Annotated in this window: 117 protein-coding genes, 3 tRNA genes and 3 riboswitches (1 of these 123 only partly in view); of the genes, 42 read left to right on the top strand and 78 right to left on the bottom strand. The window is 49.0% G+C overall.

The window, feature by feature from the left end:
• On the top strand, positions 1 to 308 hold the final stretch of the coding sequence (locus tag DVG79_RS14360; protein WP_114597332.1) for a pentapeptide repeat-containing protein. The gene continues 484 nt to the left of window position 1, outside the view; only the last 308 of its 792 coding nucleotides appear in the window; its start codon lies beyond the left edge, outside the window; its stop codon occupies positions 306 to 308.
• 320 nt (positions 309 to 628) lie between these two features.
• On the opposite strand, the gene wecB is transcribed toward DVG79_RS14360, so the two are convergent.
• The 14 genes from wecB to prfA form a co-directional block, all read right to left on the bottom strand.
• Positions 629 to 1,765, bottom strand: a complete 1,137-nt coding sequence (gene wecB, locus DVG79_RS14355) for a non-hydrolyzing UDP-N-acetylglucosamine 2-epimerase (protein WP_114597331.1) — start codon at positions 1,763 to 1,765, stop codon at positions 629 to 631.
• A gap of 128 nt (positions 1,766 to 1,893) precedes the next feature.
• Positions 1,894 to 2,523, bottom strand: a complete 630-nt coding sequence (upp, locus tag DVG79_RS14350) for a uracil phosphoribosyltransferase (protein WP_012371551.1) — start codon at positions 2,521 to 2,523, stop codon at positions 1,894 to 1,896.
• Positions 2,524 to 2,599: 76 nt separating this feature from the next.
• Positions 2,600 to 3,577, bottom strand: coding sequence for a hypothetical protein (locus DVG79_RS14345; protein ID WP_114597330.1), 978 nt, complete (start codon positions 3,575 to 3,577; stop codon positions 2,600 to 2,602).
• Positions 3,578 to 3,683: 106 nt separating this feature from the next.
• Entirely contained in the window at positions 3,684 to 4,328 is a 645-nt protein-coding gene (locus tag DVG79_RS14340; RefSeq protein WP_114597329.1) for an ABC transporter ATP-binding protein, read from the bottom strand.
• Positions 4,325 to 5,356, bottom strand: coding sequence for an ABC transporter permease (locus DVG79_RS14335; protein ID WP_114597328.1), 1,032 nt, complete (start codon positions 5,354 to 5,356; stop codon positions 4,325 to 4,327). Before DVG79_RS14335 ends, DVG79_RS14340 begins: the two co-directional genes overlap by 4 nt.
• Positions 5,357 to 5,432: 76 nt before the next feature.
• Positions 5,433 to 6,797 carry a HAMP domain-containing sensor histidine kinase gene (locus tag DVG79_RS14330; protein WP_114597327.1) on the bottom strand — a complete coding sequence of 455 codons (1,365 nt, stop codon included), beginning with the start codon at positions 6,795 to 6,797 and terminating at the stop codon, positions 5,433 to 5,435.
• Positions 6,794 to 7,462, bottom strand: coding sequence for a response regulator transcription factor (locus tag DVG79_RS14325; protein ID WP_114597326.1), 669 nt, complete (start codon positions 7,460 to 7,462; stop codon positions 6,794 to 6,796). The genes DVG79_RS14330 and DVG79_RS14325 overlap by 4 nt, the downstream gene beginning before the upstream one ends.
• A 100-nt stretch (positions 7,463 to 7,562) precedes the next feature.
• Complete coding sequence (glyA, locus tag DVG79_RS14320) at positions 7,563 to 8,822, bottom strand: serine hydroxymethyltransferase (RefSeq protein ID WP_114597325.1); 1,260 nt, start codon at positions 8,820 to 8,822, stop codon at positions 7,563 to 7,565.
• A 110-nt stretch (positions 8,823 to 8,932) separates the two neighbouring features.
• The gene (locus DVG79_RS14315) at positions 8,933 to 9,472 is read right to left on the bottom strand and encodes a TIGR01440 family protein (RefSeq protein WP_012371558.1); all 540 of its coding nucleotides are present in this window, start codon (positions 9,470 to 9,472) and stop codon (positions 8,933 to 8,935) included.
• The gene (gene rpiB / locus DVG79_RS14310; RefSeq protein WP_012371559.1) at positions 9,473 to 9,913 is read right to left on the bottom strand and encodes a ribose 5-phosphate isomerase B; all 441 of its coding nucleotides are present in this window, start codon (positions 9,911 to 9,913) and stop codon (positions 9,473 to 9,475) included.
• Between the two features lie 6 nt (positions 9,914 to 9,919).
• Positions 9,920 to 10,435, bottom strand: a complete 516-nt coding sequence (locus DVG79_RS14305; RefSeq protein WP_012371560.1) for a low molecular weight protein arginine phosphatase — start codon at positions 10,433 to 10,435, stop codon at positions 9,920 to 9,922.
• Between the two features lie 17 nt (positions 10,436 to 10,452).
• Entirely contained in the window at positions 10,453 to 11,451 is a 999-nt protein-coding gene (locus DVG79_RS14300; RefSeq protein WP_114597324.1) for an L-threonylcarbamoyladenylate synthase, read from the bottom strand.
• Complete coding sequence (gene prmC, locus DVG79_RS14295) at positions 11,448 to 12,296, bottom strand: peptide chain release factor N(5)-glutamine methyltransferase (protein ID WP_114597323.1); 849 nt, start codon at positions 12,294 to 12,296, stop codon at positions 11,448 to 11,450. The genes DVG79_RS14300 and prmC overlap by 4 nt, the downstream gene beginning before the upstream one ends.
• A complete protein-coding gene (gene prfA, locus DVG79_RS14290; protein WP_114597322.1) occupies positions 12,296 to 13,354 on the bottom strand; it encodes a peptide chain release factor 1 in 1,059 nt (352 codons plus the stop codon). The genes prmC and prfA overlap by 1 nt, the downstream gene beginning before the upstream one ends.
• 193 nt (positions 13,355 to 13,547) lie before the next feature.
• Between prfA and DVG79_RS14285 the strand changes: the two genes are divergently transcribed.
• The 7 genes from DVG79_RS14285 to treC all read left to right on the top strand — a co-directional run bounded on the left by DVG79_RS14285 (position 13,548) and on the right by treC (position 22,720).
• Entirely contained in the window at positions 13,548 to 13,916 is a 369-nt protein-coding gene (locus DVG79_RS14285) for a GntR family transcriptional regulator (protein WP_114597321.1), read from the top strand.
• Positions 13,910 to 14,776, top strand: a complete 867-nt coding sequence (locus tag DVG79_RS14280) for an ABC transporter ATP-binding protein (RefSeq protein ID WP_114597320.1) — start codon at positions 13,910 to 13,912, stop codon at positions 14,774 to 14,776. The genes DVG79_RS14285 and DVG79_RS14280 overlap by 7 nt, the downstream gene beginning before the upstream one ends.
• On the top strand, positions 14,769 to 15,731 hold the full coding sequence (locus DVG79_RS14275; RefSeq protein ID WP_114597319.1) for a hypothetical protein: 963 nt from the start codon (positions 14,769 to 14,771) through the stop codon (positions 15,729 to 15,731). The genes DVG79_RS14280 and DVG79_RS14275 overlap by 8 nt, the downstream gene beginning before the upstream one ends.
• A 46-nt stretch (positions 15,732 to 15,777) precedes the next feature.
• On the top strand, positions 15,778 to 16,488 hold the full coding sequence (treR, locus tag DVG79_RS14270) for a trehalose operon repressor (protein ID WP_114597318.1): 711 nt from the start codon (positions 15,778 to 15,780) through the stop codon (positions 16,486 to 16,488).
• Positions 16,489 to 16,629: 141 nt separating this feature from the next.
• Complete coding sequence (locus tag DVG79_RS14265; RefSeq protein ID WP_233494617.1) at positions 16,630 to 19,407, top strand: sensor domain-containing protein; 2,778 nt, start codon at positions 16,630 to 16,632, stop codon at positions 19,405 to 19,407.
• Between the two features lie 206 nt (positions 19,408 to 19,613).
• A complete protein-coding gene (gene treP / locus DVG79_RS14260) occupies positions 19,614 to 21,053 on the top strand; it encodes a PTS system trehalose-specific EIIBC component (RefSeq protein ID WP_012371570.1) in 1,440 nt (479 codons plus the stop codon).
• A gap of 23 nt (positions 21,054 to 21,076) precedes the next feature.
• Entirely contained in the window at positions 21,077 to 22,720 is a 1,644-nt protein-coding gene (gene treC, locus DVG79_RS14255; protein ID WP_114597316.1) for an alpha,alpha-phosphotrehalase, read from the top strand.
• A 59-nt stretch (positions 22,721 to 22,779) separates the two neighbouring features.
• On the opposite strand, the gene DVG79_RS14250 is transcribed toward treC, so the two are convergent.
• Together DVG79_RS14250 and DVG79_RS14245 are read right to left on the bottom strand one after the other, a co-directional pair.
• Positions 22,780 to 24,138: an alanine/glycine:cation symporter family protein gene (locus DVG79_RS14250; RefSeq protein ID WP_114597315.1), complete on the bottom strand. Its 1,359-nt coding sequence runs from the start codon at positions 24,136 to 24,138 to the stop codon at positions 22,780 to 22,782.
• A gap of 202 nt (positions 24,139 to 24,340) precedes the next feature.
• Complete coding sequence (locus tag DVG79_RS14245) at positions 24,341 to 25,150, bottom strand: DUF6612 family protein (protein WP_114597314.1); 810 nt, start codon at positions 25,148 to 25,150, stop codon at positions 24,341 to 24,343.
• Positions 25,151 to 25,404: 254 nt separating this feature from the next.
• On the opposite strand from DVG79_RS14245, the gene DVG79_RS14240 reads away from it, so the two are divergent.
• Together DVG79_RS14240 and DVG79_RS14235 are read left to right on the top strand one after the other, a co-directional pair.
• Positions 25,405 to 26,763 (top strand): alkaline phosphatase, encoded by a 1,359-nt coding sequence (locus DVG79_RS14240; RefSeq protein ID WP_114597313.1) that lies wholly within the window; start codon positions 25,405 to 25,407, stop codon positions 26,761 to 26,763.
• An 11-nt stretch (positions 26,764 to 26,774) separates the two neighbouring features.
• A complete protein-coding gene (locus DVG79_RS14235; protein WP_114597312.1) occupies positions 26,775 to 27,428 on the top strand; it encodes a DUF4352 domain-containing protein in 654 nt (217 codons plus the stop codon).
• Between the two features lie 47 nt (positions 27,429 to 27,475).
• Here the strand turns inward: DVG79_RS14235 and DVG79_RS14230 are convergent, their stop codons facing one another.
• From DVG79_RS14230 to DVG79_RS14190, 9 genes are all read right to left on the bottom strand, one after another.
• A complete protein-coding gene (locus DVG79_RS14230) occupies positions 27,476 to 30,118 on the bottom strand; it encodes a putative bifunctional diguanylate cyclase/phosphodiesterase (protein ID WP_114597311.1) in 2,643 nt (880 codons plus the stop codon).
• Positions 30,119 to 30,247: 129 nt separating this feature from the next.
• Positions 30,248 to 30,706 carry a 6,7-dimethyl-8-ribityllumazine synthase gene (ribH, locus tag DVG79_RS14225; RefSeq protein WP_012371577.1) on the bottom strand — a complete coding sequence of 153 codons (459 nt, stop codon included), beginning with the start codon at positions 30,704 to 30,706 and terminating at the stop codon, positions 30,248 to 30,250.
• 1 nt (position 30,707) lies between these two features.
• On the bottom strand, positions 30,708 to 31,892 hold the full coding sequence (gene ribB, locus DVG79_RS14220) for a 3,4-dihydroxy-2-butanone-4-phosphate synthase (protein ID WP_114597310.1): 1,185 nt from the start codon (positions 31,890 to 31,892) through the stop codon (positions 30,708 to 30,710).
• Complete coding sequence (locus tag DVG79_RS14215; protein ID WP_114597309.1) at positions 31,889 to 32,518, bottom strand: riboflavin synthase; 630 nt, start codon at positions 32,516 to 32,518, stop codon at positions 31,889 to 31,891. The genes ribB and DVG79_RS14215 overlap by 4 nt, the downstream gene beginning before the upstream one ends.
• Positions 32,503 to 33,549, bottom strand: coding sequence for a bifunctional diaminohydroxyphosphoribosylaminopyrimidine deaminase/5-amino-6-(5-phosphoribosylamino)uracil reductase RibD (gene ribD, locus DVG79_RS14210; RefSeq protein WP_114597308.1), 1,047 nt, complete (start codon positions 33,547 to 33,549; stop codon positions 32,503 to 32,505). Before ribD ends, DVG79_RS14215 begins: the two co-directional genes overlap by 16 nt.
• 156 nt (positions 33,550 to 33,705) lie before the next feature.
• Positions 33,706 to 33,849: riboswitch (FMN riboswitch) on the bottom strand.
• A gap of 158 nt (positions 33,850 to 34,007) precedes the next feature.
• On the bottom strand, positions 34,008 to 35,219 hold the full coding sequence (locus tag DVG79_RS14205) for a M20 family metallopeptidase (protein WP_114597307.1): 1,212 nt from the start codon (positions 35,217 to 35,219) through the stop codon (positions 34,008 to 34,010).
• Positions 35,220 to 35,246: 27 nt separating this feature from the next.
• Entirely contained in the window at positions 35,247 to 36,068 is an 822-nt protein-coding gene (locus DVG79_RS14200; RefSeq protein ID WP_114597351.1) for a MetQ/NlpA family ABC transporter substrate-binding protein, read from the bottom strand.
• Between the two features lie 30 nt (positions 36,069 to 36,098).
• Complete coding sequence (locus DVG79_RS14195) at positions 36,099 to 36,749, bottom strand: methionine ABC transporter permease (protein WP_114597306.1); 651 nt, start codon at positions 36,747 to 36,749, stop codon at positions 36,099 to 36,101.
• The gene (locus tag DVG79_RS14190; RefSeq protein ID WP_114597305.1) at positions 36,739 to 37,770 is read right to left on the bottom strand and encodes a methionine ABC transporter ATP-binding protein; all 1,032 of its coding nucleotides are present in this window, start codon (positions 37,768 to 37,770) and stop codon (positions 36,739 to 36,741) included. Before DVG79_RS14190 ends, DVG79_RS14195 begins: the two co-directional genes overlap by 11 nt.
• 86 nt (positions 37,771 to 37,856) lie before the next feature.
• Positions 37,857 to 37,960: riboswitch (SAM riboswitch) on the bottom strand.
• 249 nt (positions 37,961 to 38,209) lie between these two features.
• Positions 38,210 to 38,313: riboswitch (SAM riboswitch) on the top strand.
• A gap of 62 nt (positions 38,314 to 38,375) precedes the next feature.
• Here DVG79_RS14190 and DVG79_RS14185 point away from each other — a divergent pair.
• Positions 38,376 to 39,134, top strand: a complete 759-nt coding sequence (locus DVG79_RS14185; RefSeq protein ID WP_233494616.1) for an alpha/beta hydrolase — start codon at positions 38,376 to 38,378, stop codon at positions 39,132 to 39,134.
• A gap of 68 nt (positions 39,135 to 39,202) precedes the next feature.
• On the opposite strand, the gene DVG79_RS14180 is transcribed toward DVG79_RS14185, so the two are convergent.
• A complete protein-coding gene (locus DVG79_RS14180; RefSeq protein ID WP_114597303.1) occupies positions 39,203 to 39,823 on the bottom strand; it encodes a thymidine kinase in 621 nt (206 codons plus the stop codon).
• A 195-nt stretch (positions 39,824 to 40,018) separates the two neighbouring features.
• On the opposite strand from DVG79_RS14180, the gene DVG79_RS14175 reads away from it, so the two are divergent.
• Complete coding sequence (locus DVG79_RS14175) at positions 40,019 to 40,651, top strand: DedA family protein (RefSeq protein WP_114597302.1); 633 nt, start codon at positions 40,019 to 40,021, stop codon at positions 40,649 to 40,651.
• 35 nt (positions 40,652 to 40,686) lie between these two features.
• On the opposite strand, the gene DVG79_RS14170 is transcribed toward DVG79_RS14175, so the two are convergent.
• Positions 40,687 to 40,932, bottom strand: coding sequence for a type B 50S ribosomal protein L31 (locus tag DVG79_RS14170; protein ID WP_012371588.1), 246 nt, complete (start codon positions 40,930 to 40,932; stop codon positions 40,687 to 40,689).
• 97 nt (positions 40,933 to 41,029) lie between these two features.
• On the bottom strand, positions 41,030 to 42,394 hold the full coding sequence (rho, locus tag DVG79_RS14165) for a transcription termination factor Rho (protein WP_026831886.1): 1,365 nt from the start codon (positions 42,392 to 42,394) through the stop codon (positions 41,030 to 41,032).
• Positions 42,395 to 42,755: 361 nt separating this feature from the next.
• On the opposite strand from rho, the gene DVG79_RS14160 reads away from it, so the two are divergent.
• Together DVG79_RS14160 and DVG79_RS14155 are read left to right on the top strand one after the other, a co-directional pair.
• Complete coding sequence (locus DVG79_RS14160; protein WP_114597301.1) at positions 42,756 to 43,439, top strand: C40 family peptidase; 684 nt, start codon at positions 42,756 to 42,758, stop codon at positions 43,437 to 43,439.
• A 72-nt stretch (positions 43,440 to 43,511) separates the two neighbouring features.
• Positions 43,512 to 44,285 (top strand): SDR family NAD(P)-dependent oxidoreductase, encoded by a 774-nt coding sequence (locus DVG79_RS14155; RefSeq protein WP_114597300.1) that lies wholly within the window; start codon positions 43,512 to 43,514, stop codon positions 44,283 to 44,285.
• Between the two features lie 648 nt (positions 44,286 to 44,933).
• On the opposite strand, the gene glpX is transcribed toward DVG79_RS14155, so the two are convergent.
• The 5 genes from glpX to DVG79_RS14130 form a co-directional block, all read right to left on the bottom strand.
• On the bottom strand, positions 44,934 to 45,899 hold the full coding sequence (glpX, locus tag DVG79_RS14150) for a class II fructose-bisphosphatase (protein ID WP_114597299.1): 966 nt from the start codon (positions 45,897 to 45,899) through the stop codon (positions 44,934 to 44,936).
• Positions 45,900 to 45,930: 31 nt separating this feature from the next.
• Positions 45,931 to 47,178: a UDP-N-acetylglucosamine 1-carboxyvinyltransferase gene (gene murA / locus DVG79_RS14145; protein WP_114597298.1), complete on the bottom strand. Its 1,248-nt coding sequence runs from the start codon at positions 47,176 to 47,178 to the stop codon at positions 45,931 to 45,933.
• A 27-nt stretch (positions 47,179 to 47,205) separates the two neighbouring features.
• Positions 47,206 to 47,853, bottom strand: a complete 648-nt coding sequence (gene fsa / locus DVG79_RS14140) for a fructose-6-phosphate aldolase (RefSeq protein WP_012371594.1) — start codon at positions 47,851 to 47,853, stop codon at positions 47,206 to 47,208.
• A gap of 164 nt (positions 47,854 to 48,017) precedes the next feature.
• Positions 48,018 to 48,872 carry a class II fructose-1,6-bisphosphate aldolase gene (fba, locus tag DVG79_RS14135; protein ID WP_012371595.1) on the bottom strand — a complete coding sequence of 285 codons (855 nt, stop codon included), beginning with the start codon at positions 48,870 to 48,872 and terminating at the stop codon, positions 48,018 to 48,020.
• A gap of 132 nt (positions 48,873 to 49,004) precedes the next feature.
• Entirely contained in the window at positions 49,005 to 49,379 is a 375-nt protein-coding gene (locus tag DVG79_RS14130; RefSeq protein WP_026827306.1) for a response regulator, read from the bottom strand.
• A gap of 93 nt (positions 49,380 to 49,472) precedes the next feature.
• Between DVG79_RS14130 and DVG79_RS14125 the strand changes: the two genes are divergently transcribed.
• Positions 49,473 to 49,982 carry a DUF2529 family protein gene (locus DVG79_RS14125; RefSeq protein ID WP_012371597.1) on the top strand — a complete coding sequence of 170 codons (510 nt, stop codon included), beginning with the start codon at positions 49,473 to 49,475 and terminating at the stop codon, positions 49,980 to 49,982.
• A gap of 77 nt (positions 49,983 to 50,059) precedes the next feature.
• On the opposite strand, the gene DVG79_RS14120 is transcribed toward DVG79_RS14125, so the two are convergent.
• Together DVG79_RS14120 and rpoE are read right to left on the bottom strand one after the other, a co-directional pair.
• Positions 50,060 to 51,655, bottom strand: a complete 1,596-nt coding sequence (locus tag DVG79_RS14120; RefSeq protein ID WP_114597297.1) for a CTP synthase — start codon at positions 51,653 to 51,655, stop codon at positions 50,060 to 50,062.
• A gap of 254 nt (positions 51,656 to 51,909) precedes the next feature.
• Positions 51,910 to 52,434 (bottom strand): DNA-directed RNA polymerase subunit delta, encoded by a 525-nt coding sequence (rpoE, locus tag DVG79_RS14115; protein WP_114597296.1) that lies wholly within the window; start codon positions 52,432 to 52,434, stop codon positions 51,910 to 51,912.
• A gap of 170 nt (positions 52,435 to 52,604) precedes the next feature.
• Here rpoE and DVG79_RS14110 point away from each other — a divergent pair, with 170 nt between their 5' ends.
• From DVG79_RS14110 to DVG79_RS14095, 4 genes are all read left to right on the top strand, one after another.
• A complete protein-coding gene (locus DVG79_RS14110) occupies positions 52,605 to 53,054 on the top strand; it encodes a GNAT family N-acetyltransferase (protein WP_114597295.1) in 450 nt (149 codons plus the stop codon).
• A gap of 36 nt (positions 53,055 to 53,090) precedes the next feature.
• Positions 53,091 to 53,408: an ArsR/SmtB family transcription factor gene (locus DVG79_RS14105; protein ID WP_114597294.1), complete on the top strand. Its 318-nt coding sequence runs from the start codon at positions 53,091 to 53,093 to the stop codon at positions 53,406 to 53,408.
• Positions 53,409 to 53,477: 69 nt separating this feature from the next.
• Positions 53,478 to 53,906 (top strand): DMT family transporter, encoded by a 429-nt coding sequence (locus DVG79_RS14100; RefSeq protein ID WP_026827301.1) that lies wholly within the window; start codon positions 53,478 to 53,480, stop codon positions 53,904 to 53,906.
• Between the two features lie 12 nt (positions 53,907 to 53,918).
• On the top strand, positions 53,919 to 54,398 hold the full coding sequence (locus DVG79_RS14095) for a DMT family transporter (RefSeq protein ID WP_114597293.1): 480 nt from the start codon (positions 53,919 to 53,921) through the stop codon (positions 54,396 to 54,398).
• A 265-nt stretch (positions 54,399 to 54,663) separates the two neighbouring features.
• Here the strand turns inward: DVG79_RS14095 and DVG79_RS14090 are convergent, their stop codons facing one another.
• Genes DVG79_RS14090 through DVG79_RS14080 form a run of 3 tightly spaced genes read right to left on the bottom strand, consistent with a single transcriptional unit; the run spans position 54,664 to position 56,920 of the window.
• Positions 54,664 to 55,125, bottom strand: a complete 462-nt coding sequence (locus DVG79_RS14090) for a heme-degrading domain-containing protein (RefSeq protein ID WP_114597292.1) — start codon at positions 55,123 to 55,125, stop codon at positions 54,664 to 54,666.
• Positions 55,122 to 56,162, bottom strand: coding sequence for a Gfo/Idh/MocA family oxidoreductase (locus tag DVG79_RS14085; RefSeq protein WP_114597291.1), 1,041 nt, complete (start codon positions 56,160 to 56,162; stop codon positions 55,122 to 55,124). Before DVG79_RS14085 ends, DVG79_RS14090 begins: the two co-directional genes overlap by 4 nt.
• Before the next feature lie 2 nt (positions 56,163 to 56,164).
• Positions 56,165 to 56,920 (bottom strand): DeoR/GlpR family DNA-binding transcription regulator, encoded by a 756-nt coding sequence (locus tag DVG79_RS14080; RefSeq protein ID WP_114597290.1) that lies wholly within the window; start codon positions 56,918 to 56,920, stop codon positions 56,165 to 56,167.
• A 131-nt stretch (positions 56,921 to 57,051) separates the two neighbouring features.
• On the opposite strand from DVG79_RS14080, the gene DVG79_RS14075 reads away from it, so the two are divergent.
• The 5 genes from DVG79_RS14075 to DVG79_RS14055 all read left to right on the top strand — a co-directional run bounded on the left by DVG79_RS14075 (position 57,052) and on the right by DVG79_RS14055 (position 62,270).
• The gene (locus DVG79_RS14075) at positions 57,052 to 57,891 is read left to right on the top strand and encodes an SDR family NAD(P)-dependent oxidoreductase (RefSeq protein ID WP_114597289.1); all 840 of its coding nucleotides are present in this window, start codon (positions 57,052 to 57,054) and stop codon (positions 57,889 to 57,891) included.
• Between the two features lie 95 nt (positions 57,892 to 57,986).
• A complete protein-coding gene (locus tag DVG79_RS14070; RefSeq protein WP_114597288.1) occupies positions 57,987 to 59,570 on the top strand; it encodes a GGDEF domain-containing protein in 1,584 nt (527 codons plus the stop codon).
• Complete coding sequence (locus DVG79_RS14065; RefSeq protein WP_014971462.1) at positions 59,567 to 59,893, top strand: potassium channel family protein; 327 nt, start codon at positions 59,567 to 59,569, stop codon at positions 59,891 to 59,893. The genes DVG79_RS14070 and DVG79_RS14065 overlap by 4 nt, the downstream gene beginning before the upstream one ends.
• 14 nt (positions 59,894 to 59,907) lie before the next feature.
• Entirely contained in the window at positions 59,908 to 60,540 is a 633-nt protein-coding gene (locus tag DVG79_RS14060) for a hypothetical protein (RefSeq protein ID WP_114597287.1), read from the top strand.
• Between the two features lie 161 nt (positions 60,541 to 60,701).
• Positions 60,702 to 62,270: a glycosyltransferase gene (locus DVG79_RS14055; protein WP_147269822.1), complete on the top strand. Its 1,569-nt coding sequence runs from the start codon at positions 60,702 to 60,704 to the stop codon at positions 62,268 to 62,270.
• 72 nt (positions 62,271 to 62,342) lie between these two features.
• Here the strand turns inward: DVG79_RS14055 and mgtE are convergent, their stop codons facing one another.
• Positions 62,343 to 63,695, bottom strand: coding sequence for a magnesium transporter (mgtE, locus tag DVG79_RS14050; RefSeq protein ID WP_114597285.1), 1,353 nt, complete (start codon positions 63,693 to 63,695; stop codon positions 62,343 to 62,345).
• Positions 63,696 to 63,928: 233 nt separating this feature from the next.
• Here mgtE and DVG79_RS14045 point away from each other — a divergent pair, with 233 nt between their 5' ends.
• From DVG79_RS14045 to DVG79_RS14030, 4 genes are all read left to right on the top strand, one after another.
• Positions 63,929 to 64,672 (top strand): metal ABC transporter ATP-binding protein, encoded by a 744-nt coding sequence (locus tag DVG79_RS14045; RefSeq protein ID WP_114597284.1) that lies wholly within the window; start codon positions 63,929 to 63,931, stop codon positions 64,670 to 64,672.
• A complete protein-coding gene (locus DVG79_RS14040; protein WP_114597283.1) occupies positions 64,669 to 65,529 on the top strand; it encodes a metal ABC transporter permease in 861 nt (286 codons plus the stop codon). Before DVG79_RS14045 ends, DVG79_RS14040 begins: the two co-directional genes overlap by 4 nt.
• Positions 65,526 to 66,443, top strand: coding sequence for a metal ABC transporter substrate-binding protein (locus DVG79_RS14035; protein ID WP_114597282.1), 918 nt, complete (start codon positions 65,526 to 65,528; stop codon positions 66,441 to 66,443). The genes DVG79_RS14040 and DVG79_RS14035 overlap by 4 nt, the downstream gene beginning before the upstream one ends.
• 93 nt (positions 66,444 to 66,536) lie before the next feature.
• Positions 66,537 to 67,034, top strand: a complete 498-nt coding sequence (locus DVG79_RS14030; protein ID WP_114597281.1) for a PCYCGC motif-containing (lipo)protein — start codon at positions 66,537 to 66,539, stop codon at positions 67,032 to 67,034.
• Positions 67,035 to 67,087: 53 nt separating this feature from the next.
• On the opposite strand, the gene DVG79_RS14025 is transcribed toward DVG79_RS14030, so the two are convergent.
• Positions 67,088 to 67,525, bottom strand: a complete 438-nt coding sequence (locus DVG79_RS14025; RefSeq protein ID WP_114597280.1) for a hypothetical protein — start codon at positions 67,523 to 67,525, stop codon at positions 67,088 to 67,090.
• Positions 67,526 to 67,705: 180 nt separating this feature from the next.
• On the opposite strand from DVG79_RS14025, the gene DVG79_RS14020 reads away from it, so the two are divergent.
• On the top strand, positions 67,706 to 68,719 hold the full coding sequence (locus DVG79_RS14020) for a zinc-binding alcohol dehydrogenase family protein (protein WP_114597350.1): 1,014 nt from the start codon (positions 67,706 to 67,708) through the stop codon (positions 68,717 to 68,719).
• 54 nt (positions 68,720 to 68,773) lie between these two features.
• Here DVG79_RS14020 and DVG79_RS16215 read toward each other — a convergent pair whose 3' ends face one another.
• A complete protein-coding gene (locus DVG79_RS16215; protein ID WP_012371618.1) occupies positions 68,774 to 68,947 on the bottom strand; it encodes a hypothetical protein in 174 nt (57 codons plus the stop codon).
• A 253-nt stretch (positions 68,948 to 69,200) separates the two neighbouring features.
• Here DVG79_RS16215 and DVG79_RS14015 point away from each other — a divergent pair, with 253 nt between their 5' ends.
• A complete protein-coding gene (locus DVG79_RS14015; protein WP_114597279.1) occupies positions 69,201 to 71,639 on the top strand; it encodes an ATP-binding protein in 2,439 nt (812 codons plus the stop codon).
• 44 nt (positions 71,640 to 71,683) lie between these two features.
• On the opposite strand, the gene wrbA is transcribed toward DVG79_RS14015, so the two are convergent.
• The 3 genes from wrbA to DVG79_RS14000 form a co-directional block, all read right to left on the bottom strand.
• Positions 71,684 to 72,286, bottom strand: coding sequence for an NAD(P)H:quinone oxidoreductase (gene wrbA, locus DVG79_RS14010; protein WP_114597278.1), 603 nt, complete (start codon positions 72,284 to 72,286; stop codon positions 71,684 to 71,686).
• A gap of 105 nt (positions 72,287 to 72,391) precedes the next feature.
• Entirely contained in the window at positions 72,392 to 73,426 is a 1,035-nt protein-coding gene (locus tag DVG79_RS14005) for a DUF2332 domain-containing protein (protein ID WP_114597277.1), read from the bottom strand.
• A 114-nt stretch (positions 73,427 to 73,540) separates the two neighbouring features.
• The gene (locus DVG79_RS14000; RefSeq protein ID WP_114597276.1) at positions 73,541 to 75,574 is read right to left on the bottom strand and encodes an acyltransferase family protein; all 2,034 of its coding nucleotides are present in this window, start codon (positions 75,572 to 75,574) and stop codon (positions 73,541 to 73,543) included.
• 270 nt (positions 75,575 to 75,844) lie between these two features.
• On the opposite strand from DVG79_RS14000, the gene DVG79_RS13995 reads away from it, so the two are divergent.
• Positions 75,845 to 77,647 carry an LTA synthase family protein gene (locus DVG79_RS13995; RefSeq protein ID WP_114597275.1) on the top strand — a complete coding sequence of 601 codons (1,803 nt, stop codon included), beginning with the start codon at positions 75,845 to 75,847 and terminating at the stop codon, positions 77,645 to 77,647.
• Between the two features lie 142 nt (positions 77,648 to 77,789).
• On the opposite strand, the gene DVG79_RS13990 is transcribed toward DVG79_RS13995, so the two are convergent.
• From DVG79_RS13990 to groES, 9 genes are all read right to left on the bottom strand, one after another.
• Positions 77,790 to 78,572, bottom strand: a complete 783-nt coding sequence (locus tag DVG79_RS13990) for an SDR family NAD(P)-dependent oxidoreductase (RefSeq protein WP_114597274.1) — start codon at positions 78,570 to 78,572, stop codon at positions 77,790 to 77,792.
• A 26-nt stretch (positions 78,573 to 78,598) separates the two neighbouring features.
• Positions 78,599 to 79,600, bottom strand: a complete 1,002-nt coding sequence (locus tag DVG79_RS13985; protein WP_114597273.1) for an NADP-dependent oxidoreductase — start codon at positions 79,598 to 79,600, stop codon at positions 78,599 to 78,601.
• 33 nt (positions 79,601 to 79,633) lie between these two features.
• Positions 79,634 to 80,482, bottom strand: coding sequence for an alpha/beta fold hydrolase (locus DVG79_RS13980; protein ID WP_114597272.1), 849 nt, complete (start codon positions 80,480 to 80,482; stop codon positions 79,634 to 79,636).
• A 71-nt stretch (positions 80,483 to 80,553) separates the two neighbouring features.
• Complete coding sequence (locus DVG79_RS13975; RefSeq protein ID WP_114597271.1) at positions 80,554 to 81,129, bottom strand: TetR/AcrR family transcriptional regulator; 576 nt, start codon at positions 81,127 to 81,129, stop codon at positions 80,554 to 80,556.
• Positions 81,130 to 81,314: 185 nt separating this feature from the next.
• On the bottom strand, positions 81,315 to 82,256 hold the full coding sequence (locus tag DVG79_RS13970; RefSeq protein WP_114597270.1) for a HEAT repeat domain-containing protein: 942 nt from the start codon (positions 82,254 to 82,256) through the stop codon (positions 81,315 to 81,317).
• A complete protein-coding gene (locus tag DVG79_RS13965; RefSeq protein WP_114597269.1) occupies positions 82,237 to 82,812 on the bottom strand; it encodes a GNAT family N-acetyltransferase in 576 nt (191 codons plus the stop codon). Before DVG79_RS13965 ends, DVG79_RS13970 begins: the two co-directional genes overlap by 20 nt.
• 78 nt (positions 82,813 to 82,890) lie before the next feature.
• Positions 82,891 to 83,436 carry an ATP-binding protein gene (locus tag DVG79_RS13960; RefSeq protein WP_114597268.1) on the bottom strand — a complete coding sequence of 182 codons (546 nt, stop codon included), beginning with the start codon at positions 83,434 to 83,436 and terminating at the stop codon, positions 82,891 to 82,893.
• Positions 83,437 to 83,751: 315 nt separating this feature from the next.
• On the bottom strand, positions 83,752 to 85,389 hold the full coding sequence (gene groL / locus DVG79_RS13955) for a chaperonin GroEL (protein WP_012371630.1): 1,638 nt from the start codon (positions 85,387 to 85,389) through the stop codon (positions 83,752 to 83,754).
• 19 nt (positions 85,390 to 85,408) lie between these two features.
• Positions 85,409 to 85,693: a co-chaperone GroES gene (gene groES, locus DVG79_RS13950; protein WP_012371631.1), complete on the bottom strand. Its 285-nt coding sequence runs from the start codon at positions 85,691 to 85,693 to the stop codon at positions 85,409 to 85,411.
• 220 nt (positions 85,694 to 85,913) lie between these two features.
• Here groES and DVG79_RS13945 point away from each other — a divergent pair, with 220 nt between their 5' ends.
• Together DVG79_RS13945 and DVG79_RS13940 are read left to right on the top strand one after the other, a co-directional pair.
• Positions 85,914 to 86,606 carry a CPBP family intramembrane glutamic endopeptidase gene (locus DVG79_RS13945; RefSeq protein WP_114597267.1) on the top strand — a complete coding sequence of 231 codons (693 nt, stop codon included), beginning with the start codon at positions 85,914 to 85,916 and terminating at the stop codon, positions 86,604 to 86,606.
• 21 nt (positions 86,607 to 86,627) lie between these two features.
• On the top strand, positions 86,628 to 86,861 hold the full coding sequence (locus tag DVG79_RS13940) for a DUF4305 domain-containing protein (protein WP_026831839.1): 234 nt from the start codon (positions 86,628 to 86,630) through the stop codon (positions 86,859 to 86,861).
• A gap of 50 nt (positions 86,862 to 86,911) precedes the next feature.
• Here DVG79_RS13940 and DVG79_RS13935 read toward each other — a convergent pair whose 3' ends face one another.
• The 4 genes from DVG79_RS13935 to DVG79_RS13920 all read right to left on the bottom strand — a co-directional run bounded on the left by DVG79_RS13935 (position 86,912) and on the right by DVG79_RS13920 (position 90,392).
• Positions 86,912 to 87,205, bottom strand: coding sequence for a DUF2089 family protein (locus DVG79_RS13935; RefSeq protein WP_114597266.1), 294 nt, complete (start codon positions 87,203 to 87,205; stop codon positions 86,912 to 86,914).
• Between the two features lie 20 nt (positions 87,206 to 87,225).
• A complete protein-coding gene (locus DVG79_RS13930) occupies positions 87,226 to 87,513 on the bottom strand; it encodes a hypothetical protein (protein ID WP_114597265.1) in 288 nt (95 codons plus the stop codon).
• A 368-nt stretch (positions 87,514 to 87,881) separates the two neighbouring features.
• Positions 87,882 to 89,177, bottom strand: coding sequence for a cation:dicarboxylate symporter family transporter (locus DVG79_RS13925; protein WP_114597264.1), 1,296 nt, complete (start codon positions 89,175 to 89,177; stop codon positions 87,882 to 87,884).
• 156 nt (positions 89,178 to 89,333) lie between these two features.
• Positions 89,334 to 90,392, bottom strand: a complete 1,059-nt coding sequence (locus DVG79_RS13920) for an NAD(P)/FAD-dependent oxidoreductase (protein ID WP_114597263.1) — start codon at positions 90,390 to 90,392, stop codon at positions 89,334 to 89,336.
• 184 nt (positions 90,393 to 90,576) lie between these two features.
• Here DVG79_RS13920 and DVG79_RS13915 point away from each other — a divergent pair, with 184 nt between their 5' ends.
• The 4 genes from DVG79_RS13915 (at position 90,577) to DVG79_RS13900 (ending at position 94,359) form a co-directional block, all read left to right on the top strand.
• Positions 90,577 to 91,368 carry an ABC transporter ATP-binding protein gene (locus DVG79_RS13915; RefSeq protein ID WP_114597262.1) on the top strand — a complete coding sequence of 264 codons (792 nt, stop codon included), beginning with the start codon at positions 90,577 to 90,579 and terminating at the stop codon, positions 91,366 to 91,368.
• 4 nt (positions 91,369 to 91,372) lie between these two features.
• Positions 91,373 to 92,284, top strand: a complete 912-nt coding sequence (locus DVG79_RS13910) for an iron-hydroxamate ABC transporter substrate-binding protein (RefSeq protein WP_114597261.1) — start codon at positions 91,373 to 91,375, stop codon at positions 92,282 to 92,284.
• Between the two features lie 69 nt (positions 92,285 to 92,353).
• Positions 92,354 to 93,355, top strand: coding sequence for a FecCD family ABC transporter permease (locus tag DVG79_RS13905; RefSeq protein ID WP_369835284.1), 1,002 nt, complete (start codon positions 92,354 to 92,356; stop codon positions 93,353 to 93,355).
• Positions 93,352 to 94,359 carry a FecCD family ABC transporter permease gene (locus DVG79_RS13900; protein WP_114597260.1) on the top strand — a complete coding sequence of 336 codons (1,008 nt, stop codon included), beginning with the start codon at positions 93,352 to 93,354 and terminating at the stop codon, positions 94,357 to 94,359. The genes DVG79_RS13905 and DVG79_RS13900 overlap by 4 nt, the downstream gene beginning before the upstream one ends.
• Before the next feature lie 257 nt (positions 94,360 to 94,616).
• On the opposite strand, the gene DVG79_RS13895 is transcribed toward DVG79_RS13900, so the two are convergent.
• From DVG79_RS13895 to DVG79_RS13850, 11 genes are all read right to left on the bottom strand, one after another.
• Entirely contained in the window at positions 94,617 to 95,102 is a 486-nt protein-coding gene (locus DVG79_RS13895; protein WP_114597259.1) for a hypothetical protein, read from the bottom strand.
• Between the two features lie 23 nt (positions 95,103 to 95,125).
• Positions 95,126 to 95,599: a hypothetical protein gene (locus DVG79_RS13890; RefSeq protein WP_114597258.1), complete on the bottom strand. Its 474-nt coding sequence runs from the start codon at positions 95,597 to 95,599 to the stop codon at positions 95,126 to 95,128.
• 18 nt (positions 95,600 to 95,617) lie between these two features.
• Complete coding sequence (locus DVG79_RS13885) at positions 95,618 to 96,079, bottom strand: DUF2101 family protein (RefSeq protein ID WP_114597257.1); 462 nt, start codon at positions 96,077 to 96,079, stop codon at positions 95,618 to 95,620.
• 20 nt (positions 96,080 to 96,099) lie between these two features.
• Positions 96,100 to 96,576 (bottom strand): hypothetical protein, encoded by a 477-nt coding sequence (locus tag DVG79_RS13880; RefSeq protein WP_114597256.1) that lies wholly within the window; start codon positions 96,574 to 96,576, stop codon positions 96,100 to 96,102.
• 14 nt (positions 96,577 to 96,590) lie between these two features.
• The gene (locus tag DVG79_RS13875) at positions 96,591 to 97,040 is read right to left on the bottom strand and encodes a hypothetical protein (RefSeq protein ID WP_114597255.1); all 450 of its coding nucleotides are present in this window, start codon (positions 97,038 to 97,040) and stop codon (positions 96,591 to 96,593) included.
• Positions 97,041 to 97,133: 93 nt separating this feature from the next.
• Positions 97,134 to 97,292, bottom strand: a complete 159-nt coding sequence (locus tag DVG79_RS16210; RefSeq protein ID WP_014971497.1) for a hypothetical protein — start codon at positions 97,290 to 97,292, stop codon at positions 97,134 to 97,136.
• A 146-nt stretch (positions 97,293 to 97,438) separates the two neighbouring features.
• Complete coding sequence (locus DVG79_RS13870; protein ID WP_114597254.1) at positions 97,439 to 101,182, bottom strand: S8 family serine peptidase; 3,744 nt, start codon at positions 101,180 to 101,182, stop codon at positions 97,439 to 97,441.
• A 244-nt stretch (positions 101,183 to 101,426) separates the two neighbouring features.
• Positions 101,427 to 101,499 (bottom strand) — tRNA-Ala (locus DVG79_RS13865).
• Between the two features lie 107 nt (positions 101,500 to 101,606).
• Positions 101,607 to 102,386 (bottom strand): twin-arginine translocase subunit TatC, encoded by a 780-nt coding sequence (tatC, locus tag DVG79_RS13860; RefSeq protein WP_114597253.1) that lies wholly within the window; start codon positions 102,384 to 102,386, stop codon positions 101,607 to 101,609.
• Between the two features lie 7 nt (positions 102,387 to 102,393).
• On the bottom strand, positions 102,394 to 102,600 hold the full coding sequence (locus DVG79_RS13855) for a twin-arginine translocase TatA/TatE family subunit (RefSeq protein ID WP_012371648.1): 207 nt from the start codon (positions 102,598 to 102,600) through the stop codon (positions 102,394 to 102,396).
• Positions 102,600 to 103,259, bottom strand: a complete 660-nt coding sequence (locus tag DVG79_RS13850; RefSeq protein ID WP_012371649.1) for a redox-sensing transcriptional repressor Rex — start codon at positions 103,257 to 103,259, stop codon at positions 102,600 to 102,602. The genes DVG79_RS13855 and DVG79_RS13850 overlap by 1 nt, the downstream gene beginning before the upstream one ends.
• Before the next feature lie 156 nt (positions 103,260 to 103,415).
• On the opposite strand from DVG79_RS13850, the gene DVG79_RS13845 reads away from it, so the two are divergent.
• Entirely contained in the window at positions 103,416 to 105,317 is a 1,902-nt protein-coding gene (locus tag DVG79_RS13845; protein WP_114597252.1) for an ABC-F family ATP-binding cassette domain-containing protein, read from the top strand.
• The gene (locus DVG79_RS13840) at positions 105,317 to 105,709 is read left to right on the top strand and encodes a hypothetical protein (protein WP_051525108.1); all 393 of its coding nucleotides are present in this window, start codon (positions 105,317 to 105,319) and stop codon (positions 105,707 to 105,709) included. Before DVG79_RS13845 ends, DVG79_RS13840 begins: the two co-directional genes overlap by 1 nt.
• Before the next feature lie 66 nt (positions 105,710 to 105,775).
• On the opposite strand, the gene DVG79_RS13835 is transcribed toward DVG79_RS13840, so the two are convergent.
• Together DVG79_RS13835 and DVG79_RS13830 are read right to left on the bottom strand one after the other, a co-directional pair.
• A complete protein-coding gene (locus DVG79_RS13835; protein ID WP_114597251.1) occupies positions 105,776 to 106,369 on the bottom strand; it encodes a flavin reductase family protein in 594 nt (197 codons plus the stop codon).
• 21 nt (positions 106,370 to 106,390) lie between these two features.
• Positions 106,391 to 106,789 (bottom strand): DoxX family protein, encoded by a 399-nt coding sequence (locus DVG79_RS13830; protein ID WP_114597250.1) that lies wholly within the window; start codon positions 106,787 to 106,789, stop codon positions 106,391 to 106,393.
• Between the two features lie 183 nt (positions 106,790 to 106,972).
• On the opposite strand from DVG79_RS13830, the gene DVG79_RS13825 reads away from it, so the two are divergent.
• Both DVG79_RS13825 and DVG79_RS13820 read left to right on the top strand, forming a co-directional pair.
• The gene (locus DVG79_RS13825) at positions 106,973 to 107,293 is read left to right on the top strand and encodes a winged helix-turn-helix transcriptional regulator (RefSeq protein WP_012371654.1); all 321 of its coding nucleotides are present in this window, start codon (positions 106,973 to 106,975) and stop codon (positions 107,291 to 107,293) included.
• A 115-nt stretch (positions 107,294 to 107,408) separates the two neighbouring features.
• A complete protein-coding gene (locus DVG79_RS13820; RefSeq protein ID WP_369835275.1) occupies positions 107,409 to 107,864 on the top strand; it encodes a flavodoxin in 456 nt (151 codons plus the stop codon).
• Positions 107,865 to 107,882: 18 nt separating this feature from the next.
• Here the strand turns inward: DVG79_RS13820 and DVG79_RS13815 are convergent, their stop codons facing one another.
• Positions 107,883 to 108,536 carry a TVP38/TMEM64 family protein gene (locus DVG79_RS13815; RefSeq protein ID WP_114597248.1) on the bottom strand — a complete coding sequence of 218 codons (654 nt, stop codon included), beginning with the start codon at positions 108,534 to 108,536 and terminating at the stop codon, positions 107,883 to 107,885.
• A gap of 157 nt (positions 108,537 to 108,693) precedes the next feature.
• On the opposite strand from DVG79_RS13815, the gene DVG79_RS13810 reads away from it, so the two are divergent.
• Positions 108,694 to 109,359, top strand: coding sequence for a haloacid dehalogenase type II (locus DVG79_RS13810; RefSeq protein WP_114597247.1), 666 nt, complete (start codon positions 108,694 to 108,696; stop codon positions 109,357 to 109,359).
• 45 nt (positions 109,360 to 109,404) lie between these two features.
• On the opposite strand, the gene DVG79_RS13805 is transcribed toward DVG79_RS13810, so the two are convergent.
• From DVG79_RS13805 to DVG79_RS13775, 7 genes are all read right to left on the bottom strand, one after another.
• Positions 109,405 to 109,974, bottom strand: a complete 570-nt coding sequence (locus DVG79_RS13805) for a hypothetical protein (RefSeq protein ID WP_114597246.1) — start codon at positions 109,972 to 109,974, stop codon at positions 109,405 to 109,407.
• Between the two features lie 30 nt (positions 109,975 to 110,004).
• Positions 110,005 to 111,012: a tRNA (adenosine(37)-N6)-threonylcarbamoyltransferase complex transferase subunit TsaD gene (tsaD, locus tag DVG79_RS13800; protein ID WP_114597245.1), complete on the bottom strand. Its 1,008-nt coding sequence runs from the start codon at positions 111,010 to 111,012 to the stop codon at positions 110,005 to 110,007.
• Positions 111,012 to 111,467 (bottom strand): ribosomal protein S18-alanine N-acetyltransferase, encoded by a 456-nt coding sequence (gene rimI, locus DVG79_RS13795; protein ID WP_114597244.1) that lies wholly within the window; start codon positions 111,465 to 111,467, stop codon positions 111,012 to 111,014. Before rimI ends, tsaD begins: the two co-directional genes overlap by 1 nt.
• The gene (gene tsaB, locus DVG79_RS13790) at positions 111,460 to 112,113 is read right to left on the bottom strand and encodes a tRNA (adenosine(37)-N6)-threonylcarbamoyltransferase complex dimerization subunit type 1 TsaB (RefSeq protein ID WP_114597243.1); all 654 of its coding nucleotides are present in this window, start codon (positions 112,111 to 112,113) and stop codon (positions 111,460 to 111,462) included. Before tsaB ends, rimI begins: the two co-directional genes overlap by 8 nt.
• Positions 112,110 to 112,556, bottom strand: coding sequence for a tRNA (adenosine(37)-N6)-threonylcarbamoyltransferase complex ATPase subunit type 1 TsaE (gene tsaE / locus DVG79_RS13785; protein WP_114597242.1), 447 nt, complete (start codon positions 112,554 to 112,556; stop codon positions 112,110 to 112,112). The genes tsaB and tsaE overlap by 4 nt, the downstream gene beginning before the upstream one ends.
• A gap of 107 nt (positions 112,557 to 112,663) precedes the next feature.
• A tRNA-Met gene (locus tag DVG79_RS13780) sits at positions 112,664 to 112,740 on the bottom strand.
• 33 nt (positions 112,741 to 112,773) lie between these two features.
• Positions 112,774 to 112,850: transfer RNA gene (locus DVG79_RS13775), tRNA-Met, on the bottom strand.
• Positions 112,851 to 113,016 lie beyond the last annotated feature (166 nt).

Below are 113,016 nucleotides of genomic sequence, written 5' to 3'. Positions count from 1 at the left end.
AACTGGTTCAAACGCCGGTCTCAGGGACAAGCAGACGTCCGCTCCCCCGCGACTGGATCGGAAAAAATCTTGCCGGACAGGATTTCTCCGGCTTAAGCGTCCGCGGCCAGTTTTTACTCGCGACGAACTTATCGAACAGCCGGTTGCGCGGCGTCAACTTCCTCGGTGCCGATCTGCGGGACTGTCAATTGGCAGGAGCTGATTTGACCGATGCGTTGTTTTTGACACAGGCGCAGGTCAATGCTGCACAAGGCGACGCCAAGACACGTCTGCCGGAACGGTTGCTCCGCCCGTCACACTGGGCGTAATTCACTATTCTCCGACAAGAGGAGTGTCTCTTTTCCAAACATAACCGTCATACTATCTTAACAGGCGTTCCGTCCTCTTCCTCATGCGCTTTCCGCAGGCGAGACACAAGCCAGCTTTCCTGCCCCTATGGTCAGGAAACCGGGTCTCGTTTGTCTCTGACAGCGCAAAAAAACGCGCTTTTTCCTGCAGGAGTCGCATGAAACGAGGACGTTCACGGTATTTGGAAAGTTGATCTGTTATCTGTTGTACTCAATACAAAGGACCGGTGCCGCCGTTTTTACGGTATCACCGGTCCTTTTGCTGTATGTTTACACTTTCGTCAGTTCTCTACTTTAAACGGCTCAAACGCCGCATCCTGATTAAAATGTTCCAGAATTGCCGCCGCAATCCGTTCAGAGGCATGACCATCTCCATAAGGATTCGAAGCCTGGGCCATCTTGTTATATGCTACTTCGTCCTCGAGCAACTCACTCGCGAGACGATAGATTGTTTCTTCATCCGTTCCGGCCAGCTTCAGCGTTCCCGCTTTAACGCCTTCCGGACGTTCGGTCGTATCGCGTAAGACGAGCACCGGCACACCGAGTGACGGAGCTTCTTCCTGGACGCCGCCGGAATCCGTCAAGATAAGGTGCGCCCGGCTCGCAAAGTTATGGAAGTCAAAGACGTCGAGCGGCGGAATCAGGGTGATGCGTTCGTGTCCTCCGAATACGTCACTCGCCGCTTCCTGGACGACAGGATTCAAGTGAACCGGATAGACGACATGAATGTCCGGATGGTCGTCAACAAGACGCCGGATCGCCCGGAACATCTGGTGCATCTTCGCACCTAAATTTTCCCGCCGATGGGCCGTCATCAGGACAAGTCGCTTCGAACCGATTTGTTCGAGAACGGGATGGACGTAATCCGGTTGGACCGTCGTTTGCAGGGCATCAATCGCTGTGTTTCCGGTCACGAAAACACCCGCGTGTCTGTTTTCCGACGCCAGATTCGCTGCCGCCTGCTCGGTCGGTGCAAAATGCAGATCGGCCAGCGTCGAGGTCAGTTGCCGGTTCACTTCTTCCGGGAACGGTGAGTACTTATTGTATGTACGGAGTCCGGCTTCGACATGTCCCACAGCGATTTGATTATAGTAGGCAGCGAGACTGCCGACGAACGTCGTCGTCGTGTCACCGTGGACAAGGACGAGATCCGGTTTGACTTCCTTCATGACAGCATCGAGTCCCTCGAGACCGCGTGTCGTGATATCGACCAAGGTCTGCCGCGCTTTCATGATGTTCAAGTCATGATCCGGTGTAATCTCGAACAGCTCCAAGACTTGATCGAGCATCTCCCGATGTTGAGCCGTAATCGTGACATGGACGTCAAACGCAGGGTTGTTCTTTAAGACGTTGACGAGCGGTGCCATTTTGATGGCTTCCGGTCGTGTGCCGAAAATCGGCATGACTTTGATGGGCATACGGACTTCCTCCTTCTTGCTTCTGTTTTCATTAAAACATATTCCGCGTCACGTGCGCAGTCCGCACTTGTGGCAACTCGTACAAAAAAAGGCGCTCCCTTCGCAGGAAGCGCCTTTCATTCTGTTTATTACTTTGTACCAAACAGACGGTCACCCGCATCCCCGAGTCCAGGAACGATGTAACCATGGTCGTTCAATTTCTCATCAAGTGCCGCGAGATAAATATCGACATCCGGATGTTCTTCCTGAATGCGTTTGACGCCTTCAGGTGCCGCACAGAGGCAAGCCAGCTTAATGCTTTGTGCACCCTGTTTTTTCAAAGAGGAGATTGCGTCAGCAGCAGAACCGCCTGTCGCAAGCATTGGATCGACGACGACGAAATCACGTTCTGCGACGTCTGTCGGTAATTTGAGATAGTATTCCGTCGGCTCAAGTGTTTCCGGATCACGGTAAAGACCGATGTGTCCTACTTTGACGTTCGGCATCATGCGAAGCATGCCGTCCACCATCCCAAGACCTGCACGAAGAATCGGAACGATTCCCAGTTTCTTGCCCTCGATCATTTTTTGCGTCGTTTTCGTGACCGGTGTCTCGATTTCAACGTCAGTAAGTGGAAGGTCACGCGTGAGTTCATATGCCATCAATGAAGCCACTTCGTCGACAAGCTCCCGGAATTGTTTCGTTCCTGTTTCGACTTTACGCATGATCGTCATCTTGTGCTGAATCAATGGGTGATCAAATACATGTACTTTACTCATTGTTTTGCATCTCCTCTCCATTCTCTTTTCGCATTGTACTCCAAAAAGCGACTACTTGGGAACTGTTTTCTTCGAATCAATCTCCCAGCGTACTCTTCCCTTGAAGGATTGCCTTCGCAGCATATGACCATTCGTTGTCAGGTTGTTTCGCTAATTCCTGTAATGTCGTTTTGTAATTACCGACTTTATTTTTTTGTTCGTAAACAGCCTGCATCCATAAGACATCACTCATGTAACCGGATTCCGGGAAATCATTCCGGTACGCCAGATAGTCACTTTGTTTCGTTTCCTTCAGCTTTCCGGCTGCAATCAGTTTGTAGAAACGTGCCATACCGGCTGTCTCTTTATTCGTCAGGACCTTTCCGGTCAACAATTGGTTCGCCGTTTCATACTCTTTGGACTGAACGGAAGAAACTGCCTCCTGAAGGGCCTGCTCAGGATCCTTCGTTGACGCTTGTGGCTCCTCTTGTTCCGTTTCTTTCGATTGATCGGCTTTAGTTTTTTTTGTTTCCGTCTTTTTTTCTTCAGATACCGTCAGCTTCTCATTTTTTTGTTTCAGCTGTTCGACTTCTTTTTCTAAAGACGCAAGCTTTTGCTCAACGTTCGTTTGCTCGGAAGTTTTTTTAGGCGGAGCTTCCTCGGAAAAATCAACTTGCGTAATGCCGACTGCTAATAGGCCGGCTACGACTAGTCCACCTAACCACAACGGATTGCTCCGAAGAATTTTTTTCCATGACTTCAGTTGCGAATGATTTTGTACAACAGAAGGATATGCCGAAAAACGTTTTCGGGCCAATCGTTTCCCACCGATTTTTCCTGCAATCGCCAATCGGTAACGGTAAATCTCCGCCGGTAACGGAAGAGGTTTCCACTGCATGAACCGTGCATCGGCCTGTTCATAAAAACCGGCTTGTTCCATGATGACAATGGCTTTAAAATCTTCAACCAATCGTTTATAGTCACGTTTTGATAAACTTTTATCTTCCAACCATTTCGTAATGTGTGCCGTATTAATCGTCTCTAGTTCCGACCGTATGAATTTAGATAAGTCCATCGTTTAAATCCACCCTTAAATTATTCGTATTCAGTTAAGTATATCAAAAATACTGCTCTAACTTTTATTTTTAGTGCGAAAACAAAAGTCAGGGCAGTATCCTGTTTTAATTGATTTCTTGAATCTGTCCATCTTCCATCCGTAAGACACGGTCACAATACGTCAGCATCCGTTCGTCATGGGTGATGACGATGACCGTCTTGCCGTGCTCATGTGCCTGTCGCTGCAACAACTCCATCACCTGTCGAGCATTCGTATAGTCGAGGCTCGCGGTTGGTTCGTCCGCTAAGACAAGACGCGGATCATTGACAAGCGCCCGGGCAATCGCGACCCGTTGCCGTTCTCCGCCGGATAGTGCTTGCGGAAGATGGTCGGCGCGGTCACGTAATCCGAACACTTCAAGATGGGCCGCCGCATCGATGGTGTGACCGGCTTCTTCCGCGACAAGCTCCAGTTGTTCCGCTGCGGTTAAAAAGGGGACAAGATGTGATTCCTGAAAGATGAAGCCGATTTCGAGCAGTCGCATTTGTCTTCTTTGTTCATCCGACGTGTCCTGCAGGAGTATGTCATCAAACTGGATCTTTCCTCCGGACGGGGTCTGCAGAAGACCAAGCAGCTGGAGTAATGTACTTTTCCCGCTGCCGCTTGGTCCGACAAGTGCAATCAACTCTCCTTCTTTTGCTTCAAATGAGACATGTTGCAGCACTTTCATCGCCCCATACGTTTGTTCAACCTCCATCAGCTTAATCATCCTGTCATTCCTCCCATCGCATCCGCCGGTTCCAGTTTTTTCAAGGCCCGTAACGGAATCAGACCACCGAGTAATGCTGTCACGATGATCAATCCGCCGTACAGCAGACTGGTCGTCCATTCAAAGCGGAATGGTAAGTCGTCCGGTAACAGTTGGCCGACCGTCCATGTCAACAACAGACTGACTGAAAACGAGACGACCGTCAGCAAAAATACCTGCAGGACGAGTCCTTGTCCGATCGTCCTTGTCCGAATCCCGATCGCCTTCAAGATACCAAGTTGTTTCATCTTTTGCATCGTCAAGATGTAGAAGAAGGCCGTCAAAATCAACGAACCGATGACGATGAGTGCGAGCCGCATCATCTGGAACGAGTTTTGTTCCGCCGCGTAACCCGGTACCTGTTCAACGATTTGCTGTTTCGTATACGTCGCAAGTTTCGTCTTGATCGATTCCTGACTGATGAAGGCCGAGACATAATCCGTCCCCATCTGCTGTTGCCAGTCGTCCCATGTCGAAAGCGTCATCCAGACGACCGGTGCATGGCTGTAGCGTCCGTCGTTGACCGTACCGACGATTTCGAACGTCTGTTTCGTCCGGAAGTCCGTGACCGAATCACCGACTTTCGTACCGCTCTGTTCAGCGTACTGTTGATCGACCAACACCTGTCCGTCCTTTAAGTCCGCCAGTTGACGCGGTCCGTAACGCGTGTCGCCCGGAGAAGCGAACACCGTCACATCGTCTTTTGTTCCATTCTTCTTTTCGAGTACCATGTTTTGTACACCTAGTGCTTCCGTTGCCGCCGGTTGATCCGTCCGCTCTAAAAACGATCGTGTCAGTTGTCCTTCCGCATCTTTGCTCAAGGCGACCTGCTCAATCGGCAAGTTACGGACGACTGCTCCATTGTCATAAGCCAGTCCGTCCGCGAGTCCGGAAATCATCAAAATCAACAAGACGATCAACGTCGTCACGATTGCCATCAAGAAGAACCGTTGCCGCATCCGAATCAATTCACGCCATCCCATCTTCATCTGTCATCCCTCCTGTTTATACGTTACAGATTTGATTGTAGCGGGCGAAGATGAACGGAACATGAACGACTCCGTCTTACTTAAAAAAAGTCAGGACAATCGTCGTCCCTGTACCGGGAATCGACTCGATCCGAATCTGTCCTTTTAATTGATCAACCGTCTCCTTGACGATCGCCAGTCCGAGACCGGCCCCACTCGTCCCCCGTGACGTATCGCCCTGATAAAATCGTTCGAAGGCATGGCTGATCATTTCTTCCGTCATACCCGGTCCTTGATCCTTGATCCGCACAAGGACCGATTCGGCTTGGGTATCGACTTGAATCGTAATCAAATCGCCTTCCGCTGAGACATGTAAGGCATTTCGAATCAGATTTTGAAAAATCTGTTCTAGCGCCAACTCATCCGCCAGAATCACCGGCTCATCCGATGCCTCAAGCGCAACGGCCACCCCCCGTTCATCCAACTGATAACGAAGCGTCTCCAGTGTCGCCTGAATGGATTGGACGAGCTGAATCGGCTGTCGTTTAAGCGGTCGCCCTTCATCGAGCCGGGCCAAAGTCAGTAATTGACGGGTCAACTCGGCCATCCGGGTCGCTTCCTGTCCAATCGTCCGTAACTTCAGACGCTCTTCCGTTTCAGCAGACCGTTCGAGCTGCTCCGCGTATCCTCTGATTGTCGTCAGCGGCGACTGGAATTCGTGCGAGACATTGGCGACGAATGCTTTACGTTCCGCGTCCGACTTCGCGACGGCCTGCGTCATCTCGTCAAACCGCCGTGATAACTCTCCAATCTCATCTTGTCCGGCCGTCGCGACCGAAATCGAGTAATCCCCGGCCGTCATCTGTTCCGTCGCCATCGTCAATCGTTTGATCGGACGCACCAGGTAACGGATTGAGAAGACCAGCAGCAGGAAACTGAGCAGAACGAGTAATGCCAGGAACGCACCGACGAACAGATGCAGCTCCCGAATCTGCCGGCTTAAGTCCGGACGGATGAATACGGCGTCTGTCCCTGCAGCCGTTTGTAAGGACGTTCCGTACGTATTGATGACTTCGTTATCAAACAATCCGAGCAGGAACAAATGGAACGGGTAGTCCCGCATCCCCTGATAGACCTGTCCGTCCTGCACCGATCGAAGGATCTCAGGTGCGATTGTCTCATTACGGAACGGATTCCCGTACCGCTTGACCTGTCCGGATTCCGACACGACATAGAGTTGAAAGCCGGTCGCACTGAGCATCTCGTAAAATGAGTCGACACGCCGGTCCCCATGCTGTTCGTAATACGCGAACGACGTCTCGACCGCTTCTTCGACCTTCTGGCTGTAAGAGGCTTGCCAAACCGTGTAATACAACACATTGCTAATCAATAAGGCAATCAACGCCGAGACGAACAGAACCAGACAGACGAGTCCGACGATTTTGACATATAACGACTTCATGATTTCACCTCTAACCGGTATCCGAGACCACGGACTGTCTGAATCGTGATTGCATCCGTCTGTTGTAAACGGGCACGCAACCGCTTGATATGGACGTCAATCGTCCGGTCGTCTCCCATGAAATCGAGTCCCCAGACGTGTTCAATCAGTTCTTCGCGGCTGAAGACCCGTCCCGGAAAGCTCGCCAGTTGGTGCAACAAATCGAACTCACGGCGGGGAATCGTCAACCGGGTCGTTCCGATCGTCAGCTGCTGACTCTGTTTATCGATTACGACTTCACCGAACTGCATGATCGGGACGACGGCTTTTTGATAGCGCCGGGCTACGGCATGCAGGCGAAACACCAGTTCTTCCGGATCAAACGGTTTTGTGATGTAATCGTCGGCGCCTGCTGAAAAACCGTCACGTTTATCGGTCAGTTCTCCGAGAGCCGTCAGCATCAAAATCGGAATTTCCTGACTTTCCCGCAACAAGGTACACAGTTCAAAACCGGTCCGTCCCGGCACCATCAAATCCAGCACGGCGGCTTCAAAAAACTGTTTGCCGATCCAACGGGCTGCTTCGTTCCCGTCCGCCGTCGCGACAACCTGATGGCCGTCCGCTTCAAGTGTCTCCCTGACCAGTCGCTGAATATGTAAATCGTCTTCTACGACTAAAATCTTCATCACCCTTCACTTCCTTTCCAATTAGCTGAAGGTCATCAAAAAACCACCCCGCACTTCTCATCAATCGAAAAGGTCGAGGTGGTGATTGTACGCTTAAAACTTAACCGCGTTCCGGATAAAGCGGGAAACGACCTGTCAAGGCCAGGACCTGCTTGTGGGCAGTTGTCAGTGTTTCTTGATCTTCCGGATTTTTCAGAACAAGTTCGATCAGCTCGGCGATTTGTTTCATCTCGGCTTCTTTGAATCCACGCGACGTCATTGCCGCTGTTCCGATCCGGATCCCACTCGTGACGAACGGGCTCGCCGGATCAAACGGAATCGTGTTTTTGTTGACCGTGATGCCGGCTTCGTCCAGCGCATGCTCTGCCAGCTTGCCCGTGATACCAAGTGGTTGGAGATCAACGAGCAGCAGGTGGTTGTCCGTACCGCCAGAGACGATCCGTAATCCACGTGCCGTCAACTCTTCGCCGAGGACTTTTGCGTTGGCCACGACTTGCTCGATGTACTCCTTGAAGTCAGGTGCTAATGCTTCCGCAAAGGCAACGGCTTTCGCTGCGATGACGTGCATGAGCGGTCCACCTTGGATTCCCGGGAAAATCGATTTATCGATGGCTTTCGCATGTTCTTCCTTACAAAGAATCATTCCGCCGCGTGGTCCGCGAAGTGTCTTGTGCGTCGTCGTCGTCACAAAGTGTGCATGTTCGACCGGATTCGGATGGAGACCGGCTGCGACGAGTCCCGCGATGTGCGCCATGTCGACCATCAGGTAGGCACCGACACTGTCCGCGATTTCGCGGAATCGTTTGAAATCAATCACGCGCGGATAAGCCGATGCTCCCGCAACGATCAGTTTTGGTTTGTGTTCTTCCGCAAGCTTCGCGACGACATCGTAATCGATCATCTCTGTTTCTGGATCGACGCCGTACTCGACGAAGTTGTATTGAACACCGGAGAAATTCACAGGACTGCCGTGTGTCAGATGACCACCATGGGAGAGGTTCATCCCGAGGACCGTATCGCCTTGATCGAGAATCGTGAAGTAGACGGCCATGTTGGCCTGAGCACCTGAGTGCGGCTGGACATTAACGTGCTCTGCTCCAAAGATGGCCTTCGCACGGTCACGTGCCAGGTTTTCCGCTAAATCGACGAACTCACAACCGCCGTAATAACGACGACCCGGGTAACCTTCTGCGTATTTGTTCGTCAGCACGCTGCCTTGAGCTTCCATGACCGCTTGTGAGACAAAGTTTTCTGACGCAATCAACTCGATATTATCGCGTTGACGTCCTAGTTCCTTGCGCATAGCCGAAAAGAGTTCCTCATCTTGCTGTTTCAGATACGTTAGTGGTGTTTGTTCCATCTGAATTCCCCCATTCATTTCGATAAACCTATCTTAACACGAATAATCACTTGCGGGCACCCTCTAAAAATCCATCAAAAAAGCAAGGGGAGTGCAACCCCTTGCGCAAATCATTCGTATTTAGCGCGTGCGCCACCAATCAGTTTTGGTCGCGTGACGGCTGCCGTTACATGCGCCTCACCGATTTCACGGTGCGGCAGACGGACCGGAATCGCCACATGTTTCAAATGCATCCCGATGAACGTGTCTCCGATATCGATGCCGGCATCGGCCTGAATCGCTTCAACGACGACCGGTGCCGAAAAACGTTGGTAGGCGACACTTGCCATCGAACCGCCCGCTTCCGGAACCGGAACGACTGTCACCGCTTCAAGTCCAAGCCGTTCGACGATCTGCCGTTCCAGCGTCAACGCACGGTTGATGTGCTCACAGCCTTGAAAAGCCAGATCGACTTGGTGCGAACGGCGGAACGTATCAAAGACATCAAATAACGCTTCTGCGACTTCGGGCGAACCTGCTTTGCCGATTTGTTTGCCGATGACTTCGCTTGTCGAACAACCGATGACGAGCAGCTTCCCTTTTAACGGGAAACGTTCATTCAGTTCCGTCAACGAGGCTTCGAGATCCTGTTTGATTTGTTCCAAATCCATTTACTTCACCTCATAATCTGAGATTTTACAGACACGGTTTTCGTGGCGTCCGCCTTCGAACTCCGTCTCAAGCCAGATTTTCGCGATGTCCCGCGCAAGACCCGGTCCGATGACACGTTCACCCATCGTCAAGATGTTCGAATTGTTGTGCTGACGCGTCGCTTTGGCGCTGAACGTATCATGGACGAGTGCCGCCCGGATACCTTTGACTTTGTTCGCCGCGATGCCGATTCCGATGCCGGTTCCGCAAATTAAAATCCCGCGATCGAATTCACCGTTCGCGACTGCTTCCGCGACCGGAATCGCGACGTCCGGATAATCGATTGATTCGGACGAATACGTTCCGAAGTCCGTATAATCAATTCCGAGCTCCTGTAAGAGTTCATTCAGTTCCGCTTTTAACTTAAAACCACCATGGTCTGCTCCAATTGCTACTTTCATCGTTAACTATTCCCCCGTTTGTTTAGGTTGTTTTTTCGGAAGCTTCCGGTTGTCCGGTGCTTTTCTTCCGTTTCCGTTCTGCGTCAATTTTAACACAAGACGGTTGACGAGGGGCTCGAGTTCATTTCGGACCTGGCGATAAACGTTCATCGATCCGCCGTACGGATCATTGATATCCCGTTCAAGGCCGGTCACGTACTCGTACAGCGTAAACGTCCGGTCTTTCAGTTCCGGGTACCGTTCGCCAACTTCCTGTTTATGACTGCGTGTCATCGTCAGGATGATATCCGACCAACGCCCGAGGACGTCGTCAAATACTTGCGTATAGTGTTCAAGTTCGATGCCGCGCTCACGTAAAACCTGCAATGCGTTTTCAGAAGCATCGAACCCTTGCATCGAACGCAGACCGGCGGAACGGACATCAAATTCTTGATCGGCCACTTTTGAGCGTAATAATGCCATCGCCATCGGGCTGCGGCATGTGTTTCCTGTACAGATAAACAATACACGACGTGTGCTCATCTCAGTATCCTCCTTCTTTACGGGCGAATGATCCGACCACCTGCTGCCTTGTGGAGCCGATTTCGGACTGCTAGCCCAACCCCTTCTTCTGATAGGTCCCGTACAAAAATCTGATCTACCGTCGTCTGGTCAAATCGCCGTAAACAATCGTAAAGACGTTGCGCAGCTGTTTCCATCGTCGATCCGAGGAAACAACGGACATCGGCTTCGATGTCTTCTCCGTCAAAGAGAATGACGCCTGTCTTTTGTCCAGTTTGGCGTGCTTCATCGATGAGTTGCTGCAGGAATGAGAGGTCACCCGCGACAACGGATAACGTTGCTTCCGGTGCGTAGTGCGTGTACTTCATGCCTGGTGCCTTCGGTGCCTGGTCTTTCATCGATAAGGCAGGATCAAGTGACACATCCCCGATGATCGATTCGATCTGCTCCCGCGTCACACCACCCGGTCGTAAAATCACCGGTGGGGTCGTGGTACAGTCGATGACCGTCGATTCGACACCGATTCCGGTCTCTCCGCCGTCGACGATTGCGGCGATGCGGCCCGAGAGGTCATGTGCGACGTGCGCAGCTGACGTCGGTGAAGGTTTTCCGGAACGGTTGGCACTTGGTGCTGCCAGACCTAATCCGGTCGCTTCGATTAACTCAAGCGCCAGCGGATGGTCCGGCATCCGTAATCCGATCGTATCCAGTCCTGCGGTGACGAGTGAGGATGCACGCCCGTCTGATTCTAAAATGATCGTCAAGGCACCCGGCCAAAACGTATCCATCAATTGAGTCGCGACATCCGGAATATGAGTGACGAACTGCTTTGCCTGTTCGATGGATGCGACATGGACAATCAACGGATTGTCGGAAGGTCGACCCTTCGCGGCGAAAATTCGCCGAACGGCCGTTTCGCTCGTCGCATCCCCTGCGAGACCATAGACCGTCTCCGTCGGAATCGCGACGACTTCACCTTCTTGTAATAGTCGTACCGCTTCATTTAATGTCTCTTGCTGAATCATTTCCGTCTTCACTCTGGACAATCCTTTCGTTCCGCATACACGATACGGTCTTTACCGTTTATATCTTTTAAAATACCCGTTTCTACAGTTGGATAACGTTTTTTTAACATCATTTGCACTTCATCGCCCTGATTGTGTCCGATTTCAAACGCAATCAAACGAAAATCATCGCGCAGGACCCGATTGCTGTCTTCAATCAGGCGGCGGTAGAACACGAGTCCGTCTTTCCCGCCAAATAACGCGAGGTGGGGCTCATGGTCAAACACGACGTCACTGAGCAATTCATCCTCTTCAATATAAGGGGGATTCGAGACTAACACCCGGACTGACCGGTCAGCAAGCGGTGCCAGTAAATCCCCTTCCAAAAAGGTGACCTCTCCGCCAAGCATCTGTTGATTTTCTTTGGCCACCGCAATCGCCTCCGCCGAAATATCGACCGTCGTGACCGGCTGTTTCAGTTCAAGGGCGAGCGTCAGACAAATCGCTCCGCTACCGGTTCCGATATCGACGATTTCACCCGGTTGGAATGTTTCGCCCTGCAGGCGTCCCGTCACGAATTCAATCAATTCCTCCGTCTCCGGCCGCGGAATCAAAACAGCGGGCGACACACGGAAATCCCGTCCGTAAAACGGCTGGTATCCAATCAAATGCTGGACCGGGAAACCATTTAAATGGGCCAGTAAATATTCACTGAACAACAGGTCCTGTTCCGGCTCAAGTTCGTCCGACAAGCGGATCAACAATCCGGTCCGGTCGACCTGTAAAACGTGCATAAGTAACCATTCGGCACTCGAGGCCTCGCGTCCTGCCGTCACGAGCATCGTTTGTGCCTGATTCAGACGTTTTGCGATTCGCATCAGTTCGCCGCCTCCGATGCCCGGGCCTGATACTCCATGACGAGCGTATCGATGACTTCATCCATCTCACCCTGGAGAATCCGGTCGAGTTTTTGAATCGTCAAACCGATCCGGTGATCAGTGACACGGTTTTGGGCAAAGTTATACGTCCGGATCCGCTCTGACCGGTCACCGGTTCCGACCGCTGATTTCCGTTTTTCATCGTACTCGGCCTGCTGCTCGCGTTGAATCTTGTCGTAGACACGGGCCCGCAACACCTTCATCGCTTTTTCTTTATTTTTAATTTGTGACTTTTCATCCTGACAGCTCGCGACGATTCCCGTCGGTACATGCGTGACCCGGACTGCCGACTGGGTCGTGTTGACCGATTGTCCGCCAGGTCCGCTCGACGTGAACGTATCGACGCGGACATCCTTGTCGTGAATCTCGACTTCGACATCTTCTGCTTCCGGCAAGACAGCAACCGTGGCGGTCGATGTATGAATCCGTCCGCCCGACTCGGTTGACGGAACACGTTGCACCCGGTGGGCGCCGTTCTCGTACTTCAGCTTCGAGTACGCCCCTGTCCCTTTGACGATGAAGATGATTTCCTTGTAGCCGCCAAGCTCCGTATAGCTGGCATCGATGATTTCAATTTTCCAGTTCTGTTTTTCAGCGAACTTCGAATACATTTTAAAGAGATCGCCGGCAAATAACGCCGCTTCATCGCCTCCTGCCGCTCCGCGGATTTCGACGATGACGTTTTTATCGTCGTTCGGATCTTTCGGCAGGAGCAGAGCTTTCAGCTTCGTCTCGAGTTCCTTGATTTCCGGCTCGAGCACGGCGACTTCCTCTTTCGCGAGATCGCGCATCTCCGGGTCTGTCAACATATGACGCGCCTCCTGGTAGGCTTCCATCTTATCGCGGTAGACGCGGTACACTTCAACGGTCGGTGCCAGTTGCGACTGCTCCTTCGACACCTCACGCAATTGATTCGTATCTTTAATGATGGCGGGGTCCGCCAACAGGTCATTTAATTTTTCATAACGGTCTTCCAACGCACTTAATCGCTCTAACATTCCGGGTCATCCTTCCTGATGATTCTTCTGTCGTCAGTATAGCAAATATTTAGAGCCGCGTTACGCCGGAGTAACATTTCTTCCTTATTAGCAGTGTTTCCCGTCACTCCTTTTTTACTCCACTTGACGTCCTGGATGGATTTTCCTATAATTAGTGTACTAATTGAATTAATACACTTAAGGAGGTAATCGAATGTTTACGGTTGACCCTAAAAGTTCGTTGCCGATTTACGAGCAACTGGTCGCCCAAATCATCCGTGCGGTTGCCCGCGGACTGCTCCGGTCCGGTGAACAGATGCCGTCGGTCCGTGAACTGGCGAGCACGTTACTCGTCAATCCGAATACCGTTTCCCGTGCCTATCAGGAACTCGAAAGCCGTAACTTCATCGTCACGATGCGCGGCAAGGGTTCCTTTATTTCCGATTTACCGATCGAACAGGTCAAACAGGCTGCGATTCAACCGCATGTGCAGACACTGTGCAGCGTAGCCGATGAATTATCGATATCCAATGCAGATCTTTATCAACTACTTATCCAAACAAGGGAGGATTCATCATGTTGACCGTGTCTCACCTGACCAAACAGATTGATTCCAAAATGATTTACGAAAACGCCTCGTTCACGTTACCGGCCGGAACGATTACAGCACTGATCGGACGAAACGGTGCCGGCAAGACGACGTTACTAAAAACACTCGTCGGAGCACTTGAGCCGTCCCGCGGAAAAGTCGAATGGAACCAACAGTCGATCCATCACGTTCCTTCAGCCCGGCAGCACCTGTTTTTAGTCCCGGATTCGCTCGGCGTCTACCGTCAGATGACACTCGGGGAATTGATCGGCTTTTACAATGCGTTTTATCCGAATTTCGAACGGACTTTTATTGAAAACTATTGCCGGTCGTTGAATCTCGATCGTGGACGCCGTGTCACCTCGCTCTCAAAAGGTCAGGCCCAGCTGTTTTTGCTGCAGCTTGCTTTCGCGACCAACGCACCGGTCCTGTTGCTCGATGAACCGACGGACGGACTCGACCGGATCAATAAACGAAATTATTTAAAACAGCTTGTGACGTTGCTTGCCGAACGTCAAACTGCCGTCCTGATCGCGTCCCATCAGTTGGAGGAACTCGATTCACTGGCCGACCGGATCATGACGATCGAACAACACCTCGTCAAAGAACCGCAAACGCTCGAAGATGCAAAATCCAGTATGCAGAAATGGCAACTCGCTTACGAGACCGTTCCGGATTTCCAACATCACGACGTCCACGTTCTGTCACAAACCGGTCGGGTCGTGACGCTGATTGTCCGCTCGGAAGCCGGTGCAACTTATGTCGACAAGACGAATCCGCTACTGAGAGATGTGTTACCTGTTCAACTCGAAGATTACTTTTTAGGAACGTTCGGAGGCGATCAACATGTATAAACAACTGATCCGTTATCATATCAAGCAGGGCATCTGGCCACTCGCTTCGCTTTTCCTGCTCGCTGTCTTCAGTTACGGCTTCGGCAGTTACACGGTCATCGATAACTTCGGTACATACGGCGGAGCAGAAAACGAAATCATTCAGTCCGTCCTCGTCAGTCCGAGTTTTGCCGGATTCGGTGCGATTCTGATGGCGGTCTTTGCGATTTTAATCCTCGGAAAAGAACGCGGAAGCGGCCGGAGCTTAATGCTTCACGCTTTGCCGGTCAATAAAAAAACACTCTACTGGATCAAATGGAGTCTTGGTGTCGCCATCCTGCTGATTTTGCCGATCATCGGTTTCTTCGTCAGCTGGCTGATTTTACAAGGAATCGGCGGCATTCATCCGTTTGACTACGTCAACCCGTCTGACCTGACGCTCGATTTTGTCTCGTATTTTCTATTCGATCTCGTCGTCTTCAGTATCTTTTTACTCGCGGGAACGATTGCCGGCGACGTCATCGGCCAATTATTACTCGGATTGTTCTTCCTGTTTTTAAACTACCTGACCTTTTTTGCGATCGCCGCCATCACGACGCTCGGATTTGGTATCGCCGATGAGGAGGATTCGTTGTTCGATTTCCTGACGACGACGGCTTCTCCATTCACCTTGTTGTTCCAAGACGAACAGTTGATCAGCGCCCTCGTATTCAACCTGGTCTTGCTGGTCCTCTTAATCAGTTGCGGCAGTCTGCTTTATGTCCGAAGCGAAAACGAACGCCTTGGCCGTTTCACGGTTTTCCCGAAGATCCATCCGCTGTTGATCATCGTTTTCTCCGTCTATACGACCATTTTACTGGCTGCCGTCATCGGTGTGATTTCGTCTGAAAATCAATTTCTCTACTGGCTTGCCGTCGCGATTCTTGCCTGGCCTGCTTTTAGTTCGTACCGCCGGATGATTGGGTGGAAACGTTGATTCCGTGCTACACTATCCCCAACACTTTGGATAAAGGACGGAATCGATGATGCCAAAATATCTTCAGATTTATCAACAACTGGTCGACCAGATTCAGGGCGGTACGTTACCGGCTGAAACTAAACTCCCTTCGGAAACGGAATTGATGCAGGAATTCGGTGCCAGTCGCGGCACGGTCCGCAAGGCAATCGATGCCTTGCAGGACAAGGGGTTCGTCCGCAAACACCAGGGAAAAGGAGTCTTCGTACTCAGTCAGGATGCGATTGCCTTTCAGTTCAACGGCATCGTCAGCTTTTCTGAAGCAAACCGGCAAATCGGCGAACATGACGTCAAGACCGATGTCATTTCCTGTGAGCTGCTCGAAGCGACCGAGGAACTTGCCCAGTTGTTCCATGTCACACCCGGTACGTCGCTCACGCAGGTCAAACGGGTCCGGTCGATTGACGGGGAGCGGGTCATCTTTGATATCAACCTGTTCGTGACGTCCCTCGTCCCCGGTTTGACGAAAGAAATTGCCGGTGCGTCGATTTATGCGTATATCGAACAGACACTCGGACGGCAGATCAGTTATGCCAAACGAAAAATCGAGGCTCAACCCGCGACGGCGGAAGATCAGCAGTATCTGGATCTCGAGGGCACCTCCCATGTCATCGTCATTACGAATGATACGTATTATTACGAGGGTCAGCATTTTGAACGGACACAGTCGCGTCACCGGCTCGATAAGTTTCAATTCACGGATATTGCCCGCCGCTAAGGACTCTAAACTCAGAGTCCTTTTTTTGTTTTTTTGAACGAAACGTTCATTCTTCCATTTGAATGTTATATTATAAAAATGTGAACCAAATTTTAGGTTTCTTTTTATATTTTTTAACTGGAGGTTTTGCCATTGCCATTTATGAAAGGACTACATACTTTACTAAAACGCGGTCAGGACGTATCCACCATTGATGAACACTTCATGGAAAACCATCCGGATGCGATTTATACGCTCGACATATTAGGACGCGTCACGCGTCTAAATGATAAAACATCCCTATTACTGGGCTATACGAGAGACGCTTTAATGAACCACTTCAAACATTTTGTTCATCCAGACGATCAAGACAGTACAGTGTTCCATTTTCAACAGGTCATGCAGGGAAAAAGCGAGACGTATACGGCACGCATCCGGCATTCGAAAGGTCATTATCTGGAAATGATGATCGTCAATATTCCGATTTTCGCCAATGGTCTGATTGTCGGGGCATATGGAATTGCTCGCGATTTAACAACAAACCGACTGATGAGACAGCAGATGGACTCGATTCAGTTTGATCAGCAATTGGTCGAAACACTTCCGGGAATCGCCCTGGCCGCATTCAATGAGCACGGTAACCTGTTGCGCTCCTCCGACTCGTTCGCGGAATTATTCGGAGTCCTGCCCGAACAGCTCAAACGTTTGTCTAAACAAGAGTTTTTACAACGGATTCATCCTGCTGACCAACAGGAGTTTCGTGAGTATCTGGATTTGTTGAAAACAAACCGCTGTTTGCCTTCACTCGACATCGAAACACGTGTCCTTCATCCACAGCATGGTTATCAGGATATCTTCTGCCGATGTGCGTTCCGGCAAGATGACCGGCAACAACAGGCAGAGCTCACTTGTGTTCTCTACAATCTTTCGGAACACAAATCATTGGATAAACAACTTCATGATGAAAAAGAAAAGTTTTTAACGTTCCAACAAGTGTCGACGAGTGCGATTTACCGGTACGATATTGATCAAAAAAAGATTGATTTTCACACACGGGGATTTGAAAATATCTTTGAAGGATTACTGCACCGGCACCAACAGGTCGACGGGCTCTGGATCGAGGATTTGATTCTTCCCGAAGATCGATCAAAAGTCGAAGCGAGTTATCACCGGGTTCTCGCCAATCATGAGTCCGAAGTCTCCTATCGGATCCGTCACGATGAGATGATTCATTGGATTTTAGAAAACCGGACACCGATCCGTGGCGCAGACGGTGTCGTCTCCGCTTTCCAAAGTGTCATTCAGGACATCACACAGTTAAAACAACAGGAAGAGAAAATTTTTCAACTGGCGATGCATGACCGGGTGACGGGACTGCCGAACCGGACACTGGTTCTTGAACAAATGAACCAATGGATTGCTACTTATCCCACGTTCAGCGTCTTGACGGTCAGTTACAATGCCTTACAGGACATCAATCATGATTTCGGTTATCCGATTGGGGATAAGTGGTTGTCAAAAACAGCAACACAATTGTTACACCACCTGCCGACTGCTTCTTACTTTGGTCACCTCTACGGAGACGAATACATCGTCTTGTTCCCGAACGTCGTCGAAGAATGTTCAATCAACAAGATCTGTGAACAATTGATTGAACTGTCCAAACAAAAAATCGTCGTCGATTCCTACGAATGGTACCCGTCAATCGGCATCGGCGTGAGCCGGTTCCCGGAAGATGCGGATTCGGCGGAAGACCTTGTTAAAACAGCGAGCATCGCCCTCGGTCGGGCCCGTGTGAATGAATACAGTGTCTATTCCTCGACGTTCAATATCGAGACTTACCGGCGCCATCAACTTCAAAAAAGTATCCGAACGGCTATCCGCCGGAACGAACTGTTCCTTGAGTATCAGCCAAAAGTTAACGCGTGGTCCGGAACGATTGTCGGAGCAGAAGCATTAATCCGCTGGCAACATCCGGACTGGGGCCGGATTCCGCCAAACGATTTCATTCCGTTATCCGAGGAAAGCGAGATGCATATCCTGATTGCCGACTGGGTGCTCGAAGAAACATGCCGGAATATCAATCAATGGATTCTTGCCGACTTACCGATCGTTCCGATTTCAATCAACGTTTCTCCAAAACGCTTGATTCATGGAAACTTTGCCGAGACCTGCCAGGAAACACTCCAGCGCTTCGGTGTTTCCCCAAGCATGCTTGAAATCGAAATTCTCGAGACCGATGTCTTGTTTGATAACAGTAAGATTCAGCAGTCACTTCAGATGCTCAGTCAAATGGGCATCAAGATTGCCTTGGATGATTTCGGAAAAGGCTATTCATCAATCTCTTATCTGCAACAGTATCCGATTGATACGATTAAGATTGACCGGCAGTTCGCGACCACGCTGGTCCAGGATAAAAAAACACAATCCGTCGTAAGGAGCGTCCTCTTCATGGCAAAGGAATTCGGCATGGATGTCGTCGCAGAAGGTGTCGAGACGATGGGACAACTCCACTTCTTACGAGGACTCGAATGTACGACCATCCAAGGATACTTGTTCAGTAAACCGTTACCTAAAGTCCATTTCGAACGCGCCATGCGCGAACGGCAGATTGCAGCGATGGAAGCGATGACTGCCCCGATCAGCACCCGGACGGTCGATGCTTCGATTACGATTCAACGGCTGAACGGACAGGATATCCACGTCGGTCGAACAAATATCGCGGTCTCCAAAGGGACCATGCATAGTGTCTCCTTCTATTCCCCGCTACATCTGCCTGTTCATGAAGGGATTGAACTCGTTTTGATTTTGAAGCAACAGCCGATTCCGGTCCGACCGCTTCAGGCGATCGAACTGGATAACGGTCAGATCGAATATGAATGTCAGTACTTGGATGTGAAGCAGTCCCACTTCGTCTTTGAGGCACTGCAATCTTCCTGAAAAACAAGACTGACTCCAACGTAATCTTTTCTCCTTGAAGACCAGCTTTCGGGCCGGTCTTTTTTATATGATCAAAGCGGCTTCAAACTTATCTATATAAGTTGTTGACTTAACTTATATAGATAAGTTAAGATGAGTGTGCGCATATAAGAAAACGTTTTCATTTCAAAATGAGTCTTCAGTTCAATCCCAAAGGAGAATGTGAGATGAAGCCCAACTATCGGCAAATTGCAGAACAAATCATCGAACGAATCGGTGGTAAAGATAACGTCGAGCAGGCCGCTCATTGTGTCACCCGCCTTCGTTTAACGCTGAAAGATCAAAGTCTGGTCGAGCAAGAAGCGTTACTCGAAGTGCCACTCGTCAAAGGAGCCTTCTTGAATGCAGGTGTCTATCAAATCGTCATCGGCGCCGGTGACGTCGACCGTGTCTATGCCGAGTTCATTCAATTGACCGGTTTACAGGCAACGACAATCGCCGACGTCAAATCGTCCGGTGCCTCGAAAATGAATCCGTTCCAAAAACTGATCAAAGTCTTTTCCGATGTCTTCATGCCGATCATCCCGGCTATCATCGTCGCCGGACTGTTAATGGGAATTAACAATCTGTTCGGCATCGAGTTTGGCGGCAAGACGATGATCGAACGGTATCCGAACCTGCAGGGTTTATGGGATTTAATCAACATGATGGCGAACACAGCCTTCGTCTTCCTGCCGGCATTGGTCGGATGGTCCGCCACGAAACGCTTTGGCGGCAGTGAAATCCTCGGGATTGTCATGGGATTGATGCTCGTGCACCCGGATCTCCTGAATGCCTGGAATTACGGTCAAAGTGCGTTGAAAGGGGACATTCCGACATTCAATATCCTCGGCTTATTTGAAATCGAAAAAGTCGGTTATCAAGGACAGATTTTACCGGTCCTCGCTGCCGCTTACGTCTTAAGTACGATCGAACGCTGGCTCAAGAATCGTGTTCCGAATGCGATTCAGCTGCTCGTCGTCCCGATCACGACGATCACATTAACCGGCTTCCTGGCCCTTGCCGTCATCGGACCGGTCACGCGTCAAATCGGAGACTGGATTACAATCGGCGTCGTCAATACGTTTGAAGCCGTTCCACTTCTTGGTGCGTTGCTATTTGGTGCCCTTTACGCCCCACTCGTCATCACTGGGATGCACCACATGTTCATCGCCGTCGATCTACAACTGATCGGTCAAAGCGGGACGACGTTCATCTGGCCGATGATTGCCATCTCGAACATCGCTCAAGGATCGGCGACACTTGCGATGCTGTTCCTCGCGAAAAACGTCAATGATAAAAACATGGCATCGACTTCCGCCATCTCGGCTTACTTCGGAATCACCGAACCCGCCATGTTCGGGGTCAATCTCCGGTTCAAGTATCCGTTTTATGCGGCACTGGTCGGATCTGCGATTGCATCTTCATTCATCGCTGTCAGTGGAGTACTCGCACCGGCAATCGGTGTCGGCGGTCTTCCGGCCTTCATCTCGATCGTTCCCGGATCGATTCTGTCCTTCATCATCGGGATGGTCATCGCCATTATCGTTCCGATTGTCTGTACGTTCCTGTTCCATTACGTCTCGACGAAACGTGCCCGCAAAGCGGCACTTAAAGAGGCAGCCTAAGTTTTAGAAAGGTGTGACCTGATATGACTCTTACGACAACCGACTGGCGTAAATCCGCCGTCTATCAAATCTACCCGAAAAGTTTTTACAGCCCGGAAGGCAAAGCGACCGGTACGCTGCGCGGTGTGACGGCGAAACTCGATTACCTGGCTGACCTCGGCGTCGATTACCTGTGGCTGACGCCGGTCTACGCGTCCCCGCAACGCGACAACGGCTATGACGTCAGTGACTATTATGCGATTGACCCGTCTTACGGGACGATGGCAGACTTCGATCAATTGATTGCAGAAGCAAACAAACGCCAGTTATCCGTCATGATGGATATCGTCGTCAATCACTGTTCGACCGACCACGACTGGTTCCAGCAAGGACGAAATCCTGATAGCCCCTACCACGATTACTTCATCTGGCGGGACGAACCGACGGACTGGGTATCAAAATTCGGTGGACCGGCCTGGTCGTTCGACGACGTCGCCGGTAAGTATTACCTGCATCTGTTCGACAAGACGCAAGCTGATTTCAACTGGGAAAACCCGGCGCTCCGGGAAGCCGTCTATCAGATGATGGGCTTCTGGCGCGATAAAGGCGTCCGCGGTTTCCGGCTCGACGTCATCAATTTGATTTCAAAAGATGACAGTTTTGCGGATGACCCGACCGGTGACGGCCGAAAATACTATACAGACGGTCCACGCGTCCATGACTACCTGCAGGAGATGAACCAACGTGTCTTTGCCGGTCATGACTTGATGACGGTCGGTGAGATGTCGTCAACGACACTCGATCATTGCCTCCGTTACTCGAATCTGAACGAGCAGGAACTGAAAATGACCTTCAACTTCCACCACTTGAAAGTTGATTATCCGAACGGAGAGAAATGGACGGCAGCCCCGTTCGATTTCCTCGAGCTGAAACGGATTCTCTCCGACTGGCAGGGCGGGATGCAGGGAAATGCCTGGAATGCGATTTTCTGGTGTAACCATGACCAGCCCCGCGTCGTCAGCCGGTTTGGTGACGATACGGTTTACCGGATCGAAAGTGCGAAGATGCTCGCAACGACGTTACACGGTTTGCAAGGTACACCATACATCTACCAGGGCGAAGAAATTGGCACACCGAATCCGGACTTCACCGACTTGGCGGATTACCGGGATGTCGAGACACTGAACGCGTATACCGAAAAAGCGTCACTCGGTGAAACAGAAGCTGATATTTTGGCCGCAATCCGTCAAAAATCCCGCGATAATGCCCGGACACCGATGCAGTGGGATGCGTCCCCGCACGCCGGTTTCTCGACGGCAACACCGTGGATTCCGGTTCCTGAAAACCATACTTCGATTAATGTCGAAGCAGCGCTTGCCGATCCGGACTCGGTCTTCTATCATTACAAGCAGCTGATTCACCTGCGCAAACAATATGACGTCTTGACGAACGGAAGTTACCGGCTTCTGACACCTGACGATCTCTCGCTTTGGGCGTACGAACGGACGACCGACGACGAACAAGTTCTCGTCCTGTCGAACTTTTACGGTACGGCAGCTTCGTTCACGTTACCGGACGAGTGGCTGGATCATCAGGTTCTGATTCAGAATTATCCGGATGTCTTAGAGGCGTCAGGGCAAGTCACATTACGCCCGTACGAATCCCTCATGCTGTATCAAACGACTTAATCAAACAAACCCCGCACTCTCCATATGAGAATGCGGGGTTTTGTGCACCGTCAGAAATTCTATGAAATTCGTCGTTCGGCCTCTTCCCGTTTCAGCTGTTCGCGGAACAGTCGGGTTTCCGCAATGACGACACCGGACAGACCAATCAAACCGATCAAGTTCGGAATGGCCATCAGTCCGTTGAAGACGTCGGAAATCGCCCAGACCATATTCAAGTTCGTCGTCATCGCCCCAAGTCCCGCGACGAGAACAAACAGAATCCGGTACGGTAAAATCGACTTTTGACCAAACAGATAATAGATGGATTTTTCACCGTAATAGGACCATCCGAGAACGGTCGAGAAAGCGAACATGACAAGACCAATCGTCACGATATACTTTCCGGCCGGTCCAAGGAACACTTCAAAGCTGGCTGTCGTCAATTCGACCCCTTCCAGCTTTTTATCGAGTTGACCACCCATGACAAGCGTCAAGCCGGTCATTGAACAGACAACAAGCGTATCGAGAAACACCTGCGTCATGGAGACGAGTGCCTGACGTCCCGGGAAATCCGTTTTTGCAGCGGCAGCTGCAATCGGTGCAGAACCGAGACCCGCTTCATTCGAGAAAACCCCACGGGCGACCCCGTAACGAATCGCAGCACCAATGGCACCACCGGTGATGGCTTCATTCGAGAACGTACTGCTGAAGATCGTCGCGAGTGCACCCGGAATCAAATCAAAGTTCATGACCATGATCAAGAGACCACTTCCGACGTAGAAGAAAATCATGAACGGGACAAAATAACTGACGACTTTCCCGATCGACTTAACTCCACCAATAATGACGACCCCCGTCGCCACCATCAGGACAATCCCCGTCACATACAACGGCACGTCGAACGTCGATTTCATCGCCAGTGCAACAGAGTTCGTCTGAACACCATTACCGATCCCGAAGGCGGCAAGCGAAGCAAACGCGGCAAACAACACGCCGAGCCATTTCTGTTTTAATCCCCGTTCGAGATAGTACATCGGCCCCCCGGCCATCTGTCCCTTCTCATCGACGACACGGTACTTGACGGCAAGAATCGCCTCGGCATACTTCGTCGCCATCCCGAACAATCCGGATAACCACATCCAGACGATGGCACCCGGTCCCCCGAGGACGACTGCAGTTGCAACACCAACGATATTCCCCGTACCGACCGTCGCCGCGAGTGCTGTCATCAATGCCTGGAAATGACTGATATCCCCTTCCGACGTATCGTCCTGATGTTTCGTGAATGCCAGTTTCAATGCATACGGAAGCTTGGTAATTTGAATGAATCCGAGTCGTATCGTCAAGTAAATCCCCGTACCGACCAAAAAGATAAGCAACGGCGGTCCCCATACGAAATCCGATACCGTGCCAATCCAATCACTGAACGATGTACCCATTCTGTTTCCCCTCCTTTTAATTCACTATGTACTTTTCTATCTTTTCAGAATTTACAGATTATTGTCAATACTTAATTTCAGATGCAGACGATTGCACCACTTATATTTTTCAAATTAATAGTCTAGAAATGATTAAATCAAAAGCAAACGCCTTCTCGGATTCTTCCCGAAAAGACGTTTGCTTTTTTATACCAGATTACATTTACTGATTACCGCCCGGCAATTCCTGTGCATTTTTAGCTTCCATCGGCAATTTTATAGCTGGAATTTCATTAAATTTCGAGAACGTCGATTCATTTTTCATCGAAAAGTCCGTTTTCCCGTCAACCGCAAACTCCATCTCCATATCCATCGTTTTTGGATAGTAGGTTTTTGCGTCGTAGGTCATCGAGTAGACCATCTTTTTATACTCAATTTGATCCATGACCTCTTTCATTTGATTAAATTGACCGGACTGTTCCAGCGAATCCTTCATAAACGCTTTCAACTGATCCCCTTTTAAATCCACATCCACCTGATAGACGTTACCGGTCTTTTTAACTGTCCAGCTGTCTTTATACTTTTTCAGTAATTGCAGGTTTTTATCTGTTGAGACGGTTGATTTCATCTGATTCATCATCTCACCTAGTTGGGATGCATCCTGAACAAACCACTGATCATTTTGAGAGAGGTACAACTTATCATCCATGATATAACTTTCCACCTGAAGATCTTTTCCATCTTGAGGGTTTTTCATATTAACCGTCTGATGCATGGCGAGCGGTTCCTGAATTAGATCGACCGTTACCCTCTGATCGACCGTCATGTCGCCAACATCCGATGCCGTCGTTCCTTCCATCCGGAACGATTTAATGTCTTCTTGCGCATTCGATGCTTTTTTCAGCAACTCCGTATTCGAAAGCTGTTTCGACCCGTTCTCCCCTTGACCATCTTCTATGGTCTCGTTATTACACCCTGCCAGTCCAATCGTCGCTGTGAGGAGACCGACCGTCATCCACCTTGTCTTCTTCATCGCCATTCCTCCTTTAAACAGATTATCTTTCTTTACGACCTGTCACTGGAAAATGTTTCAAAACCACTTCTTATCTTATTACCTTTCTGACTATTTTTTACTCATCAAACTTAACGTTCATCTGTCCAACGTAAATTTTAAACTTTGATTCTTAACAAAACTTTACACCGGTCAAACGTTCGTTTTACAGTCCAAAGCTAGAGTTAGTCCTGTAGATCTGAACCGTACTCATTTTCCTGAAGGAGGAACCATCCATGAAGTTGAAACGAATCATCCCGATTGTGGCATTATCGACATTATCCCTTAGCACGATGATCTCGACAGATGACGCCGAGGCAAAAACAAAATCATCCAAATCACCGGAAATCCGGAATGTCATCTTCCTGATTGGGGACGGAATGGGTGTCTCGTATACGTCAGCCCACCGGTACTTAAAAAATGATCCTTCGACGCCGGTCGCGGAAAAAACGGCATTTGATCAATATCTCGTCGGACAACAGATGACCTATCCGGAAGACCCGGAGCAAAACATTACGGATTCCGCATCCGCTGCGACGGCGATGTCGTCCGGTGTCAAAACATATAATGCCGCGATTGCCGTCGACAATGATAAATCAGAAGTCAAGACGGTCCTCGAAGCAGCAAAAGAACGCGGAAAATCGACGGGACTTGTTGCGACATCCGAAATCACCCACGCGACACCGGCTTCATTCGGTGCGCACGATGAGAACCGGAAAAACATGAATGCGATTGCGGACGACTACTTCAAGGAGCGGGTCAACGGCAAACATAAGATTGACGTCCTGCTCGGCGGCGGGAAATCAAACTTCGTCCGTCCGGATACCGATTTGACGAAAGCGTTTAAGAAAGACGGATACAGCTACGTCACGAATCTGGATCAAATGCAGACGGATAAAAACAAGCAGGTTCTCGGTCTGTTTGCAGACGGCGGGCTGCCAAAACGCATCGACCGTGAAAACAGCGTCCCGTCCCTCGAGCAGATGACGAACTCCGCCATCAAGCGGCTTGATTCGAACAAAAAAGGCTTCTTCCTGATGGTCGAAGGAAGCCAAATTGACTGGGCAGGTCACGATAACGACATCGTCGGGGCGATGAGCGAGATGGAAGACTTCGAGCGTGCCTTCAAAGCGGCGATCGCCTTTGCCAAAAAAGACAAGCACACGCTTGTCGTGGCGACAGCCGACCATTCAACCGGCGGTTACTCGATTGGAGCGGACGGTGTCTATAACTGGTTCGCCGAGCCGATCAAGGCGGCGAAGAAGACACCGGACTTCATGGCAGCAAAAATCATCGAAGGTGCCGATGTCAAAAAAACGTTGACGACCTATATCGACCAGAAGAAACTCACCCTGACGGAAGCTGAAATCGAGTCCGTTACACGTGCTGCGGAATCGAAGAAACTGCTTGATGTCGACAATGCGATCGAAGCCATCTTCAACGAACGGTCGCATACCGGCTGGACGACAGGCGGACATACGGGTGAAGACGTTCCCGTCTATGCGTTTGGTCCCGCGAAGGAACGGTTTGCCGGTCAAGTCGATAATACGGATCATGCCAAAATCATCTTCGATTTACTGAAGTCGAAGAAATAAGGAGACTTTCCATGAAACAGATACTTGCTGCCTTGATGCTCGGGACGATTCTTTCGGGTTGCGCCACTACGCCAGACACCATCCAAGAGAAGTCATCAGAAAAGTCGAGCCCGAAACAGGAGACACCGGTATCGATCGAGAAGTCTGCCGCATATGTCCCGAACCCGCAACTGCCAGATGACCGTAAACTGACGAAAGTCGATGCATCGGTTACCGACGACAAAGGCGAATTGACGTTAAAACAGATGGTCCGTCCCGACGTGACACGCACGATTGGACCGATTAAGATGAAAGTCGAAGAAGTGAAAGTGTTCCATGCCCGGCCCAGTTACGGGATGATCGACTTTTTCCACGGCTTCACCCATGACGAATCATTTGACCTCGTCAAGACGCGTGTGACAATCACAAATACAAGTGACGAGCCGGTCACCTTCAACCCTGTTGCCCATTTTAAACTCGATGCCAAGACCGAGAAGACAATCGAGGACGATGTCTACCTCGAGTCGCTTGCTGCAACATACACTCCCGGCGAGACACGACGCGGAAACTTCGGTTTCATCATCGAACAACCACTCGAGTCCGTTGAATTATTGACCAGTGACGTCCTGAACGAGAAACGCGACGTCATCGAAAAAGGCGTTTCGGTCTCAACAACACTCAAGTGAGAACAAAAAAACAGGCAATCCTTTCCGCATGATACGGAAGGGATTGCCTATTTTTGATACAACGCCGGAATGTGTTCGGCCGGCATCGGACGACCAAAGTAATAACCTTGCATCCGCGAGCATTCCAACCAATTTAGCACGTTGACCTGCTCGAGCGTCTCGACCCCTTCTGCGATGACCTCAAGATCAAGTGACTTCGCTAAATGGATGATGGATGAAATCATCGAGTAACCGGTCGTCGCCGGTTGAATTTTTTCGACGAACTCACGGGGAATCTTCAATGTATCAATCGGGAAATCCGCCAAACGGGATAAGGAAGAGTAGCCGGTTCCGAAGTCATCAATCGAAATCGTAAAGCCGAGTTCTTTTAAGCGGTTCATCGTCAGGACGGTTTCTTCGATATCTTCGACAGCTGAGACTTCCGTGATTTCAAGATCGATGCGTGTCGGATCAACGTTCGTTTCTTCGACCAACCGCACCAACGTCAGGACAAACGTCGGATGATGAAACTGTTGCATCGAAACATTGAGTCCGACTTTTAAGACCAGACCGGCATCCTGCCAGCGTTTCGCTTGTAAAAATCCTTCGCGTAACACCCATTCTCCAAGCCGGATAATCATGCCGGCTTCTTCCGCCATCGGAATAAAATCGTTTGGTGCAATCATTCCGAGTTCCGGATGATTCCAACGGATCAGTCCTTCGACACCGACCATTTTATACGTGACCGTATCGACTTGCGGCTGATAATGTAAAATCAATTGACTGGTTTCGATGGCAATCGGCAACTCTGATTCGAGTCGCAAGCGGTAGGACGCTTTTTCGGCAATATCTTCAAAGAAGATGATGGATTTACCGCCACCCGATTTCGCCTGATACATCGCAAGATCGGCCTGTTTCAGCAACGTCACGACATGTTTTCCCGCCGTCCGCCGGCAACTGACCGCTCCAATACTCGGATTTGAAATCAATTCGATTCCTTCAATCGCATACGTTCGTTTTAAATCATCGAGCAGACGGGCCGTACGGCATCTGCCCTGCTCGTCCGACGTCACATCCCGCAAGATGACCGTAAACTCATCTCCGCCTTGACGGGCGACGAGATCGTCCGGGTTGACGGCTTCTTGCAGGCGCTCTGCCACTTGAATCAGCAACTGATCGCCGACATGGTGACCGAACGAATCATTGACGAGTTTAAAGTCGTCGAGATCAATGAAACAGAGGATGATCGTTTCATCGGCTTGTTCCGCTTCGACTAAATGGTGTAACACTTCTTCAAAGTACGTCCGGTTGATCGCACCGGTCAAATGATCATAATAGGCAAGCCGGCGAATTTTTAATTCATTTTCACGGATTGTCGTGATATCCTGACCAATCCCGTACATCCCGACGAACCGGTCCCGGACGCGAATCGGAATGTTAGTTACGTTCAGCAACACATCCGGACCACCGGATTTTTGGAAAACAGTTTCAAATTGCTGTGCTGTCGCCTTGTCTGTCGATGTCTGTTGCCATGTCGTGAATTGACGATACGTTTTACCGACTAACTCTTCCGCATGCTGCTCCGTTAATTTTTCAAAAGACGGATTCGCGCTCTCAATCCGTCCTTTCAGGTCAAGGGAATAGACGGCATCCGGATGATACGTGAACAACGACTTATAACGTTCTTCACTGACTTCCAGCTCGTCCGCCTTTTCATGAATTTCCCGAATCAGTTCCTGGTGACTTAAAATCATCAAAATCTGGCGGACTAAAATTAGGAGAATTGTGACAGCACAACCAATCATCAATCCATTTAAAGCTTCATCCCGATTGGCGTAGAGCGCCATCGTTGAAAACAACAGGATGACCAGTAGATACGGTAAAAACAACTTTCCGACCTGTATTTTTGTCCGTTGTTTCGCCTGTCTGTCTTCTTTTGAATCTACCGGACTAACGATATGCCCGGCAACACCGACCATCAATAACCCGAGGATAAATAACGGATCAAGTAACCGGATCGCACTGTCTCCGCTCACGGTCGTCATATAGACAAATAACGTGTCCGCTCCGACCTGCAATAATAAACCGACAAACAAAAACTGAAACAAGCGCCGTCGTTCGTACCACTCTTTTTTCTCGAACAGATAATAGATGCTGATCATACAAAATAATAAAACGATGTCGCACAATGGATAAGCAAACGCTAAAATTACTTCGGCGTTCGATGCGAACGGCGTATCAAACAACGGTCGTATCAGGAAATACCAACTATAGGTGACCGCTACCGTCATGACGATGGCAATATCAAAAATAAAGCTGAGCAACCGATTTTTCGTAACGTGCCGGTGAATTAAATGCAGGAATGCTACCAAAAAGAAGACCGACTGGAGAACATAGAAAATATCGGACACTCCGGGAAACGGTACCTCAACTTTTAAGATATTTTCATAGGTCAACCAAATGATTTCCGCAATCAAATAGCTGCCGATTCCAAAGGCCAGGTACAGAAAAAATCGTCCTTCCTGCTGATTCGGATTCCGTTGTGCCCGAACCAACAGGATAGTCGCGAACAGACAGCCGAAAATCGAGAATAAGTTACTTCCCCAGGACACCCAATCTGATTGCTGATTAAAAACAAGAAGCCAAAGATAATATCCCGCAATGAATCCGACGATTCCAGGCAGATAATATGATTTATTCACGCCACCCATGGATCGTTTCCTCCCTTTGCGAACAGTCCTTTTTCTTTTGATTAGGGATAATGTCATCGAAGTCCTGCGTGCTCAAGAAAAAAGAGACCTGTTCCGTGAAGAAACAGGTCTCAAGACTCAGTTATCTCATTAAATGGTGCGCAGTAAGTTCGCCATTTCAATCGCAGAAACCGCCGCTTCGTATCCTTTGTTACCAGCTTTCGTTCCCGCTCGTTCGACAGCCTGCTCGATCGAGTCCGTCGTCAGGACACCAAAGATAATCGGAACGCCCGTTTCACGTGATGCGCCGGCGACCCCTTTCGCGACTTCGTTGCAGACATAATCATAGTGTGATGTCGCTCCGCGGATGACGGCACCGAGTGTGATGACGGCGTCATAGTTCCCGCTTTTCGCAAGTTTTTCCGCGACGAGTGGAATCTCGAACGCTCCCGGAACCCATGCTGTATCGACAGCGTCCGCCGCAACACCGTGGCGACGGAAAGCATCGTTTGCGCCTCCAACCAATTTTGATGTGATCAATTCATTAAAACGTGCAGCAACGATTGCGACGCGTAGTCCTTCACCTGTTAAAAATCCTTCGAATACCATGTTAGTTTCCTCCTTGGATGTCGAGCAGATGCCCGAGTTTCGTTTGTTTGGTCTGCAGATACTGCTTGTTTTCCGGAACCGGAGCAATCTCAAGCGGGATCCGCTCGAGCACCGTGATGCCGTGTTGTTCCAGTGCCTGTTGTTTTTCCGGATTATTCGTCATCAGCCGGATTTTCGTGACACCTAAATCGTGTAACATCGCGGCTGCGACTTTGTAATCCCGTAAATCCGTCGCATACCCGAGTGCGTGGTTCGCTTCGACCGTGTCGAGCCCCTGTTCCTGCAACTCATAGGCTTTCAGTTTCGCCATCAAGCCGATGCCGCGCCCTTCCTGTCGCAGGTAGAGAACCGCTCCGCCCTCGTGTCCGATGCATTCCAGTGCCGCATCAAGTTGCGGACCGCAATCACAGCGTTTTGATCCAAAGACGTCTCCTGTCAGACACTCCGAATGCAGCCGGACGAGCATGCCGTCTTCCGGTTCTCCCGACAGGACGGTCACGTGTTCTTTTTGATCAGGCGTCGTATAACCGAGCATCCGAAACGCACCGTGATCCGCCGGAAGCAGGACGTCCGCTTCACGCCGGACGGGGCGTTCGAGATACGTGACGAGGGCATCGATTGTAATCATCTTCAGCCCGTGGACTTCTTTATACGTCAGTAAATCATCCACGCGCGCCATCGTTCCGTCTTCTAAGATGATTTCACAAATGACAGCTGCTTCAACACTTCCGGCAAGCCGTGCCAAATCCACACCGGCCTCCGTATGTCCACGCCGTTCCCGGACACCACCCTCTTTTGCGATCAAAGGGAAAATATGACCGGGACGCTTAAATTGTTTCGCCTCGTCCGTCAGCATCCGTTGAATCGTCAACGCACGTTCCGCGGCACTGATGCCGGTCTTCGCTTCTTCGTGATCGATGCTGATCGTAAAAGCCGTCCCGTGCGGATCGGTGTTGACGTCCGTCATCGGATTCAGCTCAAGGCGTTCTGCAAGTTGCGGGCTGACCGGCACACAGACGAGTCCTTTCCCGTACGTGATCATGAAGTTGATTTGTTCGGGTGTTGCGTGTTCCGCGAGGAGAATTAAATCCCCCTCATTTTCCCGGTTTTCATCATCACAGACGATGATGGGACGTCCGTGTTTTAATGCCTCAATCGCTTCTTCCACGAGATCAAATCCGTTCATCCTGCTCCGCCTCCTAAAAATGCCGACCAATCCGTTTTTTGTTCCTGCTGTGTAAAGTGATACAAATGTTTTGCCATCAAATCACATTCGATATTGACGAGTGCCCCGCTTTGCAACCGGTCGAACGTCGTCACCTGCCGGGAGTGCGGAATCAACGAGATGGTTAAACTGTTCGGTTCCACGTGTTGGACCGTCAAGCTTGTTCCGTTGATTGCAATCGAGCCTTTTGGAATACAGTATTTACTCCACTCCCCGGTCTCGAACCGGTATTCCATCGCTTCACCGTCCGGTCGACGGCTTAAGAACCGAGCTGTTCCGTCAATATGTCCGCTGACAAAATGACCGCCAAACCGTCCGTTCGCCGGCATCGCCCGTTCGAGCTGAACCGGTGTGCCGACCCGCAACGTCTGAAGGGACGTTGCCCGAATCGTTTCGTGGACGGCATCCGCCGTGAACCCGGTCGCCGTCATCGCCGTGACCGTTAAACAAATCCCGTCGACGGCGATGCTGTCGCCGATCTTCGTTTCTTCAAGCACATGCCGCGCTTCGATTTCGAGTGCTAAACCGTTCAGGCGCGGAACTTTTCGTTTAATCGTCCCGACTTCTTCAATCAATCCCGTGAACATAAGCCGTCTCCTTTCCGCGTGTAACGCAGATGGACATCCTGTCCGATTTGCGCAACATCGGTTAAATCAAACCGGTCTTCAATCTCGATTGCGCTTGTCAATCCGGTCGTCCCTTGTAAGACGGATGACGCTTGATAGACCTCAAGACGATCGACAAGGTCTGCTTCTAAAAATGCCGACTGAATCGTCGGTCCCCCTTCGATCAACAGCCTGCGGATACCCTGGTCGTACAAGGTCTCTAAAATTTGCTCCGGCGTCGTATACACACCGACCAGGACCGTGACGTTCGATTGGGCTGAGACACGCGGTTGTTCCGTCAGCCAGTACGTCGGATTCAAACCGTCCCGAAAGACTTGGGCGGTTTCCGGCAAACGTCCACGACGGTCGACGACGACCCGAATCGGTTCAGGTCCGGCTTCCGTGCGTAACGTCAATGCGGGATCATCGACTAAAATCGTCTCACTCCCGACTAAGATAGCGTCATGTGTTGCCCGCAGCTCACGTCCTGCCGCCCGGGCTGCACCTGAGGTAATCAGGCGTTGCTCACCTGTCGTGACGACACCGTTTAAACTTTGGGCGACTTTAATAGTGACGACCGGTCGTTTCCGCTCGAGACTTTGCCAAAACGGGGTATAAAATCGAACCGCTTCGTCTTCAAGTAATCCAGTTTCGACCGTCAATCCGGCGTCGCGCAACCGCTTGATGCCTTGTCCGGCGACGATAGCGTGCCGGTCTTCCGTTGCGACGAACACCCGCTTGATGCCGGCGGCTAAAATCGCTTCCGTACACGGCGGTGTTTTTCCGTGATGGTTACACGGTTCAAGCGTGACATAGAGATCGGCACCACGCGCTGCTTCCCCTGCCATTTTCAACGCTTCGACTTCCGCGTGCGGACCACCCGCAAACCGGTGGGCACCGAAGCCAAGCACTTTTCCATGTTTCGTAATGACACAACCGACACTCGGATTCGGACTGGTTTGTCCGTCTAACATCCGTGCCAATTGCATCGCCTGGTGCATTCGATTATTCATATTTCCGCTCCTTTCAAAAGAAAAGACGCCGCTGCATTTGCAGGGCGTCATGATTGAAGGGTCACGAAAGAAACGTCTTGTTTTCTGTTTAAAAGCATACAGAAATAGACCTTTTTCCGAACTGATTTTTTCAGAAAATGGTTTCAAGCACATTTTTTCGTTCTTCTCCCATCCGGACTTTACCGTCGGCCCTGGAATCACACCAAGTCAGCCATAGTGCGTACACTATGGGTCGCGGGCTCGTCGATTTAACATCGCATCACCGCCGGTTGGGATTTTCACCCTACCCCGAAGAACTGGTTATTCAGTTGTACAGGTCAAGACTAGCACAGGTTATTTTAAAATACAAAAGAGAATTTGTTTTCTTTTTTTCGATTCATGAAAAAAAGTATGCTTTGGCCCAGCCGGTTGTCTTGATGACATCCGGTCGGACCAACACATACTTCTGTCTGTCGCTGTTACGCCAAGTAACCGTTTTTCCGGTCGTGGAACTCCTGTTTGACTGTACCTAATAATGAGTCATCCGTCAGCAGACGGAACGCCGTCCGGGCCAGGATTTTCGCTCCTGTGATCAACGCTTCATCGCCTTGTTCCGATTTCGCCGCCTCCCGGAAACTTTCCGTGTGGGCAACTAAGTCATCTGCTCCGATCTTGATGTACGGATGGATCGTCGGCAGGACCTGGCTGATATTTCCGGCGTCAGTCGAACCAAGACCCGGCCGTTCATCGGTCTTGACGTCTTCCCCGAGTGCCGTCGCTTCTTCCCGGAAAATCTCGTCAAACGTCCGGTTGAACAACAGGTTATCGACTTCGTTTTGGAAGGCGATGATCTCAAGCGTCGCTCCGGTCGCAAGGGCTGCCCCTTCGGCAACCGCTTTGACTTTAGCGGTCACTGCATTCAGCCGTTCGCGTGTCGTCGCCCGGATGAAAAAGCGGGCTTTGGCATACTCCGGAATGATGTTCGGCGCGTCTCCGCCATCCGTGATGATACCGTGAATCCGGACGTCACTCGGCAACTGTTGCCGTAACGCATTAATCCCGTTAAACAATTGAATGACGGCATCCAAAGCATTGATCCCTTCTTCCGGCGACGCTGCCGCATGGGCCGGTTTACCGGTAAAAGCAAAATCGAGCGGATCGACGGCGAGCGAAGAACCGGTGATCCGGGTCTGTCCGGACGGATGGACCATCAAGGCGGCATCGATGCCGGTCAGCAGATCATGTTTGACGAAACTGCCTTTCGCACTGCCGTTTGGTCCGCCTTCTTCCGCCGGTGTCCCGAGGACGACGACACTGCCGCCGACTTCATCGATGATCTTACTGAGCGCGATTGCTGCTGCGACACTTGTCGTGCCGATGATGTTGTGTCCGCAGGCGTGACCGATTCCCGGCAAGGCATCATATTCAGCGAGAAAAGCGATCGTTGCTCCCGGTTTATCCGAGACTTTCCGGGCGAGAAACGCTGTCTCATGTCCGGCGACACCAAGTTCGACTGTAAATCCTTCCGCCGTCAGGCGTTCCGCATGATGACGCGACGCAAAATATTCTTCATTACCGATTTCCGGTGTCGCATGAATCCGGTGGCTCGTCTCAAGATACGACTCGCGTTTTTGTTCAATGTCCTGTTCAATCGTTTGTGTCAGGTTTTGCCGTCTCGTCTGAATTGTCATTTGGGTCACGCTCCTTTTGGTTTTTTGTTATTCCCCAATCTCGCTGAGTGGGACGAACGTCGGAATCGTGCTTCCTTTGTACTCTTTTTTGATGAAGGCAGCGACGTCATCCTGCTGGTACAGCGACGCGATTTTTTTCAACGTCTTTTTGTCTTTGTCTTCCGTCCGGGTCGCGATGATGTTGATGTACGGTTTCGCCGTCTCGTTTTCATGAAGAATCGAGTCCTTGATCGGGTTAAAGCCGGCATCGACAGCGATTCCGTTATTGATGATCGAGGCCGAGACATCCGGCAGGACGCGTGGTGTCTGTCCGGCGACAACCGGGACAATCTTCAGTTTTTTCGGATTCCCGACGATTTTATCGACGGATCCGTTACCGTCAAAGTCGTCCGGCAGCTTGATCAGGCCTGCTTCCTGCAACAGGAGCAATGCCCGCCCCATGTTCGTCGCTTCGTTCGGGACGGCAATCTTTCCACCGACCGGAATGTCTTTGACGTCCTTGACTTTATCCGAATAAATCCCCATCGGCGCGATGACCGTCGTCGCAATCGGCGACAGTTTTAACTTATGTTCTTTTTTAAAGGCGTTAAAGTAAGAGACGGTTTGGAAGGAGTTCGCATCAATCTCACCTTCCGCGAGTGCGAGATTCGGTTGAACGTAATCGGAAAACTTGACGAGCTCAATCGTGATCCCTTCTTTTTTCGCTTTTTTCGCAACGTATTCCCAGACCTGTGTATCGGAACCGCTGACACCCAGTTTGACTGTGTTTTGATCCTCTTCCCCGGAAGCGGCACACCCCGCAAACAATACCGTCGTCAATGCTGCACCAATCGCTAATCCTTTTTTCATCATCCATCTCTCCCTTATCTCTCTGTTTGTTTAGTGTCTCCGAATTTTTCGCGCCAACAGATTACCTGTTGTCTGTAACCCTTGAACCAAAATCACGAGAATCCCGACCGTGATGATCATGACGGTCGTATCAAACCGTTGGTAGCCGTAAGTAATCGCCAAGTCACCCAGTCCCCCGCCACCGATTGCCCCGGCCATTGCTGATGCCCCGATCAAGCCGATCGTCGCAATCGTCAGATTGAGGACAAGCGAGCTGAGGGCTTCCGGCAACAGGAAACGGAAAATTGTCTGCAACGGTGTCGCTCCCATCGCTTCCGCTGCTTCTAGTACACCGGTATCGACTTCGAGTAATGAACTTTCAATCAGGCGGGCGATGTATGGTGCCGCATAAAAAACCAGCGGGACAATCGCTGCCTGCGTCCCGATTGATGATCCGACAATCAAGCGTGTCAGCGGAATGATCGCGACCAGCAGGATGATGAACGGGACGGACCGGAAGATGTTGACGATACTGCTTAAGACATTGAAGAACGGGATTTGTTCCAGTAATGCCCCTTTCCGTGTGACGACGAGCAGAATGCCGAGCGGTAAACCAATCAATGTCGAAAAGAGTAGCGACAGTCCGACCATCGTCAATGTCTGCAGAAACGCGGTCCAGATGTCCGTGTAATTAACTAGCATCCGCAAGCACCTCCTCGACGACGACATCCGACTGATGGATATAGTCCAGTGCCCGTTTGATTTCTGTCGCATCACCGATCAGTTCGACGAGCAGACTGCCGAACGGAATATTTTGCAGTTCCGTGATGCTGCCGTGCAGGATGTTGAGATCGACATCAAACCGTTTCGCGACTTGCGATAAGAGCGGCTGCCCTGTCCCTGCCCCAAGGAAATTGATTTTGTAGATATGGTGCCCGGTATCCCGTTGATCGATGACTTTTTGAACCGACGCCGGAATCTCATCCTGCATGACGGAGCGGACGAAGTTTTTTGCCGTCGCCGTTTGCGGATTCGAGAAGACATCGAACACGGTACCCGATTCAATCAGCTTGCCGGCTTCGATGACGGCAACCCGGTCACAAATTTCACGGATGACACCCATCTCATGGGTAATCAGTAAGATCGTGATGCCGTATTCCTGATTGATTTGTTTCAGCAGGCGTAATATGTGTTGTGTCGTCTGCGGATCAAGGGCCGATGTCGCTTCGTCACACAACAGGACGGACGGCTGGGTCGCAAGTGCCCGGGCAATCCCGACCCGTTGTTTCTGTCCGCCCGATAATTGGTCCGGATAATGATCGGCCTTATCCGCCAAGTCGACGAAGTCCAGCAGTTCATTGACCCGCCGATGGACCTCGTCTTTTTTGACACCTTTTAAGACAAGCGGTTTAGCGACGTTCGCAAAGACTGTATTCGAATCCAGCAGGTTGAAGTGCTGAAAAATCATTCCGATGTGCCGTTTTGCTTCCCGCAGTTGCTTCGCCGACAGGGTTGTCAAATCCTGTCCATCGACCGTCACGCTGCCCGACGTCGGCCGTTCAAGCAGGTTGACGCATCGGAGTAAGGAGCTTTTCCCGGCTCCGCTGAAACCGATGACGCCGAAGATTTCTCCCTTTCGGATTTCGAGATCCACTCCGTTCAACGCAGCAATCGATTGTTCGTTTGTTTCGTAGATTTTTTTTACATTTTTGAATGTAATCACCACTTGTTCCCCCTTTAAAATACAAAAAAGGTCTCTTCTTAAGAAACAAGAAGAGACCTGGATCCGCACAATGGCAGAATCCACTCGACTCATCTCTCAGACAATCGTCTGATGGAATTGGCACAGTGCTCATAATGAGTCTGTTGCCGAGGTTTCGTAGGGCCAGTCCCTCCACCTCTCTGGATAAGTGTTGCGGTATGAAATTCGTATGTGTGTTGTTGCCGGTTGAACTTATGTCGTAAAACTAATTTTTACACTACAGAAAGATCTTTTAAAGGTCAACCATATTTTCAAAAATAAACCATATGACCCATATCGATTTTTGGCCCGGGACAAACCGGATCGTTGTCTGGATTTGGGTGCCAGTTAAAGAGAGTTTGACAATTCATTTCCGTCAATGCTATCATCTTCTCAATGATTAATCCGACAATTCCTATACGATATATCAAGAGTGGACGAGAGACCTGGCTCTAGGACTCCACGGCAACCTGCTGTCATGCAAGGTGCTCCGACCAGCAAAGCGGCTGCTTTGGATGATACACACGAGAAACTCGTTTGCGTCCAAAGCCAAACGGGTTTTTATTTTTGAAATGGAGGACGAGATGATGAGTATGGTTTATCCTGTTATACCAGGTGCGGAAGCCTTTTCCTTAGGACGCGGATCCGTCGGCATTTTGCTTTGTCATGGTTTTAACGCAACGCCGCAAAGTGTTCGGGCTGTAGGAGAACAGTTCGCAGAACACGGTTTCTCCGTATATGCCCCTCGCCTGCACGGCCACGGGACGGATGTCCGGGAATTCGAAGCGACGACGGCTGACGACTGGAAACAGAGTCTCCGTGACGGCTTCGACCAGTTGGCCGGACGGTGCGAATCGATCTTCATCGTCGGCCAGTCAATGGGCGCGACACTTGCCCTTTCGCTCGCCGCCGAAGGTCTCCCGGCCGCAGGAATCATCACCATCAATGCCGCCTTGTCCGTCCCTGCTTACGAAGCCTTAGCGTTCACCGATTGTCCGGTCTATCTGCCGGAAAGTGCACCTGACATCAAACAGCCGGCTTTTGAAATCATCTATGATTTCGTCCCCGCCGTCTGCGCTTCAGAACTGTTACGACTCATCGATGAGACGCGACCACACTTAGCAACGATTCAAATTCCGACACTTATTTTATATTCTGCCGAGGATCACGTCGTCCCGCCGGCCTGTTCAGATGATTTGTACCGGACGATTGGCGCGACGGAGAAACGCAGTTTTTGCCTGCTTGACTCGTACCATGTCGCGACGCTTGATCATGATCAAAAGACGATTGTCCGCGAAACGTTACAATTCGTCGAACAGTACAGCCAATTGACCCGAACCGGTTGATCTAAAAAAAGCGAACGATTCTTTGGCCTCACTGCCGGGAATCGTTCGCTTTTTCATCTTGCATCTTCTCAATTTTGCTGTTGTTTTTTCCATTCCTGTAACGGTTGCGGTTTGCCCGGTACCTGATGGCAATGACGGCAACGTGGTTCATAGGATTCAGACGCTCCGACGAGGATGATTGGATCATTGTAGTTGGCCGGCTTCCCGTCAATCAATCGTTGTGTCCGTGACGCCGGATCTCCGCACGACAGACAAATCGCCTGTAATTTCGTCACGAATTCCGCACGTGCCAGTAATTCAGGCATCTTGCCGAATGGCTCAGCCCGAAAGTCCTGATCGAGTCCCGCACAAATGACGCGTTTGCCATCTTGAGCCAGTGCCTCGATGACCGCGACGATTTCGTCGTCAAAAAATTGAACTTCATCGATGGCGACGATTTGTGTCTCTTCTGCCACTGCCGTGTAGACATCACGGCTCGTCGCCATCGGAATCGCGATGACGGAATTGCCGACGTGAGACACGACATGCTCCTCGTGGTACCGGTCATCGATCGCCGGCTTGAACACTTGAACCGGTAACTTTCCATACTGTGCCCGTCTGACACGACGGATCAGTTCTTCTGACTTGCCGGAAAACATGCTTCCACAAATCACTTCAATCCAACCATATTGATTGATCACATGCATCATCGTAAACACCGTCCTCTAAATTAGTCACTTTAACGAGTATAGCCCGAATCTAAATTGAGAAAAAGGATTGACTTCTAAAAATCAAAAACCCGTGCCAAATTCGTTACTTTCTTTATCTTCTCATTTCGCCTGGTATGTATTTCCTGTACACTGAAAGAGAAGTTTCTTTGAAGGAAGGTGACTCCGATTCATCACATGTTACATGAAGTACTCCACCAATATGGAGCGTTCGGACTCGCCGTTCTGTTAGCGGGTGGAATCGTCGGTCTTCCGGTTCCAGACGAGACGTTACTCGTCATGTCAGGATTCTGGATGCATCATGGTGATTTGCCGCTCGTCGGGACAATTCTTGCTGCCTATGCCGGCAGTTGTATCGGAATGACAATCAGCTATGTGCTCGGTCTGAAACTTGGAATGCCGTTGCTCCATCGAATGGCTCCGAAGTTACGCATTTCTGAAAAACATATTTTCAAAGCAGAAGCCGGATTTTTACGTTACGGAAAAACGGTTTTAATCATCGGTTACTACATACCCGGTCTCCGGCAACTGTCCGCTTTTTTTGCCGGTGTCTCGAAAATGCCGTTCCGGATCTTCATTACTTATGCCTATACCGGTGCTTTAATTTGGATTAGTGTCTTTTTAGGAGCAGGTTATTTCCTAGGTCGTCATTTTTCCTTCAGTCTTTTACTCGAACATTTTGCGAACAATCCGGATACACTCCCGTATCTGATTGGTGCTGCCGGCGGAATCGGTCTATCCTTCGTTTTAAAAACGTATCTGGCGTACCGTGCCAAGTTCTGTCTATACAAAAACAGCCTGCTCCAGTGATGGAGACAGGCTGTTTTTTAATACTGAAGTCGCAATTACTTGCGGCCGTATTTTTTGTTGAAGCGATCGACACGACCGTCTGCAGCGTTGAACTTTTGACGACCAGTGTAGAATGGGTGCGAGTCCGAAGACACATCCACACGGATGAGTGGGTACTCGTTTCCATCTTCCCAAGTGATTGTCTCGTTCGAAGAACGTGTAGAACCAGTCAAGAATTTGTACTCAGTAGTTGAGTCCATAAATACAACTTTGTTGTAGTTTGGGTGAATTCCTTGTTTCATGGTTGTTTTCTCTCCTTCCGCCCTGGTTCATTTGCTGAGCCAGAGTAAGTTACCTTCCTATACTAAACGATTTTTTCACGACCCGCAATACCTATTTTCAAGTCGTTGTGTCGGTTTTCGTCACACGTGGTTTAACAGGCGCGCGCCGGACGGGTTTCTTCTTTTCTTTATTCAGTTCAACAAAAAATTCTTCATTATTTTTCGTGTCCCGAATCTTGCGTAGGAAGCTGTCGACAAACTCATTGGACTCATTCATCGTCCGGCGGATCGTCCACAACGCGTCGAGTTGATCCTGCGGTAACAGCAATTCTTCTTTCCGTGTTCCGGATTTCCGGATATCAATGGCCGGGAAGATCCGGCGCTCGGATAATTTCCGGTCCAGATGCAGTTCCATATTGCCGGTTCCTTTAAACTCTTCATAGATGACATCATCCATCCGTGAACCGGTTTCGACGAGTGCCGTCGCGAGAATCGTCAGACTGCCGCCGTGTTCGATATTCCGGGCGGCACCGAAAAAGCGTTTCGGTTTGTGGAAGGCTGCCGGATCAATCCCCCCGGACAACGTCCGTCCGCTTTGCGGAACCGTTAAGTTGTAAGCACGCGTCAGACGTGTAATCGAATCCATTAAAATAACGACATCTTTTTTATGCTCGACGAGACGCATTGCCCGCTCGAGGACAAGTTCCGAAATTCGAACGTGGTTGTCCGGTGTTTCGTCAAACGTTGAGCTGACGACATCCGCTCCAGGGACAGAACGTTCGATGTCCGTCACTTCTTCCGGCCGTTCGTCAATCAACAGAATAATCAATTCAACATCCGGATGATTCACCTGGATTGAATTGGCGATTTCTTTTAATAGAGAAGTCTTACCTGCTTTTGGCGGCGCGACAATCAAACCGCGTTGGCCAAATCCGACCGGGGCAATCATATCCATCACCCGGACCGACAAATGACGCGGTTCTGTCTCAAGACGCATCAGGCGATCCGGATAGATTGGTGTCAATGCCGGGAAGAACAGGCGATTGCGCGCCGTATCCGGTGCTTCTCCATTGACGGCTTCCACACTTAAAAGACCTTGGAACCGTTCATTTTCTTTTGGCGGCCGGACTTTTCCAGTCACGACGTCTCCGTTACGGAGATTAAAGCGGCGGATTTGTGAGGCAGCAATGTAGATATCTTCAGAGGATTGCGAATAGTTGATAGGACGAAGGAAGCCGAAGCCGCCATCATTTTGCATTTGTGGGTTTCCGGGGATGACTTCGAGTACCCCCTCGAGGAAATAAAGACCGGTCGACTCCGCTTGCGCTTTAAGAATCTTGAACATCAATTCACGCTTACGCGCCTCTCGGTACTGTGGTACGTTTTTTGTTTTAGCAATCTCATATAAATCTTTTAATGTCAGGTTGCTCAGTTGAGCCAGTGTATAGGAACGTTCTGGTTTGTCAGTTTTCTCAGTTGGCATATGCATTCACCTATTCTTCGTATAAATTCAGTAGCAAGGGCACGATGTTCGTATTAACAGTGGTTGCTTCATATTTTTGTCGTGCATTAAAGGTATCACATTTCCACCTCTTTCGTCGTGATTTAAGGAATGGGAATTTCTTCTTTGTAATATTCGAGTATATTATTGCAGTTATGTTACAAAAACGTCATGTTTTGTAGCGGAACTGAAAAAACGTTTTCATGTCTCCTCGTGCTAAGATAATCGTGCAGAGAAAAACTTACACAGTTGTAAGGCAAACTGCTTAAACAAACACTTAATGAGATACATCATATAACTCGGTTTTCAAAACTACTTTAAAATGACATGGAGGATTTCACATATGAAACGTTTTCTAGCATCGGTCGCGACAGCAGCATTAGTGGTTTCAGGATTTGCATCAGTGGGAACAGGTAAGGTTGAGGCAGCTTCTACAGTAACGAAAGTCAAGATCACAGATAACGGATTACGTGTTCGGACGGCTCCTTCTACAAAAGCAAGCATCGTCGGTAAAGTAAACGCAGGCCAAACATTTACATACAAAGGTAAATCAGGCAGCTGGACTAAAATTTCATACGGTGGCAAAACACGTTATGTGTTCTCACAGTATACGAAAACATACAAGTCTTCTACTTCAACGGCTAAAAAATCAACAACTTCATCTTCAACACGTACACGCCTTCTAAACGAAGCAGCAAAACATAAAGGGACTCCTTATGTATGGGGCGGAACGACAACTCGTGGATTTGACTGCTCTGGTTTCACTAGCTACGTCTACAAAAAAGCAGCAGGCAAAACATTGCCACGTACGTCTTCTTCACAATATTCTTCTTCTAGAAAAGTAAGTGTATCAAACGTTCAACCTGGAGATCTTGTTTTCTTCTCACACGGTAGCGGCATTCAACACGTCGGTATGGCAACAAGCAAAACAAGCATGGTTAACTCAGAAACAGGCGGCGTTAAATACTCAAGCTTCAAATCAGGTTACTGGGGTTCACGCCTTGTCGGCGCGGGTTCATACCTATAATTGAAATTACCAAGCGGTTGAGCATTGGCTCGATCGCTTTTTTTCTACCCTATTATTGAAGGAGGACATGTCATGAACGTATTAATTACCGGGGCTTCTGCCGGAATCGGGCGCGAACTGGCTTATCTGCATGCCGAACAAGGACATCACCTGTTACTGGTCGGACGAAACGTCGAACAACTTTTCGAAACGAAACACTTTGTCGAACAACGCGGCGGATCTGCCGTCGTGCTTCCGTATGATATCGGGCAAACCGTTCAAATCGAAGCCTTGTTACGTGCGACAGAAAACATTCCGGTTGATATCTTGATCAATAATGCCGGGTTTGGTCTGTATGGGGAGTTTGTCGAAACTGATTTATCCCGTGAACTTAACATGATTGACGTCAATATTCGGGCACTGACGCATTTGACGAAAGCGTTTGCCCGACGGATGAAAGTTCAAGGTAGCGGACGGATCATTCAGATTGCTTCGACTTCTTCTTTTCATGGCGGTCCTTTCATGAGCGTCTACTATGCGACAAAAGCGTACGTCCTCAGTTTTTCAGAAGCTTTGGCCGATGAACTCGCTCCTTACAATATTCAGGTGACGGCTGTTTGTCCGGGCGCCACGCATACGGACTTCGCTAAAACAGCCGATCTTGCAACATCCGGATTGTTTAAACGACCGGGTATCATGGATGCCAAAACAGTTGCAAGGCTTTCCTTCACCGGATACATGAAAGGAAAAACGCTTGTCATCCCCGGTCGCAGTAATGCAGTGTATGTCTTTATGACACGTTTTTTCACACGTCGTAAACTCGTCCAGATGACACATCAATTGCAGGCTCCGACAGACAGTCTTTAATACAGTTTTATAATTTCCATGCGATTGGACTTTTATAAATTTGATATCAGAGCCTGACTCATCCGTCACTCCAAAATCAATTCTCATGACGAACGTTTCCTACATCCTCGCTTTCCACGGGCGGGAGACAAGCCGCGGCAGCTCGAATTAATATGCAATAATCTGCCGGGTCTTCCCTATCCCTGACGGAAGTACTAATCGCGCTTCCTTTTCCCGTAGGAGTCGAGAATGTATGTCTTCGTTCTACAGGAATCAAATAGCCGATGATCCTTTTCATGGGACCATCGGCTGTTTCTATGCTCATTTACGACAGTTTGGTGAGTAATTGAGATACCTCATACAAATGCTCTTATTTCTTGTACAACAAGAAAAAAGAAGCAGATTTCCGGATTAAATACCGAAAATCTACCTCCCTCCATTCATTTTTTGAATCACGACTCGCATACAGCATCAAACTGCATTCCCTTTTCGAAAAGAATTACGTTCTTCACTCGACTCCTACGGGAAAAAGCGTGGTGTTCCGCGCTGTCAGAGACAAACAAGACCCGACTACTTGTCCATTTGGACAAAGTAGGCGCGGCTTGTGTCTCGCCCGAGGAAAGCGGGTGAAGAAAATGTAGATTCTTTTGGATAAGCCCGTCATCCCAATTACTTAATAACGAGTTTCGGTTTTTTCTTGAACGAGTGAATTCCTTCAACGAAACGAACTGTTCCCGACTTCGCACGCATGACGACCGAGTGCGTTTGACCGCCTTGTGCCGTGAACTGAACACCTTTCATCAACTCGCTGTCCGTGACACCGGTTGCTGCGAAGATGCAGTCATCTCCCGTGACAAGATCATCCATCATGAGGATTTTCGACGGATCTTCAATCCCCATCTTCTTGCATCGTGCGACTTCCGCTTCATCTGCCGGTAAGAGCCGGCCTTGAAGTTCTCCGCCGAGACATTTTAACGCAACGGCTGCCAGAACACCTTCCGGCGCTCCGCCTGAACCGAGCAGAATATCAATCCCTGTGTGCGGGAAAGCCGTATTGATGGCTGCTGCGACATCTCCGTCCCCAATCAGACGAATCCGTGCCCCTGTTGCGCGAATCCGTTGAATGATTTCTTCATGACGTTCCCGGTCAAGAATCGAGACGACGACGTCTTCGATTTCTTTGTTTTTCGCTTTTGCGACGGCCGCGATGTTTTCTTCAATCGTCGCATCCAGGCTGACGTGTCCTGCTGCTTCCGGTCCGACAGCAATCTTATCCATGTACATATCCGGTGCATGTAATAAGTCTCCCGCATCGGCGACCGCAAGAACTGCGAGTGCGCCCCATGTTCCTTTAGCGACGATGTTCGTGCCTTCGAGCGGATCGACGGCGACGTCAAGACGGGGTCCGTATCCATTTCCGAGTTTCTCACCGATATAAAGCATCGGTGCTTCATCCATTTCCCCTTCGCCGATGACGACCGTTCCTTTCATCGGGATCGTATCAAATACATCACGCATGGCGCTTGTTGCTGCGTCATCTGCCTCGTTTTTCAAGCCCTTCCCCATCCAGCGTGCCGAAGCCAGTGCTGCTGCCTCCGTTACGCGTACGAGTTCCATTGATAAACTTCTCTCCATGTGTATAATCCCCTCTCCCTAACTGAAAACCTTAAACCGTTTCGCGCCAAACAAGAGCCCCGAGTCCTTTTAACTTCTCGACGAACTGTTCATAGCTTTGATCAAGTACTTCTGCATGGTGTAATGACGTCTCACCGGAAGCAAGCATTCCACTTAACACGAGTGCCGCTGCACCGCGCGGATCATGAGCTTCAATTTCCGTACCACGTAACGCTTCACCACCACGGATGATGATCGAAGCGTCTTCGTGGGTAATTCGTGCATTCAACCGCCGCATCTCCTGGACATGCCGGAAACGTTGAGGATACAACTTATCGACGACGACACTCGCGCCTTTCGGTTTCAACAGGACAGCCGAGATGACCGGTTGCAGATCGCTCGGAAAGCCGCCGTAGTGAAAAACACGAATATCGATCGGTTTCGCCATATCGATGGATGCTGTGACCGAATCATCCGCCAACTCGATGTTAGCCCCGAACCGTTCCAGCTTTTGAATGATGCTTTCAAGATGTAACGGAATGACGTTATCGACGGTCACACGACCGAGGACTGCTCCCATTGCCAGGAACGTACCCGCTTCCATCCGGTCGGGAATCAAAGTATGGCGGCATCCTTGAAGCGTCTTGACGCCTTTGATTCGAATCTCATCGGTCCCTGCACCTTTGACACTCGCACCCATATTCGTCAACATCGTACTGACGTCGATGACTTCCGGATCACACGCTGCATTTTCAATGACCGTCGTCCCTTCCGCCATGACGGCGACCAGCAAAGCACTGATCGTCGCACCGAATGAAGGAAGATCCAAATAGATTCGGTTTCCCTTCAACTCTTCGACATGCATGTAGTAAACCCCTTGTTCATTTCGCATCGCGACACCAAGTCGTTCCAGTGCCTTGATGTGTAAATCAATCGGTCGAGGGCCGATGGCATAACCACCGGGCAGACCGACGACCCCCTGTTTGAATCGCGCCGCGAGGACACTCATCAGATAAATCGATCCACGTAACTTTCGTGTATCTGTCCCTGTGAGCGGCATCGGTTCGACATGACTCGGGTCAATCGTCACCATATCGCCTTGACGTGTTACGACGGCTCCAAGCATCTCAATGATTTGGATCATCGTCGCAACGTCGCCAATGTCCGGTACCCCCTCAAGAATGACCTGTTGATCGGTCAGTAATGCTGCCGCGAGACACGGAATCGCACTCTGTTTCGATCCACTGATCATGACGGTTCCTTCAAGACGTTGTTGTCCTACGATATGCAAAATGTCCACATTCCATCAACCTTTCTCTACAATCTGTTATTGCTGCGCTTTTTCCCAGTCAGCAAGGAAACGTTCGATCCCCTGTGTCGTTAACGGGTGTTGCGTCAGTGACTCAATGACATTGAGCGGAATCGTCGCGATGTCAGCTCCGGCGAGTGCCGCATTCGTGACGTGCACCGGATTACGGACAGAAGCCGCGATGATTTGTGTCGGAATATCATGAATGACGAAAATTTGAGCAATCGTCTCGACCAGTCCCATTCCATCTTGACCGATATCATCCAGACGACCGAGGAACGGTGATACGTATGTCGCACCGGCACGTGCCGCGAGCAAGGCCTGGTTCGGGTTGAAGATCAATGTGACGTTCGTCGTGATGTTTTCTTTCGAAAGAGCTGCGACGGCTTCGAGTCCTGCCGGTGTCATCGGAACCTTTACCGTAATGTTCGGTGCAATCTGAGCAAGTTCCTTCCCTTCCCGAATCATCCCTTCTGCATCAAGCGCAATGACTTCGGCACTGACGGAGACGTCTCCGACGATCTCACAAATTTCGCGCAGTCGTGTATGGAAATCGACGCCTTCTTTCGCGACGAGTGACGGGTTTGTTGTGACCCCGTCCAAAATCCCCATTTTATGTGCTTTTTTAATATCCTCTACGTTTGCTGTGTCGATAAAAAATCTCATCTCTCTCTTTCCCCTTTCATCCCTTAAAATATCCCTTGAAATCGCTTACTCTTCCATTATAAATTTTTTCGCTGAGAAGTCCTAACGTTTTCCAAAACAATCTGCTGATTTAGATGAAAAAAAGCACGATAGACGATTGTCTACCGTGCTTTAGGCATGGAAAATTAAGCTTTGTTGCTTGAACCGAACTCACGCATCTTACCGATGACAGTTTGTTTGATTGCTTCGCGACCTGGTGCGATGAATACGCGTGGGTCATATGCTTCTGGTTTCTCAGCTAAGACTTCACGAACCACTTTCGCGAACGAAATCTGGTTTTCCGTGTTGACGTTGATTTTCGAAGTACCAAGCGAAATGGCTTTTTCGATATCGTGTGTCGGGATTCCTGTTCCACCGTGAAGAACGAGTGGAAGGTTTGTTGCGTTACGGATTTCTTCCATTTCAGTGAAACCAAGGTTTGGTTCACCTTTGTATGGTCCGTGAACAGAACCGAGTGCAGGAGCAAGCGTGTCGATTCCAGTTTCTTTGACGATACGAACGCAGTCGTCAAGTTTCGCGTACATGACATCACCGATGACGTCGTCTTCTTGTCCGCCAACTGTACCAACTTCCGCTTCGACTGAAACACCTTTCGAATGCGCATACTCAACAACAGCTTTTGTTGTTTCGATGTTTGTGTCGATCGGGCTATGTGAATCGTCGATCATTACAGATGTAAATCCAGCGTCGATCGCTTCTTTACATTTTTCAACGCTCGAACCGTGGTCGAGGTGGATTGCAACAGGAACTGTTACTTTCATGTCGTGAACGAGACCTTCTACCATTTTAACAACAGTATAGAATCCGCCCATGTGACGTGCTGCACCTTCAGATACTCCAAGAATAACCGGCGACTGCTCTTCTTGAGCCGCACCGAGTACTGCTTGAGTCCACTCGAGGTTGTTGATGTTGAATTGACCTACTGCGTACTTACCTTCGAGAGCTTTGTTTAACATGTCTGTCATAGATACTAATGGCATAATGACATCCTCCTCTGTTTTGATCGCTACTTACACGTAAACGTGCATTTTCAGACTGATTATAACACACTGATTCACCGGAACGTACAGCATTTCACTCCGAATTTAGGATTGTGACGACGACGTGAAGGATTAACCGCTTACATCGTTCGAAATTTGCACAGTCACTTCTTTTTTTAATTCAAAGATGTCAAACGGCTTTCCGAAGAAGGCGACGACACCGAGTCGTTTCGCTTCTTCCATCGCTTCTGTTTCGTCCAAAGCGGTCATCAGAATCGTCCGGATCCGTCGTCCGACCTCGTCCTGATGACGCAATACTTCAAGACCGGTTCGGCCCGGCATATTGACATCCATCAATAATAAGTCGTATTCCGTCTCTTTCAGCCGTTCGATCGTCTCAAGACCATCGACAGCGACATCGGTCGTATATCCTTGCGCCCGAAACAATTGTGCCAGTAAATTCCGAATCCCCGGTTCATCTTCCGCGATGAGTAATCTTCCTTTCATCTCCCACACTCCTCCTCTAGTTATTTCCATTCTACATGAAAGCAAAACTTGCTATATACTGTGTGTGAGAGAAATTTAGAGAGGATGTTAGAAATGCTGAAAATTTTAGCGACACAATTCAACGGAAAACTACAAACGCTTACAAAACAGGAAGACGAATTGTTCGATGTCGTCCGCCTGCTTGCCCAGGCACTCGTCGGTCAAGGAAAAGTCTATCTCGATGCCTACGGCGAGTTTGAAGGACTGTATCCAATGCTGTCCGACGGTCCGGACCAGATGAAGCGTGTCACGAAAATTAAGGATCATAAAACCCTCCATGCGGTCGACCGTGTATTGATTTTCACACCGGATACGGAACGTTCCGATCTGCTCGCCTCGCTCGCCCGCTATGACGCCTGGCACACACCGTATTCGATCATCACGCTCGGTGACGTGACCGAAACACTCGAACGTTCGATTGCACCGCTTGCTTTAAAATTCGATAAGGGACTGCTTCCGGCTGAAGACGGTTCCCGTCACGGGTTACCGAGTCTCGCGCTTGGTGCTTTCCTGTTAACGCACATTTTGACGCAGTTACAGGAGATGACGGAAGAGTGGGAATGACGCTTTTCTTCTATAATAAACAGAACACCCCTGTCTCCAATTTGGAAACAGGGGTGTTTAATCGTTTGCTTTATTTCTTACTCACCAAGTGATGCTTGGATGAAGTCATGGAACAGAGCTTGCGGACGCTCTGGACGCGAAATCAATTCCGGGTGGAACTGACATGCGACGAACCATTTGTGTTCTGGAATCTCGATGATTTCAACGAGACGGCCATCCGGGCTCGTACCGGAGAAGATCATGCCGTTTGCTTCGAACTGCTCGCGGAATTCGTTGCCGAACTCATAACGGTGACGGTGACGCTCGTACACGAGTTCGCTTGAATACGCGGCACGTGCTTTTGAACCGTCTTCGAGCTTACACGGATACAGACCAAGACGAAGTGTTCCGCCGAGATCCTCGATGTCTTTTTGTTCCGGAAGCAAGTCGATGATCGGATACGGTGTCGCCGGATCGATTTCTGCCGAGTGCGCTCCTTGTAAGTTCAGGACGTTACGGGCGAACTCAACTGTCGCCAATTGCATACCGAGACAAATACCGAAGAACGGTACATTGTTTTCACGGGCAAAACGTGTTGCTTCGATTTTCCCTTCGATTCCACGCTCTCCGAATCCGCCCGGGACAAGGATTCCGTTTGCTGAACCTAGGAGTTCTTGAACGTTTTCACGTGTGACGTCTTCTGCATTGATCCAGTCGATTTCAATGTCGCTGTTAAAAGCAAAACCGGCATGCTTCAACGCTTCTGCAACCGAGATGTACGCATCACGCAATTCAACGTATTTCCCGACAAGTGCGATTTTCGTTTTCTTCTCGAGATGTGTCACCGTGTGGACGAGTTGTTTCCACGCTGTCATATCAGCAGCCGGTGTATCGAACTTGAAGTAGTCACAGACAAGCTGGTCCATACCTTGACGTTGCAGGTTAAGCGGTACTTCATAGAGTGTCGATGCATCCTTCGCTTCGATGACGGCTTCCGGACGTGTATCACAGAAGAGGGCAATTTTATCTTTCATTTCTTGCGGTACATCATGCTCGGCACGAAGCACGATGATATCCGGCTGAATGCCGTAGCTGCGGAGTTCTTTGACACTGTGTTGTGTCGGTTTTGTCTTCAGCTCGCCAGCAGCTGCAAGATACGGAACGAGCGTACAGTGAACGTACATGACGTTCTCTTTTCCGATATCGTTTTTCACCTGACGAATGGCTTCGATGAACGGAAGCGATTCGATATCCCCTACTGTTCCGCCAATCTCTGTGATGACGACATCTGCGCCTGTTTCTTTTCCGGCACGGAAGACACGGTCTTTGATTTCATTCGTGATGTGCGGAATGACCTGAACCGTTCCACCGTTGTAATCACCGCGACGTTCTTTTTTAAGAACGGTCGAGTAAATCCGGCCGGACGTGACGTTCGCATTCTGACTGAGATTGATGTCGATGAAGCGTTCGTAGTGACCAAGGTCAAGATCGGTTTCAGCGCCATCATCCGTGACGAATACTTCCCCGTGCTGGTACGGGCTCATCGTCCCCGGGTCGATGTTGATGTACGGGTCGAATTTTTGGATTGTGACGTTGAGGCCACGGTTTTTCAAGAGGCGGGCGAGTGATGCTGCCGTGATCCCTTTACCGAGTGAAGATACTACCCCACCGGTTACGAAAATATACTTTGTCATGATTAAATTGCTCCCTTCCCGAGTCCAAAAATCTGTCAGAGGTCGTTAAAAAATAAAAAAGCAAAAGTGCCCCCATTCACAGGAGACACTTTTGCTGAAATTAAGCACGTTGCTTAAAGAAGCCCATGACTAACTTACGTCATTCCGAAAACTTCGTCAAGCAGATTTTTTAAAGAAAAAAATCACACGTACTTGTGTCAGCCGTCAACGAAAAAACTACCATTTTCATGTTCAAAAATGGCAGGTTGCGGTTGTTAAACTTCTTCGTCATCTTCCTCGAAATCTTCGAGGTCTTCTTCATCCAAATCGTCTTCAAGGTCATCAATGACCGCAACTTTTTTGAATGTGTCTTCTTCGCTGTCGTCTGCTGCATCGTAATCAGCTGTTTTCGCGAACGTATCGAGATCATCTTCGATCGTCTCGAATTCATCTTCTTCTGCATCGTAGTTGAACTCTTCTTCGAACTCATCGAGTTCACCACGTTGACGGGCTTCGATGACCAAATCCTCATCGGATTTATCGAACGGGTACCAAGCACGAAGCGACCAACGGTTAGCTCCGACGTTAACGAAGTTCCCATCGATGTTCATATCCGTATAGAGTTGGGCAAGTTTCTCGAACTTATCCTCTTCATTTGTAAACGTATGATATTTTTCGATTTCTTTCGTGATGTCATCGAAAGTGATAGGCTGTTCGCCCGCTTCTTGCAGCATTTCATTGACGAAGTTAATCAGTGAAAGATCAGTAATTTCTTCTTTACTTAAACGGCTGAGGCTCATTGTGACGGCCACTTCCTTTCATTTGCGTTCAATCCATTACTTCTCATTATACGCAAAAGGGCTTTTAAAAATCCAGTCCCTCGCAAAAAAAGATTCATCAAAAAAGAAAATCGGGTTTTTGACAGGGCTGAAAAAGGAATAATCCAAAAGAAAAGAAGGAGGAATCGCGGATGGATGTGACAATCGAACGGGTGAACGATTTTGATGGATACAACTGGCTTCCGTTGCTCGCTAAAAGTTCCCAGGAAGGATTCCAACTTGTTGAGCGGATGTTACGGAACCGTCGGGAGGAATCGTTTCAAAAAGACGGGGAAGCGATGTTCATCGTCCTGTCGACGACCAATCAAGTCCTCGCGTGCGGCGGATATATGAAGCAAGCCGGTCAATCCGGAACAGGCCGGATCCGTCATGTCTATGTATTGCCTGAAGCCCGGTCACATGGAATTGGGACTGCATTGCTTGAAAAAATCATGTCTGAAGCATTTTTGACGTATGACCGGTTAGTCTTGTACAGCGAACAGGCTGATCCCTTTTATCAAGGGCTCGGATTTCAACTCGTTTCCGGTGAAAAAATCACGCACACTCTGGATAAAACATCTTTTGCGAAGACAAACCGATGAATTGACATATCGGAAAGTATCGATTAGATTGATGGCATGACACAACAAGTAGATCTTTTTAAAGCGTTGTCGAATGAAGTCCGTCTCGACATCCTGCGCTGGCTCAAAGATCCGGAGACTCATTTCAACAAACCGGCTGCTCACTTGTCAACGAATCTCGCTGAAAAAGGAGGCGTCTGTGTCGGTGATATCCAGGAGAAGGCAAACTTGTCCCAATCCACGGTATCCCAGTACCTGGCGATGTTACAAAAAGTCGGATTGCTCGAATCCGAACGGCACGGCAAGTGGACGTATTACCGTCGAAATGAAGAAAAGATCAAAGAGCTGGCAGAGTATCTAAAAGGAGAACTCTAAAGGGTTTTCCTTTGTTCATGTATCGACAATTCTCGATATATAGATTCGAAAAGAAAGAAGGAACGGATTGTGAAATTCATTTATTACCTGTTGGCTTTACTTGCCGGAATTGCGCTCAGTATCGAAGGCGCCATCTATGGGGAGCTTGGCAACAGCATCGGGAAACTCGAAAGCAGTTTTTATAATTTCTTTGCCGGTACAATCATCATCGGCATCATCACCCTTTTCTTCGGAAAAGGTTCGCTCGGCTATACATTTAAGGCTCCCAAATGGACGTTGCTGGGCGGATTACTCGGGAGCATCTATTTGACAATCCTCATCATCAGCATCCCGCTTGTCGGTGTCGGACTCGCCATGATCAGTGTCATCATCGGTCAGATGATCGCCAGCATGATCATTGAACATAAAGGCTGGCTCGGAAGTCCCCGCGTCGCCATCAACAAAGACAAATTAATCGCATCCGGCCTGATGGTCATTGCGCTATTTTTGATTTTTTAAGGAGGAAACTTGATGAATATCGCATTACTCGGGATGACACTGCTTGGAGGAATTCTCCTCAGTGCCCAGTCTTCAATCAACGGTGCCTTCGGTCAAAAAGCCGGCGCACTGGAAAGTACATTTTTAACTTTTTTCACAGGGATGCTCCTGCTTGCACTCGCCGTCCTTTTTTTCGGACAAGGAGATGTCCTGTTGATTCTTGACGCCCCCCGCTGGCAGCTCAGTGCCGTCTGGTTTGGTGTCAGCTATCTGTTCCTGACCATTCTCGCTGTTCCGAAAATCGGGGTCACGGCAGCGAGCATCGCAACCGTCATCGGACAGTTGTCGGCCGGAATGGTGCTGGATCACTTCGGGACATTTGGTGGCATCGAAGTGGCGTTTGATCTAAAACGTTTTGCCGGTCTTCTGTTCATGTTGGCCGCCTTGTTCTTTATCTATCGCGGGAACAAGCGACGGGTCGAAGCACCTGCTTCCGACTCGATGGCTTCTTGATTACAATATCTAAAATATCACTGACTCAAAAGGAATCACTATTCCTTTCACGTGCTTTCCTCAGGCGAGACACAAGCCAACTCCTCCGCCTCAACGAGGCGTGAAAGTGGGCCTTGTTCGTCTCTGACAGCGCAAGGTAACTTGCGCTTTTTTCTGTAGGAGCGGCATGAAAGAGTGATACCTTTTGAACAAGACCAGGGGGTGACAGACTTGAAATCTGTCACCCCCTGCTTTGTATAAAATCTACTTTTCAGTCCGTCCTGTTTTACTTCTGTTGTTCGTTCAAATACGTCAGCGCTTCAACCGCCAACTGATGATCCGCTTCCTGCGATAAGCCGGATACGGTAATCGTTCCGATGACACCGACACCTGTGACCCGGACCGGAAATGATCCGCCGGCATCGGCATAGTCGGCCGGATCGACGGCATACATTGTATGGTAGGACCGGTTTTTACTTTCGTTATATAGCCGCATGTAGAGTGAGCTGTGTCCGTGACGGAGGACGACGTTTGATTTTCGCCGGATCCATTCTTCCTGATCCGGTGCTGTCCCGTCCAGTGCCGCATAAAACAGCCGTTGTCCGTTCCGTTTCAACTCGACGGCGACGCTGAGTTGCTCCTGCATGGCCCGGTCGATGACATACTGTCCGGCACGAAGCGCATCCTGATTCGTAAAGCTGCGCAACGTCAGCGTCTGCTCTTGCGTCAATAATTCTGTTAGTCTCATCCATTCCACTCCTTCCGGAAAACTTTCCGTCCCGTCTCACTGCTCAAGCGAACGGCCTCGATGAGTTGCATCGTCTTGAGCGCATCCGTCAAATCGACCGGCATGTCACCCGTCTTCAGCCCTGCAGCAAGTGCTTTGTAAAAACCAAGATAATTCCCCGAAAGTGTCGCCAATCGTTCAGCCGGATGATCCGCAATTTGCAGATATCCGTAATTCACAGCTTCCTCTTGACCGATCGCGGCATCAACCGTCTGTCCGGACGCGAGGCGTGCTTCCTGCGGATCCATTCCGTATTTGATGTAACTGCCGCGTGTGGCATGCAGTTCAAACCGTGGTGTTGCTCCTTGGATAAAGGAATTCGACCGTAAGATGACCCGGCGTTTCCCGTAACATAACGTAATGTGGAATCCGTCATCCGTCTCCGCTCCGTCACGCTGGAATAAAACATCGCCGACGACCGCATCCGGTTCACCGAACAAAGCGAGTGCCTGATCAATCAGGTGTGAACCGAGATCAAATAAAATACCGGAACCCGGTCCTGCCTTTTCCCGCCAGCGATCCCGTACGACCGGACGATAGCGGTCAAACCGTGATTCGAACAATTGCCAATCTCCGATTTCATTCATCTCGATCAATTGTTCCACCGTCAGGAAATCGCCGTCGTAACGGCGGTTTTGATAGACGGCGACATAGACGCCGTGATGCGTCGCGAGACGTTGCAGTTCAATCGCTTCTTCCATCGTCACTACCGCCGGTTTTTCGAGCAGGACATGTTTTTTGGCTTCGATGGCCTGTTTCGCCATCTCGAAATGTAAAGCTGTTGGTGTCGTGATGATGACAAGTTCCGTCTGTTCATCCTGTAAGGCCTCTTCAAGTGTCCCAATCACGTCGGCTTCCGGGAAAACGGCCGCTACTTTATCGGCTTGGCTGGATACGACTTGCCGGACCGTATATTCGGGCAATGCCTGAATCAACGGCGCGTGAAACGTTACGGCTGAAAATCCGAATCCGACCAATGTCGTTTGAATCGTCGTCATGTTTATTCCTCCTCTGCTGTTTCGAGCAAGATATCGGCTTCTTGCAGCCACTTTTGCCATTGTTCGGTCGGGCGTTCATCCGTAATCAGGATGTCAATCTGATCAAGATCACAGACTTTGTGCAGAAAACGTTTCTCGAACTTCGTATGGTCTGCCAGTACGATCACTTCCGCGCTACTGCGGATCATCGCCTTTTTCACGATTGCTTCTTCCAGATTTTCCGCAAATATCCCCTGTTCCGTCAGCCCGCATGCTCCAAGGAATACACGGTCGACCTGATAGTTCAAAATGTCATCCGCCGTTTTAATCCCGACGAGACTGCGTGCATGCCGGTCCCATTTTCCTCCGGTCACATACAGATCAATTTCCGGACGGGCTTCGAGTTGTTCAACGACAGCCAGTGCGTTCGTAATGATTTGGAGCGGTTGCGCCGGCAGATGAACCGTCATCCGGGCGACGGTCGAAGCTGCATCGAGGATGATTTTTTGGTCCGGCTGAACGTACCGGACGGCGCGTTTGGCAATCCGGTTCTTTTCCGGCTGTTCGGTCCGCCGGTCGTACTGAACGGTCGTGTTCGTCCCGACACGGATCAAACCGTTTTTGACCCGGATGATTTTCCCTTCCCGCTCGAGCTGAATCAAATCACGCCGGGCCGTATCACGCGAAATCCGGTACTCTTCCATCAGCTGATCGAGTGAAATTTCAGGTGTCGTCTTGATCCATTCGCGCATTTGTTGAAGTCGATCCTGTTGCGCCATCTTCCTTTTCCTCCTGCTCTTTTTCTTCATTTTAAGTTTTTACATTACATAATGCAATTTTTACTTAAAATAACTTCGCTAAATTCGGGTAAAGAATGGTATAGCCTGGAATTCAAGAGGAGGAATGACACATGCGTACGATTTTCATCACCGGTGCCTCGTCCGGGATCGGTCTCGCGACGGCGACACGTTTTGCTGAAGAAGGATGGACAGTTTATGCCGGAACCCGTGAGCTGACACCGGCACTCGAACAAGCCGCTTTACCGCACCTGCATTTTCTTGAAGTCGACGTCACGGACCTGATGAGTTTAAAACAGGCCGTCTCCGTCATTGAGCAGGAAGTTGGTCATTTGAATGCTTTATTCTGCAACGCCGGACAAGGCTTGTTGCGGGCACTCGGACAAGCGACAAGTTATGAAATCACTCAGCTGTTTGATATCAACGTGTTCGGCGTCATGCGGACAATCGAATGTTGTCTGCCACTTTTGAAAGCCGCTCCGAACGGCAGTCATTTATTAGCCACCTCGAGTATCAGCGGACTGGTGGGTCAACCGATGAATGAAATCTACTGTGCCAGCAAGTTTGCCCTTGAAGGACTGTTCGAAAGTCTGGCTACTTATTACAAACCGTTTTTCTCGATCGATGTCACGTTGATCGAACCGGCTGCCGTCGAGACAAACTTCACCGCCAGCGTCCTCGACCGTCTCGAGCAGACAGGCGGATTGCACGAAGATGATTTCAAACCGATCATCGAAAGTTATTTACGGACGTACCGCGTCCGACACGCCGAGCGCCAGTCACCGGAAACAATCGCCGAGTTAATCTTCGAGCTCGTCCATGCCGATGAGAAGCCGTTACGTGTCCGGACAGCTCCGGAAGACGAAGCGTTTGTCGCCCATAAAACGGCAAACGATCCGTCCGGTCTCGTCGGAACACTCAAAACCCGGCAGCTGACGCTAAATTTAGACTGATTCCCCTTTTGTTCAAAACAAAATCAGATTCGTCCTTTGCTTCTTTTTATAATGAAGCTATCTCTTTAAATTCATTATTAGAAGGACGGTTTTTCATGACTCCCCTATTTTTGTATACGGCCGTCTACTTGATTCCGACGTTCATCATGTTTTATATGGCCGTTGATATCCTGTTACGCAATCCAAAACGTTCGCAGCACCGGCTGCTGAGTCTCTTCACGTTCGCCTACGGGATGTTGTTTCTCGGTGAATTTTTCCGAAACGCTGCGCCCGTCTCGATGAGTCCGGCTTTCGTGACGTATTGGTTTGGGAATGCCGGACTACTTGTCTTCAGTACATCGCTCCACTTTATCTTCCGTGTCTCGAATCTGTGGAAAAAGATGCCGCGGCTTCTTTATCCGGGTATCTTTTATCTACCGATGGTCATCGTGTTGATTACGTATGTCTTTCAGACGAATGTCATCAACAGTCAGCAATTTGAACGGATCGGCTCCTTCATCTATCCAGAGTTCAATGCCTCTTACTTAATCACGATGACTGTCGGGAATGTCTTCCATCTTCTCCTGATCGGTTTACTGTTTTATGCGCGGACCCAGTTGCGGGATGCGCGCCGGGGCATCATCAATGTCCTGTTGAGTGTTGCGCTCCTTGTTTTCGTCTGGGATATCGTCTTCGGATACAACTCGTTTTATGGTGTCATGCCACCCTACGCCTATATGTACGGCGGGCTGTTTTGGGCGGCCGCTTTAACGATCGCCATGCGCCGATTTGATTATCTCGCTTCTTATCAAAAACGGTTTGCGACGCTTTACAACTTAAATCCTTCGGCGATTCTGTTGCTCGATCGTCACGGCCGAATCGAGAGTGCGAATCCCGCGGCTCACACGCTGCTGAAAGAACATAAGCTGTCAGGTCAGCCGTTCGCCGACTACCTGCCGGAGAAAAAACAACAGGCCTGGCTTCGTCATTATGAGGTCCACTTCGCTTCTCAACGTAAATTCAACGAGTACGAAACAAAGGTCCTGACACTCGAACAACAGGAACGGTACGTCGTCATGGACGCTGACTTCGTCTTCATCGAACAGGAGTTGCACGGGATGTTGTTGATCCGGGACATCCAGTCCTTTAAGGAAGCCGAGCAGACGATTCGCTTTTTCGCCTATCATGACCCGTTAACGAAAATCCCCAACCGGCGTAACTTTTACGAACGGGCCGGGCAAGCTATTCTCGAGCAAGACAGTGTCACGATTGTCGTCGTTGACCTCGACGGCTTTAAAAGCATCAACGATACGTACGGCCATCAAATCGGCGATGCCTTTTTGGTTCACTTGGCTCAGCTTCTTGAACGGACCGTTAAGCCGCCCGGTTTCGCTGCCCGGGTCGGCGGCGATGAATTCTTTTTACTGTTGCCGAATCAGACACCGGACCAGTTGCACCAGTTCGCAGCTTCGCTCTTAGAGACCTTCCAGGACAATCCGTTTATACTCGCAGAAGAGTTGATCGAGATTCGAACGAGCATCGGACTGAGTTATTCACCCGATCACGGCATCAGCTTGGATACATTAATCCATCATGCTGATCAGGCCATGTATCATATCAAATACAATGGTAAAAACGGATACCGGATTCATGATACACTCGATTCGGTTCAACGACCGTCCGAAGGAGGCTCACGATGATTTCGATGCTTGCGATTTTTTCACGATTATTTAAAGGATTACGCCATGCTTTCCAATTATCCTATTTCCGTGGTCTCTTGATCCTTTGTCTGTTGACTCTACTTTCCGGAACGATTTTTTACAGCACCCAGGAAAACTTAACCGTCGTCGATGCACTTTATTTTTGTATCACGACGCTGAGCACGGTCGGTCATCCGACATTTGCTCCCGTCACGACACTCGGCAAAGTTTTTACGATGGCTTACATTACGATTGGATGCGGTTTATTCCTGACATTGATTGCCACACTCGCCTATGTCTTAATCAAGGAACAGGAAGACTGAAAGGGGATGTCGGGATGCGGCAAGCAGCTATTCAAAATAACTTCGATTGGTGTCGCCTGATTTGCGAACTGAACGGATGTACCGTCACGGAAACGGACGACAGCTGGAAAGCGACAGGGAACGTCCCGCCGCTCTATCCGGAAATGATGGTCCGGGCGCATCAACAGCAACTCGATCTGACCGGTGTCAACAGTATCAAGGATTGTACCGCCAGCTATGATTTTTCACTTGCAGGATTGACGCATCTGTTCACAGCGGAATGGATTGTCCGTTCGCCGATTCTCGACCGACGCGCACTGCCGACAGACTGGACCGTCGTGACGACTTCCGAGGACGCGGCACGTTTCTTCGCCTTCATCGAAACGCATGACTTACCAGATACGTTGTTCGAACGAACCGATGTCCGGCTGTTCTTTTCCGATGCCCAACAGGCCGGTTTCATCGCTTATTCCAACGGTCAAACGACCGGACTGTCGCATCTGACGTCCGATTATCTCGATGAACGACTCTGGGATGACATCATCCGGCTCAGTTCCGCTCACTTTCCGGGACAATCGCTCGTCGGCTATGAGTATGGCGACCAATTGATTACGGCACTTGAAGCCGGGTTTGATGATATCGGTCCACTTGCCGTGTGGATAAGATGAAATTAGTCTAAATCGATTCAATTTTGAGAGTATACGTATGAACCCTTATTTCCTTGTTTTCGATAGATGTGCTAAGGTTGGCATCACTCAAAAGACAAAAAGGAGGTGAGGGTTGTCTTTTATCCCACTAAAAAATATTGTTTATCCGACAGCCAAAATTCATGAAAAGAACAACTTTTTTCACTTTAAATACATTAGGCACGAAGCGCGGCGGGCTGGTCAAAGCCGTCATCAAACGAGCAAATACGGTCGCCGCTGCTGAACCAGACCGGGCTGTCCATCTTTTGACACTTGGTCTCCAGACTCAGATTGATAGTACCCGAGAAGAGATGATACAGCTTGACCTTCTGAATCCGCATGTCCAGGTCACGAACCTGATCCATACGTTAGGACAGCAAAAGGCAAACGAGAAGCAGACGAAAACTCGTCTCTTGAAACAACTGAACCGGCAATTCGTCGTCTTTGATGACGCCAGCCGGACAGACAACGACTCCTATCGTGTTTTCGACAACGGAGTGTACGTTCAGTACCTTCGTTTTGATGCAATGGATCGGCTTGTTTTCATCGATTATTTTTCAGATACACGTCATCGACTAAAACGGGAAGAGTATTTGGAAAACGGACAACTTTTCCAAATCGTTTATTATTCCACGACGACGAACAAACCTGTCTCACGCCAGTTTCTTCACGGCAACGGCACCTGTTATTTAACGCTTTGGCACAAGATGAATTCCGTGGACTGGAGTCATCTGTTCTATTTCGGAAAAAACGAACAGCTCCAATTCAATGACCCTGCTGCTTTTTATACCTTTGCGCTCAATCGTTTGTTGGGACAATATCCGGCCGTCATGCTGTCGTCCGAATTCCGGGACCGTCTGCCGAACTTACCGAAACAGAATTTAGATGCCGTCGTGCTTAACGTCAATCATCCAAACATCCGAAAAGTTGCGTTTGGACACAGTAACCACTTTGTCTCACCTTTTGATGAAACCGCCACAGTCAGTGGTGTCTGGAATACTTTGTTCAAACGGATTGATGAGTGGAGTGCTGTCATTACAGCGACATCCCGACAGGCCGACCATATGAAACAACAGTTTGGTCACGCGTCCCTGTTCCATTCCATCCCTCATGCGTTTACGAACACAGCCTCGGGCGAACTTGTTGATCCCGTCAATCCGAATCGTTTTGTCGTCGTATCACGGATTCAAGTTAAAAAAGATGTCGCAGAAAGCGTTCGGGCGATGCGCCGGATCGTCGATCACAATCCAAACGCTTTCCTTGATTTTTATGGGTTTGGTTATAACGACCAACTCGAAAAAGATCTTTTGGCATTGATCAAGGAATTGGCTTTGACCGATCACATCCATTTCAAAGGATTCGTCACTGATATGCGGGAAGCGTATGCCGGTGCCGTTGCCACACTCTTCACTTCACAATCCGAAGGGTTCGGAATGGCGATTCTTGAGAGTATGAGTTACGGTATTCCGGTCATCGCTTACGATATTTGTTACGGTCCGGCAGAAATCATCGAGGACCGGGTGACGGGACGTCTCATTCCTAAACGAGATACAGCTAAGTTCGCTGAAGCCGCAATCGACTTGATGACGCATCCCGATGCCCGACAACTGATGGGATCACGTGCCGCTAAAGCACTTGAACCGTTTTCGGATCAACACTATGAAACGCGTTGGGTGAACTTGTTAGAGACACTTGATGCCCAGACCGACTGATTTCCAGTCGATAGAAAAAAGTATCGTTTCGCCGGATCTCCACAGATTCGGCAGAACGATACTTTTTTTGTGTTACATCAAACGGCTGATAAAGGCTGTCGCAATCCCGAAATAGACGAGCAACGACAGGATATCGTTCAGCGTCGTGATGAGCGGACCGGATGCGATCGCCGGGTCGATGTTCAGACGATGCAAAATCAACGGGATGATCGTTCCGGCAAGCGTTCCGAAAATCAACGTGATAATCAGTGAACTGCCGACGACGAGACCAAGAATCGGATCCCCTTGCCAGACATAGGCGATGATGGCAATCAAGATTCCACATGTCACACCGATGATCAGACCGACACGGAACTCCCGGAGAATCAGCCGGGTGACGACCTTTTTGTCGACTTCACGCGTAATCAAACCACGAACGACGACAGCCAGCGACTGCGTCCCGGTATTTCCGGTCATCCCGGCAATCATCGGCATGAAGAATGCCAACGCGACGACTTTTGACAAGGTTTCCTCAAACTGGCTGATGATTGATCCGGAAACCAGTCCAATGAATAATAACAAAATCAACCACGGCAAACGCCGCGTCGCGGCTACCCAGGGCTTCGTATCAAAATCAATCGATTTACCGGAAGCGGATAACTTCTCGATGTCTTCATTAGCTTCTTCCCGTAAGACGTCGAGGGCATCATCGACCGTAATCAATCCGACGAGAACGTCCCCTTCGACGACCGGCAACGAAACTAAGTCGTAGCGTTCAAACATTTTCGCGACATCTTCCTGATCGGTCTCGGACGAGACGCTGATGACTTTCCGGTCCATGACGTCCGCAATCCGTTCGTCGTTACTTGCGAGGATTAAATCCCGGTAGGAAATGACGCCGACGAGCTGACTCAGTTGATTGACGACATAAACGTAATTGATTGTCTCCGAGTATTCGATATAGTCTCGCATCTTCTCGATCGTCTCGCCAATCGTCGACTCATCGGTTACCCAGATGAACCGGTTGGTCATCAGGCGGCCTGCCGTCTCGGCCGGATACGTCAATAAATTGCGGACGATCAGCGCCTCATCCGGACGCATACCGGATAATAAGCGGTCGACTTCTTCTTTTGGTAATTCTTCCAGTATGTCCGCCAAATCATCATTTTCCATCAAGTCCATCACGTGACCGGCATGTTCGACATCAAGGCGTCGTAACACCTCGAGTTGCTGTTCAAGTTCAAGTTCCTCGATGACGTCGGCCAAACGCTCATGATCGAGATAACGGAGGAGCCGTTCTTGCTCCGTCGCACCGAGCTCACCATACCAGTTCGCTAAATCGTATGGATAGACTTCTTCAATCACTTGCTGCGCATCTTCACGCCGCTCTTTTACCAATGCCTCAAGTAACAGCAACTTCCATTGTTGTTCCTCTGACTGACTCATCCTCTCACCCCCGCGTTTTTCTCCTCTTCCATCTTAGCACGATGTTTTCAAAAGCACTTCTACGAAAGCAGTTGACATTTCTTTCGTCTCACCTTAAAATTTGCCTAAAGGAAACATTATTAGTTCGGAGAATAATCTATGCGATAAGGCAATCTCTTTTTTTAGACTTTTTCTTTCCCTAAGGAAACATTTGTTTCCACACTAAAGTCATCATCTTAACAGGAGGGATTTTTATGATACATGCCGTAGAGGTAGAAAAATTATCGGTTTCCTATTTCGAGACAACTGCGCTCGAAGACCTGTCGGTTCGCTTCACGCCGGGTCAACTCATTGGAATCATCGGTCCGAACGGTGCCGGCAAATCCACGTTCATCAAAGCCATCATGGGCTTGATTCCGGCTGAAGCAACAACGATCCGTTTACTTGGTCATTCCGTAAAACAGGCCCGGACGCGGGTTGCTTATGTTCCGCAACGCAGTGCAATCGACTGGGATTTTCCGATTCGCGTCCTCGACGCCGTCCTGATCGGCTGTTATCCCCAGCTCGGTTTATTCAAGCGTCCGACGAAACAACACCGGATACATGCCCGCTCCTGCCTTGAGCGGGTCGGAATGCTCGATTACGCCGACCGTCAAATCGGGGAACTGTCCGGCGGTCAACAACAACGTGTCTTTTTGGCCCGGGCTTTAGCACAGGACGCCCACCTGTTATTGCTCGACGAACCGTTCGTCGGCGTTGATGCCGGCAGTGAAGGCGTCATCATCGACTTGTTACGTATGTTGCGTGATGAAGGAAAGACGATCGTCGTCGTCCACCACGACTTAAGTAAGGCGGCCGATTACTTTGATACCCTGTTACTCCTCAATCGACGGGTCATTTCAGTAGGTCCGCCGACCGATGTCCTGCAGCCGCATATTATCGAAGGCGCATACGGCAATCCGCTTGCCTTCCTTCAGAAAGTGGAGGTTTCGTCATGAATGTCCTCGATTTCATTCAAGCTTTGACTGAATATGATTTTCTCCAGAAAGCACTTGTAACGTCCGTTATGGTCGGCATCATCTGTGGTGTCATCGGCTGCTTCATCATTTTACGCGGGATGTCGCTGATGGGAGACGCGATCTCCCATGCTGTCCTGCCGGGTGTCGCCATCTCGTACCTGCTCGGGATTAACTTCTTCATCGGTGCCGTCGCGACCGGTCTTCTGACCGCACTCGGAATTGGTTTCGTCAGTCAAAACAGCCGGATTAAGAACGACACGGCCATCGGGATTTTATTTACGTCAGCCTTTGCGCTCGGGATCATCCTGATTTCTTTTTTACGCAGCAGCAGCGATCTGTACCATATTCTGTTCGGAAACGTCCTTGCCGTCCGTCCAAGCGATATGTGGATGACGCTCGCCATCGGTCTGATTGTCCTTGGGGCCATTTTTCTATTCTACAAAGAATTGCTTGTCACCTCATTTGATCCGACGATGGCGGCAGCATATGGTTTGTCGACCCGATTGATTCATTACCTGCTGATGACGATGTTGACGCTCGTCACGGTCGCATCGCTTCAGACAGTCGGTATCATTCTCGTCGTCGCGATGTTGATTACACCGGCGGCAACTGCCTATCTGTTAACGAACCGGTTGTCGCGGATGATTTTCCTGTCTGCCGGTCTCGGGACGATTTCTTCCGTCGTCGGTCTATATTTCAGCTTCACCTATAACCTGTCGTCCGGAGCCTCGATCGTCCTGGTCGCGACCGCCTTGTTTGCGCTGGTCTTCATCTTCTCACCGCGCCACGGACTGCTCCGGAAATGGAAATCACCGAAAAAGGAGCTCACGACATGACATTCAAACGATTCATCCCCTTAGCCGGTCTCGCCGTTTTGCTGGCCGGCTGTTCTACCGATTCTGCCGACGATGGCAAAATACAAGTCGTTACGACCTATTCGATCTTGGAAGACATGACCCGGGTCGTCGGCGGTGAACACGTCGACGTCCACAGCATGGTCAAGATCGGCAAAAATCCGCACGAATACGAGCCGTTACCGACCGATGTCCGGAAGATGGCGGATGCCGATGTCATCTTTTACAACGGTCTGAATCTCGAAGCCGGCGGATCCTGGTTCAATAAACTCCGCTCGAGTACGAATAAGGACGGGAAGGATGCTCCGGTCTATGCGCTCAGTAAGGGTGTCGAACCAAAGTATTTGACGGCAGCCGGAAAGGAACAGGAGACCGACCCGCATGCCTGGCTCGATCTCAGCAACGGCATTCAATACGTTGAAAACGTCAAAGCTGGATTAATTAAAGAAGACCCGGCGAACAAAGCCGATTATGAGAAAAATGCTTCGGCTTATATCAAGGAACTCAAGACACTCGATCTCAAAGCAAAAGAACGCTTTGCCACGATTCCGGATGCCGAGCGTCATCTGATTACGAGTGAAGGTGCCTTTAAATACTTCAGCGACGCCTACGATTTTAAAGCCGACTACATTTGGGAAATCAATTCCGACAACCAAGGGACACCCGACCAAGTCCGGCGGATTGTTGATTTGATCAAACAACAGGACATTCCGGTGCTGTTCGTCGAGACGAGTGTCGACCGGCGCAGCATGGAGACGGTCTCCCGTGAAACCGGCATTCCGATCGGCGGAACCCTCTACACCGATTCCCTCGGGGCAAAAGGAACAGACGCCTCAACCTACTTGACGATGATGGAAACGAACTTCGAGACAATCGAACAACAGTTAACGCGATAAGAACTGTCATCGAATCGCCATTACCTGCTTACCTGCCGTTGAACCTTCCACCGTATACTAAGGAAAGAATCAACGAGTGATGGAGGAATGAAGATGCCTGGAAAAACCGGATGGATGATCATGACACTGTCGGCGACGCTTGCCCTCGGTGCGTGCGGACAGACTGAACAAAAGAGTGCGCCGCATACTGGCCACGAGGCCCATGCGACGCACACAAGTGCCGATCAGCTGGAACAGACGACGTCGCCAGCGATTGCACCGGCGTTCTTAAAAGAAACGGATTCTTCGATTCAGACGATTTACCTGTCTGTCGCCAAACATCAGGATCTTTTGGAAAAGATGCCGTGTTATTGCGGATGCGGGGAATCGGCCGGACACACGAGTAACTATGATTGCTTCATCGCCGATCAAACAGCAGACGGAAAAACGACTTGGACGACACACGGGATTACGTGCGGAACGTGTCTTGATATCGCCGCCCAATCGATCGTCGCTTACCAACAAGGTACTCCGGTCAAACAAATCCGCTCCGATATTGATGCGGCCTATACGAAGACGGGTGCCATACCGACTCCGACTCCGGCTCTCTAAATCAAAAAGCTGCTTCGACATCACGTCGAGGCAGCTTTCTTTGGAGTAAAGACTTATCCTTGCCGGCGAGCCGTCGCATGAAGAACAAACGGTTTACCGGACAGCAATTCCTCCAGCTGATAATACGTATGTGCCCGAAGCGGCTGACTCGTCCGCGGAAGATGCCGTAATTCATAAGCGACTTCCAGCAGATAGAACTTGTACGTTTCGGCTTCTTCAAATCCAAAACTGTTCTTTCGTGCTTCGATATAACCAATCAAACGCTCTTGTTGCTCAAGTGACAGGCGCTGGACTTGCGGAGCAACCGGTTCGCTCGGACGGAGAATCAGTTCCCGTTCTGTCCGGTACAATCGGTTCATGACCCCTCGTTCCCGTCGAAGCGCAATCAATTTCGCCGGTTGATACGAACGGGGATAGGGATGCGCATGGACTAAATACTGTTCAATGATTGATTGTGTCGGGGCAGCCGGAAAAGAAATGACATCATGCATACGATTCGACTCCTTTTAATAAGATCTACACTCTGCATTCTACTACAAATTCCCAATTCAACGCATGGACCTCACAGGAAGGAAACAGGTTTTCTAATTTTGGACGGGTTTCGTTTTTCATGACGCGTGGAAAAGTTCAAAAGATACTTATCTCTGAAAGGATGTTTTGTCATGCAACAGATGAAAGCCATTGGATTCCACAAACATTTACCGATTACGGAAGCCGACAGTCTGATTGATCTTAAAATCGAACGTCCCGTCGCAAAAGGACACGATGTGCTAGTCGAAATTAAAGCCGTTTCCGTCAATCCGGTCGATACGAAAGTCCGGGCTAAGGGCGCGGACGAACAGGAACCGAAAATCATCGGCTATGATGCAGCCGGCGTCGTCGTTGAAGTCGGTGATCACGCCACCCTCTTTTCTGTCGGGGATGAAGTCTACTACGCCGGTGCCATCAACCGCCCCGGCTCCAACAGTGAATTCCAGCTCGTCGACGAACGAATTGTTGCGAAGAAGCCGGAACGTTTGACGTTCAGCGAGGCGGCGGCGCTTCCCCTCACTGCCTTGACGGCTTATGAAGCTTTAACTGACCGAATGCATATCACGTTTGATGCCAAATCAAATCTCGAGAAGACGATTCTAATCATCGGTGCAGCAGGCGGTGTCGGATCGATCGCGACACAACTTGCGAACCATGCCGGCCTGACCGTCATCGGGACCGCTTCCCGTCCGGAAACGATCGACTGGGCGAAAGCACACGGCGCCCATCATACGATTAACCATCACGAAGATTTCCGGGAACAACTTGAACAACTCGGTTATTCGTATGTCGACTACGTTTTTTGTCTGAATGCGACCGATCAGCATTTTGATGCGATGGTCGATGTCATCACACCGCAAGGGACCATCTGCAGTATCGTCGAGACGGACCAGGCACTCAATCTCAGCGCTTTGCAACAAAAGAGTGCCACTTTCGCCTGGGAGTTCATGTTCACCCGATCCCTGTTCGAGACACCGGACATGATTCGCCAACATGAAATTCTGACCCGCATCGCGACTTGGCTCGAGGAAGAAACACTTGAGACGACTGTCACTCAGACGTTGATCGGACTGAATGCAGAGAATTTAAAAGAAGCCCACCGTCTCGTCGAAAGTGGCAAGACGATTGGTAAGATTGTCGTCGAACAGCATTAATCTAAAAAAACAGGACGTTCTTCTCGAAAAGAGAAAGAACATCCTGTTTTTCGATTATCTGCTTTTTTGACGTTTCATTGAAAAGACGATGGCCGCAAACAATGACAGGAGTCCTCCCGCCCAGCCGATGACCGGTGCGTACTGAAATGTATCGCGCAGCAACATTCCTCCGATAATGAGGATGGCAGCATCCGCTGCGAACAGCACCGCTAAAAATCGATAATTCATCCTTCTTCTCCCCTTTCATTTCAAAATGTTAGTACTTCTGCATTCTCCCTGCCAAAGGACATCTGCCCTTCAACTTCTTAATCCTTACCCTTGATTTAGCACTTTCTGGTATGAATTTCTTGTATTTAAGATAATTTTCTAATAACACTATATTTCTGAGTCTAAAAAATGTACGATTACGGTAAGAAATAGGTATAGTAATTACATCTATCTTCAATACGGAACGCTGAAGCAAAGGGGCATCCACAATCATATGAAAAAATGGTTCAATCAAAAAATCAGCCGGCAAATCATGTCTGCTTTTTACCTTATACTGATCACGTTATCAGTCTCTTCGATTGCCGCTTACTTTTATACGAATCATCAGGTGATGAGCGCGAAGACAAGTCTCGATGCGATCAGTGAACGGCAGGAACGGGCGACGTCCTTATGGGACGATTGGCAGTCCTTACAATATGAAATACGCGGATATATCGTCTTCGGTGATGACGCCGTTCTTGAAACCATTAATGAAAAAAAAGCATCCCTTGAACAGCAAACCGAATGGTTCGAGAAAAACGGAAAATATCAAGCGGATCAGATTTATGCGTCTGATGTCCGCTCCCTGTACACGTCCTACACGACATTCGTCATGCCGAGCTTGATTAAATATGTCAAAGCCAAACAGGACGGTACCGTGGACGAAACGTTTTTACAGATGCCGAGTTTAAAATCGATGATGCCGCAGGTCAAGCGGGATCCGAACCGGAAGTTCAAGATGAATGCATCGAACAGTGAAACGATGCGCAAAAGCGTTAATACGATGGAGAGTGTCTTCACCAGTTACCGGACGAGTCTCCAGGCGAAAGAAGAAATGGCGAAAGAGAAACTGATCAAACAAACGAAATACGCGGAGTGGATTTGGCTCATCAATCTGTTGGTCCTGTTCCTTGTCATTCTGTTGATCATTCGACCGTTCATCGCACGGACGACACGTCAAATCCAGCTCCTCAGCAAAGAAAGTAAACTGCTTGCCCAAGGACAACATACCGCACCGCTGATTCCGATGAATCGGACCGATGAAATCGGTGAGCTCAGCAAATCGTTTCATCAAATGGCGACGGCCCTGACCGACAATAAACACCGGTTGATGTCATCCAATGATAATTTAGAACAAGCGCTGCGACTCACCTTACGGAACGAAGCACACTTGAAAATCCGGAATCAGCTGACGGAAACGCTTGCTTCCCGTGACACAGTAACCGCTTATCCGGCCGTCATCGAAAAGATGGTCGAGATTACCGATTCAACGAACGGTTCCTTGATCTTTAAGGAAGGAACAACGGTGACGAATATCATTTCCTACGGCCTGACGGAACAAGAACAAGACGATTTAATTGCAACGATCGAACCCGTCATCCGCCGCGCACGAAAGGATAAAGTGCCGCATATCGCTCAGTTTGCCCAACGCGCGGTTGCCGTCACACCGGTTCTTGATGCCAGCACCGATGAGATCATCGCCTATATCTACCTGATGCGTCTCCATCATCCATTTGACCCGCAGGAACAAGAGGAGCTTGCTGCCTTTGCACGTCAGCTCGCCTTATCGTTACTCCGGATGCGGACGTTTGACGAGATTGGACGGGAACGGGAAAAAACGGCCCGCTTATTGAACTCGATCCGCGAATCGATTGTCTACATCGAACCCGACGGACCGATTCAATTAATCAATCGTCCGTTACTTGATTTATTTGATCACCCATCTGCCGTCGACTCGAAAGCAGAATGGTTGATTGAAATCGACGACTCGATCACCTATCTGAAAAATCGCGTGGATCAGCTCTCTGAATTCGAACGATATCTGCACCAAACCTTCATTAATCGTGAAACCGGAGAAGGTATTACCTTTTCGATTGATCGTGAAAAACGTTTCATCAAGACATACTCGGAAGAAATCCATTACGGCGGAAAATTCCGCGGGATTCTTCTCGTTTTACGTGATGTGACGAATGAAGTCGAAATTGACCGAATTAAAAACGAACTCGTCTCAACAATTTCCCATGAATTACGGACACCGCTCTCGTCGATTTACGGATTCACCGAGTTGATGATTCAACGGGATCTCCCTCCACATCGTCAAAAGAAATATCTGAAAGCGGTCCATTCGGAAACCGAACGACTGTCCTTGTTAATCAACGACTTCCTCGACCTGCAACGGATGGAAGCCAACCGGCAGCAGTATACATTCGAACCGTTTGATCTACTTGCGATGCTGAAGGATTTGAAGCAACTTCATAGTCTTTCATCTTCTACACATACCATTCGCATCTTGACTGACGTTTCGTCGCTCTTGATTGAGGCCGATACGAAAAAGATTCGTCAGCTGTTTGGAAACTTGATTAACAATGCGATTAAGTATTCTCCAGCAGGCGGTTCGATAGAAGTTCGTTTGACCGAACACACTAATCGGGTAACCATCGCGATTACCGATCACGGAATCGGAATTCCTGCTTCCGCGATGAGCGAACTGTTCCAAAAGTTTTATCGTGTCGATAATTCGGATACCCGAAAAATCGGTGGAACAGGACTCGGGTTATCGATTTGTCGCGAGATTGCCCGTGCCCATGATGGCGAAATCCATGTCGAATCAATCGAAGGACAAGGTTCGACCTTCACCGTCGACTTACCGCTTAATCCAACGCCACCGTTATAACAAAAAACCGCGCCAGTTCCCTTCCGGAACGGCGCGGTTTTTGCTCATCCTTTAATACGGCTTGCGATATCGACCGTCCGTTTCGCCTGGTGACGAACAGCAGGTTCAACCGACTCGACCATGTTTCCGTCCTGGTCAACAGTGACGGTCGTACCGTACGGGTTTCCGCCTGCTGCGAACAGGACCGGATCCGAATACCCTGGTGCTGCGACGATTGCACCCCAGTGGAACATCGATGTATAAACGGCAAGAACCGTCGCTTCCTGGCCGCCGTGCGGATTTTGCGCCGACGACATCGCGCTGACAACTTTATTGACGAGTTTTCCCTGTCCCCAGAGACCGCCTGTCGTATCGAGAAACTGCTGGAATTGTCCCGGGACATGTCCGTAACGGGTCGGGACACTGAAGATGATGGCGTCCGCCCAGTCGAGCAGATCCGGTGTCGCTTCCTCGATGTCGCGTGTTGCATCGGTATGTTTTTGCCAGAGTGGATTCGAGGCAATTGCTTCTGACGGTGCCGTCTCCTTGATTTTCGCAAGGCGGACTTCAGCGCCGGCTGCTTCTCCTGCTTCTTTCGCCCACGTGGCGAGTTGATGATTCGTTCCGGTCGAACTGTAATAGATGACAGCCAGTTTCACATTAGACATGACTTCGCTCCTTTTTTCAAAAACAGTGATGGACGATGGATGTACATGTCGTCTTTTCCCGATTTTTGGATAAAGTAACGCCTTTCCTTTGAATTCAAGAGAATTTTATACTTCTTGTTTTACGAGCCATTTGAACCAGCGACCGTGTCCGTCCGTCTCGGCAATCGTCTGTTCCGTCAACACACCGTCGATGTAAGCATCCAGATGCAGGTAACGGTCCTGGACATTGTTGTAGACGTGATAGAGATTGCGCGTCCGCCCGATTTCCCCGACGACCTGCAACAGTTCTTTTTTGACCGCGAGCGGCATCTGGTTTGCGACATGCGTATGGAAAATACAGAGGATACTGTCGTCCGGTGTCTGTGCTGCATAGTGCGGCAACAACTTCACCCCGTCCCCTTCGACCAGCTCCAGCGGGAGTTCTTCGACGTAACCGGCTGCCGACTCGAACATGTCAAGCCGCTCCTGATGTTCGGTCCAAATCAATGCTTTCAGCCATAACTGTTCATCGGCATCATGTAAGTCGACGATGTTCAAATCAAGTCCGATCCGGCTTGCAACCGGCGGCGGTGTTTGCGGTATGGCCGGCGTTTCCGTCCCCTCGATGACCGATGTCAACTGCAGACGCGATGCCAGGTTCCCGACGACTTCTCCGTTTCCGTACGCGTAGCTGTATTGATCAAACAATAACTGCAAGCCGGCACTCGTCCCGATTTCAAGCAACGCAAGCGGTTGCTGTGTCTGTTGATGAATCTGACTGAAGACCGGATAGAGATAGGTACAGCGCCGGACTTCATTCGTTTGGACAAGACGATGTGCAAGGAGCGGAATCAACTCTGCTTCATACGTCGCACAAAATGACTTAAAATCGGCAAAGGCACCTGTAAACGGCTTCGGCCGTTCAGTTACGCTCGGATAATACGCGGCGAGCGGATGATCGCCGCCTTTGAGCAACAGGTAATGGACGGCTCCGAACAGGAGGTTCGGCACCGGCTGACCGTCGCGGGCATGCTGGCATAGTCTAAGAATCCCTGGATCCTTGGCAATTTCGAATGATAAGTATTCATATAACGGACTGGAGTTGTGGCACTCCCGTTCGGCAAACGTCTGAAAACGTTGTGCGAGTTCTGTTTCTGTCATGTCTAGTTCCCCCTTTGTACGATCTCTGTTGTATTCCCTAAATTATTCCAAAGACCTGTTTTCACCGGCAAAAAAACTCTTCCACCTGAAATAGGGGAAGAGCTTGATTGATGATTAATCCGATTGTTTTTTCTTCAGAATATCCGTCACGACTTCATTCAGTTTCTGCTTGAAGACCGGTCCGAAGCTTTCCGCATACGAGTTTGTCATATGACTGACGTCACGATAGATGACGACGTTCCCGATGACGGGACGGAATTCGCCGTCGACACGGAAGTAATCCGTCAAGTCGAGTTTGTAGAGCGACTTATTCGTTTGTTCGAAGTTTTTCCAGTACGCTTCATCGCGTTGGTTAACTTCGGCGTTCATTTTCTTCGTTGTTTCTTTGATGCTCGACGTTTCAAGCGACTCAAGGACATTGAAGCTGTAACGCGGGTTGTCTCGGAGTGCGAGACCATCGATGCCGTACTCATCTTTGACATACTGCATTTGATCAACCATCTGTTGATGAATCTTATCTTTCGTCGCATCTGCCGCCGTGACGTGCGAGATGATCAGATCGACATCAGCATCCTTCAAATAGTCGAGGACGTTTTGATTCCAGATACCCTTTAGGACGTTATCGTCATAACCGGTCGAGAAACGTGTCCCGGAACGGGTGATGTTTAAAATCCGGTATTTTTCACCTTTTGCGGCTTCATGAATCGCTCCGAACCACTGCTCCGAGTGTGAGCTCCCGACAAGAGCGATGGTCGCGATATAGTCTTTCGTCTCACCGTATTCGCCGACCTTGATGTCACTTTTGCTCAGTACCTGATTGGTACCGTCCGTGTGAACAAGCGGCAAGTCATCAAAGACATTCGCATAAGATGGGAACGGATCGTGCTCCGGCGTTTTGTCCGGATTCTTGACCGCCATTGCGCCCGGGTAATCGCTTGCACTGACGCCGTTCTTCAATTCCTGTTCTTCGAAATACTTCAGTCCGAAGAGTGACCCGATCAACAGAACATTGATGCTCATCATGATCGCGAGCTTCTTGAAAGCAGACCGGTCAACTTTCGCACTGCGGATTGGTTTTTCAATGAATTCCGTCATCAGGTATGACAACAGAATCGCTGACAGGATGATGGCCGTTCCCATGAGGAAGCCCGGTGTCTGCTGGACGTTGTAACGATAAAATTCAAGCAGAACCCAGTGCCAGAGGTAAATTCCGAAAGCGATTCCTCCGAGTTTGACCATCGGCTTTGATCCAAGAAAACGTTTGATGCCGAACGTCGTGTCGCGTGTTCCGGACAGGACGATGAACAGCGCGCACGTCATCGGCCACAAGGCAATATAGCCCGGGAACATTTGCGAGACGTTAAAAAGAATACCGGTCAGGACCAGACCAATCAGTCCGAGCCAGCCCATCAAGGTTGCCATCCATTTCGGAATATGGATCGAAGACAGGTTAATGCAAAGCAGACTGCCCAAGGCAAACTCCCAAACACGCGTCATCGTGATGAAATACGCCCAGGGCTGATTGACTTCCGTTAAATAGATTGAATAACTTAACGACGTCACGAACAATACACCTAAAATCGTGTTAATCATCGATTTTGCATTTTGAATCGTGTACTTCTTGACCATCCATAAGATGAATGAGAACAGGACGAACCAGATCATATAGAACTGCCCTTGAATCGACAGTGCCCAGAAGTGTTCGACCGGTGATTTCATCTGGCTTGCATCCAGATAATCCGTACTTGAAATGGCGAGTTGCCAGTTTTGATAAAAGAACATCGAGGCGACGACTTCACGAATCGTCTTTTCTAAAATCGATTGCGGCAGTAAAAACGAACTGAGAACGAGAACGACGGCTAAAATGAACAGGACCGACGGCAACAGCCGTTTAATCAGTTTCGTGACGTAAGGCAGAAAACGAAATTCACCCGTCCGGTTGATCGTCGAGATAATCGATGTCGTGATCAGGAATCCGGAGATGACGAAGAACACATCGACGCCACCCGAGACACGGTTGAACCAGATATGATAGACCGCGACGAGCAAGGCGGCGACAACACGCAACCCCTCGATTTCAGGCCGGAACTGACTTTTGGTGTTAATGAGTTTTTGAGGCTGCATTTCCTGGGAATTCGGTTGATTCATTTTGTATTAGCTCCTATACTTTTTTTCTTATGCTGAAAAAATTGAATTGAATTTTTTTCCTTCATCGTTAGACATGCACCAATTCATCCTAAAGTAAAATACTTATAAAATCTATAACATTCCTATTATTTCGATGTTTCTTTTCTCCTTCACCGCTTGAATCCCGGCTTTTTCAAATGGACAGCACATGGTGACCGATTCAAACGTTCGTTCTCATTTAGTTGAGGGTATAGACTATTTCACGACAATGACGAACGTTAGGAGAATATTATGATCGTATTTGGTTACGCCCTCTACTTATTGTTAGGCACGTTAAAATTCGTGCTGTTCAGCTTTTATACCGACACGGCTTTTCCGACCTCCCTCTTTTTGATGAACCTTGGGGGCATGTTGTTGCTGTCGAGCTGGACCTTGTTGATTGAATGGCGCAAACGCCGCTGGATCTGGCTTAGTCTGCTGCTCGCCCACAGCCTGTTACTGATATCGGACATGTGGTATTACCGGTACTTTAACGATTTCCTATCCGTCTCGTTGATGTCGCAGATGTTGCAAATGGGCGATGTCAGCAGCGGCTTCGCCGCCCTGATCCTGCCGTCCGACTTCCTGTTGTTTGCGGACAGCTTAATTTTCTTAGGAATTCTCTTCTTTACACGTAAAAAGACGTTTGCCGTCACGAAAAGCAAACGCCAAAAGACGGCCGGTCTTACGTTCCTGACCGGTATCGTCCTATTTGCTGCGCCAGTCACCTACAGCGTTGTCAAAGAAGACCAACGGCTCAGTCAGTCGGTCTCCGACATGCGGGACTATTACCAGCTCGGTTTCTGGGGGTACCATGGACTCGATCTGTTTCGGGGAATTCAAAGTGCAGTTGGTCCAACAGACGATTTGACGAACGCACAACAGCAACGGCTTGATGAGACATCGACCTCCGATGCAAACGGTAAAACAAAAAAACCGAATATCATTCTCGTCCAGCTCGAATCGTTCCAGGCTTCCGTCATCGATCAACAAGTCGACGGACAGACGTTAACACCGAACCTGAATCAGCTGAAAAAAGAATCACTGTATTTTCCGTCGTTTTATCATCAGACACACGAAGGACGGACTTCGGACGCCGAATTCATTACCAATACGTCGCTTTATCCGTTAAAATCCGGTTCCGTCTACACCCGGTTCCCGGACAACGAGTTTGACGCGCTGCCGGATCTGTTGCGTACGAACGGGTATGACACGGCCGCCATGCACGCGTATGAAAAGGGCTTTTGGAACCGCGATCAGGTCTATCAAAATATCGGCTTCAAACATTTTTTCAGCCAGGACGATTATCCGAAACAAAAAAAGATCGGTATGGCCTTGAACGACAAACAGTTTTTTACGAAATCAATCGAACACATGGAAACGTTGAAAGAACCGTACTTCTCATTCCTCGTCGCCTTGACAAGTCATACGCCGTACGAGATTCCGAAGGACGAACAGCAACTCGACTTGTCCGGTTATGACGATCCAATGTTAAAAGGCTATTACCAGACCATCCACTACGTCGATGGGGCTGTCGGACAGATGGTCAAGGAATTGAAGAAAAAAAGCATGTGGGATGACACGCTTGTCATCTTTTACGGTGATCACGACAGCGGTCTTACAAACGAGGACGGTGAGATGCAGCAAAAAGCGCGGATCAACAATGCCGTCGATGCCTTTGAACTCGATCGCCAAGTCCCGCTGTTCATCAAGAAACCGAACCAGGACAAGGGACAAGTCATCCAAGAGAACGGTGGACAAATCGATATCGCCCCGACGATCGTCGATTTACTGAATCTCGACGCCCCCTATATGATGGGCGACTCTCTGCTCGATGATGAACCGAATCTGACCGCTTTCCGCGACGGTTCGTTCCGTTATAAAGGTTACTATTACAAAGCGAAGCTGACGGAAAAAGCCGGTAACGGTACCTGCTATGACGTCTCGACGAAAAAACAGGTCGACCGTGACATGTGTCAGCCGCAAACGAAACAAGTACGAAAAGATTTGCGTCTGTCGGATGCGATCATCGAAAAGAACGGATTGGAGAAATAAGGTTTCACCCTTTGTTTAGGCAATCTGGAGAAATTTGTTGCATCAAGTAATCGCTAGAGTACCAAAAAGGAGGAGACGGACTGGTATCCGGCTCCTCCTTTTCGTATGCAAGCGATGATTGATCTACCGCTTATTACACTAGTTATGTTGTTGATCCATCCTGCATTTTCCGGATCATCCGGGTAAGCCGTTTACGCGGCAACAAACGCGGAATGAACGAAATGATTCGATTTTGTGTGCCCGGAATGATCAGCGTCTGTCCCTTCAAAAATCCACGGTATCCGATCTCCGCGACGCGCCCCGCCTCCATTACTTTACCTTGAAGCATGTTCGATTTCCCCATGCCGGCACGGTCGACGAAGCCGGTGGCGGTCAGTCCCGGACAAAGTGCTGTTACGGTTACATTTGTACCGCTCACTTCATTTTCGAGTGCTTCTGTGAACGATAAGACGTACGACTTCGTGGCGTGGTAGACCGACATCAACGGTCCCGGGAAAAATCCGACCATTGAAGAGACATTCATGACACCGCCTCGGTTTCGTTGCACCATACCGGGTAAAAACAGTTTGGTCATGACGGTCACGGCCTTGATGTTGACTTCAATCATATTCATTTCCTGCTCAAGATCCGTTTCTAAAAATGCTCCGTACAGCCCGAATCCAGCATTGTTAATTAAATAGTCGACGTGAATCTTTTTCTGTTGCAGCTCATTAAATATTTCCTGTGGGACACCAGGTGTTGCGACGTCTTTAGCGATGACGGTCACGTCGACACCATGCGTCATCTGATAGTCCGTCGCAAGTTCCAAAATCTTTGCTTCATTACGAGCGACGAGTACCATGTTGTACCCATCTTGAGCAAACCGATCGGCTAATTCTTTACCGATCCCCCCTGATGCCCCTGTAATCAAAACCGTTTTCTGCATGACGGTGTCTCCTTTTCGATATCTCTTCAAAACGTAATCATGACCTTTCCTTTTGGACGTCCGGTCGCGACCAGCTTCAATGCTTCATTGACCTGCTCAATCGTAAAGCGTTGCGGGTGAAGGGCCGGGACAATCTGATTGGCTTCGACGATTTGGGTGATGGCTCTTAATTGCGTCCCGTCTGCACGGACGAAGATGAACCGGTATTCGACACCCTGTTTTTTTGCCGCCCGATCATAACCGGCACCGGCGAGTGAAAACAATGTTTGTTTCCAAAATGGAAACTTCCGATCCTTCGCGAATCGTTTGTTTGGTCCGGTCCGCAGCGACAGCAACCGTCCTCCCCGTTTGAGGATGCTAAGTTCCTTTTTGAACTCCTTTGGTCCAAGCGTATCGATGACATAATCGACGTTCGTCAAAAGGTCTTCATAGTTTTGAGTCGCGTAATCCAGGTACTGATCGGCACCGAGCTGCATCGTCCGGTCACGGGACTCGGCATTTCCGCTGACAATCACTTTTAATCCGAGTCTCTTCGCAAGCGGAACCGCCATTTGACCGAAACTGCCGGATCCACCCGGAATGAAAATCGTTTTTCCCGCTTGAACGTTTAATTCTTCATGTAATCCCTGATAGGCCGTCAGTCCGGTCAGGGCGACTGCTGCCGCTTCTTCGTACGATAGATTCTTTGGCATCAAAGCAATCGCGGACGCTGCAACTGCTGCATATTCAGCGATGGCACCAATTTTTTCAATCGGCAGACGCGTATAGACATCATCCCCGACCGAAAATCCGGTTACCTTCTTCCCGACTTTCTCGACGACACCCGCCAGTTCATTCCCGATCGTCAACGGAAAGCTGTAATCTTGAATCAGCTTGACGCTTCCCGTCATGATCAGCATCTCGAGGGGATTGATTGCGGCTGCTTTCACCTTGATCAAGACTTCATGGTCTTGAATATCCGGAACGGGCACTTCATTGACGTGTGCTTCGATTACTTTGGAATACTTCGTGATTTGAGCTGCTTTCATGATAAATCCTCCTTCGTCTGTTTTGACCACTGCTTAAATCGCATCTGAATCCAGGAATAAGTTGACGTGTGCGGCAAACAGTTCAGGGAACTGGAACAAATGACCGTGTCCGGAATCCGGATAAATGATTAACTGGGCATTCGGCATTTTTTCCGCCAGAATATAACTGTTTTTCGTCGGAACCATCACGTCTTCAATTCCGTTCGTCACGAGGACAGGATGTTTGATCGTCCGTAACCATTCATAATCCTCTTCCGGTTTTTGCTGCGCCCATTTGGCGACCGATTGCATTTGTGCTGCTTTCACCTGATCCGAACTGTCGAACTGTTTCTGACTGAAAATTCTTTCGAGCGACGCCATACCGGCTGTCCGGCTTGTCTCCGTCGGTCCGTAAAAGAAGAACATAAAATCGTTGATACCGTCTTCTTCTGTTCCTCCGTGACGGTTCATCCGCTCAAAAATTTCAGGGTGCGGATTGACGCCCGCTTCCGGTGACGTACCGGCCAAAACCATTTTCCGGACGAGGTTCGGTGCTTGAAGAGCGACTTCCTGTGCCACCATACCGCCGATCGAAAATCCGAGGATATCAACTTGGTCATGTCCGAGTGCCTGAATGAAGGCGATGGCATCTTGTGCCATCTCGCTTACGCTTTCCGGTGTTTCACCATTCGTTTCCCCGACCCCTTTGTTGTCAAACAGGATGACAGGACGGGCTGCGGCGAGCGGTGCCAGCAATTTCGGATCCCAGTTTTCCATCGTTCCTCTGAAATGGACGAACAGGACGACTGGCGTTCCTTCCGTCTGTCCCATTGTCCGGTACGCGTAACGTGTTCCTGCTGCTTCGATAAATTGTGATTGTGTTGGTAGTTGAGTCGTAGTCATGATTATTTTCCTCCTTAAAATAGTAAAGCTGTTTTTAGAATGAACGTTCTAGAATGAGTAAAAAAAGAAAGTCAGTCCAGCACTTTAAGTGCCAGGGTGATGATACTTTCTAATTCTTTTTGACTGTAGTTCGTTTTGATCAACACGCGCAGACCAATCAGATTGTTGTGCAGAAAACGCGCCGTCTGTACCGGATCGATATCGTCCGACAGTTCGCCGTTTTGCTGTCCATGCCGGATCAACTCCTCGAACATGCCTTCCGTCCGGTTGAACATCGCTGTTACTAGCCGGTCGATTTCCTGATCGAGTAAGGACAGTTCGACTGCCGCATTGACCGACAGACATCCTTTTGGATACTGGTCCGAAGAACGAAGGATGAACAGGAACACATCACGGATTGCCGCGTGAACCGAATCCTGTTGTCGAATGATCGTCTCCATCTCGTGCGTAATGAATTTTTCATATGCATCCAGAGCCGCCAAGAATAATGAGCGTTTGTCACCAAACGTGTCGTAGATACTTCTCCGGTGGATCCCCATGCGGTCGACTAAATCCTGCATCGATGTTTTTTCGTAGCCTTGCTCCCAAAACAACTCCATCGCTTTTCTTAAGACAACCGTTTCGTCAAACTCTTTACTTCTAGCCATGTCATTTCTCCTTCAATCGTTACAAAAACCATCATCGCTGTTTTTTAGAATGTTCGTTCTAAAAAGGGTGAGTTGTTTTCTGATTACAAACCGATCATACCCTTTCTAGAACGATTAGTAAAGAATGAAGTTTTGTTTTTTTATAAATAAAAAAAGATGACTCCAACAGTTGCTGAAGTCACCTCTCACTCTGGATGGTTCCTTTTTAACCACTGTTGCTCGTCGTCAAACAGGACATCCCATTTTTTTGTGACGATCCAGTCAAACAACACCGGAATCGTCTTATCCGATTGTCGATAGCGATTTAAAAAACGCAGTGCAACCAAACCTTCGTCACTTTGAATCTGCCGCTGTCGCTTCAACATGGTCTTCAGCCGTTTGATGACCGGCTGAATGGCGGAGGCATCCCCGTGTTTCGCAATCCCAAGCAATGCATATGCTTTGACGTCAATCGACCGATCCTCTAAGCCTTTTATAAACATTGGCAGGAACCTATCGTCTCCGAGTTCACTTATGGCATTCAGCGCCGAGTGCCGGACATCACCTTTCGGATGATCGAGGAGCGGTAACAGATGCGCAATCACCCGCTTCGTCCCAATCGTTGCCAACACAAAATTCGCACTCATGATCTCAAACGAATCGGTGGAGGTCGTAATAAATCGAATTAACGCATCTTCTGCTAAAATCCCCCGACAGGAGCCGAGTGCATCAATCGCCGAATTTCGAACAGCCGAGCGGGAATCCTCGACATACTGGATGATATCCGTCGCATCACCCACTCGTTCCTGGTTCGCCAGTTCGTCAAGGATACTTGTAATCAGTGTCGGCTTCGTCTCTTGCGCCAACCGTTCCAACAATAAATCAGCAACACGAACGTCACCTGTGTTCATCCCAATCGTCCCCAGCATAAAGTAGAAATGCTGTTTCATTTCTAGTCGCTTCGTCTGTTCAAGCAGGTCCATTAACACAGGAAGCATTTGAACATCCTGAAAACGCCGTGCTGTTTCATACGCCAAGTCAGACGGCGACCCTTCACTCGTGGAATAACCCCGTTCTTCATCGTACACATACTCGTCAATCGACATCTGTTCCGCTAATGCGATTAATTCATCTTTGTTCATCGGCATTTCCTTTAGTCTTCTCAAACAGTTTATACCAGTACAGCGTCAGATCAATGTTTGAATTAGCAGACTGTTTCAGCGTATCGACTCCACCAAGAACAAATCCTTCTTTGACGTAAAAACGGCAGGCGATCAGATTATCGTTTTGTGCTTCAAGCGATAAGCCAATCAACGATTGTTCCTTCGCCCAGGTTTCAGCTGCTTCAAGCAACAAGTGAGCGACCCCGCTTTTCCGAAAATCTTTTTTGACGGCGATGTTTTCAATATAGGCAAACCGGTTCCAGTCTTTGACGAGACGAACCTGTCCGATACACGCGTCTTCATGGAAGGCCAACAAGACGATTTTTTCACTGCTGTCGATATAAGCAGACCAATCCAGTTTGTCATCCGGAAAACGGATTTCAGATGGAGTATCATATAACTCTTCTTCGTAGGACCAGATTCCATTCGAAAAACTCGGAATAATTTTGCCGATGATGGGAAATAGGTCGTTAGCTACGTTGACGATCGTTACGAACTGATTTTTTAACGGCTTAATTGTGATTTTTTCAAGTTGGTCCATTAATCTCATCCTTTTCTATATACTTTCCAAACAAAACCCTTCACAAAAAAGTGTTGGAAAATTCTTTTTATTGCAAGATTAAATTAAGTTCCTCGAATCTAAATACTCCTTAACCGTAGTCACACATTCTTCAACTGAATAATCTCCTTCAATTCTTAATATCGGGCAAGACAATCCAGCCATCCACTTTTCGTGCAAAACTTTACTTCTAACTTCCACACCAGCATTGTCATATAGAGCAGCCCATTCCAAAAAGGCTTGTGATTGTTCATATTTGCTACCACCGGGTAATACTTCTTCCCCATACCGATTTATTTCCCGTTGCTGTAGTCTTTCAAGTCTGATTTCCGGTGGAACCCATAAGAAAATAACGAGATCAAAATAAGACTCTAGGCATTCTCCCCACTTTACAACTGCTCCAGATAAAACCCATTGTTTGGAACACGACAAGTCATTTTTCAGCATTTCTATTCTGTCAGGTATGGAACGTTGTTTAGTAAACTTAGATATCCAAAAATAATCATCTGTATCTAAAGAATTATGTGGAAGAACTTCTGCTAAAGCTTTTCCCAGTGTGGATGTTCCGGATCCCGAAGCACCCATTATATGAATCCTATTCTTCATTCTTCATCCCCCCTTAAAGCGTTGCCGTTTATTAGATTTTAATTATATATTTTTCTTGATTTACAATTACATTTTCCGAAAAATATTTACTATTCTTTTTAAAGAATTCAAAAAATACTCATTCATACTCAATAGAAATTATCATGCATAAGATAAACCTCGAAAGAAATTTTGTACTAACAGAGTAAAAAAAGAAGACCCTCTATAAGTTCAAAGAACTTACAAAGGGTCTCCCCGAAAGTTAATTATAAAATGGCATTTCCTAATATAGTACAACTACAAACCCATACTAATCAGCGCCGTTTTATAGCTAGATTACATCATTCCGCCCATTCCACCCATGCCGCCCATATCAGGCATTGCAGGTGCACCGGCTGGTTCCGGTTTGTCGGCGATGACGGCTTCTGTCGTCAAGAACATCGCTGAAACAGACGCTGCGTTTTGAAGTGCTGAACGCGTGACTTTCGCCGGATCGACGATTCCTGTTTCGATCATGTCGACATACTCGTCTGTCGCGGCGTTGTAACCCATGCCTTGTGCTTCATGCTTGAGACGCTCGACGATGACTGAACCTTCTTGACCGGCATTTTCCGCGATTTGGCGGAGCGGTGCTTCAAGCGCACGAAGAACGATGTTGACACCTGTTGCTTCGTCGCCTGTTGTAACGGCAAGAATCGATTCGACGGCTTTCGTCACGTGGATGAAGGCTGTTCCTCCACCGGCAACGATTCCTTCTTCGACGGCTGCGCGTGTCGCGTTGAGCGCATCTTCAATCCGGAGTTTACGTTCTTTCAGTTCCGTTTCTGTCGCTGCGCCGACTTTGACGACAGCTACGCCGCCTGCGAGTTTCGCGAGACGCTCTTGCAGTTTTTCACGATCGAAGTCGCTTGTCGTTTCTTCGATTTGTGAACGGATTGCTCCGACACGCGCTGTGATCGAGTCACTGTGTCCGTTACCTTCAACGATTGTCGTGTTGTCTTTTGAGACGACGACTTTCGATGCACGGCCGAGTTGCGTGATTTGTGTTTCTTTCAGATCAAGACCCAACTCTTCTGTGATCAGTTCTGCGCCAGTAACGATCGAAATGTCTTCGAGCATCGCTTTACGACGGTCTCCGAAACCTGGTGCTTTAACGGCAACGGCATTGAACGTTCCACGGAGTTTGTTGACGACGAGTGTCGCGAGTGCTTCGCCTTCGACATCTTCCGCGATGATCAAGAGTGGTTTGTTTTGTTGGACGACCTGCTCAAGCACCGGCAGGATTTCCTGGATGTTCGAAATCTTTTTGTCCGTGATCAGGATGTACGGGTTCTCAAGGACCGCTTCCATCTTATCGGAATCCGTGATCATGTACGGTGATGCATATCCACGATCGAACTGCATTCCTTCGACGACGTCGAGTTCCGTCGTGAAGCCGCGTGATTCTTCGATTGTGATGACACCGTCCTGACCGACACGTTCCATCGCTTCCGCAATCAATTGACCGACTTCTTCGTCAGCAGCTGAAATCGCCGCAACTTGGGCGATCGCTTCCTTGCCTTCGATTGGTTTTGCGATCGCGTGCAGTTCTTCGACGGCACGACGGACTGCTTTTTCGATCCCTTTACGGATGACCATCGGGTTCGCACCTGCAGTGACGTTCTTGAGTCCTTCACGAATCATCGCTTGTGCGAGGACTGTCGCTGTTGTCGTACCATCCCCTGCGATTTCGTTTGTTTTCGACGCGACTTCTGCGACAAGCTTCGCGCCCATGTTTTCAAAGTGATCTTCGAGTTCGATTTCTTTTGCAATCGTCACACCGTCATTCGTGATGAGTGGTGAACCGAATTTACGTTCGAGAACGACGTTCCGTCCTTTTGGTCCGATCGTGACTTTAACCGCATCCGCTAATGCGTCTACTCCGCGAAGCATCGCCCGGCGTGCTTCTTCACTGAATAAGATATCTTTTGCCATGACTGAAATCCCCCTTTGATTAGTTTGCTACTGCTAAAATATCGCTTTCGCGTAAGATTAAGTATTCGTTGCCATCGACTTTCACTTCTGACCCTGCGTATTGCGCATAGATGACGTGGTCCCCGACATTCACTTCAAGTGGTACACGGACACCCTGCTCCGTCACACGGCCTGTACCGACAGCGACGACTTTACCCTCTTGCGGCTTTTCTTTCGCTGACCCAGGAAGAACGATTCCTCCGAGTGTTGTTTCTTCTTTTTTAACGACTTCGATCACGATGCGATCACCAAGTGGTTTTAACATGCGAAACATCCTCCTTGAACATGACTGTTTTTTAGCACTCACTTAATTGGAGTGCTAACATATTTTTATCTTAAACGGTTTCCGGTTGGAATTCAAGCCCGAACCCTTATCCGTTTTCCCGAAATTGACATCTTTGAACCATCACCATTCGTGCGCCCGGTCGGTTTGTTTGTTACAATCGGGACAGTACCTTCATTACAAAGGAGTTGTGTTCCGCCCGATGAAAAATTCCGTCAATCTGCCGTTTAATATGGCTGAGAAGTGGCAAATCCGTCACGTCATTCCGATCGTGATTTATTTAATCGTGCAACTTGTCCCGGCAACCTTTCCGAGTTTCCTGTCAAAAAGCCAAATTCCAAGTGTTCTCGGTTGGTGGCTCGCGATTGGCTTTACCGTAGCCGTCATCGTTTCCTTCTATTGTCTACGTCCTGACTGGCAGAAGTGGAAAGCAGAGGGCAACCAAACCGATACGATGGATACGTTAAAGTGGATCGGAATCGGGATTGTCTTACTGTATGTCTCTTTAATCAGTGTCAACTTGATTGATGCCTGGTTGTCCGGTGGGATTGAAAACATCGCGAAATCACAAAATACGGATGACATCATGAAGGCCATTCAGGTCATTCCGATTCTTCAAGTCATGGTCGTCCTGCTAGGTCCGATCATGGAAGAGTTTCTGTTCCGGCACATCATGTTCGGAAACTTGTCGACGAAACTGAACTTCATCTTCAGCTTCGTTCTCAGCGGTGTCATCTTCGGTCTGATCCATGGCGACAACAAGTTCTTGATTTACGTCGCGATGAGTTTCGTCTTCTCGCTCGTCTTCGTCAAGACCCGCCGCATCATCGCTCCAATCGCGATCCATGTCTTTAACAACGGCATCGTCGTACTTGCCCTATACGCAACGACTTAATTAACGAAAGGTAGTGTTTTCATGCGACAAGGTTCAAACTTCATGGCATTTTTCTATGCCATCTTCGGTATTCTGTTCATGTACCTCGCGTACAGCAACTCAATCGAGGCGGGAACCGTCTTCAACTTCTGGACGATCCTCTTGACGCTGTTCGCAGCCGTCGACTTTTACCGTCTCTACCTCATCTTCCGCTTCCGGATGGCAGCCAAGAAGATGATCAAGAAAGAACAGGAAAAAAAGGACGACAAGAAATAATGCAAAATGAGATCGCCGATTTTACTTGGGGATCTCATTTTTGTTTTCATTCACTTTTTTTGATCTTTTCGATAAGAATCGATAATGACTTTCGCGATATCAAGATTTAACCGTTCATCCAGAACAAGGTTCTTGATCATGTTGATGAACTCGACGTCCTCTTGTTGTACGGACTCGATTCGTTCAATCAACTGGTTTAGCTTCGTCCGGACGGTCGGATAGGATACCTGATAAGAAGATGCCATATCTTTTAAAGAACCGGAGTTTAAGACAAACTTCCGGATGAATTCGAGGTGTTCTTGTTCTAAAGCCAGTACCCAAGCAGGTACATCCTGTCGTTCCATCGTTTTCCCTCACTTCTCTCTTACAAATCTTGAATATCGAGGCGATCCTTTTCGCGTTGTAGTTTTTTCTTCCGGGACTTATTCCCTTCCACTGACATACTGACTAGGATTGATGTCAGCATAAGCGTTCCAATCCGAATCAATGATTCACGGTCATCGGAATGCTCTCCTGTATAGAAGTATATGTATGCTCCTGCCACTAAGACAAGTACAGGCATAATCACTCCGAGCCAATTACTTTTTCTTGAAAGGTAAAACTGTCCACCAAATAACCCAATCGTGATCATTAACGGAATAAATAGATTCACTTGTTTTTCCTCCTTTCGTTGTCTATCCAACGTTCTATATTAATAATATTAATTTTTATATCAACATTATTCAACTTATTTTCAATAATCGTGATAAATTCATTATTTTATTCATAAACGTTGTGATTTGATATATTTTTACAATCTTATATTCAACCCATTCAACAAAGGTATCGTGTGTTCATCGCCCGACTTCTACGGGAAAAGGAAGCACTGCTTCCGTCAGGAACAGGCGAGACCCGGTCGTCAGAGACGAGCGCGGCTTGCGTTCCGCCCGAGAAAATCGGTCGTGCCAAAAACGACACCATCGTTCTACGAATACAAAAAAAAGACCAGATGACGATTCATCTGGTCTGCTGTCGTACCTATTATGCACTTTTCACTTTATCCTGCTTACCTTCCGTCGACATATACTCATCGAGCTGGTCGGAATCAAGAACACCTTCCCACTTCGCGATGACGAGTGAAGCAAGCGTGTTCCCTGTCACGTTGACGACAGAACGCATCATGTCCATGATCCGGTCGATCCCGGCGATGAAGGCGAGACCTTCTGGTGGAATCCCGACCGTTCCGAGTGTTGCGAGCAACACAACAAACGAAACTCCCGGTACAGCAGCCATTCCTTTTGACGTCAGCATCAGAACGAAGACAAGCGTCAACTGCGTGCCGATCGATAAATCAATGTTGTACATCTGCGCGATGAACAACGCAGCCATGGCTTGGTAAAGTGCTGATCCATCGAGGTTAAATGAGTAACCCGTCGGAACAACGAAGCTGACGATCGATTTTGGCACACCCATCTTCTCCAGTTTCTCCATGACGCGTGGTAACACTGTTTCCGACGATGCCGTCGAATACGTCAGGAGCAATTCATCCTTAAAGACACGGACGAAATCCGATACCCGGATGCCGACCCACTTCATGATCGATCCGAAGACGATGACCATGAAAAGAAGCGCCGTGACATATAATGTTCCAATCAATTTAAACAATGAACCGAGTGATTCGATTCCGAACGTCGAGACGGTGACACCAATCAAGGCGAATACACCGATTGGTGCGAACTTCATGACGATGTTAACCAGGTTGAACATCGCCGCTGCGACACCTTCGAAGAAGCGGACGACCGGCAAGCCTTTTTCGCCCGCAAATCCGACGCCGAGCCCAAACAGAACGGAGAAGAAGATGATCGCGAGCATATCCCCGCGTACCATCGCATCCAGGATGTTTGTCGGGACGATGTTGACGACTTTTTCAACGAGCCCTTGATCTTGCGTCGTCTCTTCCGTCTCAACGTACGTCGAGATGTCTGTCTTGTCGAGTGTCGCCATGTTGATGCCGGCTCCCGGCTCAACAAGGTTTGCTGCAAACAAGCCGGTAAAGATCGCAATCATCGTGACGATCGTAAAGTAACCGAGCGTCTTGACGCCCAGGCGTCCGAGACTTTTTGGACTTCCGACCGATGAGACACCGAGCACGATTGTCGTAAAGACGATTGGGACGACGATCATTTTCATCATCCGGATAAAGATATCACCGATTGGCTTCAGCCATTCCGCGACATGTGGATTCCCGTAAAAGACACCGCCGACAGTGATCCCGAGAATCAATCCGATTAAAATCTGCCAAGCAAGACCAATAGGCTTGCGTTTTGTTGTTGCCATAATTATTCCTCCTACATCTTGCAATTAAAAAAACACATAAGAGCATTTTGTCCTAAATACAGACCGTTGTCAAACCGTTCTGTTATAGTACAATACAAAAAAAGAGATGGCTTCCGTTTGAAAAACAGAAGCCGTCTCTTTGCTATTTCGTTATTCTCAACGGTTTTGATTGACCATTTCCTGAATCAGTTCCCGATTCCGCTTTTTAAAAACTTCATTATGGGACGATACCATCGCGACTTTCGGTGCCTCCGGTTCAATAAACTTCTTCGCCCGGTTGACGGCGTTCGCTGCATCCTGAAACGCACCCGAGATGAGATGGACTTTGCCGTCGTGCGACAGAATGTCACCCGCTGCATATAATCCGGGAACATTCGACTCACTTGATGCTGTTCCGGCGATATAAAAATCGTCGACCTGTTGCAACTCAAGATCGCAGTTCGCCAGCAACTCGGCATCCTGCTCATAGCCATGGTTGATGATGACTTCATCAATCTCAAGCGCTACCGTCTCGCTTGTTGCACAATCGATCAATTCGACCGAGGCAATCCGGTGATGATCGTCGCTTGCAATCAGCTTATGGATCGTCGTATTGAGCAGACAAACAGCCGAGCTGTTGACGAGCTGTTCAACTTGCGCCTCGTGCCCCGTGAAGCAGTCTTTCCGGTACGTGACATAAACTTTTTTCGCGACCGGTTCGAGCTCGTTTGCCCAATCGATTGCCGAGTTCCCTCCGCCGGAAATAATGACGATCTTATCCTTAAACCGTTCAATTGATTTGACGGTATAGTTCAAGTTCGACACTTCATAGCGTTCAGCGCCTTCGATTTTCAGCTTCTGCGGGTTGAGGATTCCGCCGCCAACGGCAACGATGACCGTTTTCGAATAATGGACGGTCCCCGACTCTGCTTCGAGGACGAAGTTGCCAAACACATCTTTCGTGATCGAGATAATTTTTTCGTTCAAATGAACGGTCGGATTAAATGTCAGTCCTTGTTCGACCAGCTGTTCCATCAGCTTTGCACCGGTAATAGGCGGCTGACCCCCGACGTCCCAAATCATTTTTTCTGGATAGACGTGAATCTTTCCACCCAGTTCTGCCTGGTATTCGATTAATTTCGTCTTCATTCCGCGTAGTCCACTATAGAAAGTAGAGTATAACCCGGCCGGGCCTCCACCAATTACCGTTACATCGAACAATTCCTGCTGTTCCATCTCGTTCACTCCCTCACGATTCGATACGACTGATTATCATTCTCATTCCCAATGATAACGTGAACATCTCTTGAAGACAAGAAAAAATGTTGACAGCGTTTTTATGGAACTGGTATGGTTAGGTGGACGATAGTGATAATCATTATCAATGAAAACAGCTTTAAGCGAAAAGGAGTCTGTGCGTATGGTACGTCTAGCTACGGAAGAAATCAGCATCGGTTACGGAGATCGTACCATCGTCAAAGACTTGACGGTCCAGATTCCCGATCGACAAATCACAACGATCATCGGAGCGAACGGATGCGGAAAATCGACTTTATTAAAAGCGATGACCCGAATCATTCCCCACCAATCGGGGCGTGCGTTGCTCGATGGTCTCGATATCGCGAAGGAAAGTACGAAACTGCTTGCCCGGAAAATGGCTATCCTGCCACAGACACCGGAAAGCGCAAGTGGTCTGACGGTCGCAGAGCTTGTCTCATACGGTCGCTTTCCTTATCAAAAAGGTTTTGGTCGTCTGACAAAACACGATTACGAGATTATCGACTGGGCACTCGAAGCAACAGATACGATGGCGTTTAAACATCGTCCGGTCGATGCCCTGTCCGGTGGTCAGCGGCAACGGGTCTGGATTGCGATGGCACTCGCGCAGGAAACGGACATCATCTTCCTCGATGAACCGACGACCTATCTCGATCTCGCCCATCAGCTCGAAGTCCTCGAGTTGCTCGAACATCTCAACCGGACAGAAGGACGAACGATTGTGATGGTGTTACATGATTTGAATCAAGCGGCACGTTTCGCCGATTACATCATCGCCATGAAAGACGGTGAAGTCGTCAAAGCCGGAACGTGTGAGGAAGTCATCTCAAAAGACGTCCTCAAAGATGTATTCCATATCGATGCCGAAATCGGTCGTGATCCGCGCACGAACAAACCGATGTGCGTCACCTACAACTTAATTAAGGGAGATTGAAGTCATGAAAAAATTGTTATTACCGGTTCTTTTATTGTTAACGCTTGTGATTGCCGCCTGTGGCAACACGGAGAAAAAAGAAGAGACGTCATCCGCTGATACAAAAAAAGAAACGATTACTTATAAATCCGAAACCGGAGACGTCGAAGTACCGGCGAATCCGAAACGTGTCGTCGTCCTCGCCGGTTTTGCCGGAAACGTCATGGCACTCGATGTCCCGCTCGTCGGTGTCGACTCATGGTCTAAATCAAATCCGAAGTTTGATTTGAAAAACGTCAAAGAAGTTTCAGAAGAGAACGTTGAGAAAGTCATCGAACTCGAGCCGGATCTCATCATCGGCTACAACACGACGAAAAACATCGATAAATTCAAAAAAATCGCACCGACCGTCACATACACATACGGAAAAGTCGACTATTTGACACAACACATCGAAATCGGTAAATTGCTCAACAAAGAGCAGGAAGCACGCGACTGGGTCAAAGACTTCAAAACACGTGCTGCGGACGCCGGAAAAGAAATCAAAGCCAAAATCGGTGAAGACAAAACGGTTTCCGTCATCGAAAGCTTCGACAAACAGCTCTACGTCTTCGGCGACAACTGGGGCCGCGGCACAGAAATCCTCTACCAAGAGATGAAATTGAAAATGCCGAAAAAAGTCACAGAGATGGCGTTAAAAGACGGCTACTACGCGTTATCACCGGAAGTCTTACCTGAATATGCAGGCGATTACCTGATCTTCAGCAAGACAGCAGAAGCGGATAACTCGTTCACAGAAACGGACACATACAAAAATATCCCCGCCGTTAAGAACAACCACGTCTTCGAAGTTGATTCAAAAGAGTTCTACTTCAACGATCCACTCACATTGGAACGTCAACTCGAATTCTTCAAGAAAAGTTTCCTTGGCGCGTAACGTATACTAAAGGAGGGAGCCTCATCGCTCCCTCCTTTTTTGGATTCATACAAACTGGAGGCGATACCTTTGTCATCCGCTCGACTACCTTTTGGCTTAAAAATTTCATTCGGACTCATTCTGTTCGTCATCATGTTTTGGCTGTCGATGACGTTTGGTGCTGCTGATACGACGATCCGCGAAGTCTGGAACGCCTTGACGTTTGGTCCGCTTAACGATAAAGCAAAAATCATTCAGGAAATCCGGCTGCCACGTGAACTGGCAGCGATTCTCGTCGGGGCCGCACTCGGCATCTCCGGTGCGATCATGCAGGCGATGACCCGAAATCCGTTGGCGGATCCCGGTCTGCTCGGTCTAACAGCCGGTGCCAATGCGACCCTTGCCTTGGCAATCGTCTTCATTCCCGGCATCAACTATTACGGCATCATGCTCGCCTGTTTCCTCGGGGCAGCCCTTGGCGCTGCACTCGTCTTCGGCATCGGTGCTTCCCGAAAAGGCGGCTTTTCGCCGCTTCGGATCGTACTTGCCGGCTCCGCGATTTCCGCCTTCCTGTATGCGATCGCGGAAGGAATCGGCATTTACTTTAAGATTGCTCAGGACGTGTCGCAGTGGACGTCAGGCGGTCTCGTCGGGACGACATGGGGACAGTTGCAGGCGATCACGCCGGTCATCATCATCGGTACATTGATTGCGATGATTTTCTCACGGCAATTGACGATTCTCAGCCTGTCGGAAGAAGTCGCGCTTGGACTTGGTCAAAACATCACCCGGATCAAAGCCGTTTTGTACGTCGTCGTCATCCTGCTTGCCGGTGCTGCCGTCGCGTTGGTCGGCAACATGGCCTTCATCGGTCTGATGATTCCGCATATCGTCCGCGCCATCGTCGGCACCGATTACCGGTTTATTCTGCCGATGACGACTGTGTTCGGAGCGACGTTCATGCTGCTCGCCGATACGATCGGCCGGACGCTGTTCGCACCGTACGAGACACCGGTCGTTGCCATCGTCTCGATGCTCGGACTGCCGTTCTTCTTATTGATTGTCCGTAAAGGAGGTCACGCATTCTCATGATGGAAACCCGTTTACGCCGTCGTCAACGCTTGATCTTTTTATTATTAAGTCTGTTACTGCTCGGAACGATCATCGTCAGCATCGGTCTTGGTCCGGCGTCCGTCTCCTACGACCGTCTGTTACCGACACTGTTTGGTCAGGGCTCCTTTAAAGAAGACTTTGTCCTGTTCTCGCTTCGTCTGCCGCGGATTATCATCACGTTACTTGCCGGAATGGCACTCGCCTTGTCCGGTTCGATTTTGCAGGGCATCACCCGAAATGAACTGGCCGACCCCGGAATCATCGGCATCAATACGGGAGCCGGGGTCGCGGTTGCGATTTTCTTCCTCTACTTTCCGGTAGATGTCGGCTCATTCATCTACGGATTGCCGGTTGCTGCATTCTTAGGTGCTTTAGTGACGGCCGTGGCCATTTATGCGCTGTCGTATGACCGGAATCGCGGCTTGCAACCAATCCGGTTGATTTTGACCGGTGTCGGCTTCTCAATGGCGTTGTCCGGCATCATGGTCATTCTAATTTCATCGACGAAACGCGAAAAGGTCGACTTCATCGCCAAGTGGCTCGCCGGTAACATTTGGGGCACGGACTGGACGTTTGTTTATGCCTTACTGCCATGGCTGATCGTCCTGATTCCGTTTACACTCTATAAAGCGAATAAGCTCAATCTGCTCGCCTTAAATGAACCGGTTGCGATCGGTGTCGGCGTATCGATTGAAAAGGAACGGATTCAACTGTTGCTGACGGCGGTTGCCTTAGCTGCGTCCGCCGTCTCCGTCACCGGTGGTATTTCCTTCATCGGTTTGATGGCGCCGCACATCGCCCGTGCGCTCGTCGGTCCCCGCCATCAATGGTTCTTACCGATTGCGCTGTTGATCGGCGGATTTTTGCTCGTCTTAGCCGATACAATCGGACGCAACATTGCCGGTCCGGACGGCGTACCTGCCGGAATCGTCGTTGCGCTGATCGGCGCTCCGTACTTTATCTATCTCCTTCTGAAAAAGTAAGAACACTGATCAACCAATAAGAAATGATTTTTGGTTTCACTCGCTTTCCTCAGGCGAGACACAAGCCAGTTTTCCTGCCCATTTGAGCAGGAAAGCGGGTCTTGTTTGTCTCTGACAGCGCAAGTTACCTTGCGCTTTCTCCTGTAGGAGTCTCGTGAATCACAAATCATTTCGTTAAAAAACAACAGCAGCGAGAGGGATTTCAACTTCCCCTCGCTGCTGTTGTTTTTGCGTATCGTATCATTTTTTTACATCATTCAATATTTAACGCGCCGTGTTTCCCGTTCCGCGAGAATCAGCTCGCGTTCTGATAAATGCGTCGGATCGAGTCGTTTGATCCGGGAATCGACGAGACGGTCGAGTGACAAGACGGATAGTAAAAAGACCAGAATCGGTCCAATCAGCGTTGGTCGCGACACATATGGAATCAAGAACTGGGACGCCACGACAAGTAGAAGCTCGGTAATCGTAATGACGATGTACGGCAACCCGAGATGATCCCAGACTTCCATCCGGTCAAAACGTTTCGTGAAATAACAGTACTTCAAGAAGCGGACCGTCCATTGGTAGCCGAGGACGGGAATCAGTAAAAAGTAATGCATCGAGGCTTCAGCGAAGTTTAAATCATCTGCCAGAAACAAAAAGATGATCAAAACGAGCAGAAAAAATACCGTCTGAACACGCCGGGCGCGTTTTGTGAAGCGCAGATAGTCTTGTTTTCGTTGCTGTGTACTCTCTTCCATAACATGCTCCCCTCTCTACCTAATTAACCTCTTTTCCGGTACTGCTCGACTTCCCGCATCGTCACGAACGCGGGATCAAGCTGTTTCGCTATCGTGTTTAATCGAGAGACATATACTGTAATCGCAAAGACCCAGAACAGAATCAGGGTGAAAGAAACACTTGAATACTGGGGAAAGATCATTCCTGCATAGAATAAAATGATAGGGACAAGATAGCCGATCATCGAAGCCCGACCGACCTTTAAAACGGTCTGTTGATACAACTCAACAGACAGACGTTGTTTTAAAATCCGCAGACGCATGATTTCGCGGACGACGCCTACGAGACAAAGTACCGTAACCGCAAATAACGTAAACAGTCCCGTTTTCCAAAAATCCGGGATGAACCAGCCGATTAAGGCAAACACTAAAACCGGAACCGGCGTCAGATGTTGAAGTTTTTTGAGCGGCGGTCCAAGCAAGTTTAACCGTGTATTTTTTTCAAGCAGTGTGTTCATTTGATTTTCGCTCCTACTTTACACATTTTTGTACACTTCCTGATCACTGACAAAATCCGGATCATCGCGCCGAATACGTTTTTTAAACCACCATTCCGAAACCAGATAAATCGGGAGCAGGATAATCAGAATCAATCCCCACATCTGCCAAAACGACATATCCATCGTCTGTATTAAAAGGATTGCAAAAGTAACACATAACACTACGTTTTGGATAAGCCAAAACCGCCATTGTCTGGTTGCCCGTTCTTCACCGATGTACGATTCAAGAATCTGGCGTTTTTTGACTTGATAACGAAGATTGGATCCAAGGAAAGCAGCCGGAAATAACAGCGTCAACAGAACCGAATCAAACCAGGTCATTAAAATCCCGATACCCATCAAAAGTAGAACTGTCCATAACCACTTCGTTCCTAAAAGGTCTTTCTCCATATAAGCCAGTGTTAACTCATGTAACCGTTCATCCCGTGCCGTACGCATGATGTTCTCTCCTTTAGATGTCATTCTTCCAGATCCTTCATGTGCTTATGCACTTCCTGATCACTGACGAAGTCGGGATCGCCTGACCGTGCCATTTTCTTAAACAGCCAATCGGTCGAAAAATAAAGTGGCACCAGAATCAACGCCATCCAAAAGGCCGTCTTCCACCAGCCGAGATTGTTTGTCTCAAGCATGACCATAAGCAACGCACCATATAACACAATCTGAATTCCGAGCCACAGCATCGATTGTGTCATGACCTGATCTTTGGAGAGATACCGTTCTAAAATCCTGCGTTTTTCCAGCTGAAACGGAAGATCAAAAATCAGATAGACAAGCGGCAACAGACCGAAGTAAAGGGCTGAATCCATCGTTTCCGAAAAAATGCCGAGCGTCGCCGCTACTGCCGCCATCACCCAGACGTTCTTTTGCAGTTGACTCTTGTCGATATAAGCAAGCGTCAGTTCGTGTAACCGTTCGTCCCGTGCCGTTTGCATCCGGCTTTCCTCCTTTATCCTTGCTGAATCTCTGTTTCGCTGATATAGGTCGGATCAATCTGTTTGGAGCGGTACGTCAAGAAACGTCGGCAGAGCCAGTAAAACGGGATGACGCCAAGACACAGTCCGAGCAAAAAGACCGTGCTCGAACGATTAGCCGTGAGAACAATCAACGCAGCCAGCGCTCCGTATTGAAGCAGGCCGACGCCGACATGCAGACGGAACAGACGGTCTGCTGATTTTTTTGACGTGTGACGGGCAACGATTTGAAAACGCCGGCGTTGCATCACGACATCATATATGAAATACAGAATCGGAATGATTAAGGCAAGCAACGGTCGTTCGATCATATTGCTGACGAATAAGAACAGAGCCAAGACACCCCATAATTTAGTGGTCGTTCGTTGATGCATGTGTTGATATAGCGCCTTTAATTCGGTTTGTTGAACCGTTACAGTTTCCATTCGGGCACGTTCCTTTCGTTTGTTCTTCACTGTCATATACTTACATTTTACCAATTATGTTTCAAAAAAAAAGAAACTTCCAAAAAGAAGTTTCTAGGCCGAGACCTGGATGATTAGATAGATGACACTGTATGCAACGATGGCGAGCGGAATCATTGCGACACCAATCAACCAACCGTTCTTATCCCGAATTCCGAGATACAGAACCAGACAGCCGACGATGAAGGCAATGAGTGTAGTAAATGGATTCATAGGAGTTCCCCCTCAAAAATAACCTATAAAGAAATTTCCCCTTCCCGGAACTTGATAAACACCGAAAGCCTATCTGTAACACACTGCAAAAAAAACAGTGTCGATTCCGGCGAACGTCCACCGGGACCAACACTGCTTTCAAATCCTTACTTCTTCGTGATGACGACTTTCTTCTCGACGACATGGCCGCCTAGATCTTTTAATTTCAAGTTGTAGACGTTTTGACCTTTTTTCAAGGTAACGGTCTTGTTGATCGTTTTCTTAAAGGCGCGCATTTCGTATGGCTCCTTGAACGAACGGCGGTATTCGGCGTTGCCATTCAGATCAAAGCGTAACTCATCGTAATTATCGCGCAGGACAATCGTCATCTTCGCTGTTTTCGTTTTGCTTGAAACCGTTTTTGGTGCTGTCACGCGGATCGTCGGACGCTCCGAGTCGATGATGACTTGACGGCTGAAGGCAACACGATTGCCTTTTCCATCATAGGCTTCGACTTTAAACGACTTCACACCATCTGTCGTATACGTGATGTCATGGTTGAATGCATAGTGTTGTTGAACCGCATCCCAGCGTAATTTAACGGCTTTTCCGTTAATTTTGAATGATTTGATGCCGGACTCATCCGCGACGTTTCCTGAAACCGTCACTTGTTGTGATGTCGTTAAGCCGAGTGCTTCCGGTGTATCGATCTGGACACTCGGAACGGCTTTATCGACACCTGAAGTGTTGACGTTTTTCTTCACGCTGTTGCCCGCATAATCCGTTACGACGAACGTGACTTTTGCGCGGCTTGGCAGATCCGTCAGCGTGTAGTTTTTAGCAGATGGAGCAAGCGGCTGTTTCAAGACACTTTTTCCGTCGACCAGGATATCGAATGAAGCGACACCTGTTCCTTGGTCACCGGCTGTCCAAGAAACTGCTTTTTTGTCAGCATCCCATTTAACGGTTGCTGCCGGAACTTTTGTATCAATGTAGATCGGGAATAACGCCGTCTGCCATTTCGCATTCGGATAATCGACGACTGATTTGACCTGATAGTAGTACAGACCATCTTTGGCTTTTGCACCGTTGACCGTTCCATCCCACGCCGCATTCGTCACCGGTGTGTAACCGTCTTCCGATCCGCCGTCATAATAGTTTTTGATGACGTCTGACTGCGTTTCCAGTTTACGGAGTGTTGTTTTGTTGCGGTCAAGAATCGAGTACTCGACCTTTTTCGCGTTCCGTAAGAACGACAGGACCGGGAAGGCCTCATCGGCACTGCCGTCCCCGTTCGGTGAGAACGAGACTTTTTCTTTAACGACGTCGCCTGCAGCATTCGTTCCGAGGAAGTTGAAGTTATCCTTCACTTCTGTCGCAAGACCTGTGACGCCGTAGAACGTGTTTTCATCATACACCGGTGCATCGACGATTGGTGCTTTGTCCCATGCTCCTTTGAAGCCGACATACGGAACTGTCAACTCAGGATTTTTGCTCTTTGTATCGATCAGACGGACGAATCCTTCGACGAAGTAGCCGTTTTCGAAGATGGTTTCAAGCGGTACACCGTTTGCCCAATCGACTGTATCTTTTAAATCAACCGTAACGTTGACTTTTGTCGTGCTCTTCGCGTTAATCGCGACTGAACTTGCTTTCTTCGAGCCGACCGTGAAGGAAATCGGGAACGTGCCTTTATTGGCATCGACCGCATCAACTGTTCCTTTTTTAAAGATACCGTTCGCTTCCAGGAAATTTTGATCTTGGACGGCGAGATCCGATTGGACCGTTCCAGCCAGTTTGTACGTCAGTTTTTCATTGCTGTAGTTCTTCAAGTCGAGCGTAAAGCTGAACTTGTCGCCGACTTGTTTCAAGGCGGCTTTTCCTTCGCCCGATTTTGTTTCCGTTACGACGACCGGTGTTTTCATCGCCGCACGCAAGTCCATCAGTCCCGCTCCCTCACGACGTGGTGAGTAGTAGTTGCCGGTCTTCGCTTCCGCATTGTATTTTCCTTTATCGAGTTGCGGACGAGACGTGTTCATCAAAATGGTCTTCGCGAGTTTAACGCGTGTCGCGCCGCTGACTTTAAAGTCCTTGTCGATCCGTTGCATGACGAGTGCTGTTCCGCCGGCGACGTGTGGTGCTGCCATCGAAGTCCCGCTCATGACGCCATATTCGTTGGCGTTGAGAGTGGAGTAGATTTTTCCGCCCGGTGCCGTGATTTCCGGTTTGAAATCAAGGTTCGGTGTCACACCCCATGAGGTGAAATCAGACATTTCTCCGGCGACCGGGTTTGGTGTCGAGACCGCTTTCCCGTCAAACGTCACTGTCAACGCCTTGCCAGCTTTGGCTTTCGCTTCGAGCTCGTTACCGTCTGCGATGCTCAACGAGACGAGTGGAATCGTCGGTTTATTGAGCGCCATGCTGACGTAATCGCCGTGTTCGACACGACCGCGAACGATGACGCCGGCTGCTCCTTGTTTTTCAGCTTCCGCTTGAATCATCGCGTAGTTAAAGTTACCGTTTCGGACGACGAAGACGACTTTATCTTTGACGTCTTTGTCCGCATAGTTCGGTTCACTGCCGTCACCGACATACACGACATCCATTTTCTCTTTATCGAAGACCGCAATCGGGTTCGGTGAATCTTGTTTTTGGTAGGCCAGGTAACCGGCATCCTGTCCGTCAACCGTTAATGCCATACCTTCGAGTGTCAGCTGTGTGTTTTCAACCGATGCGACTTGCAGCGATTCGCTGATCAGTCCCGGCGAACCGACGACACCGACATCCGGATTCGATGCATATGGATTTCCGGCACCGCTTCCGGCAAATGCCGAGTTTCCGGCCGAAATCGCACATAAAATCCCGTTGTTCATCGCATTAACGATCGCTTTTTGTTCCGGATCATCTTTTTGGACGAACGAGGCCGTTGAACCAAGACTCATGTTGATGACATCTGCGCCGAGCGCAATTGCATCATCGATCGCTTTGATGTAGATATCACTGAATGTCGACGGCATCCCCGGATCATTGCCGAATACTTTCATCGCAAGCAGTTGTGTCTCCGGTGCCACCCCTTTGATCCCGCCGTTCGTTTCATCGCCGTTGGCACCGACTGTACCGGCAACGTGCATTCCGTGCATCGAAGCACCTGGTCCGAGGTCACGGATCTCACTGTCATGATCGGCATAGTTGTAACCGTACGGGACTTTTTCCGTAAAGTAGTTTCCTTTTAATCCTTTTGACGCTTTGAAGCCTTCGACCTTTGACGACGTCAAATCAACTTTCGTCTCCGGACTGAGGACCATGTCCTTGTGCGTCGGATCGATTCCTGTATCGATGACGGCTACGATCGTTCCTTCACCTTTATAGCCATAGTCCTGCCATGTTTCTTTTGCATTGACCATATCTTTACTGTGCAACATGTTTGGTGTCGCGCCTTTTTCGACTTCCGGACGCGCATACTCATGTGCGATATGTACGGCCTTGATGCCGCTTAACTTTTTCAACTCTTTGATTTCACCGTATTTAACTTCACCGCTGAACCCGTTCAGGACGGTCGTGAAGCTTTCTTTATAGGAAACAGCAATGTCTTTTTGGGCAATTGCTGCTTTGACTTCTTTTTGTTTATTGACGATTTGATTCTTAAGAATGATTTTTTCCGTGTTGCTTAACGTGCTGTAACGTTTATTTTGTGCCTGCGCATGTTCAATCGCGGCTTTTTGATCGAGTTCGACGACAATCCGTACTTTTTCGTTTTGGCTGTATGACTTTTCCTGACCCGCTTTTTTCAGTGAGAGTGCTTGTGGCTTTTGTACATCCACTTTTTGTGATGACACGTGTCCCTCAGCATGAACTAGGCTGGAAGATGTCATGAGGGCAGCTGCCATCAGAGCAATCTTCTTTTTCTTCATTCTTTTTCCTCTTTTCCAAAAATGTAATGTGGCACAAAACATATTAAACGAAAATTCTGTATTTTTAGTTTAATTAACTTTTGCTTAATATACAATTTAAATTTGGAGTATTTTAAAAATAATTGTTGGTTTATGGTATATCAATCAGTTAACATCCTTCATTTACCTTTTTGTCAAAAGAGACCGTTTTTCTGAAGACACAAAAAAACCCCTGGTTGCCCAAAGGTTTTCAAGTAAAACGATATGGAGACTATCGGGCTCGAACCGACGACCTTTTGGCTGCCAGCCAAACGCTCTCCCAGCTGAGCTAAGCCCCCGTGTGTTTCTATAATGAGTATACCCATTGCTGTTCACTTTTTCAATATAAAATTAGACCGCTTACAAAAAAATCTCCCTCACCTTACCGGCAAAGGAGAATCTTCCGTTATTTGTTTAACTCACGCATCAAATCTGCCTGTCGTTCCAGTTCCGCCTGTTGCTCCAGGATCAGCACTTTTTTATACGTCCGTGCCGAGATGATGATACTGATTTCATACAGGACGAACAGCGGAACAGAAATCATCAAATGCGATGTGATGTCGGGCGGTGAGATCAACGCCGCGATCACGAACAGCGCAAAATATGCATACTTCCGATTCTTCCGCATGAAGAACGGCGTCACGAGTCCGAGCCGTGTCAAAAACATCGTCACGACCGGTAACTGGAACAACAGACCAAACGGAATCGTCAACCGGATCAGGAAACTGAAATAGTTTTCGACCCCGATGACCTGTTCAATCCCAAGCTCTTGTCCGAGTTCCGTTGATACTTCCAGTAAAAACGGCAACAGCCAAAAATAAGAAAACGAAACACCCGCAAGGAATAAGAAAAACGTCACGGGAATGTACGTCAACGTCGCTTTTTGTTCTTGGTCGTGCAGACCGGGACGGATGAAGGCCCAAAGCTGGTACATCCAAAACGGGGACGCCAAGACGATTGCGATGATGAACGCAAGATTCAGATATAACATCAACGGATCAACGACGTTAAACGCATTTAAGCCGATTCCGAGTTCCTTGAGGTCGGCCTGTAAGAAACGGACGAGCGGCCGGACGAGCGGAAAGGCTGCGATAAACATGACCACTACGATGATGAGCGACCAGACGATCCGCTTACGCAGTTCATCTAAGTGCGATGTCACACTCTGTTCTTGATCGATCGCCATGATTCACTCACTTCTCTTTCGTTTCGTCCTTTTTGTCTTTATCATCATCCATGATTCCGTGTGTCGCACTCTTGAACTCTTTTAACGTTTGACCGGCAGCGCGGCCGAGTTCCGGTAATTTCTTCGGTCCGAAGATGATGAGGGCGACGACACCAATCAAGGCGATGCTTCCTGGCCCAATGAATCCGACCGTTAACGGAATAAGGTTTTCCATTATGATTTCACTCCTTCAGCTGATTGCGAATAATGCTTCATGAAATAGACGAGCGACTGCAGCTCGATTGACAGATCGATGTGATGCACCCGGACGTGGGCCGGTACATTCAACCGGGCCGGTGTAAAGTTCAAAATGCCGGTCACACCGTACTCAACTAACTCATCCGCTACTGACTGTGCGAACTGAGACGGTACCGTCAAGATGGCGACATCGACATGGTTCGCTTTGATTTGTTCTTTCATATCCGACACGTGATAAATCGGAACGTCCTGCGTTGTCGTCCCGACCTTGTCCTCATCGGCGTCAAACGCGATGACGATACGAGTACTATTATTCTTTAAAAAGTTATAATTTGCAAACGCTGTTCCGAGATGTCCGACCCCGATTAAGGCGACATTCGTGACCTCGTCTTGGTTGAGTGTCTTTCGGAAAAATGTTAACAAATGTTGAACATTATAACCGTACCCTTTTTTCCCTAACGCCCCAAAGTAGGAAAAGTCACGACGGATCGTCGCGGAGTCGACTTTGACCGCTTCGCTGAGCTCTGCTGACGAGACGCGCAGCTTGCCGGAGTTATAGAGACTCTGGATAAAACGATAATATAACGGCAGTCGTTTCGCCGTTGCTTGTGGTATTTTTGTATCTGGCCCATTCATACTGCAGTTCCCCCTTCGGCCACGTTCTGACGTGGCACCCAAATCAATGCAAAGAATTCTACTCTCCTTGATTGTAAACCACTTCACATAGAGTAACAAATATTATATTCGGCAGGATTTTTCGTGATAGACTAAAGGGTGGAAGGATGGATGGATATGATTCTCTTACAAGTAAACCAACTCTCAAAATCATTCGGCGTCGAGCCGATTTTAGACAATATTAAACTCGAAGTACAGGAACGGGACCGGATTGCCCTCGTCGGACGAAACGGTGCCGGAAAATCGACACTTTTAAAAATCATCGCCGGCGAACTGTCACATGACTCGGGCGAGATCATGAAAAGCAAGGAAGTCCGGATTGGTTATCTTGCGCAGGACAGCGGACTCGAGTCGAACGAATCGATTTGGAACGAGATGCTGACCGTCTTTGAGCATCTGCAGGATCAGGAACGGGCGCTTCGCCGGATGGAAATCGAAATGGGCATGGAGCACATATTAAATGATCCGACTGCCTATGACCGTCTCCTGAAAACATACGATCAAGCGCAACACGACTTCTCGGAAGCCGGCGGCTATCAGTTCGAAGCCAACATCCGCTCCGTCTTACACGGGATGCGTTTTTATCCGGACGATTATTCCCGCCGGATTCAGACGCTTTCCGGTGGACAGCGGACCCGGCTTGCCCTCGCGAAGATGTTGCTGCAAGCTCCGGAACTGTTGATTCTCGATGAGCCGACCAATCACCTCGACATCGATACGTTGTCCTGGCTCGAAAGCTACCTGTCCGGTTACCGTGGTGCTGTCCTGATCGTTTCCCATGACCGCTATTTCCTCGATCAAGTCGTCAACGTCGTCTATGAATTGTCCCGGAACGTGTCGCGGAAATTCACCGGCAACTATACGAAGTATCTTGAACAAAAAGCGGCACTCTACGAACAGGAAATGAAACAGTTCGAACAGCAGCAGGAAGAACTTGCGAAGATGCAGGACTTCATCCAGCGTAACATCGCCCGGGCGACGACGACGAAACGGGCGCAAAGTGTCCGCAAGCGTCTCGAAAAAGTCGACCGGATCGACCGTCCGGATGGCGACGAACGCAGTACGGTTCTGTCGTTCCCGATTGAAAAGCAGAGTGGGAATGATGTCCTGCAGGTCAATCAACTCGCCGTTGGCTACGAACAAGCCGTCTCGAAAAACATCACCTTCCGGCTGCAGCGTGCGGAATCCCTTGCGCTTGTCGGACCAAACGGAATCGGCAAATCGACGTTACTGAAAGTGCTTGTCGGTCGTCTGAAACCGTTATTCGGGGACTACCGGTTCGGAACCGGCGTCTCGATCGGCTACTACGATCAGGAGCAGGCGGAACTGAATGATCGCAACCGGGTTATCGATGAGATCTGGAACGAATGGCCGTTGATGCGCGAACAGGAAGTCCGGTCCGTGCTCGGGCAGTTCCTCTTCAGCGGCGATGATGTCTTCAAGCTCGTCCATGAATTGTCGGGCGGTGAACGCGGACGTCTGGCGCTCGCGAAGCTGAAGTTACGGAAAACGAATCTGCTTGTGCTCGATGAGCCGACGAACCACCTGGATCTTGATTCGAAAATGGTCCTCGAAAATGCACTCGTCGATTACGAAGGAACGTTACTGTTCGTCTCCCACGACCGCTACTTCATCGACCGTGTCGCGACACGTGTCATCGAGATGAGTACAGACGGTGTGACCGATTACCTCGGCGACTACTCCTATTACATGGAGAAAAAAGCCGAGAAAGAAGAAATCGCCCGTCTTGAAGCGGAAGAAGCGAAAGCAATCAAAGTCGCTTCGACGAAGACGATTGACAAGGAAGCGCAAAAAGAAGCACGCAAAAAGAAACAGCAACTCGAGCAGCTCGAACAAGAAATTGAACGGTTAGAAAACCGGTCGGTCGAAATCGAACAGTTGTTGTGCGAACCGGAAGTCTTTAATGATATTCCGAAAGCGACCGCCCTTTCGGCAGAGCGCGATCAGATTGATGTCGACTTGCTTGATTTGATGGAACAGTGGGAGTCGTTCCACTGATGCGCTCGAAAAGTTATCTGATCAATCTGATCCAAGGACTATTGTCCGGTGTCCTCTACTTCGTTCCGATGTATGCGGACTACGTCTCGGCTTTCATTCGTCCGGATGCGTTTAATGCCGTTTACCCGTTGTTTATCCTGATTTCCTGTATGATTGGTCTTGTCATTCAGACCTGGAGCGGACTGTTCATCAGTTTATTATCCGGTCTGATCTGCACGTTGCTGACGATTCAGTCGTTCGTCGAACTGAATGATCCGATGATCATCATGTATTACGGTGCCGTCTCCCCGTTGGTGGCCTTTTTGATCAGCTGTGTCGGGATTTGGGCGCTCGCCGTCCTGTTTTATCTGCTCGACGGTTTCCAGTACAGTAAACGCCATAACATGGAGTAAGCAAAAAATAGACGAGAGAAGCAGATTCGATGTCTGCTTTCCTCGTCTATTTGGTATGACTTGAGTTCATTTCGTCGGACGGGCAATTGTGAAGACCTCACCGATTTTCGCATAATCATTACCGGCAAGACGGGCAATTGCTTTTAAACCATCCGCATCAATCCGGAACGACTCCTCGAGTTCATCTGCGACATGATACCGGATGACTTCGCCGATCAATAAATCAGCTGCCTCCAGTTCAATGTGTTGCGTCAGCTTCAACTCAAACCGGATTTTTGCTTCCGCGACTGCCGGGACATCAATCAGATCGCTGTCAATCAGCGTCAGATTCGTCCGCTTCAGTTCACTTTCCCCGTAAGCAAGCGGTGCTGCCGTTTCATTGACGGCTTCGACAATCTCTTCACTGACGATATGGATGACATATTCTTTATTCAACAAGATATTTTTAGCGGTGTCTTTTTCGCCCTGCTCCGTCTTTTGAACGGCAATCAACAGTTGCGGCGGATGGCTTGAAGCGACCGTGAAGAAGGAAAACGGGGCGGCATTGACCGTTCCGTCCGCTCCTTTCGTCGTGACAAAGGCAATCGGTCTCGGGATGATACTCCCGATCAACAATTTATAATTTTCTTTTGGACTGAGTGACTGTGCATCAAACTTCATCTTTCTACCCGCTTTCTCTGATCACCCGAGCATGGCTGCGAGTGAATAATCTCCGGCACCAATCAAGGCGACGCCAAGGGCGATGACGATCAGTGCCATGTTATATTCGTACCCGTTCTGTGTCACCCAGTAACCATTTTGCCCGTGCACCTTGATGATTGCAACGAGCATCGATCCGATAATCAGTGCTGCCGCAAACCATAAGAATAATCCACCGGCAAATAGTAAACCACCGACCAATTCCACGAGTCCTGCCGCAAGCGCAAGCGTTTTACCCGGCTTCATCCCGATTGATTCGAACCAGCCGCCGGTCCCTGCAATCCCATGCCCGCCGAACCAGCCAAACAATTTTTGTGTCCCGTGTGCTGCAAATGTTAATCCAATCACCAATCGAATAAGAAATAATCCTAAATCCATCATCTTCATCAAACTCCCTTATACTTAATGTTTTTTAATTACTTTTCGTAACCTAAATATGACTATAAATCATCACTTACTAAAAGTAAACAGATTTGTTTTTGTTTATTTTATTACTTTAAGTAAAATAATTCGTATTTTGATGTTAAAGTGGGTATACTAACACTATAGAAAGGATGAGTGCTGATGGAAGAGACATTGATTCCGACTGCCCTTTGTCCGAAAGTCGAACATGCCTTTGAAATTTTGGGCAAGAAGTGGACGGGCTTGATTTTACGTCATCTCATGACGAAGACCTGTCGTTTCAACGAAATTCAAGATGCGATTCCGGAGTTATCTGGTCGTATGTTAACGGAGCGCATGAAGGAACTTGAGGCGGAAGGTATTGTCATCCGGACCGTCATTCCGGAACGTCCGATTAAAATTCAATACAGTTTGACTGACAAAGGTCGTCAGCTTGAACCTGTCATTCGTTCAATCGAAGAATGGGCCGAGCTCCAAGACTGACACAAAAAAGACTCTCCCGATCGTGTGGAGAGCCTTTTTTTATTTCTTCTTTTGCATTGAGAACGATTATCAATTAAACTGAAGATGTTCATGTCTTGGAGAAAGGATGATTCAGATGAACATCATGATCGGTTTTGTCAGCATGTCCGGCAACACGGAAGACATCGTGCAGATCTTGCAGTCGGAACTCGAGCGCAAGGGCTGTACGGTTCATATACAAGAGCTCGATCAGTTATACCCGTCCGATTTTTCTCAGTATGATGCCGTTCTACTCGGCTCCTACACATGGGGGGACGGTGATTTGCCATACGAAGCGGAAGACTTCGTCGACGAGTTGGGGGAAAGTACGTTAAACGGCTTAGCTGCTGCCGCCTTTGGCTCAGGCGACTTGGATTATCCTAAATACTGTGCAGCCGTCGATACATTGGAACAGACGCTTGCATCTGCCGGCGCGACGATCGTCGTCCCCGGGTTGAAGATTGAGTTTGATCCGGATACACCCGAGAAACAAGCCACTTGTCGTACGTTCGCGAATGAATTTTTCGTCCGGGCACAACGGCTTCACGCTTAACAGGAAAGAACCTCGACTTCAGCCGAGGTTCTTTTTTGCTTTCCAGCGTTTTTGGAGATACCAAGGAACAATCGTCAAGACAAGAAAGACGACAATCGCACCGATGATGAGTTGCGGATCCTTCGAGACGATGCTGCTGCCTAAAAAATTATAGGCAAACGTACCGGGAATGATTCCAAGCAACGTTGCGAGGAAAAAAGATAACAAGCGGACTTTCGACAGCCCGGCAGCATAGCTGATCAAATCGAAGTTGAAGATTGGCAACAGCCGGAAAATCAGAACGTAGATAAATCCGTTTTTTTCAAGTTGCTGTTGAATCTGTTCGATTTTTCCTGCCTGTTCCTTTTGTTTGATCAGTCTGTTTCCAAGCTTTCGCGCGACTAAAAAAGCAACGACGGCTCCGAGCGTGGCTCCGATGACAGTGTACAGCGTCCCGAGCCAGGCACCAAACGCAAGACCGCCTGTGATTGACAGGACGGATGCCGGAAAGAAAATCAGCGGACGAACCGTATAAAGCAAGATATACAGAATCGGCGCCCACATCCCGAATGATAAGATCCAGTCTTTGATATCGGTTGGACTGAGGTTGAGATAGGAACGGCTGAACCAGATCAGTCCGCCTATTAAAAGAACAAGCACTAGAATCCTGATGATTTGCTGCTTACGTGTCATGACATATCTCCTGTCTTTTGCTATGAACTGTGCTTCTTTATGCAATTCCCGATTTCGACACGTCTTACGCGTTTACCATTTTTGGAATGTGCGTTTCAGCTAATGCTGTTTTCGGGAACTAGATACAGATAACGTGTAACTCAGAAAGGTGATTAACATGACACAACCGATTAAAGCACTGGTCTTTGATGTCTACGGTACATTGTTTGATGTCCACTCCGTTAAAGTCAAAGCAGAAGAACTCTATCCGGAGCACGGCGAAGCCATCAGCCAGGCCTGGCGTCAAAAACAGCTGGAGTATTCATTCTTACGTCAGTTGAACGGCCAGTACGTCCCGTTCAGTCAAGTGACGCGTGATGCACTCCGTTATGCTTTACTGCAACTGAAGCTCCACGTCACGGAAGAAAACATTGCCGCCTTGATGGAAGTTTATTTAAAACTCGATCATTATCCGGAAGTCGATGCCGTCTTAGAGCAGATGAGTGATAAACAACTGGCTGTCTTCTCAAACGGTTCCCACGATATGCTTGATCCATTGATTGAACAGTCTGGTCTCGCCGGACGGTTTAATCACATCATCAGTGTGGATGACATTAAACAGTATAAGCCGACACCGGCTTCTTACATGCATGCGCTCAATACGTTAGGTCTCAAACGGGAAGAAATCCTGTTCATGTCGTCGAACGGCTGGGACATTACCGGCGCTAAAAGTTTCGGTTTCCGGACAGCCTGGATCAACCGATCGGGTCTGCCGGTCGAAGAATTGAATCTTGATCCGGACAGTATTTATGATGATCTAACCGGCTTGCTGGAATGGAAATGAAAAAAGCGATGTTGACCTAGACTCTAGGTGAACATCGCTTTTCATTTAATAATTAGACAGACGTGAGTAGCCTTTTTTGAAGAGATCCAGCTTCAAGCCGCCGTCTTTTTCAATAAAGAACAGGTATTCTTTTTGGTCGGTATCTTTATAAAACACTTTATACAGCGTCAACGTTCGTTTTTTATTGTTTTCACTGGCCACGACCTGGTGTTTTGAGATGACTTCCGCCTGAACCTGCTGTCCATCCAGACGATCGATCATCGGTTGGAATGATTTTTTCTCCTGTTCGGTTGCCGGTTTTCCCGGTTCAATCATAAAGAAGTCATCACTCGCTTTGTTCGTCAAACCATACTTCCGGTCGACAATCACAACATTCTTCAGCTCGCCATCGACAGTTTGATCAAAGGCGTACAGCTTTTCAATCCGTGTCTTTTCACCTTCCGCACGACCGATTTCATACAGTGGCTTTTGCTTCGTATTCGTCTCGACCGCCTTTTTATCAGGGACAAGCTCTTCTTTATAAGCGATTTGATAAGCATTGACGATTTCACGAATCTGTAAGCCGATTGCGACAATGACAAGTACACCTAATAACACGATGATGACTTTTTTCATTCCATTTTTCCCCCATGTCTTTCGAATTCCTTACTTTAAATCTAGCCCAGGTTCGGCATTCATGGCAAGTGTCGATTGGCGGCCTGCCCGGTAAGGGTGAATCGCTGCCGCTCCAATCATCGCGGCATTATCACCGCATAAGTGCATCGGCGGAATGACCAACTCGATGCCTTCACGTGAACAGGCTTCCGTCAATCCTGCCCGCAGTCCGCGGTTGGCCGCGACGCCACCCGCAACAAGCAACTGTTTGCCGCCCTTTTCCTTAACGGCACGGATCGCTTTCGTAACAAGCACTTCGACGACGCTCGCCTGAAAACTGGCAGCCAAGTCTTCCGGAATGATGACTTCGCCGCGTTGTTCCGCGTTATGAACGGCATTGATGACAGAAGATTTGAGTCCGCTGAAGCTGAAGTCATACGACTCTTTCTCGAGCCAAATCCGCGGGAAATGGAATGTGTCCTGACCGGTTTGCGCCAGTTGATCAATCCGGGGACCGCCGGGATAAGGAAGTTTTAACGTCCGTGCTACTTTATCATAGGCTTCTCCCGCTGCATCATCCCGGGTTTCACCGATGACTTCATACATGCCGTCTTCCGGCATGTAAATCAATTCTGTATGTCCACCGGATGCAATCAAGCAGACGAGAGGAAAGTGGAGCTCTTGTTCCAAACGATTGGCATAGATGTGACCGGCGATGTGATGGACACCGAGAAGCGGCTTACTGTGTGCGAACGCCAACGCTTTTGCTGCACTGACACCGACGAGTAATGCACCGACAAGACCGGGTCCTTCCGTAACGGCAATCGCATCGATGTCATCCATCGTGACACCGGCTTCCGTTAATGCATCATCGATGACATACGTGATGCGTTCCACATGGTGACGGGATGCGACTTCCGGGACCACTCCTCCAAAACGTTTATGGCTTTCAATTTGGGAAGATACGACATTCGATAAGACGTCTGTTCCTCCGCGGACGACAGCCGCAGCTGTCTCGTCACAACTTGATTCAATGGCTAATATCAACGGCTGTGTCATCACTCGTCTCCTTCCAGCTCCAACCAATAGATGGCTGCATCTTCATTATTATCTTGATAATACCGTTTTCTCGTTCCGGCATATAAAAAGCCCAGTTTCTCATACAGTGTCCGTGCCGGTGTATTCGATACACGTACTTCAAGCGTCATCGCCCGTAATCCTAATTGTCTGGCTTGTTCAATTAACGCAACCAGCAATGTCTCACCGGTTCCACGTCCACGTGCCTTTTGTTTAACGGCGACGTTCGTGATATGGCCTTCATCAGCAATGTGCCAGAGCCCTGCGAATCCAATGATTTCATCCGTCTCTGCGACCAGATAATACGCATTCGGATTTTGTGTCATCTCCGCAATGAATGATTCCAGCGTCCACGGTGTCGCAAAAGATTCGAGTTCCACGGCATGCACACCCGGTGCATCCATAACCGTCATTTTCCGAACGGAGACATTAGTCATGACGTTGTGCCTCAATCCATTTTGCTTCTGCTTCCGCGAGACGTAAGTAACGCGGCTCAAATGCATGGGTTTCAACCGGTTCACGTGCAGCACCAAGCAACGCAAGGACACCTGCCCGCGGTGAACGGAAGGCCGCGTTCACGATCGTAAACGGTTCAAGTTCCGTGACGAACTTATCTGTATCACCTGTCATTTTCGTATCTTCCGGAAGCGTTTTGACGAATTCAGCGACGACCGTATGCTGTTCTTCGCCGACCAATTGCCCCTCTTCATAGAAACCGACGAATCCGGTTCCACGGCGGGCATCCTGAATTGCTAAAATCCGTCCGGTTGCCCCTGCTGAAGCTGCCATTAACTCAAGTGTCGAGACCGGCACTAAATCGATTCCTAGCGTATAAGCCAGTGTCTTAGCTGTCGTTGCCCCGATTCGGAGACCGGTATAAGAGCCGGGACCGTCGGCGATGACGATACGGGTTAAATCCTGCGGCGACCAGTTGACTTCCTGCATCATCCGTTCGAGCAGCGGCATCAGTTTTGTCGCATGGTTCAAAGACGTCACATAAGAGGCTTCTGCCAAAATCTGTTGTCCGTCCGATAACGCAACAGACAGTTGTTTCGTCGATGTATCAATCGCTACGATTTTCATTGGTTTAACCCCTCACATAATTGGATGTACTGCTCACCGATCGGTTCCAAACGAAAACGGCGTGAATCATCACCTGTCCGTTCGATCGTAATCGCAAGACGTTCTGGCGGAAGGACGTCGGCAATCAGTTCCGACCATTCGACGACCGCGACACCGTCTCCATTTAAATATTCTTCAAGACCAATATCATCGCCGCCTTCGAGACGATACACGTCCATATGATAGAGCGGTAGTCGTCCGGCATAAACTTTCATGATTGTAAACGTGGGACTGTTGACGTTGCGTGTTACCCCAAGCCCTTTCGCAAACCCTTGTGTAAACGTCGTCTTTCCTGCTCCCAAGTCACCATCCAGTGTCACGACCATTCCTTTAAAGGCACGGTGGCCCAGTTCAACGGCAAGCGTCGTCGTTTGTTCAAGACTCGTCATTTCAAGTTCCATCATCGATGTCCCTCCTCCTTTTCTCTTACTCCATTGTACCGAACAAAAAAGGCAAAAAAAAATACGAAACGCTGAACGTTTCGTAGTAAAGTTGAAGTTAAGTTTAAAATTGGTTGCGGGGGCCGGATTTGAACCGACGACCTTTGGGTTATGAGCCCAACGAGCTACCAGACTGCTCCACCCCGCGACGATAAACGTTTCGGATTTGAATTATAAAAATTGGTTGCGGGGGCCGGATTTGAACCGACGACCTTTGGGTTATGAGCCCAACGAGCTACCAGACTGCTCCACCCCGCGATGATATAACGTTTCGACAGATATTAATATAACATGTACTTTTAAAAAAGACAAGCTTTATTTCATTTTCTTGTTGTTTTTCTTAAAAGAACTTATACTGACATCATTTTTCTAACTGTTTTTTTAAAGAAAAACCGACCTGCAGATGCAGATCGGTCCTTCGCTT

It is taken from the genome of Exiguobacterium sp. RIT594, from assembly GCF_003339585.1.
Classification (GTDB): Bacteria; Bacillota; Bacilli; order Exiguobacteriales; family Exiguobacteriaceae; genus Exiguobacterium_A.
This window is presented reverse-complemented; position numbering and strand designations above follow the sequence as displayed.

Excerpts from the sequence above, each read along its gene's own strand:
- wecB (WP_114597331.1), bottom strand. The coding sequence starts at position 1,765 with ATGCCCATCAAAGTCATGCCGATTTTCGGCACACGACCGGAAGCCATC.
- upp (WP_012371551.1), bottom strand. The coding sequence starts at position 2,523 with ATGAGTAAAGTACATGTATTTGATCACCCATTGATTCAGCACAAGATG.
- DVG79_RS14345 (WP_114597330.1), bottom strand. The coding sequence starts at position 3,577 with ATGGACTTATCTAAATTCATACGGTCGGAACTAGAGACGATTAATACG.
- DVG79_RS14340 (WP_114597329.1), bottom strand. The coding sequence starts at position 4,328 with ATGATTAAGCTGATGGAGGTTGAACAAACGTATGGGGCGATGAAAGTG.
- DVG79_RS14335 (WP_114597328.1), bottom strand. The coding sequence starts at position 5,356 with ATGAAGATGGGATGGCGTGAATTGATTCGGATGCGGCAACGGTTCTTC.
- DVG79_RS14330 (WP_114597327.1), bottom strand. The coding sequence starts at position 6,797 with ATGAAGTCGTTATATGTCAAAATCGTCGGACTCGTCTGTCTGGTTCTG.
- DVG79_RS14325 (WP_114597326.1), bottom strand. The coding sequence starts at position 7,462 with ATGAAGATTTTAGTCGTAGAAGACGATTTACATATTCAGCGACTGGTC.
- glyA (WP_114597325.1), bottom strand. The coding sequence starts at position 8,822 with ATGGAACAAACACCACTAACGTATCTGAAACAGCAAGATGAGGAACTC.
- DVG79_RS14315 (WP_012371558.1), bottom strand. The coding sequence starts at position 9,472 with ATGGATTTGGAACAAATCAAACAGGATCTCGAAGCCTCGTTGACGGAA.
- rpiB (WP_012371559.1), bottom strand. The coding sequence starts at position 9,913 with ATGAAAGTAGCAATTGGAGCAGACCATGGTGGTTTTAAGTTAAAAGCG.
- DVG79_RS14305 (WP_012371560.1), bottom strand. The coding sequence starts at position 10,435 with ATGAGCACACGTCGTGTATTGTTTATCTGTACAGGAAACACATGCCGC.
- prmC (WP_114597323.1), bottom strand. The coding sequence starts at position 12,296 with ATGCGAATCGCAAAACGTCTGAATCAGGCACAAACGATGCTCGTGACG.
- prfA (WP_114597322.1), bottom strand. The coding sequence starts at position 13,354 with ATGTTAGAGCGATTAAGTGCGTTGGAAGACCGTTATGAAAAATTAAAT.
- DVG79_RS14285 (WP_114597321.1), top strand. The coding sequence starts at position 13,548 with ATGTTTACGGTTGACCCTAAAAGTTCGTTGCCGATTTACGAGCAACTG.
- DVG79_RS14280 (WP_114597320.1), top strand. The coding sequence starts at position 13,910 with ATGTTGACCGTGTCTCACCTGACCAAACAGATTGATTCCAAAATGATT.
- DVG79_RS14275 (WP_114597319.1), top strand. The coding sequence starts at position 14,769 with ATGTATAAACAACTGATCCGTTATCATATCAAGCAGGGCATCTGGCCA.
- treR (WP_114597318.1), top strand. The coding sequence starts at position 15,778 with ATGATGCCAAAATATCTTCAGATTTATCAACAACTGGTCGACCAGATT.
- DVG79_RS14265 (WP_233494617.1), top strand. The coding sequence starts at position 16,630 with ATGAAAGGACTACATACTTTACTAAAACGCGGTCAGGACGTATCCACC.
- treP (WP_012371570.1), top strand. The coding sequence starts at position 19,614 with ATGAAGCCCAACTATCGGCAAATTGCAGAACAAATCATCGAACGAATC.
- treC (WP_114597316.1), top strand. The coding sequence starts at position 21,077 with ATGACTCTTACGACAACCGACTGGCGTAAATCCGCCGTCTATCAAATC.
- DVG79_RS14250 (WP_114597315.1), bottom strand. The coding sequence starts at position 24,138 with ATGGGTACATCGTTCAGTGATTGGATTGGCACGGTATCGGATTTCGTA.
- DVG79_RS14245 (WP_114597314.1), bottom strand. The coding sequence starts at position 25,150 with ATGAAGAAGACAAGGTGGATGACGGTCGGTCTCCTCACAGCGACGATT.
- DVG79_RS14240 (WP_114597313.1), top strand. The coding sequence starts at position 25,405 with ATGAAGTTGAAACGAATCATCCCGATTGTGGCATTATCGACATTATCC.
- DVG79_RS14235 (WP_114597312.1), top strand. The coding sequence starts at position 26,775 with ATGAAACAGATACTTGCTGCCTTGATGCTCGGGACGATTCTTTCGGGT.
- DVG79_RS14230 (WP_114597311.1), bottom strand. The coding sequence starts at position 30,118 with ATGGGTGGCGTGAATAAATCATATTATCTGCCTGGAATCGTCGGATTC.
- ribH (WP_012371577.1), bottom strand. The coding sequence starts at position 30,706 with ATGGTATTCGAAGGATTTTTAACAGGTGAAGGACTACGCGTCGCAATC.
- ribB (WP_114597310.1), bottom strand. The coding sequence starts at position 31,892 with ATGAACGGATTTGATCTCGTGGAAGAAGCGATTGAGGCATTAAAACAC.
- DVG79_RS14215 (WP_114597309.1), bottom strand. The coding sequence starts at position 32,518 with ATGTTCACGGGATTGATTGAAGAAGTCGGGACGATTAAACGAAAAGTT.
- ribD (WP_114597308.1), bottom strand. The coding sequence starts at position 33,549 with ATGAATAATCGAATGCACCAGGCGATGCAATTGGCACGGATGTTAGAC.
- DVG79_RS14205 (WP_114597307.1), bottom strand. The coding sequence starts at position 35,219 with ATGACAATTCAGACGAGACGGCAAAACCTGACACAAACGATTGAACAG.
- DVG79_RS14200 (WP_114597351.1), bottom strand. The coding sequence starts at position 36,068 with ATGAAAAAAGGATTAGCGATTGGTGCAGCATTGACGACGGTATTGTTT.
- DVG79_RS14195 (WP_114597306.1), bottom strand. The coding sequence starts at position 36,749 with ATGCTAGTTAATTACACGGACATCTGGACCGCGTTTCTGCAGACATTG.
- DVG79_RS14185 (WP_233494616.1), top strand. The coding sequence starts at position 38,376 with ATGAGTATGGTTTATCCTGTTATACCAGGTGCGGAAGCCTTTTCCTTA.
- DVG79_RS14180 (WP_114597303.1), bottom strand. The coding sequence starts at position 39,823 with ATGATGCATGTGATCAATCAATATGGTTGGATTGAAGTGATTTGTGGA.
- DVG79_RS14175 (WP_114597302.1), top strand. The coding sequence starts at position 40,019 with ATGTTACATGAAGTACTCCACCAATATGGAGCGTTCGGACTCGCCGTT.
- DVG79_RS14170 (WP_012371588.1), bottom strand. The coding sequence starts at position 40,932 with ATGAAACAAGGAATTCACCCAAACTACAACAAAGTTGTATTTATGGAC.
- rho (WP_026831886.1), bottom strand. The coding sequence starts at position 42,394 with ATGCCAACTGAGAAAACTGACAAACCAGAACGTTCCTATACACTGGCT.
- DVG79_RS14160 (WP_114597301.1), top strand. The coding sequence starts at position 42,756 with ATGAAACGTTTTCTAGCATCGGTCGCGACAGCAGCATTAGTGGTTTCA.
- DVG79_RS14155 (WP_114597300.1), top strand. The coding sequence starts at position 43,512 with ATGAACGTATTAATTACCGGGGCTTCTGCCGGAATCGGGCGCGAACTG.
- glpX (WP_114597299.1), bottom strand. The coding sequence starts at position 45,899 with ATGGAGAGAAGTTTATCAATGGAACTCGTACGCGTAACGGAGGCAGCA.
- fsa (WP_012371594.1), bottom strand. The coding sequence starts at position 47,853 with ATGAGATTTTTTATCGACACAGCAAACGTAGAGGATATTAAAAAAGCA.
- fba (WP_012371595.1), bottom strand. The coding sequence starts at position 48,872 with ATGCCATTAGTATCTATGACAGACATGTTAAACAAAGCTCTCGAAGGT.
- DVG79_RS14130 (WP_026827306.1), bottom strand. The coding sequence starts at position 49,379 with ATGAAAGGAAGATTACTCATCGCGGAAGATGAACCGGGGATTCGGAAT.
- DVG79_RS14125 (WP_012371597.1), top strand. The coding sequence starts at position 49,473 with ATGCTGAAAATTTTAGCGACACAATTCAACGGAAAACTACAAACGCTT.
- DVG79_RS14120 (WP_114597297.1), bottom strand. The coding sequence starts at position 51,655 with ATGACAAAGTATATTTTCGTAACCGGTGGGGTAGTATCTTCACTCGGT.
- rpoE (WP_114597296.1), bottom strand. The coding sequence starts at position 52,434 with ATGAGCCTCAGCCGTTTAAGTAAAGAAGAAATTACTGATCTTTCACTG.
- DVG79_RS14110 (WP_114597295.1), top strand. The coding sequence starts at position 52,605 with ATGGATGTGACAATCGAACGGGTGAACGATTTTGATGGATACAACTGG.
- DVG79_RS14105 (WP_114597294.1), top strand. The coding sequence starts at position 53,091 with ATGACACAACAAGTAGATCTTTTTAAAGCGTTGTCGAATGAAGTCCGT.
- DVG79_RS14095 (WP_114597293.1), top strand. The coding sequence starts at position 53,919 with ATGAATATCGCATTACTCGGGATGACACTGCTTGGAGGAATTCTCCTC.
- DVG79_RS14090 (WP_114597292.1), bottom strand. The coding sequence starts at position 55,125 with ATGAGACTAACAGAATTATTGACGCAAGAGCAGACGCTGACGTTGCGC.
- DVG79_RS14085 (WP_114597291.1), bottom strand. The coding sequence starts at position 56,162 with ATGACGACGATTCAAACGACATTGGTCGGATTCGGATTTTCAGCCGTA.
- DVG79_RS14080 (WP_114597290.1), bottom strand. The coding sequence starts at position 56,920 with ATGGCGCAACAGGATCGACTTCAACAAATGCGCGAATGGATCAAGACG.
- DVG79_RS14075 (WP_114597289.1), top strand. The coding sequence starts at position 57,052 with ATGCGTACGATTTTCATCACCGGTGCCTCGTCCGGGATCGGTCTCGCG.
- DVG79_RS14070 (WP_114597288.1), top strand. The coding sequence starts at position 57,987 with ATGACTCCCCTATTTTTGTATACGGCCGTCTACTTGATTCCGACGTTC.
- DVG79_RS14065 (WP_014971462.1), top strand. The coding sequence starts at position 59,567 with ATGATTTCGATGCTTGCGATTTTTTCACGATTATTTAAAGGATTACGC.
- DVG79_RS14060 (WP_114597287.1), top strand. The coding sequence starts at position 59,908 with ATGCGGCAAGCAGCTATTCAAAATAACTTCGATTGGTGTCGCCTGATT.
- DVG79_RS14055 (WP_147269822.1), top strand. The coding sequence starts at position 60,702 with ATGAAAAGAACAACTTTTTTCACTTTAAATACATTAGGCACGAAGCGC.
- mgtE (WP_114597285.1), bottom strand. The coding sequence starts at position 63,695 with ATGAGTCAGTCAGAGGAACAACAATGGAAGTTGCTGTTACTTGAGGCA.
- DVG79_RS14045 (WP_114597284.1), top strand. The coding sequence starts at position 63,929 with ATGATACATGCCGTAGAGGTAGAAAAATTATCGGTTTCCTATTTCGAG.
- DVG79_RS14040 (WP_114597283.1), top strand. The coding sequence starts at position 64,669 with ATGAATGTCCTCGATTTCATTCAAGCTTTGACTGAATATGATTTTCTC.
- DVG79_RS14035 (WP_114597282.1), top strand. The coding sequence starts at position 65,526 with ATGACATTCAAACGATTCATCCCCTTAGCCGGTCTCGCCGTTTTGCTG.
- DVG79_RS14030 (WP_114597281.1), top strand. The coding sequence starts at position 66,537 with ATGCCTGGAAAAACCGGATGGATGATCATGACACTGTCGGCGACGCTT.
- DVG79_RS14025 (WP_114597280.1), bottom strand. The coding sequence starts at position 67,525 with ATGCATGATGTCATTTCTTTTCCGGCTGCCCCGACACAATCAATCATT.
- DVG79_RS14020 (WP_114597350.1), top strand. The coding sequence starts at position 67,706 with ATGAAAGCCATTGGATTCCACAAACATTTACCGATTACGGAAGCCGAC.
- DVG79_RS16215 (WP_012371618.1), bottom strand. The coding sequence starts at position 68,947 with ATGAATTATCGATTTTTAGCGGTGCTGTTCGCAGCGGATGCTGCCATC.
- DVG79_RS14015 (WP_114597279.1), top strand. The coding sequence starts at position 69,201 with ATGAAAAAATGGTTCAATCAAAAAATCAGCCGGCAAATCATGTCTGCT.
- wrbA (WP_114597278.1), bottom strand. The coding sequence starts at position 72,286 with ATGTCTAATGTGAAACTGGCTGTCATCTATTACAGTTCGACCGGAACG.
- DVG79_RS14005 (WP_114597277.1), bottom strand. The coding sequence starts at position 73,426 with ATGACAGAAACAGAACTCGCACAACGTTTTCAGACGTTTGCCGAACGG.
- DVG79_RS14000 (WP_114597276.1), bottom strand. The coding sequence starts at position 75,574 with ATGAATCAACCGAATTCCCAGGAAATGCAGCCTCAAAAACTCATTAAC.
- DVG79_RS13995 (WP_114597275.1), top strand. The coding sequence starts at position 75,845 with ATGATCGTATTTGGTTACGCCCTCTACTTATTGTTAGGCACGTTAAAA.
- DVG79_RS13990 (WP_114597274.1), bottom strand. The coding sequence starts at position 78,572 with ATGCAGAAAACGGTTTTGATTACAGGGGCATCAGGGGGGATCGGTAAA.
- DVG79_RS13985 (WP_114597273.1), bottom strand. The coding sequence starts at position 79,600 with ATGAAAGCAGCTCAAATCACGAAGTATTCCAAAGTAATCGAAGCACAC.
- DVG79_RS13980 (WP_114597272.1), bottom strand. The coding sequence starts at position 80,482 with ATGACTACGACTCAACTACCAACACAATCACAATTTATCGAAGCAGCA.
- DVG79_RS13975 (WP_114597271.1), bottom strand. The coding sequence starts at position 81,129 with ATGGCTAGAAGTAAAGAGTTTGACGAAACGGTTGTCTTAAGAAAAGCG.
- DVG79_RS13970 (WP_114597270.1), bottom strand. The coding sequence starts at position 82,256 with ATGCCGATGAACAAAGATGAATTAATCGCATTAGCGGAACAGATGTCG.
- DVG79_RS13965 (WP_114597269.1), bottom strand. The coding sequence starts at position 82,812 with ATGGACCAACTTGAAAAAATCACAATTAAGCCGTTAAAAAATCAGTTC.
- DVG79_RS13960 (WP_114597268.1), bottom strand. The coding sequence starts at position 83,436 with ATGAAGAATAGGATTCATATAATGGGTGCTTCGGGATCCGGAACATCC.
- groL (WP_012371630.1), bottom strand. The coding sequence starts at position 85,389 with ATGGCAAAAGATATCTTATTCAGTGAAGAAGCACGCCGGGCGATGCTT.
- groES (WP_012371631.1), bottom strand. The coding sequence starts at position 85,693 with ATGTTAAAACCACTTGGTGATCGCATCGTGATCGAAGTCGTTAAAAAA.
- DVG79_RS13945 (WP_114597267.1), top strand. The coding sequence starts at position 85,914 with ATGAAAAATTCCGTCAATCTGCCGTTTAATATGGCTGAGAAGTGGCAA.
- DVG79_RS13940 (WP_026831839.1), top strand. The coding sequence starts at position 86,628 with ATGCGACAAGGTTCAAACTTCATGGCATTTTTCTATGCCATCTTCGGT.
- DVG79_RS13935 (WP_114597266.1), bottom strand. The coding sequence starts at position 87,205 with ATGGAACGACAGGATGTACCTGCTTGGGTACTGGCTTTAGAACAAGAA.
- DVG79_RS13925 (WP_114597264.1), bottom strand. The coding sequence starts at position 89,177 with ATGGCAACAACAAAACGCAAGCCTATTGGTCTTGCTTGGCAGATTTTA.
- DVG79_RS13920 (WP_114597263.1), bottom strand. The coding sequence starts at position 90,392 with ATGGAACAGCAGGAATTGTTCGATGTAACGGTAATTGGTGGAGGCCCG.
- DVG79_RS13915 (WP_114597262.1), top strand. The coding sequence starts at position 90,577 with ATGGTACGTCTAGCTACGGAAGAAATCAGCATCGGTTACGGAGATCGT.
- DVG79_RS13910 (WP_114597261.1), top strand. The coding sequence starts at position 91,373 with ATGAAAAAATTGTTATTACCGGTTCTTTTATTGTTAACGCTTGTGATT.
- DVG79_RS13900 (WP_114597260.1), top strand. The coding sequence starts at position 93,352 with ATGATGGAAACCCGTTTACGCCGTCGTCAACGCTTGATCTTTTTATTA.
- DVG79_RS13895 (WP_114597259.1), bottom strand. The coding sequence starts at position 95,102 with ATGGAAGAGAGTACACAGCAACGAAAACAAGACTATCTGCGCTTCACA.
- DVG79_RS13890 (WP_114597258.1), bottom strand. The coding sequence starts at position 95,599 with ATGAACACACTGCTTGAAAAAAATACACGGTTAAACTTGCTTGGACCG.
- DVG79_RS13885 (WP_114597257.1), bottom strand. The coding sequence starts at position 96,079 with ATGCGTACGGCACGGGATGAACGGTTACATGAGTTAACACTGGCTTAT.
- DVG79_RS13880 (WP_114597256.1), bottom strand. The coding sequence starts at position 96,576 with ATGCAAACGGCACGGGACGAACGGTTACACGAACTGACGCTTGCTTAT.
- DVG79_RS13875 (WP_114597255.1), bottom strand. The coding sequence starts at position 97,040 with ATGGAAACTGTAACGGTTCAACAAACCGAATTAAAGGCGCTATATCAA.
- DVG79_RS16210 (WP_014971497.1), bottom strand. The coding sequence starts at position 97,292 with ATGAATCCATTTACTACACTCATTGCCTTCATCGTCGGCTGTCTGGTT.
- DVG79_RS13870 (WP_114597254.1), bottom strand. The coding sequence starts at position 101,182 with ATGAAGAAAAAGAAGATTGCTCTGATGGCAGCTGCCCTCATGACATCT.
- tatC (WP_114597253.1), bottom strand. The coding sequence starts at position 102,386 with ATGGCGATCGATCAAGAACAGAGTGTGACATCGCACTTAGATGAACTG.
- DVG79_RS13855 (WP_012371648.1), bottom strand. The coding sequence starts at position 102,600 with ATGGAAAACCTTATTCCGTTAACGGTCGGATTCATTGGGCCAGGAAGC.
- DVG79_RS13850 (WP_012371649.1), bottom strand. The coding sequence starts at position 103,259 with ATGAATGGGCCAGATACAAAAATACCACAAGCAACGGCGAAACGACTG.
- DVG79_RS13845 (WP_114597252.1), top strand. The coding sequence starts at position 103,416 with ATGATTCTCTTACAAGTAAACCAACTCTCAAAATCATTCGGCGTCGAG.
- DVG79_RS13840 (WP_051525108.1), top strand. The coding sequence starts at position 105,317 with ATGCGCTCGAAAAGTTATCTGATCAATCTGATCCAAGGACTATTGTCC.
- DVG79_RS13835 (WP_114597251.1), bottom strand. The coding sequence starts at position 106,369 with ATGAAGTTTGATGCACAGTCACTCAGTCCAAAAGAAAATTATAAATTG.
- DVG79_RS13830 (WP_114597250.1), bottom strand. The coding sequence starts at position 106,789 with ATGATGGATTTAGGATTATTTCTTATTCGATTGGTGATTGGATTAACA.
- DVG79_RS13825 (WP_012371654.1), top strand. The coding sequence starts at position 106,973 with ATGGAAGAGACATTGATTCCGACTGCCCTTTGTCCGAAAGTCGAACAT.
- DVG79_RS13820 (WP_369835275.1), top strand. The coding sequence starts at position 107,409 with ATGAACATCATGATCGGTTTTGTCAGCATGTCCGGCAACACGGAAGAC.
- DVG79_RS13815 (WP_114597248.1), bottom strand. The coding sequence starts at position 108,536 with ATGACACGTAAGCAGCAAATCATCAGGATTCTAGTGCTTGTTCTTTTA.
- DVG79_RS13810 (WP_114597247.1), top strand. The coding sequence starts at position 108,694 with ATGACACAACCGATTAAAGCACTGGTCTTTGATGTCTACGGTACATTG.
- DVG79_RS13805 (WP_114597246.1), bottom strand. The coding sequence starts at position 109,974 with ATGAAAAAAGTCATCATCGTGTTATTAGGTGTACTTGTCATTGTCGCA.
- tsaD (WP_114597245.1), bottom strand. The coding sequence starts at position 111,012 with ATGACACAGCCGTTGATATTAGCCATTGAATCAAGTTGTGACGAGACA.
- rimI (WP_114597244.1), bottom strand. The coding sequence starts at position 111,467 with ATGACTAATGTCTCCGTTCGGAAAATGACGGTTATGGATGCACCGGGT.
- tsaB (WP_114597243.1), bottom strand. The coding sequence starts at position 112,113 with ATGAAAATCGTAGCGATTGATACATCGACGAAACAACTGTCTGTTGCG.
- tsaE (WP_114597242.1), bottom strand. The coding sequence starts at position 112,556 with ATGATGGAACTTGAAATGACGAGTCTTGAACAAACGACGACGCTTGCC.